The 97,926-nt window shown below is 55.6% G+C and carries 78 protein-coding genes (1 of these 78 running past the window's edge); 51 read left to right on the plus strand and 27 right to left on the minus strand.

Translation table 11 applies throughout. From position 1 onward, the window contains the following. Together PHX60_RS04110 and bioB are read left to right on the plus strand one after the other, a co-directional pair. A protein-coding gene (locus PHX60_RS04110; protein ID WP_300075080.1) for a PhoH family protein crosses the window boundary here: on the plus strand, positions 1 to 741 show its final stretch. The gene continues 1,113 nt to the left of window position 1, outside the view; the window shows 741 of its 1,854 coding nt (coding positions 1,114-1,854); its start codon lies beyond the left edge, outside the window; it ends in the stop codon at positions 739 to 741. 338 nt (positions 742 to 1,079) lie between these two features. Beyond that, complete coding sequence (bioB, locus tag PHX60_RS04115; RefSeq protein WP_300075083.1) at positions 1,080 to 2,114, plus strand: biotin synthase BioB; 1,035 nt, start codon at positions 1,080 to 1,082, stop codon at positions 2,112 to 2,114. Between the two features lie 18 nt (positions 2,115 to 2,132). On the opposite strand, the gene PHX60_RS04120 is transcribed toward bioB, so the two are convergent. From PHX60_RS04120 to PHX60_RS04145, 6 genes are all read right to left on the minus strand, one after another. After that, the gene (locus PHX60_RS04120) at positions 2,133 to 3,899 is read right to left on the minus strand and encodes a type II/IV secretion system protein (RefSeq protein WP_300075086.1); all 1,767 of its coding nucleotides are present in this window, start codon (positions 3,897 to 3,899) and stop codon (positions 2,133 to 2,135) included. A gap of 4 nt (positions 3,900 to 3,903) precedes the next feature. Further along, positions 3,904 to 4,674 (minus strand): spermidine synthase, encoded by a 771-nt coding sequence (locus PHX60_RS04125; protein WP_300075089.1) that lies wholly within the window; start codon positions 4,672 to 4,674, stop codon positions 3,904 to 3,906. A 70-nt stretch (positions 4,675 to 4,744) separates the two neighbouring features. Further along, positions 4,745 to 5,425, minus strand: a complete 681-nt coding sequence (locus PHX60_RS04130) for a hypothetical protein (protein ID WP_300075091.1) — start codon at positions 5,423 to 5,425, stop codon at positions 4,745 to 4,747. A gap of 15 nt (positions 5,426 to 5,440) precedes the next feature. Then, on the minus strand, positions 5,441 to 6,268 hold the full coding sequence (locus PHX60_RS04135) for a TatD family hydrolase (RefSeq protein WP_300075094.1): 828 nt from the start codon (positions 6,266 to 6,268) through the stop codon (positions 5,441 to 5,443). Continuing rightward, complete coding sequence (gene lolD / locus PHX60_RS04140) at positions 6,269 to 6,967, minus strand: lipoprotein-releasing ABC transporter ATP-binding protein LolD (protein WP_300075097.1); 699 nt, start codon at positions 6,965 to 6,967, stop codon at positions 6,269 to 6,271. Beyond that, positions 6,960 to 8,213: a lipoprotein-releasing ABC transporter permease subunit gene (locus PHX60_RS04145; protein ID WP_300075100.1), complete on the minus strand. Its 1,254-nt coding sequence runs from the start codon at positions 8,211 to 8,213 to the stop codon at positions 6,960 to 6,962. The genes lolD and PHX60_RS04145 overlap by 8 nt, the downstream gene beginning before the upstream one ends. A gap of 194 nt (positions 8,214 to 8,407) precedes the next feature. Between PHX60_RS04145 and PHX60_RS04150 the strand changes: the two genes are divergently transcribed. The 30 genes from PHX60_RS04150 to PHX60_RS04295 all read left to right on the plus strand — a co-directional run bounded on the left by PHX60_RS04150 (position 8,408) and on the right by PHX60_RS04295 (position 42,964). Beyond that, complete coding sequence (locus tag PHX60_RS04150) at positions 8,408 to 8,863, plus strand: hypothetical protein (RefSeq protein WP_300075103.1); 456 nt, start codon at positions 8,408 to 8,410, stop codon at positions 8,861 to 8,863. Continuing rightward, on the plus strand, positions 8,860 to 10,053 hold the full coding sequence (locus PHX60_RS04155) for a capsular biosynthesis protein (RefSeq protein WP_300075106.1): 1,194 nt from the start codon (positions 8,860 to 8,862) through the stop codon (positions 10,051 to 10,053). The genes PHX60_RS04150 and PHX60_RS04155 overlap by 4 nt, the downstream gene beginning before the upstream one ends. A gap of 26 nt (positions 10,054 to 10,079) precedes the next feature. Further along, a complete protein-coding gene (locus PHX60_RS04160) occupies positions 10,080 to 10,883 on the plus strand; it encodes an ABC transporter permease (RefSeq protein ID WP_300075109.1) in 804 nt (267 codons plus the stop codon). After that, entirely contained in the window at positions 10,880 to 11,542 is a 663-nt protein-coding gene (locus PHX60_RS04165; RefSeq protein WP_300075112.1) for an ABC transporter ATP-binding protein, read from the plus strand. Before PHX60_RS04160 ends, PHX60_RS04165 begins: the two co-directional genes overlap by 4 nt. Positions 11,543 to 11,545: 3 nt before the next feature. Next, entirely contained in the window at positions 11,546 to 12,649 is a 1,104-nt protein-coding gene (locus PHX60_RS04170; protein ID WP_300075115.1) for a chain-length determining protein, read from the plus strand. A gap of 19 nt (positions 12,650 to 12,668) precedes the next feature. Next, complete coding sequence (locus tag PHX60_RS04175) at positions 12,669 to 14,345, plus strand: polysaccharide biosynthesis/export family protein (RefSeq protein WP_300075117.1); 1,677 nt, start codon at positions 12,669 to 12,671, stop codon at positions 14,343 to 14,345. A gap of 8 nt (positions 14,346 to 14,353) precedes the next feature. Then, positions 14,354 to 15,970, plus strand: coding sequence for a hypothetical protein (locus PHX60_RS04180; RefSeq protein ID WP_300075119.1), 1,617 nt, complete (start codon positions 14,354 to 14,356; stop codon positions 15,968 to 15,970). A 15-nt stretch (positions 15,971 to 15,985) separates the two neighbouring features. Next, on the plus strand, positions 15,986 to 17,110 hold the full coding sequence (locus PHX60_RS04185) for a hypothetical protein (RefSeq protein ID WP_300075121.1): 1,125 nt from the start codon (positions 15,986 to 15,988) through the stop codon (positions 17,108 to 17,110). A 7-nt stretch (positions 17,111 to 17,117) separates the two neighbouring features. Continuing rightward, positions 17,118 to 18,572, plus strand: a complete 1,455-nt coding sequence (locus tag PHX60_RS04190; protein WP_300075123.1) for a glycosyltransferase — start codon at positions 17,118 to 17,120, stop codon at positions 18,570 to 18,572. Between the two features lie 16 nt (positions 18,573 to 18,588). Continuing rightward, positions 18,589 to 20,238 carry a BNR repeat-containing protein gene (locus tag PHX60_RS04195; protein ID WP_300075125.1) on the plus strand — a complete coding sequence of 550 codons (1,650 nt, stop codon included), beginning with the start codon at positions 18,589 to 18,591 and terminating at the stop codon, positions 20,236 to 20,238. A 3-nt stretch (positions 20,239 to 20,241) separates the two neighbouring features. After that, positions 20,242 to 23,421, plus strand: a complete 3,180-nt coding sequence (locus tag PHX60_RS04200; RefSeq protein WP_300075127.1) for a glycosyltransferase — start codon at positions 20,242 to 20,244, stop codon at positions 23,419 to 23,421. Continuing rightward, a complete protein-coding gene (locus tag PHX60_RS04205; protein ID WP_300075129.1) occupies positions 23,418 to 25,307 on the plus strand; it encodes a hypothetical protein in 1,890 nt (629 codons plus the stop codon). Before PHX60_RS04200 ends, PHX60_RS04205 begins: the two co-directional genes overlap by 4 nt. A gap of 53 nt (positions 25,308 to 25,360) precedes the next feature. Further along, complete coding sequence (locus PHX60_RS04210; RefSeq protein WP_300075131.1) at positions 25,361 to 26,470, plus strand: DegT/DnrJ/EryC1/StrS family aminotransferase; 1,110 nt, start codon at positions 25,361 to 25,363, stop codon at positions 26,468 to 26,470. A 1-nt stretch (position 26,471) separates the two neighbouring features. Next, positions 26,472 to 27,161, plus strand: a complete 690-nt coding sequence (locus tag PHX60_RS04215; protein WP_300075133.1) for a WbqC family protein — start codon at positions 26,472 to 26,474, stop codon at positions 27,159 to 27,161. Between the two features lie 27 nt (positions 27,162 to 27,188). Then, positions 27,189 to 28,169, plus strand: a complete 981-nt coding sequence (locus PHX60_RS04220; RefSeq protein WP_300075135.1) for a hypothetical protein — start codon at positions 27,189 to 27,191, stop codon at positions 28,167 to 28,169. Beyond that, positions 28,166 to 28,726 (plus strand): GNAT family protein, encoded by a 561-nt coding sequence (locus PHX60_RS04225; RefSeq protein WP_300075137.1) that lies wholly within the window; start codon positions 28,166 to 28,168, stop codon positions 28,724 to 28,726. Before PHX60_RS04220 ends, PHX60_RS04225 begins: the two co-directional genes overlap by 4 nt. Positions 28,727 to 28,748: 22 nt before the next feature. Further along, entirely contained in the window at positions 28,749 to 29,555 is an 807-nt protein-coding gene (gene rfbB, locus PHX60_RS04230) for a dTDP-glucose 4,6-dehydratase (protein ID WP_300075139.1), read from the plus strand. Next, a complete protein-coding gene (locus PHX60_RS04235) occupies positions 29,476 to 29,733 on the plus strand; it encodes a DUF2442 domain-containing protein (RefSeq protein WP_300075141.1) in 258 nt (85 codons plus the stop codon). The genes rfbB and PHX60_RS04235 overlap by 80 nt, the downstream gene beginning before the upstream one ends. Next, positions 29,730 to 30,611, plus strand: a complete 882-nt coding sequence (gene rfbA, locus PHX60_RS04240) for a glucose-1-phosphate thymidylyltransferase RfbA (RefSeq protein ID WP_300075142.1) — start codon at positions 29,730 to 29,732, stop codon at positions 30,609 to 30,611. Before PHX60_RS04235 ends, rfbA begins: the two co-directional genes overlap by 4 nt. Beyond that, a complete protein-coding gene (pgi, locus tag PHX60_RS04245) occupies positions 30,604 to 32,157 on the plus strand; it encodes a glucose-6-phosphate isomerase (RefSeq protein ID WP_300075144.1) in 1,554 nt (517 codons plus the stop codon). The genes rfbA and pgi overlap by 8 nt, the downstream gene beginning before the upstream one ends. A gap of 33 nt (positions 32,158 to 32,190) precedes the next feature. Then, a complete protein-coding gene (galU, locus tag PHX60_RS04250; RefSeq protein ID WP_300075146.1) occupies positions 32,191 to 33,078 on the plus strand; it encodes a UTP--glucose-1-phosphate uridylyltransferase GalU in 888 nt (295 codons plus the stop codon). Positions 33,079 to 33,122: 44 nt separating this feature from the next. Then, positions 33,123 to 34,292, plus strand: a complete 1,170-nt coding sequence (locus PHX60_RS04255; RefSeq protein WP_300075148.1) for a nucleotide sugar dehydrogenase — start codon at positions 33,123 to 33,125, stop codon at positions 34,290 to 34,292. An 89-nt stretch (positions 34,293 to 34,381) separates the two neighbouring features. Next, entirely contained in the window at positions 34,382 to 35,848 is a 1,467-nt protein-coding gene (locus tag PHX60_RS04260) for a glycosyltransferase family 2 protein (RefSeq protein WP_300075150.1), read from the plus strand. After that, positions 35,835 to 36,098 (plus strand): DUF4160 domain-containing protein, encoded by a 264-nt coding sequence (locus PHX60_RS04265; RefSeq protein ID WP_300075152.1) that lies wholly within the window; start codon positions 35,835 to 35,837, stop codon positions 36,096 to 36,098. The genes PHX60_RS04260 and PHX60_RS04265 overlap by 14 nt, the downstream gene beginning before the upstream one ends. Continuing rightward, the gene (locus PHX60_RS04270) at positions 36,053 to 36,373 is read left to right on the plus strand and encodes a DUF2442 domain-containing protein (protein ID WP_300075154.1); all 321 of its coding nucleotides are present in this window, start codon (positions 36,053 to 36,055) and stop codon (positions 36,371 to 36,373) included. Before PHX60_RS04265 ends, PHX60_RS04270 begins: the two co-directional genes overlap by 46 nt. Positions 36,374 to 36,384: 11 nt before the next feature. Continuing rightward, complete coding sequence (locus PHX60_RS04275; protein ID WP_300075256.1) at positions 36,385 to 38,370, plus strand: capsular polysaccharide biosynthesis protein; 1,986 nt, start codon at positions 36,385 to 36,387, stop codon at positions 38,368 to 38,370. Positions 38,371 to 38,438: 68 nt separating this feature from the next. Further along, positions 38,439 to 39,308: a carboxylating nicotinate-nucleotide diphosphorylase gene (gene nadC, locus PHX60_RS04280; protein ID WP_300075156.1), complete on the plus strand. Its 870-nt coding sequence runs from the start codon at positions 38,439 to 38,441 to the stop codon at positions 39,306 to 39,308. Continuing rightward, a complete protein-coding gene (gene nadA / locus PHX60_RS04285) occupies positions 39,309 to 40,427 on the plus strand; it encodes a quinolinate synthase NadA (RefSeq protein WP_300075158.1) in 1,119 nt (372 codons plus the stop codon). Positions 40,428 to 40,518: 91 nt separating this feature from the next. Next, on the plus strand, positions 40,519 to 42,183 hold the full coding sequence (locus PHX60_RS04290) for an MBL fold metallo-hydrolase (RefSeq protein WP_300075161.1): 1,665 nt from the start codon (positions 40,519 to 40,521) through the stop codon (positions 42,181 to 42,183). Further along, complete coding sequence (locus tag PHX60_RS04295) at positions 42,176 to 42,964, plus strand: rRNA pseudouridine synthase (RefSeq protein ID WP_300075164.1); 789 nt, start codon at positions 42,176 to 42,178, stop codon at positions 42,962 to 42,964. The genes PHX60_RS04290 and PHX60_RS04295 overlap by 8 nt, the downstream gene beginning before the upstream one ends. Here the strand turns inward: PHX60_RS04295 and PHX60_RS04300 are convergent. Genes PHX60_RS04300 through ilvA form a run of 4 tightly spaced genes read right to left on the minus strand, consistent with a single transcriptional unit; the run spans position 42,961 to position 48,530 of the window. Next, positions 42,961 to 43,539: a histidine phosphatase family protein gene (locus PHX60_RS04300; RefSeq protein ID WP_300075167.1), complete on the minus strand. Its 579-nt coding sequence runs from the start codon at positions 43,537 to 43,539 to the stop codon at positions 42,961 to 42,963. The two genes, PHX60_RS04295 and PHX60_RS04300, sit on opposite strands and share 4 nt — an antisense overlap. Then, positions 43,536 to 44,360 (minus strand): adenosylcobinamide-GDP ribazoletransferase, encoded by an 825-nt coding sequence (locus PHX60_RS04305; RefSeq protein ID WP_300075170.1) that lies wholly within the window; start codon positions 44,358 to 44,360, stop codon positions 43,536 to 43,538. Before PHX60_RS04305 ends, PHX60_RS04300 begins: the two co-directional genes overlap by 4 nt. 24 nt (positions 44,361 to 44,384) lie before the next feature. Beyond that, entirely contained in the window at positions 44,385 to 46,910 is a 2,526-nt protein-coding gene (locus tag PHX60_RS04310; RefSeq protein ID WP_300075173.1) for a diguanylate cyclase, read from the minus strand. 45 nt (positions 46,911 to 46,955) lie between these two features. Beyond that, positions 46,956 to 48,530, minus strand: a complete 1,575-nt coding sequence (gene ilvA, locus PHX60_RS04315; protein WP_300075176.1) for a threonine ammonia-lyase, biosynthetic — start codon at positions 48,528 to 48,530, stop codon at positions 46,956 to 46,958. A 227-nt stretch (positions 48,531 to 48,757) separates the two neighbouring features. On the opposite strand from ilvA, the gene PHX60_RS04320 reads away from it, so the two are divergent. The 6 genes from PHX60_RS04320 to PHX60_RS04345 all read left to right on the plus strand — a co-directional run bounded on the left by PHX60_RS04320 (position 48,758) and on the right by PHX60_RS04345 (position 53,712). Continuing rightward, on the plus strand, positions 48,758 to 49,207 hold the full coding sequence (locus PHX60_RS04320) for an OsmC family protein (protein WP_300075178.1): 450 nt from the start codon (positions 48,758 to 48,760) through the stop codon (positions 49,205 to 49,207). A 36-nt stretch (positions 49,208 to 49,243) separates the two neighbouring features. Then, positions 49,244 to 49,924, plus strand: a complete 681-nt coding sequence (locus tag PHX60_RS04325) for a response regulator transcription factor (protein ID WP_300075181.1) — start codon at positions 49,244 to 49,246, stop codon at positions 49,922 to 49,924. Further along, the gene (locus PHX60_RS04330) at positions 49,921 to 51,267 is read left to right on the plus strand and encodes a histidine kinase dimerization/phospho-acceptor domain-containing protein (RefSeq protein ID WP_300075184.1); all 1,347 of its coding nucleotides are present in this window, start codon (positions 49,921 to 49,923) and stop codon (positions 51,265 to 51,267) included. The genes PHX60_RS04325 and PHX60_RS04330 overlap by 4 nt, the downstream gene beginning before the upstream one ends. 68 nt (positions 51,268 to 51,335) lie before the next feature. Continuing rightward, the gene (gene fba, locus PHX60_RS04335) at positions 51,336 to 52,400 is read left to right on the plus strand and encodes a class II fructose-bisphosphate aldolase (RefSeq protein ID WP_300075187.1); all 1,065 of its coding nucleotides are present in this window, start codon (positions 51,336 to 51,338) and stop codon (positions 52,398 to 52,400) included. Then, the gene (locus tag PHX60_RS04340) at positions 52,400 to 53,155 is read left to right on the plus strand and encodes a hypothetical protein (protein ID WP_300075190.1); all 756 of its coding nucleotides are present in this window, start codon (positions 52,400 to 52,402) and stop codon (positions 53,153 to 53,155) included. Before fba ends, PHX60_RS04340 begins: the two co-directional genes overlap by 1 nt. Further along, positions 53,152 to 53,712 carry a hypothetical protein gene (locus tag PHX60_RS04345; RefSeq protein WP_300075193.1) on the plus strand — a complete coding sequence of 187 codons (561 nt, stop codon included), beginning with the start codon at positions 53,152 to 53,154 and terminating at the stop codon, positions 53,710 to 53,712. Before PHX60_RS04340 ends, PHX60_RS04345 begins: the two co-directional genes overlap by 4 nt. On the opposite strand, the gene PHX60_RS04350 is transcribed toward PHX60_RS04345, so the two are convergent. The 7 genes from PHX60_RS04350 to PHX60_RS04380 form a co-directional block, all read right to left on the minus strand. Next, entirely contained in the window at positions 53,698 to 55,389 is a 1,692-nt protein-coding gene (locus tag PHX60_RS04350; protein ID WP_300075196.1) for an NAD(P)-binding protein, read from the minus strand. The genes PHX60_RS04345 and PHX60_RS04350 overlap by 15 nt on opposite strands. 6 nt (positions 55,390 to 55,395) lie before the next feature. After that, complete coding sequence (locus tag PHX60_RS04355; RefSeq protein WP_300075258.1) at positions 55,396 to 56,394, minus strand: two-component system response regulator; 999 nt, start codon at positions 56,392 to 56,394, stop codon at positions 55,396 to 55,398. 2 nt (positions 56,395 to 56,396) lie between these two features. Further along, positions 56,397 to 60,170 (minus strand): PAS domain S-box protein, encoded by a 3,774-nt coding sequence (locus PHX60_RS04360; protein ID WP_300075198.1) that lies wholly within the window; start codon positions 60,168 to 60,170, stop codon positions 56,397 to 56,399. 12 nt (positions 60,171 to 60,182) lie between these two features. Next, a complete protein-coding gene (locus tag PHX60_RS04365) occupies positions 60,183 to 62,909 on the minus strand; it encodes a DEAD/DEAH box helicase family protein (RefSeq protein ID WP_300075200.1) in 2,727 nt (908 codons plus the stop codon). Between the two features lie 148 nt (positions 62,910 to 63,057). Next, entirely contained in the window at positions 63,058 to 64,752 is a 1,695-nt protein-coding gene (locus PHX60_RS04370) for an RNA-binding domain-containing protein (RefSeq protein ID WP_300075202.1), read from the minus strand. 5 nt (positions 64,753 to 64,757) lie between these two features. Next, a complete protein-coding gene (locus PHX60_RS04375) occupies positions 64,758 to 66,380 on the minus strand; it encodes a site-specific DNA-methyltransferase (protein WP_300075204.1) in 1,623 nt (540 codons plus the stop codon). Between the two features lie 74 nt (positions 66,381 to 66,454). Beyond that, positions 66,455 to 67,990: a polyamine aminopropyltransferase gene (locus PHX60_RS04380; protein ID WP_300075206.1), complete on the minus strand. Its 1,536-nt coding sequence runs from the start codon at positions 67,988 to 67,990 to the stop codon at positions 66,455 to 66,457. A gap of 175 nt (positions 67,991 to 68,165) precedes the next feature. On the opposite strand from PHX60_RS04380, the gene PHX60_RS04385 reads away from it, so the two are divergent. After that, positions 68,166 to 69,245: an efflux RND transporter periplasmic adaptor subunit gene (locus tag PHX60_RS04385; protein ID WP_300075207.1), complete on the plus strand. Its 1,080-nt coding sequence runs from the start codon at positions 68,166 to 68,168 to the stop codon at positions 69,243 to 69,245. A 3-nt stretch (positions 69,246 to 69,248) separates the two neighbouring features. Next, positions 69,249 to 72,014 carry a ribosome-associated ATPase/putative transporter RbbA gene (gene rbbA, locus PHX60_RS04390; protein WP_300075209.1) on the plus strand — a complete coding sequence of 922 codons (2,766 nt, stop codon included), beginning with the start codon at positions 69,249 to 69,251 and terminating at the stop codon, positions 72,012 to 72,014. Positions 72,015 to 72,072: 58 nt separating this feature from the next. Here the strand turns inward: rbbA and PHX60_RS04395 are convergent, their stop codons facing one another. Further along, on the minus strand, positions 72,073 to 73,206 hold the full coding sequence (locus PHX60_RS04395) for an ABC transporter permease (protein ID WP_300075211.1): 1,134 nt from the start codon (positions 73,204 to 73,206) through the stop codon (positions 72,073 to 72,075). A gap of 27 nt (positions 73,207 to 73,233) precedes the next feature. Further along, positions 73,234 to 74,697: a deoxyribodipyrimidine photo-lyase gene (locus PHX60_RS04400; RefSeq protein ID WP_300075213.1), complete on the minus strand. Its 1,464-nt coding sequence runs from the start codon at positions 74,695 to 74,697 to the stop codon at positions 73,234 to 73,236. 24 nt (positions 74,698 to 74,721) lie between these two features. On the opposite strand from PHX60_RS04400, the gene PHX60_RS04405 reads away from it, so the two are divergent. The 9 genes from PHX60_RS04405 (at position 74,722) to PHX60_RS04440 (ending at position 82,765) form a co-directional block, all read left to right on the plus strand. Further along, a complete protein-coding gene (locus tag PHX60_RS04405) occupies positions 74,722 to 75,324 on the plus strand; it encodes a YqgE/AlgH family protein (protein WP_300075215.1) in 603 nt (200 codons plus the stop codon). Next, positions 75,321 to 75,740 carry a Holliday junction resolvase RuvX gene (gene ruvX / locus PHX60_RS04410; RefSeq protein ID WP_300075216.1) on the plus strand — a complete coding sequence of 140 codons (420 nt, stop codon included), beginning with the start codon at positions 75,321 to 75,323 and terminating at the stop codon, positions 75,738 to 75,740. The genes PHX60_RS04405 and ruvX overlap by 4 nt, the downstream gene beginning before the upstream one ends. Then, positions 75,737 to 76,267 (plus strand): bifunctional pyr operon transcriptional regulator/uracil phosphoribosyltransferase PyrR, encoded by a 531-nt coding sequence (pyrR, locus tag PHX60_RS04415; protein ID WP_300075217.1) that lies wholly within the window; start codon positions 75,737 to 75,739, stop codon positions 76,265 to 76,267. The genes ruvX and pyrR overlap by 4 nt, the downstream gene beginning before the upstream one ends. A gap of 3 nt (positions 76,268 to 76,270) precedes the next feature. Then, a complete protein-coding gene (locus PHX60_RS04420) occupies positions 76,271 to 77,233 on the plus strand; it encodes an aspartate carbamoyltransferase catalytic subunit (RefSeq protein ID WP_300075219.1) in 963 nt (320 codons plus the stop codon). 12 nt (positions 77,234 to 77,245) lie between these two features. Then, on the plus strand, positions 77,246 to 78,541 hold the full coding sequence (locus PHX60_RS04425; RefSeq protein WP_300075221.1) for a dihydroorotase: 1,296 nt from the start codon (positions 77,246 to 77,248) through the stop codon (positions 78,539 to 78,541). 349 nt (positions 78,542 to 78,890) lie between these two features. Next, the gene (locus PHX60_RS04430; protein ID WP_300075223.1) at positions 78,891 to 80,849 is read left to right on the plus strand and encodes a DNA cytosine methyltransferase; all 1,959 of its coding nucleotides are present in this window, start codon (positions 78,891 to 78,893) and stop codon (positions 80,847 to 80,849) included. Between the two features lies 1 nt (position 80,850). Further along, positions 80,851 to 82,176, plus strand: a complete 1,326-nt coding sequence (locus PHX60_RS04435; RefSeq protein WP_300075225.1) for a hypothetical protein — start codon at positions 80,851 to 80,853, stop codon at positions 82,174 to 82,176. Between the two features lie 227 nt (positions 82,177 to 82,403). Then, positions 82,404 to 82,484, plus strand: a complete 81-nt coding sequence (locus tag PHX60_RS15990; RefSeq protein WP_366144333.1) for a hypothetical protein — start codon at positions 82,404 to 82,406, stop codon at positions 82,482 to 82,484. Continuing rightward, complete coding sequence (locus PHX60_RS04440) at positions 82,481 to 82,765, plus strand: helix-turn-helix transcriptional regulator (RefSeq protein WP_300075227.1); 285 nt, start codon at positions 82,481 to 82,483, stop codon at positions 82,763 to 82,765. The genes PHX60_RS15990 and PHX60_RS04440 overlap by 4 nt, the downstream gene beginning before the upstream one ends. Positions 82,766 to 82,776: 11 nt before the next feature. Here the strand turns inward: PHX60_RS04440 and PHX60_RS04445 are convergent, their stop codons facing one another. Continuing rightward, positions 82,777 to 83,844 (minus strand): ABC transporter ATP-binding protein, encoded by a 1,068-nt coding sequence (locus tag PHX60_RS04445; RefSeq protein WP_300075229.1) that lies wholly within the window; start codon positions 83,842 to 83,844, stop codon positions 82,777 to 82,779. A gap of 105 nt (positions 83,845 to 83,949) precedes the next feature. Here PHX60_RS04445 and PHX60_RS04450 point away from each other — a divergent pair, with 105 nt between their 5' ends. Beyond that, on the plus strand, positions 83,950 to 85,596 hold the full coding sequence (locus tag PHX60_RS04450; protein WP_300075231.1) for an iron ABC transporter permease: 1,647 nt from the start codon (positions 83,950 to 83,952) through the stop codon (positions 85,594 to 85,596). On the opposite strand, the gene pbpC is transcribed toward PHX60_RS04450, so the two are convergent. The 3 genes from pbpC to PHX60_RS04465 form a co-directional block, all read right to left on the minus strand. Further along, entirely contained in the window at positions 85,577 to 87,832 is a 2,256-nt protein-coding gene (gene pbpC, locus PHX60_RS04455) for a penicillin-binding protein 1C (RefSeq protein WP_300075260.1), read from the minus strand. The genes PHX60_RS04450 and pbpC overlap by 20 nt on opposite strands. 133 nt (positions 87,833 to 87,965) lie before the next feature. Next, the gene (locus PHX60_RS04460; RefSeq protein ID WP_300075233.1) at positions 87,966 to 89,870 is read right to left on the minus strand and encodes a DEAD/DEAH box helicase; all 1,905 of its coding nucleotides are present in this window, start codon (positions 89,868 to 89,870) and stop codon (positions 87,966 to 87,968) included. A gap of 276 nt (positions 89,871 to 90,146) precedes the next feature. Beyond that, entirely contained in the window at positions 90,147 to 91,925 is a 1,779-nt protein-coding gene (locus PHX60_RS04465) for an NAD(P)/FAD-dependent oxidoreductase (protein ID WP_300075235.1), read from the minus strand. 159 nt (positions 91,926 to 92,084) lie between these two features. Here PHX60_RS04465 and PHX60_RS04470 point away from each other — a divergent pair, with 159 nt between their 5' ends. Further along, entirely contained in the window at positions 92,085 to 93,938 is a 1,854-nt protein-coding gene (locus PHX60_RS04470) for a methyl-accepting chemotaxis protein (RefSeq protein ID WP_300075237.1), read from the plus strand. A 104-nt stretch (positions 93,939 to 94,042) separates the two neighbouring features. Here PHX60_RS04470 and PHX60_RS04475 read toward each other — a convergent pair whose 3' ends face one another. The 4 genes from PHX60_RS04475 to PHX60_RS04490 are packed head-to-tail and all read right to left on the minus strand — an operon-like array spanning position 94,043 to position 97,820. Then, positions 94,043 to 94,486: a universal stress protein gene (locus tag PHX60_RS04475; RefSeq protein WP_300075239.1), complete on the minus strand. Its 444-nt coding sequence runs from the start codon at positions 94,484 to 94,486 to the stop codon at positions 94,043 to 94,045. A 26-nt stretch (positions 94,487 to 94,512) separates the two neighbouring features. Beyond that, positions 94,513 to 96,060, minus strand: a complete 1,548-nt coding sequence (locus PHX60_RS04480; protein ID WP_300075241.1) for a DHA2 family efflux MFS transporter permease subunit — start codon at positions 96,058 to 96,060, stop codon at positions 94,513 to 94,515. A 17-nt stretch (positions 96,061 to 96,077) separates the two neighbouring features. Then, positions 96,078 to 97,265 carry an HlyD family secretion protein gene (locus tag PHX60_RS04485; protein ID WP_300075243.1) on the minus strand — a complete coding sequence of 396 codons (1,188 nt, stop codon included), beginning with the start codon at positions 97,263 to 97,265 and terminating at the stop codon, positions 96,078 to 96,080. A 48-nt stretch (positions 97,266 to 97,313) separates the two neighbouring features. After that, the gene (locus tag PHX60_RS04490; protein ID WP_300075245.1) at positions 97,314 to 97,820 is read right to left on the minus strand and encodes a TolC family protein; all 507 of its coding nucleotides are present in this window, start codon (positions 97,818 to 97,820) and stop codon (positions 97,314 to 97,316) included. Positions 97,821 to 97,926: the final 106 nt, after the last annotated feature.

The raw sequence follows: 97,926 nt of genomic DNA on the forward strand, positions 1-97,926 counted from the left end.
AGCTTGTACGCGCGCGTCACGGAAATTCGCGACAAAACCGCCGTCTTGCGTACCCTGAAAGACTATGCCCACGCTAAAAATGCCGTTTGGGGTGTCAACAGCCGCAACCGCGAACAGAACTTCGCCCTCAATTTGCTAATGGACCCCGAGATTGACTTGGTCACACTCACCGGCACCGCAGGCACGGGCAAAACACTGATGGCCTTGGCCGCTGGCCTCACCCAAGTGCTGGACGAGCGCCGTTACACCGAAATCATCATGACGCGCGCCACCGTGAGCGTGGGCGAAGACATTGGATTTTTGCCCGGCACCGAAGAAGAAAAAATGGGGCCGTGGATGGGCGCTTTGGACGACAACCTAGAGTTTTTGGCCAAGGGCGAAGGCGGCAACCCCGGCGAATGGGGCCGTGCTGCCACCAACGAGCTGATTCGCAGCCGCATCAAAATCAAGAGCATGAACTTTATGCGCGGGCGCACGTTCATGAACAAGTACGTCATCATCGACGAAGCGCAAAACCTGACCCCCAAGCAACTCAAGACCCTGATTACCCGCGCTGGGCCGGGCACCAAAATTGTCTGCATGGGCAATTTGGCACAGATCGACACCCCCTACCTGACCGAAGGTTCTTCGGGCCTGACCTTTACGGTCGATCGCTTTAAGGGTTGGCCGCACAGCGGCCATATCACCTTAGCGCGCGGTGAGCGCTCACGCTTGGCCGATTTTGCCAGCGACGTGCTGTAGCCAGCCTGTTCCCCCCCTCCTCCATCAAGGCGCACAAGGTTGCGCCTTTTTTTTGTGCTTTTTTTGCGCGGCGGTACGCAACCACCACGTTGCAGGATAGCGTCCATTTGCCGTGCGATAGGCACCCGTTGCCAGCAACATAGCGACAGCGCATGTAACAGCTGACAAGCTGGGCGTAAAACCAGCTATCTTCTTGGATAAATGCGGCTATTTGCTGGCATTTAACATCATCTGTTTTCATCTGTTTATTTTTCGCCCAAAGGTAGTAACTGAGCAGCAATGCTGCCTAGAATCGCGTTCCACGGCAGAAACCACTGCCGCCACCCCGGAGAACTTCTATGGCATCAGCAATACAGCCCGTGCATCTTTACCGCCCAGCAGCGCAAGCATCCAACGCACCAGAGCCAGCCTCGGCATGGAGCATCGAGCAGATACAGCAATTGCTGGATTTGCCGTTCCATGAACTGATGTGGCAAGCGCAACAGGTACACCGCGCCCATTGGCCCGCTGGCGAGGTCGAATTGGCCACCTTGCTCTCGGTAAAAACCGGCGGTTGCCCAGAAAACTGCGGTTACTGTCCGCAGTCCGCTGAGTTTGATACCGGAGTCACGGCAGAAAAGCTGATGTCGCCCGAAGAAGTCCGCGCCGCCGCCTTGGCAGCGCGCGAAGCCGGAGCCACGCGCTTTTGCATGGGTGCCGCTTGGCGCGCCCCGAAAGACCGGGACATCGAAAAAATGGCCACGCTGATTCGCACCGTGAAAGATTTGGGCTTGCAATCCTGCGCCACACTGGGCATGTTGCAACCGACACAGGCCCAAGCCCTGAAAGCAGCGGGTTTGGATTACTACAACCACAATCTGGACACGGCCCCAGAGTATTACGCCGATGTGGTGTCAACCCGTGCTTACCAAGAGCGGCTCGATACGTTGGCCGCCGTGCGCCAAGCGGGCATTAGCGTGTGTTGTGGTGGCATTGTGGGCATGGGCGAGACCCCAGTGCATCGGGCCGGACTGATTGCCCAATTGGCCAACCTCAACCCTTACCCAGAATCGGTGCCCATCAACAGCTTGGTGGCCGTGCCGGGCACGCCGTTGGCCGACAGCGCGCCGATAGACCCGTTCGATTTTGTGCGCGTGATTGCCGTATGCCGCATCACCATGCCAGGCGCACGGGTGCGCTTGTCGGCGGGGCGCAAGCAGTTGGGCGATGCGGTGCAAGCACTGTGCTTTTTGGCTGGTGCCAATTCCATTTTTTATGGCGACAAACTGCTGGTGACCGGCAACCCCGAAGCCAGTGACGATGCCGCGCTGCTGGCCAAACTGGGCTTGCACGGCAAGGCAGTGCCAGCACCCCAGCCCACCGGAGCCGCGTGAGTTTGGTGTGTGCCTTGTTTAGGGTTGGGGCGTAGCGGCGACCACTTCATCCAAGGTGGTCATGCCTTGGGCCACGCGCAAGGCGCCAGCCATACGCAGGGGGCGCATACCGTCTTGCACCGCTTGGCGGCGCAAAGCGTCAATAGATGGCTCGGCAGTGATGCCCGCTTTAAGGGTGTCGCTCAGGGTGAGCAGCTCGTACAGGCCCATGCGGCCTCTAAAACCCGTCATGCGGCAATCAATGCAGCCTACTGGTTTATAAGGCTGATAGCCCCCCGAGAGTTTCCAAGGCTTGATGGCATCGGTCAGGACTTGCAATGGGGCTTCGGGGTCGGGGCGCTTGCACTGTGGGCACAGGGTACGCACCAAGCGCTGCGCCAAAATGCCCAGCAAGGTGGCTTGCAGCAGATAGGCCGGAATGCCCAGTTCTAACATGCGCGTGATAGCGCTGGGGGCATCGTTGGTGTGCAAGGTGCTAAATACCAAGTGCCCCGTCAATGCGGCTTGCACCGCCATTTCGGCGGTTTCGAGGTCGCGGATTTCGCCCACCATGATGATGTCGGGGTCTTGGCGCATCAGGGCGCGCACGCCTTCGGCAAAACTAAAATCGAGTTGCGGTTGCACCTGAGTTTGGTTGAAGCTCGGCTCAATCATTTCGATGGGGTCTTCGACCGTACTGACGTTGACCTCTTCGGTCGCCACGCGCTTGAGGGTGGAATACAACGTGGTGGTTTTGCCGGAACCGGTGGGGCCAGTCACCAAAATGATGCCGTGCGGACGCGCAATCAGGGTCTCCCAACGTTGGGCATCGTGTGGGGCAAAGCCCAAGGCATCCAAGTTTTTCACGGCGGTGTCGGGGTCAAAAATCCGCATCACCATTTTTTCGCCAAAGGCGGTGGGCAGGGTGGACAGGCGCATTTCCACTTCATCGCCACGTTGGTTGCGCGTTTTGATACGGCCATCTTGCGGACGGCGTTTTTCGACCACGTCCATGCGCCCGAGCAACTTGACGCGCGCCACCATCGCACTCATCACGCCGGGCGGCATTTGATAGACTGGGTGCAACACGCCATCAATCCGAAAGCGAATCACACCCTGTTCGCGCCGAGGCTCTAAGTGGATGTCGCTGGCGCGCTGGTCAAAGGCGTATTGCCACAACCAATCCACCACCTTGACCACGCCTTGGTCATTGGCATCGAGTTGTTTGTTGCTGCGCCCCAGCTCGACCAACTGTTCAAAGTTGCTGCTGCTGCCACCGCCGGTTTTTTGCGCGGCACGCACCGATTTGGCCAAAGCAAAAAATTCTGCGGTGTAACGCTGGATTTCTTGTGGATTGGTCAGTACGCGGCGCACACTGCGCTTGCTTTGGCGCTCTACTTCGGCCACCCAATCGCTGATAAACGGCTCTGCCGTGGCAACCACGACTTCGCTGCCACTGACCTGCACCGGCAACACTTTGTGGCGCTCGGCATAGTTGGCGCTCATGGTGTCGGCCACCTTGCCCACATCGACCCGCAGCGGGTCAATGCGTAGGTAGGGCAGCCCCACGCGCTGGGCCACGTATTCGGTCAGGGTTTCTACATCCAGCAGTTTGCCATCACTGACGCGCGTCATGGCGACGCTGGCCAAGCGTACCAGCGGATGCTGGCTGCTTTCGGCTTGCGAGCAGCGCGCGATGGTGCGTTGGGCTTCTTCGGCAGAAATGATGCTATCGGCGCGCAACCATTGCACAATTTGGCGCCATTGCAGCGGGCCAACCGGGAGTTCGGTTTCGGGCAGGTGCATGGTTTTAAGCCCGAATGGGTTTGAAACTACGTACCCATTTGCGCGTCGGGATGTCCCAGCGCGCCTGCACCGCATCGCAACGGGCCAGCAATTCGCCGCGCTTAAACCGGCTGGCGGTGCGCTGGGCTAACACGATGGTGTTGCCCTCGCGCGTGGGTTTGAAAGACCAAACCGCATCTTCGCCAAAAGCGGTAGCGATTTTTTCTAGGCTTTGCTCAAAACTGGCACCACGGCCAAACAGGTTCACGGTCATGCAGCCGTCTTCGGTCAGTAGGGCGCGGCAATCGGCATAGAACTCGGTGCTGTCAAGCACCGGGGCGGCGGCGTTGTCATCGTACAAATCAACCGCTAAAGCATCGACGGTGCCGGTCCATTCATCGCGGCGGATTTCTTCGCCCGCATCGGCCAGCACCACGCGCAGCATCGGGCCATCCGGGGGCAGCTTGAACCAAGCGCGGCACACGGCCAAGACCTGCGGATTGAGTTCGACCGCCGTGGCGCACATACGCAGCTTTTTGTGGCAAAACTTGGTAATCGCCCCAGCGCCCAAGCCCAATTGCATGGCATGGCGGCCAGCCACCGTGGCTGGCTCCATGAACAGCAGCCAAGCCATCATGCGCTGCACATATTCCAGCTCCAACTCAAACGGCTCTTTGATACGCATGGAGCCTTGAATCCAAGGCGTGCCCAGGTGCAGGTGGCGCACCTCGCCGTCGTCTGAGACACTGACATCAGGCAAGCTGCTAGGGGTAGATTTAGTTTTAAGGCGGGCCATCAGCGCACTCTGAAAGAAACAAAAAGAAAAGAGACGGCCCATCAGCCGCTTAATCCGGTGTTGGTATAGCTCAAGCACGAGTGACCTGTCGTTGGTGTTGCCAAACAGCCAAGGCCACCATCAACGGCAGGCTCATTTCGGTGCCTTCTTCTACCATGCTAACCAGTTGAACCACACTGGACGCAATCGTCACAGCAAAGTCTTGCGTCAGCACATTGACCGAGCGGTCCATGATTTTGGTAAATACGACACTGACCAATAAGGTGGCTATGGTGCGCGCAAACGCATCGCCACGCCAAAGGGCTTGCCACAAAAAGCGGCCATAGCGTAGCAGCAAATAGACCGCGCAGGCCAACACGCACAGCACTGCCAGCAAGGCCAACAGCTTGTGCGTAGCAGGTGCATCACGCAGGTAAAAACTGACCTTGAGTACGCTCTTGCCCGTCCATTGCTTGTGCCAATCCATCTCACGCGCCCCGGCGGCCCAACACAAGCCACACACTGCCCACCATGACCAGCGCTCAGTGTGCGCTGGTCGCCATAGCAGGCCCAACACAGCCAGCAGAAAAAACAGCGCTGCTGTGCAGCCTTCTAAGGGGCCGTTTTCGCGTAGCAGCCAAGTTTGGCTGTCTGTGGGCAGCCAGTACCAGCCCGCCAAAGCAGCCACCAAAGTAAGGAAAAAAATGTGCAGGGCAGGCCAAGCACTGGCGAAACGATAGGGCAAAGAGCGATAAAAGCAAGAACGAAACAAAATTTCAAATCCAACTCAGGAAGACAACAGGGAAGGCAAGCGCGGCAATGCTTGGCAGGCATTGCACATGGTTTGTGCGGCCAAAATGTCTAAGGATACGCCGCGTAACTCGGCCAGCACCGCCGCAATGCGCGGCAACTCTGCCGGGGCATTGCGTCCTTGGGGTAGCCCTTGGGCGCGCTGCTGTGCGGTGCGATAGAGCCAGTGCGGCGGCATATCGGGGGCATCGGTTTCTAACACCAAAGCCTCTAGGGGCAGTTCTAGCGCCAAGCGGCGCAATTGCAAAGCGCGCTCGTAGGTGAGCGCACCACCAAAGCCCAATTTGAAGCCCAGCGCGATAAACGCTTGCGCCTGTTGCAAACTGCCATTAAACGCATGGGCGATACCGCCTTGCACCGGTAGCTCGCGCAAGCCCTTGAGTAGCCGGTCGGCGCTGCGGCGCACATGCAAAATCACTGGCAAATCAAAGCACCGTGCCAGTTGCAATTGGGCGCGGTAAAACTGCTCTTGCCGCGCCGCGTCCAGCCCCAGCACAAAGTAATCCAAGCCAATTTCACCCACCGCTACCAAGTGCCGGTCATGGCGGTGCTGCTCTAACAGGCGCTCTAGTGCCGCCACATCGCCAGCGCCTGCCTGGGGGGTGTAGAGTGGATGGATGCCCAAGGCGTAGCTGTCACCATGTTGGTGGGCCAATTGGCGCACTGCCTCGACATGGGCCAGCCTGACAGCCGGAATCACCAGATGCTGCACCCCTTGGGCGCGGGCTTGGGCGCGCACGGCATCGCGGTCGGCCTCGAACTCGGGGGCATCTAGGTGGCAATGGGTGTCAATCCAAAATGGCATTCAAGTCAGCACCCCAGCCACCAGCCGCAGAACGCGGTCGCAACGGGCGGCCAAGGTCTCGTCGTGCGTCACCATGATAAAAGCGGTACCTTGTTCGCGCGCCAGCGCCAGCATGTGCTGGAACACCCCTTCGGCGGTGGCGCGGTCCAGGTTGCCGGTTGGCTCATCGGCCAGCACGCAAGCTGGCCGCGTGACCAGAGCGCGCGCGATGGCCACGCGCTGGCGCTCACCACCCGAGAGTTCTGCCGGACGGTGTTCGGCCCGTTGCGCCAGCCCAACGCTGGCCAACATTTGCGCGGCTTGGCGTTCACATTCAGCCTGTGGCAGGCGACGAATCCGCAAGGGCATGGCCACATTTTCTAGCGCACTGAACTCGGGCAACAGGTGGTGAAACTGATAGACAAACCCCAGATGCTGATTGCGTAATTGCCCCTGCTGGCTGGCCGAACACTGCGCCAAGTTTTGCCCTAGCAAATGCACGCTGCCCGCAGTAGGGCTGTCTAGCGCCCCCAACAGGTGCAGCAAGGTGCTTTTGCCCGAACCGGAGGCTCCGACAATCGCCAGCGTTTGCCCGGCATGGATGGCCAAATCCACCCCTTGCAGCACCGTGACATCTAAACGCCCTTCACTGAAACGTTTGGTCAAACCTTGGGCCTGCAATACCGGGGCCTGAGCATGGGAAGCGTGTAAATTACTCATAGCGCAGGGCCTCGGCGGGATTGACACGGCTGGCGTGCCAACTGGGGTAGAGCGTAGCCACAAAAGACAGCAACAATGAAATCAGGCCAATCGGCACGATGTCGCCCGCTTGTGGGTTGCTGGGCATTTGGCTAATGAGATAGACATCTTTGGGCAAAAAGCTGGCCCCCAATAGCCGCTCTATCGCGGGCACAATCACGTCGATATTGAAAGCAATGCCCAACCCGAGCAGCAAACCGGCCAGCGTGCCAATCACGCCCACCATCGCCCCCTGCACCACAAAAATCCCCATGATGCTGCGCGGGCTGCTGCCCAAGGTACGCAAAATGGCAATATCGGCGCGCTTGTCTTGCACCGACATCACCAAGGTACTGACCAAATTGAAGGCTGCCACCGCCACAATCAGCGTCAAGATGATGAACATCATGCGTTTTTCCATCTGCACGGCAGCAAACCAGGTTTTGTTTTGCTGCGACCAATCGCGTATCCACAGCTCGCCGCTGAGGGTACCCGCCAAGGCTTGGGCCACGCTGCGTGCTTGGTGTAAATCGTGCAATTTCAGCCGGATGCCCGTGGGGCCTTCGAGGCGGAAGATGCGCTGCGCGTCTTCGTGGTGCAGCATCACCAGCGCCGAGTCGTATTCATAATGGCCAGAATCAAAAGTACCGGCCACGGTCATTTGCTTGAGGCGCGGCACCACACCCGCTGGCGTGACTTGGCCTGCCGGGGCAATCAAGGTGACCACATCGCCCACCCCCACGCCCAAACTGCGCGCCAACTCAACCCCCAGCACCACACGAAACTCGCCCGGCACCAGCCGTGCCAAGGTCTCGCTGCTGGCAGCGGCCAGCTCGGTCACTTCGCCCTCGTGCGCGGGGTCAATGCCGCGCACCAAAGCACCTTTCATGTCTTCGCCGCGCGCCAACAGAGCTTGAGCGGCCACAAACGGGGCCACCCCAACCACCTGGGGGTTTTGGCGCGCTTCGGCCATCGTGCGCGCCATATCGGGCAGGGCGGCACCGCCGGGGGCAAAAATCTCGATGTGCGAAACTACACTCAACATGCGGTCGCGCACTTCTTTCTGAAAACCGTTCATCACCGACAACACAATGATGAGCGCCGCCACCCCCAAGGCAATGCCCAACATGGACACGCCCGAGATAAACGAGATAAAACCATTGCGCCGGGTAGCACGACCGGCACGGGTGTAACGCCAGCCTAGGGCGAGTTCGTAAGGGATTTGCATGCAGAGAAAAAGAACTGGGGATGCCGTTGTACCACCATTTTCGATGGAGCGAATGCAGTACCATCGCACCCTCTTATAGTAGGTTCGATGGGTGGCAAAAATAGACGTGACGGGTGTGCCACCAGCGTGCAGAATGCTCAGCGTTCTGCGCTTTACCGCCTTGACCTTCAGGCCAAGGCTTCACGCGCAAACTGATGAAAGAAACCTTGGTGGGCATAGCGCTCATGGGTGTAATGTTGCCATTGGCCCTATTGGGCTTGTTATTATTGGCCTTCTTTGGCCTCATAGGGCGGCCTGAGCGCGCGCGCGCTGGGGTGCGTGCGCTCGATCATTTTGTCAATGCCGCTGTGTTTAACGGCTACTCCTGGGAGTCTATTTCTTCACATGCTTGGCGCGTGCGCGAAGAAAAAGCGTGGGCACGCGGGGTGATTCACATCACCAACTGGTTTCAGCAAGACCACTGTATGCGCGCCAACCGGCGCGAGCAACGCATCATTGATTTGGTACTCAAGCGCAAACTACACCACCAAACCATAGGGCGCGCCTCCGCCTTGGATGTGGTAGCTGGCATGGAAAAAGAAGCACGCCAACCACCCAAAAAATCCCCTTCATCTGCACCTCCAGCACCCAGCCCAAAGGCCCCGGAATGACCGCCCGCCAGCGTTTGCTGAACATGGCCAATGGCCGCCGTGTGCTGCTGCTGCAAGGGCCGCTAGGCCCCTTTTTTTGGCGTTTAGGCCGCTTGCTGCTGCGCGAAGCTGGGGCGGCCAGTGTGCATAAAATCAATTTTAATGGGGGGGACTGCTTGTTTTACCCCACCGGCGCTACCTTGTTTCGTGGTGCGATGGAAGAATGGCCTGATTTTTTGGCCGATTTTTTGCGGCGCGAACGCATCGAAGTTATTTTGCTGTTTGGCGATTGCCGCGAAATTCACCTAGCCGCCACCGCCGTGGCCAGCTCCTTGGGCGTGAAGGTGGGCGTGTTTGAAGAGGGCTATGTGCGGCCTAACTTCATTACCTTTGAGGCCTACGGTGTCAATGCCTATTCGCGCGTGCCCCGCCAAGCCGAGTTTTACCGCCACCTGTCTCCAGCCGAGCGCCCCCCTGAGCAGCCGGTACGCAACCCCTTTTGGTTTGCCGCCACTTGGGCTATTTTGTATTACTTGGCCGCCACCTTGCTGTGGCCGCTGTTTCCACGCTATCGCCACCACCGGCGCCTGAACGCTCTGCTAGAGGCTTGGCCTTGGGCGCGTAGCTTTTGGCGCAAACACTACTATGCACAGCGCGAACGCGGCTGGCAAGAAAAACTCTGCGGCCCCTATGCACGGCGCTTTTATTTAGTCCCTTTGCAAGTGGCCAGCGATTTTCAGGTGCGCGTGCATTCCTCTTTAGGGGATGTGGAGCGTTTTTTAGCCGTAGTGGTTAAATCTTTTGCCCGCCATGCCCCCGATGATTGCCTGCTGGTGATTAAGCACCACCCTATGGACAGAGGGTACCGCGACTACACCGAAACCTTGGCCGCCTTGGCGCGGCGCCACCGCATTGCAGGGCGCGTGGTGTATCTGCACGACCAACACCTGCCCAGCTTGCTCGACCATGCGCGTGGGGTGGTCACCATCAATAGCACCGTCGGCATCTCGGCGCTCTACCACGGCGCGCCAGTGGTGGCGTTGGGGCGCGCCATCTACCACTTTCAGGGTTTAACCTACCAAGGTAAACTTGACCACTTTTGGCATAAAGCGCCACACACCCGCCCCGATCCGGTCGTGTTCCAGCGTTTTCGCCGTTACCTGATAGACCACACGCAAATCAACGGCAGCGTCTATCGTTTTATTTTTTAGCGCTGCGGCCTTCCTTTTTCTGTCCCATGCAATCGTCGGTACTATCCCACCGCCCGCGCTCGTGCTGGCAAGTCACTTGGGCCGTCTGGCATGCTTTGTTGCTACGCGAAGCTATGGGGCGCATGTTCAGCAGCCGCACCTCTTTGGTCTGGATGTTTTTAGAGCCGGTTTTAAGTTTGGGTTTTATGGTGCTGATGTTTACCGTGGTGCGATTACGCACCGTGGCCGGCATTGACACCGTGCTTTGGTTGCTGGGCGGCATGTTGTCGTTTTTTGTCTTTCGGCGTACCAGCGCCCAAGGAGCCAATGCCATTGGGGCCAACCGCGCCCTGTTTGCCTATCAGCAAATCAAACCCGTCGATACCGTCTTGGTGCGCTGCGCCTTAGAGCTGATTTTAATGTGCATCGTGGCCACCTTGGTACTGGCTGGTGCCGCCTTATTGGGGGTGCAAGTAGGCTGGGACAACCCCTTGATGGTGCTGGGTGGCGTGGTCGGCTTATGGCTACTAGGTGTAGGCTGGGCCTTGGCGGTCTCGGTAGCCACCGAGTTAATTCCAGAACTGGGGTATTTGCTTGGGCTGGTGATGGCCCCGATGATGTTTATCTCGGGGGTGATTTTTCCAATTTCGGCCATTCCGATGCCGTGGCGTGGGTGGGTGTTATACAACCCCTTAGCGCACGGGATTGAAGCAGTGCGTGCAGGCACCTCGCATTTTTACCATGCCGTGCCCGAGTTGGATTTGGGCTATATGTACGCCTGTGCTTTAGTCTTGCTCTGGCTAGGGTTACTGCTGCAGCGGGTGTTTAAAGATCAGCTGATTGCAGAATGATTAGCCTACACAACGTCTCTAAACGCTACCAAACTGACCACGGCGCTGGTCCTTGGGTGCTGCGCGACATTAACCTGACTATTCCCAGCAACACCAACGTCGGGCTGGTGGGGCGCAATGGTGCGGGTAAATCGACCCTGCTGCGCCTGATTGGCGGTGTCGATCATCCCGATAGGGGCCAAATACGGCGCGATTGCCGTATCTCTTGGCCTATGGGTGGCGGCGGCTTGCAAGGCAGCTTGACCGGGCGACAAAATGCCAAGTTTGTCTGCCGTCTGTACGGCCACAGCGAAGACCTGCCCGCCAAAGTAGCGTTTATTGAGCAGTTTGCCGATTTGGGGCGCTATTTTGATGAACCCGTCAAAACTTACTCCAGCGGCATGAAATCGCGCTTGCAATTTGGCATGTCCTTGGCATTTGAGTTTGATGTGTATATTTCAGACGAAGCCACCGCTGCCGGTGATGCCAGCTTTACCAGCAAAGCCGCCAAAGCCTTTCGAGACATGGTAGGGCGCGCCGGCTTGATTATGGTGGCGCACAGCCCCGGTACCTTGCGTGAGTTTTGCCAAGCTGGCATTTGGCTGCACGAAGGTCAAGCGCACTGGTTTGAGCAAATTGACGATGCACTGGCCGCTTACGAACAAAGTTACAAAAAGTAAAAAATGTTAGAAAAACTACAACCAGTGCTGCGCCGTTATCCGGCCATGTTTCTGGCTTTGCTGGCCTTGGTGTTGGCGGGCCTGTATTGGCTGCTGCTGGCCTCGGACCAGTATGTCTCCGAGGCGCGCATTGTGATGCAACGCGCCAGCCTGTCGGGTGGCTCGCCCAGCGATGTCACTAGCTTGCTCACGGGTGCCAACCCAGCCCAGCGCACGGACCAGCTGAACCTGCGCGAGCATTTACTCTCTTTAGACATGCTGGCCAAGGCCGAGGCCCAATTGGCGTTGCGCGCCCACTTTAGCAGCCAAGGCGATGCCCTCTCGCGTTTAAGCCCGGCAGAGGTGCCGCTAGAAAAGCTGCACGAATACTACCTACGCCAAGTGCGTATCAGCATGGACGAATACTCGGGCGCTTTGTCTATCCGCGCCCAAGCCTACACCCCAGAGATGGCACAGCGTATCACGCAATTTTTGCTGGCCGAAGGCGAGCAGCACATGAACCGCATGGGCCACGAGTTGGCCTTACAGCAAGTGCAATTTATGCAGCAGCAGGTGCAACAGATGGAAGAGCGCGTCCAAAAAGCCCGCGCTGCCGTGTTGGACTACCAAAACCAACAAGGGCTGGTGTCGCCGCAAGCCACCGTGGATAGCCTCAGTGGCATTGTGGGTCGGTTACAAGCCCAACTGACCGAACTGCAAACCCAACGCAACAGCCTATTAGGCTATTTGCAAGCCAGTGCGCCCGAAGTCATCAAACTGCAAGACCAAATGGCCGCAGTAGAAAAACAATTGCAACAAGAACAAGCCCGACTGGCCGCCCCCAAAGGTAAAACCCTGAACACCACGGTAGAAACCATGCGCCGCTTGCAAGCTGAGGCCGAGTTTTCTCAGCAAATGCTCAATAGCGCCCACGTGGCCCTAGAAAAAGGCCGCATCGAAGCCACGCGCCTGTTGCAAAAAACCATGGTTCTACAATCGCCCCATCTGCCCGAATACCCGCTAGAACCCCGACGCCTACGCAATTGGCTGGTATTTAGTGTGCTGGCCTTGTTGCTGGGTGGGGTGCTGCAATTGCTGCTGGCCATTGTGCGCGACCACCAAGATTGATCGATCGGTTTTGTTGTTTATGTTCTCATCTCTCATTTGCCGTCAGCGCTGGCTGTGTACCCTGCTGGCCTTGGCCCTGTGCGGGGGCAACGCGGCAGCCCAAGGGCTGGTGTTGCCACCACCTGCACCCACCAACAATACCACGGCTGCGGCCACAGCCGTGCAGGCACAGGCCCCAAAATTCACTTCCACGGCCAGTAGCGATGTGTTTGGCGCACAACTGTTTACTGGCGCTTTTGCGCGCGAAGGCGCGCCCCTGTTCAACCCCGACTATTTGATTGCCACCGGCGACACCCTGCAAGTGCGCCTGTGGGGGGCCTATACCTTTGATGCCAGTTTGGTGGTGGACCCCCAAGGCAATATTTTTGTGCCCAATGTAGGGCCAGTATCCGTGCGTGGCGTGCGTAACCAAGAGCTGCACAGCGTGTTGGCACGGGCAGTCAACCGCGTTTATCGGGCCAACGTGCAAAGTTATGCCAGCTTGGCTGCGGCGCAACCAGTGCGGGTGTTTGTGAGTGGCTTTGTGGCGCGGCCCGGCCTTTACAGCGGCACCAGCATGGACAGCCTACTGAGCTACCTAGACCAAGCGGGCGGCATTGACCTAGAGCGCGGCAGCTTTTTACGGGTCGAAGTAAAACGCGGCAGCAAACTGCGTGCCCAGGTAAACTTGTACGACTTTCTGCTGCAAGGCCAAATGCCAGCCGTGCAATTGGCCAGTGGTGATGTGATTTTTGTGCCACCCAAGCAAAACAGCATTCGCGTGCTGGGGCTGGCTGATAATGCCAAACGCTTTGAGTTTGCCGCAGGCACACGCAGCGTGGCCGATATATTGCCGCTGGCCAAACCACAGGCCACCGCCACCCATGTGCGCGTGGTACGCAACAGTGGCACCACCAAAAGCACCGAATACTACCCGCTGCAAGATGCAGCGCAGGTGGTATTGCTCAACGGCGATGAGCTGGAATTTACCGCCGACAAAAAACCCGGCACCATCACCGTGCGCGTCGAGGGCGAACACAGCAGCCCCCAAGAATACGTGTTGCCCTACGGCACGCGCTTTGGCGAGCTGATGCAAGGCATCCAGCCACTGCCCAATGCCGACGCGCAAAGCATCCAACTGTTCCGCCAAAGCGTCAAGCAACGGCAAAAAGACATGCTGGCCACCAGCCTGCGCAGCCTAGAAAGCGCCCTGCTCACGGCGCGCAGCGGCAGCAGCGACGAAGCCAAACTACGCAAAGACGAAGCCGACCTGACCCTGCAATGGGTGGAGCGCGCCAAACAAATTGAGCCGGTAGGCCAAGTGCAAATTGCCCAAGCCAGCCAGCGCGAACAAATGTTGCTAGAAAACGGTGACATCATCCGCATCCCGCGCAAAGATGACCTGGTGCTGGTGAGTGGCGAAGTGCTGTTCCCCAACGCCGTAGCCTATGAGGGCCGCTTGGCGTTGCAAGACTACATCAACCGTGCTGGTGGTTTCACGCAAGTAGCGGATAATGCCCGCGTGGTGGTGGCGCGGCGCGATGGCTCGTTTGAGCAAATTGATACCAGCCGCTTATTTGCTTCTGCCGATGTGCGCGCCGGCGATCAAATTTTGGTGCTACCCAAGGTGGACGAAAAGCAACGTCAATTCTGGAAAGATATGACACAAATTATTTACCAAATTGCCGTCAGTGCCAAAGTAGTATTTGGGCTTTGAGAATATCGATGGAAAATTTTAATCCTAACCGCATTCTGATCACGGTAGGCCACCCAGCTTCTGGCATGGCCGACGTGCAGACTTTGCTGCAGCAGCTGGGCATGGCCACGCCCTTGGCAGGTAAACAACATGGCATGGCAGCTGCCGATATTTCTACTTATTTGCTCAAACGCGCTGGACAAAAAACAGATTTTTTGCAACCGGTAGTGCAAATCAAACCCACGCCGCTGTGGCAATCTTTGGCCTTAGACTTGTTATTGGCCAATGACCAGCAAAACTTTTGGGGCTGGGCCGATACGCAAGCCATCCAGATGCTGGATTATTGGCACGAAGCCGACCCCGCATTTCACTTTGTGCTGGTCTATGACCACCCAGCCCATGCCTTGGTGCGTGCCTTTGCCCAGCAAAGCCTAGACGATGCCGCACTGGCCCAACTTCAACAAAGTTGGCAGCATTACCATGCCGCTTTGCTGCATTTTTATACCCGCCACCCCAGCCGCTGCCTGCTGGTGCAAGCCACCGAGGTCTTGACACAGCCGCAAAGCCTGATTGATGCCCTGTGTGCGCGCCTGAATTTGGCGCTCCATGCCAGCGCAGCACTACAGTTGCCAACACAACCCGATGCCCAGCAACTGTATTTAGCCCAGGCCGTGTTGCAGCAAGTCCAATGGCCCGCCGCCGATGATGAAGAGCTGCAAGCCGCCGCTGATGTGCCGCAGTCGGAGCTGCCACCTATTTTGCCGTTGACCTCTTGGAATGTCAGTGTCGATTTGCGCCAACAATTGGGCTACGTCCAGCAAACGCTAGAGGAAACCCAACACACTTTGGCCGAGCGCGAAACGCGCATTCAAGCGCAAGAAGCTGAAAAAAGCCAGCGTGAACAAGCCCTGAAAGAAAGCAACGAAGAAAATGAGTTGCTGCTGGCCCAACTGCACCAAGTGCAGGAAGAGCTAGAACGCTTCTACCTAGAAAAGCAAGCGCTACAACAAACCCAAGAAAAACTAGAGCAACAAGGCCAAGCATGGCAAAAGCAACTGGCGCAAACCCAACAAACCTTGGCCGAGCGGGATGAAAAAATCACTGCGCTGCAAAACCAGCCAGCAAATACGGCCCAACTGCAAGAACTAGAAGAAGAAAACCACCTCTTGCTGGCCCAACTGCACCAAGTGCAAGAGGAGTTAGAGCGCTATTACCTCGAAAACCAAGCACTCAAGCAAGGCCAGCCCACGGGCAAAAAAGAACCATCCAGCCCCAGCAAAACCTACCCGGTGGCGTATTACGGTGCCGCAGACCGGGTGAAGCAGCAATTGAGCTATCGCTTGGGCCATACTATGGTGCAACAATCGCGCTCCTTCAAAGGTATTCTGACCCTGCCCGGCGCGCTACAACAGCAGGTACGTCAATTTAAGCAAGACCAACAAGCCCGTGCCGGACAAAAACTACCCCCGATTGAACGCTATGCCGATGCCCATGAAGCCGAACGGGTACGCCAGCATTTATCGTACCGCTTGGGAAAAATTTTGCTAGAAAACTACCGCACGCCCATCGGTTGGATTAAACTGCCTTTCGCTATGCGCCGCGAGGTGAAAGATTTTCGCCAGCACCGTGTACAAAGCCACCATTGATTGTCTTTTATGCCGATGCGCGAAGCCCTCACCCTGCTGCACACCCTGTACCCAGTCCAAGGCTGGGTCTATGTAGGTGCTGGCAATGGTGATTTTTTAGAGCAGGTGGTATTGACCCCTGCCCCGGCCTTGCTGGCCATTGAAGCCGACAAAACGCTTTATACCCAGCTGGCTGCCAAAATCGAGCAGCACCCGCAAAGCCAAGCCTTACACCAGCTGGTAGGCGGCCAAGACGAGGCAGTGCCGTTTTATCGCCACTCCAGCCCCAAAGAAAATGGCCTGCTCAGTGCCGCGCTACTGACCCCGCTGTGGAAAAACCTGCGCCAGCGCGAAGCCATTACCACCCCCGCCCAAACCCTGCACCGTATTTTGACCAGTGTTGGGGAAGATGGCACGCGCTATAACTGGCTCACGCTGGCTTGCCTGCCTGCTTTGCCACTGCTGCAAGGGCTAGGCCCTAGGTTACAGCAGTTTGATGTGCTACAAGCCAGAGTTGCCCTAACGGACGATGCTGCTTTAGCAAAAGCCGGTGCCAGCCGCCCAGCAGTGGATGCTTGGCTGCAAACGCAAGGCTTTAAGCCACTGCTGGTGCAAGAAGAAATCAACGCCCAATTGGCCAGCGTACTTTATGTGCGCGGTTGGAAAACCCAAGCCACCCAAACCAGCCAAGCATTGACCTTGGCGCATCAAAGCAAAATAGAGATACTCCAGCAAGAAAGAACGGCACTGGCACAAGCCCATGAGCAGCAAAGCAAGCTGGCAGCAGAACGCCAAGCCAAAATCGAGGCACTGGACAAAGAAAAAGCTGAACTGGTAGCCGTGCGCGATGCCTTGAGTCAAGAAAAAGCGGCATTAATACAAACACGTGATACACAAACCAAACTGGCAGCAAAATGCCAAACCAAGATAGAGGCACTGGATAAGGAAAAATCTGAATTGATTGCTGCCCGCGATGCCTTGAGCCAAGAGAAAGATGCCCTGCTGGCCCAAACCAAGACTGGGCGACAACGCATCACTGCACTGGAAGAAAAACTCCAGCAAACTGAAGCGCAGCAACGGTGCATGAATGATGAATTGGCCAAGGCCGAAATGCAGCTAGATTTTGTAAAAAAACTGCTGCTGAAACCACCTTCAGCCTAAGTTTTGCATGATAGCAACGACCACCGACAGCGCCTTAATGCGCGGCAATATCGCCCAGCGCCAAGGTCTTTATGCCCAAGCGATGCACGCCTATGGTGAAGCATTGCAGGCTCTGCCGGAGTTGGCCCATGTCATCGTGCCCAATATGGTACAGGTACGCCGCAAATACTGCCAAACGCGCCTAGCCACTAAGCCCTTGCGTGTGGCAGTTTGTGGTTGGGAACTGGCGCACAATGCCGCTGGGCGCGCTTACACCTTGGCCATGCTATACCAGAGGTTTGCCAGCACCGAGCTGATTGGCAACCTGCACACCAAAAGAGGCCAGGCCTTGTGGGAGCCTATTCGGCATACAGCGTTGCCTAAGCACACCATCTTGCTTGACAATTGGGCACGGTTCCTAGATAAGGCCATCGATTTGGTCACTTTGCACCCTTACGATGTAGTGCATTTGTCTAAGCCGCGTGCCCCCAATATTATTTATGGGCTGCTCTATAAACTGATCTGGGGGGCCAAGGTGCTGGTAGATGTGGATGATGAAGAGTTGGCCTTTGTGCGTGCCCAAACTCCGATCACCATTGCGGACTATCTAGAACAACATCAGCAGCTGCCGGCTTTAGATCAATTAGAAGCAGCAGATTGGACGCGGATCGCTGTCGGCCTGGCAGGCCAATTTGATGGCGTAACCGTTTCTAACCCTGCATTGCAAGCGCGCTATGGTGGCGAGATTGTTCGGCATGCGCGGGATGAAGCCCTCTACCAAAATTCTCCAGCACTGCGCCAACAAGGCCGGGCCAAACATGGCGTGGCAAAGGATAAAAAAGTGGTGCTCTTTTTTGGCACGCCCAAAGCACACAAGGGACTGCTAGAAACCGCGCAAGCCATTGCCAGCTTGGCACGCAATGATGTATTGTTTGTCATTGTGGGCAATTTTTTAGATGCGGGCTTCAAACAACAGCTGCAAGCGGTTGCCGGTGTGCAGTATCAATTTATTGGCAACCAGCCCTTTGAGGCAGCACCAGAAATTGTGGCTATGGCCGATATAGTGATACTGCTGCAACAAAATGACTCCCCTATTGCTACCTACCAGTTGCCCGCTAAACTGGGCGACGCACTGGCTATGGATGTGCTGGTGCTGGCCACCCCTACGCCAGCGATTGTCGATGCTTGTGAGGCTGGAGCCATACTGCCAGTGCTACCAGGCCAACTGCCACAGGCATTGGGCCAAGTGCTAGATAATCCAGAAAAGGCCCGTAGCACCAAAGAAGCCGCCCGACGTTACTTTGAGCGCACCACCTCTTTTACACACAATGGGCAAGTGTTGCAAACCCAACTAGCGGCCACAGCTAACCGGTCACTCGCGCCGGCGCTGCAGCCACTGACGGCACAACTCAAAACCCCTTGGCTGCAAGCCTTGCTTGCCACCTGTAGCGGGGCAAGTGCTTTGCCATACAGCCATGCCTGATGGACGTGCCACACCTATGCAGACTGTTACCCCTTCCGATAGCGCAGCCCTGCAAGCTGCCCTGGTGCAATGGCAATTTGGCGATTGGCAAAGCCTGGCTAACATGGAGCGTGATACCCTTCAACAGCACCCAGAGCGTGCCAAGCTGGCCCTACTGGCCGCCGCTGCTCAGCTGCAAATCGGCCATGCAATGGAGGCTGAAGCACTGATTCGCTTGGCACAGCAGTGGGGTGTTAGCAAAAAATTGATCAGCCAAATACTGATTGCCGGGGTACATCACAGCGTGGCCAGCGTGGCCGCCAGTGCTAACCAGCCACACCATGCGTTGCAGCATCTGAAAAATGCAATGGCTATGGCGGCTGAGATGGCTTTCTCGCCACGCCCGTTTAGCGTGAATAAACTGGCTTTGCACAACCTTGGGGATGCGTGGGCTGGTAACACCATTAATACCGTCATCTTTCGCCACCACGGCATCCTGACGCACCATAAAATCCAATACACGGCCTTTTACGTTGATGAGCATACCTTGCGACTGGTGCAGCGCGACTTGGTCAGCGACACGCTCAAAACCCACGACATCCCCGGCCAATACAACCTGCGTGATGCGCACAACAGCATCAGTTTAGGATTAGACCGGGAAAGCCATTTGCACATCAGCTACGATCACCACGTCACCCAATTGCGCTATCGCAGATCGCTCAAACCCGGCGACATCACAGCTTGGTCTGATGAGTTGCCTATGACCGGTGCCCACGAAGAAAAGGTGACCTACCCTACCTTTATTCTGCCACGCCAAGGCTACCCGCTGACTTTGTTGTACCGCGATGGCGTACACAACAAAGGCACTGCCCGCCTCAAAACCTACGATGAAGCCACGCAAAGTTGGGCCGATCATCCGCAACCCATCCTCAGTGGTGCCGAGCAAAAGCCTTGGACTAGTAACGCCTACTGGAACCACCCGGCTATTGGCAGTGATGGTAGCCTGCATCTGTCTTTTGTTTGGCGCACCGATACCTTGGGCACAGAACAGCGCATCAACAATATCAATATCGGCTACGCCTGCTCGCACGACAACGGCCTGAGCTGGCAAACCTCACGCCAGCGCTCTTACAAACTGCCGATTACCCAGGTCAACGCTGAAACCATCCACCCGGTTTCACCCGCTAGCAACCTGATCAACCAAACCAGTATGGCGCTGGACAGTGGCAACCGGCCCCATATCGTTTTTTATTCAGATGACCCTGATGGTATTCCACAGTACCAACATCTGTGGTTTGACGGCAAAGTGTGGCGGCATCAGTTTATCTCACAGCGGAAATTAGCTTTTAGCCTGCAAGGTGGTGGCACCCTGCAAATCCCCATCTGCCGGCCAGAGGTCGTTATTGATCACGATGATAACGTCTATATGATCACACGGGGTGACCACACCAAAAATCGAATGGCTGCTACCTTGTTGCCCGCACCAGACTACCACTACCTCCCTAGTAACACCTGTGTGTTATGCGATTTAGACCTTGGGTTTGCTGAGCCCATTATTGACCGTAGTCGGTGGCAGCAAAATAATATTATGACCCTGTTGCTGCAAAACAACCAGCAACCCAATTACGATATTAATCACCAAAATATCCAGAATTCAGTGACCCTAATTGATATTAAATTCAGTTAAGATATGACAAAAAAATCATCTTTTATTAATAAAACTACTTCAAGTTCTTTATTGACCCATGCGAATCGTGCGTTCCGAGAGGGCAAATACACTGAAGCTATTAATTTTTATGAAAAAGCCATAAAAAATACTCCAAAGATTGCCCAACTAATTTCAACCAACATAATTCTGGCTAACAAAAGACTAGCTCTCTTAAATGATCAAAAATCAAAGATTAACGCGATTCAGGATGGTCAAGCAAATCGTAATAATTCATCCCTAACTGATAATGTTAATTTTTTTGATTTAAAGGCAAACAAGTATATCGAAGATATAAGATTTTTTAAAAAATTTATCAATGACGATGATTATAATAAAAAATCCAGCAATACTGATTGGGATACCCGAGAATTAATAAGTATTACTTATGCAAATACAAAAATAAAAATTCCAGAGAAGATTTACGTTGTGCCTGCAATAAATAAGCCGAGAAATACGACGCGTTATCGTGCGTACAATCTTGCTGCTCAAATAAAAAATATATCTTCTGTTGAAATCATAGATTACAAAAATCTACCAACTGATTTTTTTGAAAATCTATTGAAAGAGAAAAGTATAGTTATATGTCAAAGGTTAGCACTAACAAGCAAAATAGAGGAAAATTTTTTAAATAAATGTAGAGAGACACCCGCAATTATTATTTATGATATTGACGATCAAATTTTTGATAATTCTGAACTGGAAGATTGGCGAGTTAAAAATTTATTGGCTCCTCCAAAGTCTTATTATAAAGCCATGTTGTATGCAGATCATTTCTTTGTTTCCACAAAAGAACTTAGAAGAAAAATTGAAACTTTATTCAAAAGGCCTACTCATGTTATAAATAATGTAATTAGTCAAGAAGTTATAGATTTATCAAACAAAGCACGTTTAGTATCTAGGGCAAGCAAAAAAGATAAAGATCTTACCTTTACCATTGGATATGGCTCCGGCTCTTTTACACATGACCGTGATCTTTCTGTTGCACTAGAAGGCATTTCGTTATTTTTAGAAAAAAATACCAATACAGTATTTCATTGTGTTGGAGATGTAAATTTGCCTGAATTATTTCAGAAAAAATTTAAAGATCAAATTAAATTCACTCCAAAATGCACCTGGTCAGAGCTGCCTAATATTTTAGCACAGTTTGATATACAAATAATTCCCTTGGAAGCTGTATCTTTTAACGAATATAAAAGTCATATAAGATTTTTAGAATCTAGTATAGTTGGTGTTCCTGTAGTAGCTAGTAATGTTGGTGAGCAATCGCTTACCATTATTAATGGATTTACCGGTATATTAACATCAAATTCTAAAGAAGACTGGTTTGGTGCAATTGATTGGATGTATAAAAATACATTAGCCAGACAGGTTATGGGGGATAATGCGAAAAACTATGTGCATAAATATTGGACTGAACATTCTCATTTGCGCGCAATTAGATTGCGTGAAGTGCTTGAAGATGCAAGCTTAGGATTGTTACGCGACAAAATATCTATTATTGCTGTTATCTACAATCCTTTGCATGATGTTAAGGCCTTGTTTGAATCGATACAATCTCATGTCAATGTTCCGTATGAATTGTTAATTTGGATAAATACCGAATCCGAAGATATAAACAACTATATTCTTGATCAATATAATTCTTCAGCCTACATTATTAATGTAGGCCATAATGTCGGTAAAGCGCATGCTGCAAATCATTTATTTAAAATAGCATCTGAGCGATTTATCGTAGGACTGGATGATGACTATATAGTCCCTGAATTTTGGGCTGAGGGAATGATCTCAGCTACAAAAGCAGTTCCTAAATTAGGTTGGTTATCTACTAATTTAACAAAAGACAGTTCAGGTATTAGAGGCTATGGAAAATCAGCAACATATTCAGGTGGAGTTAGCATTTATTTGCCATCTGGAGTAGGTGGTTGGGTAGTTTTTACTACCGCCTCCAGCAGAGAGTTGATTGGATATTATAAAGAGCATGGACTCTATGGTGGTATTGATGGTGATTTTAATAGAAGAGCAAGGGCACTTGGACTGACAACTGGCTATGTCAGAAATGTAGTTGGGAAGCATAAGACACAACGGGACAATAGCTTAGCTTGGGAACTATTCAAACAACGTATCCAAGATAATATGCGTACGCACGGAAAAGACAGTGATTTAGTAACGGATAAATTTGTTGATTTTTTTGCTGAACGACCGAAGTCATTAACATGCTCTATAAAAATTAGTACATCTGTAACACATAATGAGAATGTTTGGGGGGATACGCACTTTGCCAACAGCCTCAAAGCAGCACTAGAAGAATTAGATTATAGCGTTGACGTTTCTAAACATGAAAATTGGTACTCAAATACGCAAAAACCTGATGTCGTGATTCATTTATTTGGCTTGCATGAATATGAACCAGATCCATACAGTTTAAATATTATTTGGATCATCAGTCATGTAGATAAAATAAATGCAGTTCAATTGAAAAAGTATGACTATGTTTTCTGCGCTTCGAAGAAGACAGAAGATTTAGTTCGGCAGCTTGTTCCAGAGATAAAAACGGAAGTTTTGCACCAGTGTACGGATCATAAAGTTTTCTTTCCCGATGACACTGTTTCAAAAGATATAGATGTTTTGTTTGTAGGCAATTCAAGACGTATCTATAGAGATTCTGTTAAGTATGCAGTTGAATCGAATGTTGATTTACATGTTTGGGGCACCAAGTGGGAACAATTTATTCCAAAAAATTATATAAAAGGTCAATCTATTGCTTCTGATGAAGTAGCTAACCTCTATAGAAGATCGAAAATTGTTCTTAACGATCACTGGGCTGATCAAAATGAGTTTGGTTTAGTCAATAATAGAATTTTTGATGCCTTTGCATGTGGGGCAGCTGTGCTGACAGATGAAAATCAAGGCTTAGTGGATATTTTTGGAAAAATAGAAATTCCAACTTTTAAAGATCAGCGGAGTTTTTCAAAAAATCTTAATCGTTTACTTATCGACGAAAAATGGCGGAATTCTTTAGTTAAATCAGCACAAGAATTTTCTTTAAATCAATCTACATTTAGCGCAAGGGCTAAAATTATTCATAATGCAGTGAAGTTTTTAATAAATTTTTACGTTGATTATAAATCAGAGTTTCTTTATAAATTGAGGAATTTGTCATGAGTGCTTTTAGTGAAATTTTATTGGCCTATCAAGAATCTGTTAATAAGAAAAAATTCTCAGAGGCATTAGAGGCAGCAAAAAAAATGGTGGAATTAAATCCATTAATTATGCGTTCTCATATAATTCTGATTCAAGAATATTTGCGATTAGATGATTTTGATAATGCAAGGGATGCGTGTGAACGTGCTTCTTATTATGATCCAAATTATCCGGATTTAGTTAAGTGGAAAGATAGAGTTAATTTTCTTTTAAAGAAAAGATTGGATTACGAAAAAAAAATAATTTTAATAGAAAATGAACTTGAAAATGATGATTTAAGCTTCGATGTTCTTTATTCATTTTTGCTGATTTGCTCTAAGAGTGGCGATAGAAATAAATTAATTTCTGTATTGAAAAAAATTTGGTTGAAAGATTTGAGCTATCACCAAAGAGCTGCTCTTTTTCCATTTTTGCTTGACTCGCTTTCGGGAGTTTTATTAAATAATTTTCATGATATTAATAAAGTTTTATTTACAAAAATTCGTGCTAAAGACTTGAATAGTATATACTCAATTTCTTCGGAGTCTAATAAAAAACTGCATATTGAAACTCTACAATCATTATACAAAACTCAAATATTTCATGAAATAAAAACTAATGATTTGGTTGAAGTAAGCCCAGTTGGTGAGAATTTACATTGTAAGAGCAATGTTTATTTATTGGTTTCGTTTTTGCCGATTGATAAAACGTCAACACACTTGGCTGCTGTTGCTGAACTAGTACGTATATACCAAAATTTGGGGTGTCAGGTGACGGTTTTTTGTTCATTGCTGAGTCTGTCTGGAACAAGAAACTTAAAACCATTTGATTTGGAAGACTCTGATTTTTATGTGAGAGAGCTTTCAAGGCATATACAAATGTTGAATGGGGGGGAGAAGGTTAATATATTGGCTCCGAATACATCTGCAGTTTGCAGTAGTCTGGAGTTACATTTACTCTCGATAGAAAAATTACTTGCTTCTATAGAATGTTCTTCGTTTAATATTGCAATTGCTTTATCGGGGCCTTTTGCGTGCTATAAATTGATATCGGCATTCAAAAAATTACCTATACGAAAGTTTTTATTTTCTACTCAGGGGGCAGATAATCTGTTTGAGCTAGAAAAGTTTTTTGATTATGTATTGACAGTAGCAGATCTAAGTGATGCTGATCGAAAAAAAATTAAAAGTCACTTTGATATTGAGAAGTTTATAAAACGCAAGGCACCTGTTCCGTTGTTTGCTTGGGAGACTATTTTGGATAATGAGGCCAATGCTGGTCTCCAAGAGCTTATTGATCCAGTAGATATTGCTAATCGGAAAATTGTTATTGTTACTGCTGGTGAAATGTTTTCAAGGCGGATGAATCAAGAATTTCTTGGATTGTTAAATAAGATAACTGATGGTTACGAAGAAGAAGATATTGCTATTTTAATTTTGGGTGACTCAAAAGAGGTTTTGCTAGCTAATTTTCCAGATTTGGAGAGGTTCGTAAAGTCAATCTTTGCTTATCGGGCTGTAGATCGTTTATATTCTTTTTTTTCAAAACTCTCAAGTTTTGATAACGTTGTTTATTTGTATCCAAGACATCCTGGATCTGGTAGGTGTAATGCTTATGCTATCATGGCAGGGTTGCCAGTTGTTTTATTCAAAGGTAATGATATAGGTGATGCCGTGCATGATTACATGCAGCATGATTCAGTTAATTCTATTGTTTTAGATGTTCAGCATTTAATTGCTGATAATAATTTTAGGAAAAATTATATTGATAAATCTATATTGCGTATGAATCTTTATAATAAAGAGGCAGAGCTGAGCATGGAAGAATTATTGGACGTAGAAAAATATCCGGCTAGAATATCCGGCTAAAGAAATTTTTTAAGGTTAAATTTAATTAAATGTGTGTCGAATAAAAAATTAATATGAGTGATAAACCTATTTATGTTACCCAGCCCTACCTCCCTCCGCTGGAAGAATTCACACCGTACCTGCAAAAAATTTGGAATAATAAAATATTAACTAATAGTGGTCTATTTCACCAACAGCTGGAACAAGCACTGTGCGACCATTTGGGTGTTGAGCATGTAGCTTTATTCTCTAATGGCACGCTCGGTCTCATTACTGCCCTGCAAGCTTTGCGCATCACAGGGGAGGTCATCACTACGCCCTATTCCTTCGTTGCTACCGCGCACTCACTGTTATGGAATAGTAATAAGCCAGTTTTTATCGATGTGGAGCCACATACTCTGAATATTGATCCAAACAAGATTGAAGCTTCTATCACACCAAAAACGACTGCCATCATGCCGGTGCATTGCTATGGCAACCCCTGCGATACGGAGGCTATTCAAAAAATCGCTGACAATTACAATTTGCGTGTGATTTACGATGCTGCCCACGCCTTTGGCGTGAAAGATGCCGGTGGTAGCGTCTTGCGCCATGGCGACCTATCTGTGCTGAGTTTTCATGCCACCAAGGTGTTTAACACCTTTGAAGGCGGTGCCATTATTTGTCCCGATGCGAAAACCAAGCAACGCATTGACCATTTGAAGAATTTTGGTTTTGTGGATGAAACAACGGTGGTTGCTCCTGGTATCAATGCCAAAATGAGTGAAATCAACGCAGCTTTCGGTTTGTTACAGCTCAAGCACATGCCCTATGTGATGCAGCGTCGTGCTGAAATTGACACCCAATATCGTACCCAGCTGCAAGATATACCCGGTATTTACTGCTTACCCCAATCCGGCCAAACGGTTGCCAATTATTCTTATTTTCCGGTACTTGTTCAGCCAAGCTACCCTGTGAGCCGCAATGCTTTATACCAAAAACTTCGTGAACAAGGGATTTTTGCACGTCGTTACTTTTACCCATTAATTTCGGACTTTTCCATGTATCGGGCTTTGCCCTCAGCAACACGTGCCAATTTGCCAGTTGCATCTAATGCGGCAGAAAAAGTATTGTGCCTACCTATTTATCCAGCCTTGAGTAGCACTGATGTAGATAGAATAATAGCGGCAATTCGAAAGGGTTGAAATGAAAATTGCATTGATGCAGCCTTATTTTTTTCCGTACATTGGCTATTACCAATTAGTACACTCTGTTGATGAGTTTGTGTTTTATGATGATGCAGCTTTTATTAAACAAGGGTATATTAATAGAAACAGAATTTTGCTAGGCGCAGCGCCTCATAATTTTAGTCTTGCTGTAAAAAATGTAAGTAGCTTCAGGCCAATAAAAAACCATGATTATTTAAACAACTTTTCGAACTTTAAGAGACAACTTTACTCATCTTATTCAAAGGCGCCAAACTTTAAGGATGCCATTCAATTGGTAGAACAGGTGCTTGATGAATCTAACAACAACGTAGCTCATAAAAATGCCTCCAGCATTACAACAATTTTTGATTATTTGGGTATTGAGAAAAAATTCTCATTTTCTTCAGATTTGATAATTTCAGAAGAAATAAGAGGGCAAAATCGAGTGATTGAAATATGTAAATTGAAATCAGCAATTAAATATATTAATTCACCCGGTGGTAAATCTCTTTACAATAAAAAAATTTTTTCGGATAATTATATTGAATTAAGTTTTATTGAGTCTGAAGAAATTAGTTATAAACAAAAAGGCTCAGAATTTACACCCAACTTGTCAATGATTGATATGTTAATGTGGTGCGATAAAGCCTCTATCTTAAAATATTTATCAAATTATAATTTATCGTAAATATTTTTATATATTTTCACTACTGAAATGTTAAATAAAAAAGCAATTGGAGGTTATTTTGAATTAGAACTTCCAAGAAATTTCTCTGAAAAATATCCGAATGCACTCAAGTTTCAGTCTGCACGTGCAGCATTTCTGGCATTGCTTCAGCAAATGCCTCACATCAAGCGCGTTTGGATGCCGTACTACATCTGTGACAGCATGATGATGCCGGTATATGCAGCAGGTAAAGAATTGAGTTTTTATACTATTAATCAACAGTTCAAAATAGAACATCCACCAGAATTATCAGCAAATGATTTACTGCTTTATGTGAATTATTTTGGCATTTGCGACAGTAATGTTTTTGAGGTGATAGCACAATTTAATCCTGAACAAATCATTATTGACTGTTCACAGGCTTTTTATTCTGGCCCATTTCAATGCTTGGCAACTATTTATTCACTGCGTAAATTTTTTGGTGTACCCGATGGTGGGTTGCTTGTTACATCTAAAGACGTAGTATTGCCAGCATGTCAAGACGTAGAAAGTATAAAACGTTGTACTCACTTGTTAGAGCGGTTGGCATTTTCTGCTGAAACTGGTTATGAAAGTTATAAAATGGCTGAAGCCAGCTTGGATGATCCAACGCCGAAGAGGATGTCTCAGCTTACACAAATTATTATGGCTACGATAGATTATTCATTAATTGAGAATAAACGTTCAGAAAATTTTGCTTTTCTTCAAAAAGAACTTGGCTCAACAAATAAAATAAAAATTAAAGATACATCAACGGTGGCTCCACTTTGTTATCCTTACTTGCAAGAAAAAGAGCAATTAAAAGAATTATTAATAAATGAAAAAATATTTATCCCTACTTATTGGCCTGATGTTACATCAAGAATAAATGAGATTTCTTTTGAAAAGCAATTAATTAAAAACATGCTTGCAATTCCTTGTGATCAAAGATATAAAAAATCTGACCTAACTTTAGTTGTTGATTTAATTAAACAGGGAGAAATGTTATGAATATTAAAGGAAAAATTGTTACTTTAAGAGCGCCAGAGTTATCTGATGTTCCAGTTCTTCATGAATGGAGTAATGATCCAGAAATATGGAAAATGCTCGGTGGGTGGCATTTTCCATTTTCTTCAAAATCTACAGAAGAATGGGTAAAAAGTAGAAAAGATAACAATTTAACAGATCACGTTTTTTGCATCGAAACACCAGACGAGGGAGTCATTGGAACAGCAAATATCGTTAATATTGATTGGAAAAATAAAAATGCTTTCCATGGAATGATGATTGGAAAGAAAAATCTTCGAGGCAAGGGCTATGCACTCGATGCTTTGTTTTCAATAATGCGTTATGCTTTTATGGATTTAGGCTTACATCGGCTCGATGGTGATATGATTGAATACAATACAAGATCCATTGAGTTTTATATCAAAAAAGGTGGTTGGAAGCACGAAGGAATTCGGAAAAATTGGTTTTATAGAGACGGGCGTTTTTATGATAAAGTCATTGTGGGTGTTGAGCAAAATGATTATATTGAAATCATAAAAAAATCAAATTATTGGGAATAATTTCTTAAAAAACATCATTGCTATGATTTTCATCACAGGCGGCGCTGGCTTTATTGGTGCCAATTTTGTTTTAGACTGGTTGGCATCTGGTGATGAGCCAGTGCTTAACCTAGATGCTTTAACTTACGCGGGCAATCTGCAAAATTTGGCAACCTTGGTGGGTGATACACGCCATATTTTTGTCCAGGGCGATATTGGCGATAGCAGTTTACTGGTACGTTTATTGGCACAGTACCAACCACGCGCCGTAGTTAATTTTGCCGCTGAGTCGCATGTGGATCGTTCTATCCATGGCCCAGGAGATTTTATCCAGACGAATATTGTCGGCACCTTCCGCTTGTTGGAGTCTGTTCGGGCTTACTATGCACAGTTGCCTGCCACAGACCAACAAGTCTTCCGCTTTTTGCATGTTTCTACCGATGAGGTTTATGGTTCTTTGGCCAAAAACGCCCCACCGTTTGCCGAAACCCATCGCTACGAGCCTAATAGTCCTTACTCAGCCAGCAAAGCGGCTTCTGACCATTTGGTGCGTGCCTACCACCATACCTACGGTCTGCCGGTGTTGACGACCAATTGCTCGAATAATTACGGACCTTACCATTTCCCAGAAAAGCTGATTCCGTTGATGATTGTCAATGCCTTGGCCGGTAAGCCCCTGCCGGTGTATGGTGATGGCATGCAGGTACGGGATTGGCTCTATGTCAAAGACCATTGCAGTGCCATCCGCTGCGTGCTAGACAAGGCTGAACGTGTTTCTGCATACCACCCATGTCGAGGTCAGGTCCAGCTACCGGCTGTATCTGGAGTTCAACAACAACCTGCGCGGTGAAGTAAATTTGATCGACGAGCTGTGGGGCGAGATGTTTGAACCCCTCAAAGACGAGCGCCTGTTTGCCACCGCCCACCAAGACGATGCGCTAGGTACCGTGGTCTGGGCCAATGGTGCCGACCTAGCTCCAGAATTTTTGCTCTATCTTTTACAACAACAAATCCCTCAAGTGGCATGACTACACGTAAAGGCATCATTCTCGCCGGCGGCTCCGGCACCCGGCTGCACCCGGCGACCCTGTCCATCAGCAAGCAACTGCTGCCGGTGTACGACAAGCCCATGATTTATTACCCGCTCAGCACCTTGATGCTGGCTGGTATGCGCGATGTGCTCATCATCAGCACACCGCAAGATACACCACGTTTCCAGCAATTGTTGGGCGATGGTAGCCAGTGGGGCATAAATCTGCAATACGCCGTGCAACCGAGCCCAGACGGGCTGGCGCAGGCCTTCATCATTGGTGAGAGTTTTGTTGCTAACGGCCCCAGTGCTTTGGTATTGGGCGACAACATCTACCACGGCCATGATTTCCAGCCGCTGTTGCACGCTGCCGATACCCAAGCCCAAGGCGCTACGGTGTTTGCTTACCATGTACATGATCCCGAGCGTTACGGGGTGGTGGAGTTTGATGCCACCGGCAAAGCCATTAGCATTGAAGAAAAGCCCCCACAACCCAAGAGCCATTATGCTATTACCGGTCTGTACTTTTATGATAACCAAGTGGTGGACATTGCCAAAGCCGTCAAGCCCAGCCCACGCGGTGAGCTTGAAATCACCAGTATCAACCAAACGTATTTAGAGCTGGGCCAGCTCACGGTGCAAACCATGGGCCGGGGCTATGCTTGGCTGGATACTGGCACCCATGACAGCCTGCTAGAGGCCAGCCACTTTATCGCCACACTGCAACACCGCCAAGGCTTAAAAATTGCCTGCCCGGAAGAAATTGCTTGGCGCGCTGGCTGGATTGATGATGCCCGCTTAGAGCAACTGGCCGCCCCGCTGGCCAAAAACGGCTATGGGCAGTATTTACAACGTTTGTTGATTGAGCGTGTTTGAACCAACCTCCCCGTGGGCGCAGCTGCAAGGTCTAGCGTACCACTACACCCACCACTTTCAAATTGCACAGGTCTTGCAGGCCGACCCGGATCGGGTAGCCGACCTTACCTTACATGCGCCGCATGTGATGGCCGATCTGTCCAAAAACCTGTGGGATGCCCCAGTACGTTCGGCTTTGTTCGCCTTGGCTGAAAGCCGTGGACTGGTGCAGCAGTGCGCCGCCATGTGGGCCGGTGCCGCCATCAACCACACCGAAGGCCGGGCCGTGCAGCATGTGCATTTGCGTATGCCAGCTGGCCAAGGGCTATCTGACAGCGTGCTGCCCGTTCTGGATGTGGCAGAGGATATTGTGCAACAACGGCGTTGGACCCATTTGGTGCATATTGGTGTCGGTGGCTCGGGCTTAGGCCCTGAGTTGTGTTTGCAAGCTTTGCAGCCTTACGCACAGTCCAATATCCAAGTGCATGTGGTCGGCAATGTCGATGGCCACGAGCTGCACCAGGTGTTGGCGCAGCTTGATCCTGCACACACCTTGTTTGTCGTAGTCTCCAAGTCGTGGGGTACCTTGGAGACACGACTCAACGCCCAAGCGGCACGTCAGTGGCTAGAGGCCGATGGTACCCAGCAGTGGGCTGACCATGCGCTGGCCGTCACGGCCTGCCCACAAAAAGCCCAAGCTGAAGGCTATCACCAAGTGCTTACCATGCCCGAAACCGTGGGCGGGCGTTTTTCGCTTTGGTCGGCGGTAGGTTTGCCTTTGGCCGTGATTCTCGGCCGCCAAGGTTTTCAGGATTTACTGCGTGGTGCCCGCGACATGGACGAGCATTTTTACCACGCGCCGCTAGAAAGCAATCTGCCCGTCCATTTAGCAGCATTGGATGTATGGTACGCCACGTTTTTGCAGCTACCCAGCCGCTGCGTGGTACCTTACCACCACGGTCTGCGCCGTTTGCCAGCCTATTTGCAGCAGTTAGAGATGGAAAGCAATGGCAAGCGTGTGGGCACTGATGGCCAACCCTTGCCTTACCTTACCGCGCCTGCAGTGTGGGGTGAAGTGGGCAGCAACAGCCAACACGCATTTTTCCAATGGTTGCACCAAGGCCCACAACGCACGCCCGTAGAATTTTTGCTGGTGGCCAAAGCACAGCACGCTTGGCCAGAACACCAACGTTGGTTACACGCCAGCGCATTGGCACAAGCCAAAGCCTTAATGGATGGCAAACCCGCTGGCCCAGAACAATTGGCCGGACACCAAGATTTTCCAGGCAACCGCCCCAGCAGTATGTTGCTGCTCAAAGATTTATCCCCCACCAGTTTAGGCGCTTTGTTGGCTTTGTACGAGCATCGCACTTTTGCCGCTGGCGTATTCTGGGGCATCAACAGTTTTGATCAGTGGGGGGTGGAGTTGGGCAAGCAACTGGCACAAACCATCGAGCCAGCTTTAGTGCATGGTCAGACGGCGGGCTTAGATGCCTCCACGGCCCAACTGGTACAGTGGCTACGCCATTGGCAACACCAGCCCAGTGCAGATCAAGCGTGTGCGTGATAGCGCAGTCATTTAACAAAAATTTGAGTAATTATGATTAAAAAAGCCGTCTTCCCTATTGCCGGCTTAGGCACCCGGTTTTTACCCGCCACCAAAGCCAGCGCCAAAGAAATGCTACCCGTGGTGGACAAGCCGCTGATCCAATACGCGGTAGAAGAAGCCTACGAGGCAGGCATTCGCCACATGATCTTTGTCACCGGGCGTACCAAGCGCAGCGTCGAAGACCACTTTGACACTGCTTACGAGCTAGAGAACGAATTAGAGTTGGCTGGCAAAGCAGCACTGCTCAAGGTAGCACGCAGTATTGCCCCCGAGGATATGATTTGCACCTATGTGCGCCAGTCGCGTGCTTTGGGCTTAGGCCATGCGGTGCTGTGCGCCAAAGAGTTGGTCGGTTCAGAGCCATTTGCCGTACTGCTGGCCGATGATCTGATGGTGGGCCAGCCAGGTATTACCGCCCAAATGGTGGCCCAATTTACCGAGTGGCACACTAGCTTGTTGGCCGTGCAAGACGTACCACGCGAGCACACCAACCGCTACGGTATTGTGAGTGGCCTACCTGTTGGTGATACCTTGTTGGATGTCAGTGGTATTGTAGAAAAACCAGCCCCCGAAGTGGCCCCCACTACCTTGGCCGTGGCAGGCCGTTATATCCTTACCCCTGGCATCTTCAAAGAGCTGGAAAATCTGCCCCGTGGTGTGGGGGGTGAAATTCAGCTCACCGATGGTATTGCACAACTGCTGCGCCGAGAAAAAGTATTTGCCTATCATTATCACGGTACTCGCTACGATTGCGGCAGTAAGTTGGGTTTTCTGCAAGCCACGGTCGATTTGGCTGAGCAACACTCTGAAGTAGGGTCAAGCTTTAAGCAGTGGCTTCAAAACAGAGCCGCAACACCCCAAACGGCACCGCAAGCGTAACTGCCATCATTAAACACCCTACAGATTAGTCAGAGAAAGAAAAAATGAAAATTGCTGTTGCCGGAACCGGTTATGTTGGACTTTCCATGTCGGTGTTGCTGGCACAGCACCATGAGGTAGTCGCGCTCGATGTGCTGCCAGCCAAGGTAGAGCAGATCAACCAGCGCTGCTCGCCGATTGAAGATAGAAAAATTGAAGAATATTTGGCACACCAACCCTTGCGGTTACGCGCCACCCTCGATAAGCATGAGGCCTATCAAGGGGCTGATTATGTCATCATTGCCACCCCCACCGACTACGATCCGCAAACCAATTATTTCAATACGCTGTCAGTCGAAGGGGTGATTCAAGATGTGTTGGCCATCAATCCCACAGCGGTGATGGTGGTAAAAAGCACGGTGCCTGTGGGCTTTGTGGCCCAGATGCGGGCGCTCTATAAAACTGAGAACTTGTTATTTTCTCCAGAATTTTTGCGCGAAGGCCAAGCATTACACGACAACCTGTATCCCAGCCGCATTGTGGTTGGAGAGCGCTCTGAACGGGCGCAACAATTTGCCAATTTGTTGCTAGAGGGTGCAATCAAAAAAGATGTGCCTGTGCTACTGACCGATAGCACTGAAGCCGAAGCTATTAAATTATTTGCCAACACCTATTTAGCAATGCGGGTGGCTTATTTTAATGAATTGGATACCTATGCGGCTCAGCATGGTTTAGACACCCGCCAAATTATTGACGGTGTTTGCCTAGACCCACGCATTGGATCGCACTATAACAATCCTAGTTTTGGCTATGGCGGCTATTGCTTACCGAAAGACACTAAACAATTATTAGCCAATTATAGCGAGGTACCACAAAATCTGATTCAAGCCATTGTGGCTTCTAACAGTACACGCAAAGATTTTATTGCAGAAACCATTTTACAGCGCAAGCCTTCGGTCGTTGGTATTTATCGCTTGGTCATGAAGGCGGGTTCAGATAATTTTCGCGCTTCTAGCATTCAAGGTATTATGAAGCGCATTAAAGCCAAAGGGATTGAAATAATTGTATATGAACCCGCTTTAGAGGAAACAAGATTTTTTAATTCAGCGGTAATACAAAATTTAACCGAATTCAAACAACGCGCTGATGTGATTGTGGCCAATCGGGTCACGGAAGATCTCAGTGATGTGCTGGATAAAGTGTATAGCCGAGATCTATTTGGTGGCGATGCTTAATTTCGCCAAAAAAGCAATCGTGCATAACCATCATGGAAGTGAATTAGCATAGATAATGTGCTAAAAAAATTCCATACGACAGCTTAGGCATGCTCAATTTATTAAAATTTTACCGGCATTTTCGTAAAAAGCGTGATGCCCAAGCTTTAGCGTTGCTGCCTATTCATGGATCGCACAGCATACCAGCGGCTTTGCAACAGTATGCAATGTACCGTTTAGGCATGTACCGCTCAGTGACTGAATCTAGCGTGGTACATGGTAATTGGCGTTCCTTGTTTGCCATGATAGTGTCTTTGGCTGCCTGTGATGAGCGTGAAAAAGCAGCTTCTTTGCTACAAGACGAATCGGTATTACGGGTATTGGAATCGCGTAAAATAGATTTATCCATTGCTTTGCTTGCTTTTTATCCAGAATTAGCGCATCAATTATTGCCCTCTAATGCACCAATGACCTTGAAATTAGCTGTGTGGCTGCAACAAGGGTTTTTCGATAAAGTTCAGCAGGTATTTGAGCAAAATTCAGAAATTTTTTCATACCACCCTGATACTTATTTGTTACGCTGTAATGCACGAAATTTTTCACCTGCTGATCAGTTGCAGCAGGTGAATTTTTACCTTCGCGCTCACCATCTCACTCCATTGTTTTTAAAAAATCCTGATCTGGTATTGGGAGTCATGAATTTAAAAGCCAAACCACTTTCTTTTTCTAATGAAGGGCCTTTGGTTAGCATTTTAATGACTGCTTTTCAGAGTGCAGCAAGAATTGCATCTTCGATTGAGTCGCTATTAAATCAAACCTACCAGAATATTGAATTGATGGTAATAGATGATGCCAGTAATGATGAAACATCTTTCATAGTGAGAAATATTGCTAAAGTTGATTCACGTGTGCGCTACATTCGCTTACCTACCAATGTAGGTACCTATGTTGCAAAGACCATTGGTTTAGAAATATCCCAAGGAGAATTTGTTACTTGCCAAGATTCTGATGATTGGGCGCATCCAGAAAAAATTGCACTTCAGGTGGCCCCACTGCTACGCGACCGAAAAATTATTTTTACGACTTCTAATTGGGTTCGTCTTCAAGATAATGGGAAGTTTTATGCGCGCGCAGTGTTCCCACTCAATCGCCTCAATCCAGCCTCTCCTTTATTCAGAAAAAAAGAGGTTCGTGAGCGTGCAGGATTTTGGGATTGGGTTCGCACTGGCGCCGATAGTGAATTTCATGCGCGTCTCAAGCTGGTATTTGGCCCCCAAGCCATGCAACGTATTACCAAACCGCTGACCTTTGGTGCCCACAGGGCAGATTCTTTGATGACAGCTTCGGATACTGGCTATGATGCACACGGGGTTTCTAGGCCGCGTTTAGATTATTGGGAAGCTTGGAATGCTTGGCATATCCACGAGCTACGCCAAGGCCGTTTGCCCAAGTTGCCGTCACTTGAGGCTGCTCGTCTGTCTCATCGCCCGTTTGAAGCGCCAGAGTCTATTCAAGTGCCTCCTGAAAATATAGAGCAGTGTTTATCGATTTTAAAGAATTTTTATGCCAACCATTAGTCAATTTTTTGGCATACTTATTCATATGTATATACGTGGGGAACACAATCCACCCCATTTTCATGCCCTTTATGCTGAATACGAAGCGTTGATCAACATTCAAACTTTAGAGGTGATTGAGGGAAAGCTGCCGCGCCGTGCATTGGCTATGGTGTTAGAGTGGGCAGCTGAACATCGTGCAGAGCTCATGGAGGACTGGAACTTATGTCGAGCCAAACAATTACCCAAGCCCATCCAGCCGTTGGAGTAACACCAGCTGCGCCGTGGCGTGTGTGCGCCATAACAGTGCTTCCACAATGCCAGTTGGCAGTAACCTTCAATGATGGCACCAGCGGCATTGTCGATGTTTCAGCTTTGGTTCTTGGGCCAGATGCAGGGGTTTTTCAAGCTTTGCGTGATGTGTCTTTCTTTGCCCAAGCGTATCTCGATTGTGGTGCGGTGGCATGGCCTAATGGGGCGGACTTAGCTCCAGATGCCATGTACAAAGCAATCAGTCGTTCGGGCATCTGGCGTGTTTTAGACTGAGTTCCTTGCTTGTGATCCTGACCACTTCACGCGGCATTCTGCGTATTACGGCCTTGCCTGCCTTGCTGGGCGATCAGGTGCTGCTGCATCGCCGTTGGGGCCAAGCCGCTTCAGCGCGGGCGGTAGTCGGCTGGGGCCTCAAGCCCACAGCGGCATCGGCGCGAGCTTTAGCGCAGCGCTTGGATGTGCCTTATTGGTCACTCGAAGACGGCTTTTTGCGCTCCGTCGGCGTGGGCCAGCAAGAATTTAGCCTGTCGCTGGTGGTGGACGATGTCGGCATTTATTACGATGCCAGCCGCCCCTCGCGCCTAGAGTCTTTGGTGTTGCAAACTTTGACCCCAGCGGCGCAGCAACGGGCACAGGCTTTGGCGGCGGCTTGGTGCCGCGCTGGGGTTTCTAAATACAACTACGCGCGCGATTGGGGTCAGCCTTTGCCCCAGCCTTATGTGCTGGTGGCCGACCAAACTTGGGGCGATGCCTCTATCCGCTATGGCGGGGCCGACGCTTCGTCTTTTCAGCGCATGTTGCAAGCCGCCTTGGATGAAAACCCCCACGCCACAGTGCTGCTCAAGGTACACCCCGAGGTGATGCTCGGGCGCAAGCGTGGCCATTTTGATTTGGCAGCCTTGGCGCAGCAGCCGCGCGTGCAAGTACTGGGCCAGGATGTGCATCCCAGCCGTTTAATCGCTGGGGCCGAGGCGGTTTATACCGTAACTTCACAAATGGGTTTTGAAGGCCTGCTTTGGGGTAAGCGGGTACGCACCTTTGGCCTGCCGTTTTATGCTGGTTGGGGCCTGACCGAAGACGATTTGCCCGCGCCCTCGCGCCGTCGCCCGGTGCCGCTAGAAAATCTCATCCATGCCGCTTTGGTCGATTACACCCGCTATGTTGATCCAGAAACTGGCCAGCCTTGCCTGCCCGAGCGTGCTATCGAATGGATGGGTTTGCAGCGACAAATGCGCGCACGTTTTCCGGCCCAACTGACAGCAGTGGGGTTTTCGCGCTGGAAAAAGCCCATTGTGCGCGATTTTTGCCAAGGCAGCGAGGTGCATTTTGTGCCGGATATGGCTGCAACCCAGGCCAGCAGCGCACAGGCGTTGGTCGTCTGGGGCCTCAAGCTGCAGCCAGCGGCAGAAAAACGCCCAGTGTTGCGCTTAGAAGATGCCTTTTTGCGTTCCGTGGGTTTGGGGGCCGATTTGGTGCGCCCGCTGTCTTGGGTGATGGACGACACCGGCATTTATTACGATGCCACCCGCCCTTCTGCCTTAGAGCAGCTGTTGCAATCCTCTGATTTTGACGCTGCTTTGTTGGCGCGTGCCGCTGCTTTGCGCCAGCGCATTGCCGCCGCTGGCCTGACCAAGTACAACGTCGGTAGCGGTGGCTGGCAGCGGCCTGCGGGCGACAAGCGCGTGATTTTGGTGCCGGGGCAGGTGCAAAGCGATGCTTCCATCCAATGGGGGGCACCGGAAGGCGTTTGTCCGGTGCGGCGCAATATGGATTTATTGCGTGCCGTGCGCCAAGCCCACCCGGAGGCTTGGGTGGTTTATAAGCCGCATCCCGACGTCTTGGCTGGCCTGCGGACGCAACACCCGGACGAAGCCCATGCGGCCCAATGGTGCGATGAGGTCGTGTTGCAAGCCTCGATGGGCGAGATGCTGGCCGTGGTCGATGAAGTCCATGTACTCACCTCGCTGGCTGGTTTTGAGGCGTTGTTGCGCGGTAAGCGCGTGGTTTGTTACGGCCAGCCTTTTTACGCTGGTTGGGGCCTGACCCAAGACCTGGTGCCGCCAGCGCGCCGCACCCGGCGTTTGTCGCTCGATGCCTTGGTGGCCGGGACTTTGATTTTGTACCCCACCTATATCAGCCGCACCACCGGGCGCTTTACCACCCCCGAGCGCGCTTTGGATGAGCTACTGGCTTGGCGTGCCAGCGGGGCCTCTACCTTGCCGTGGTGGCGCAAAGCCTTGCGCGTAGTGTTGCGTTGGTACAAACGCTAGGCACTTCTGGCCACCAGAGCTAAACACAGCCGTGGCACCGCACGCGCAACTCGCTATGCTTGCGCCCCATGACATACCTTAATCACGATGAAACCCGCCAAGCCCTGCACGCCCAAGTGTTGTTGGATGTAGCCCGTGCTTTGCAAGAAGATGTGGGCAGCGGTGACTTAACCGCCGCTTTAGTACCCGCCCAGCGCCGCACCCGTGGCCGTATTTTGGCGCGCGAAAGCGCCGTGATTTGTGGCGCACCGTGGGCCGAAGCGGCCTTTCGCGCCCTAGACCCGAGCATCCAACTGCATTGGTTGGTGGCCGAAGGCCAACGCTGCGCCGCCGACCAAGTAGTGTTGGAGTTTGAAGGCAGCGCCCGCGCCCTGCTCAGCGCCGAGCGCACCGCGCTCAATTTCTTGCAGTTGTTGTCCGCTGTGGCGACCAAGACAGCCACCTATGTGCAAGCCGTGCAAGGAACGAAGGCTCAGATTGTGGATACACGCAAAACCATTCCCGGCCTGCGTTTGGCACAAAAATATGCAGTGCGTGTGGGCGGTGGTGTCAATCACCGTATCGGTTTGCACGATGCGGTACTCATCAAAGAGAACCACATCGCCGCCGCTGGCGGTGTCACAGCCGTACTGCAAGCGGCGCAACAAGCCGCTGCCCGCGCCCAATTCATTGAGATTGAGGTAGAAACCCTGGCCCAGTTGGAGGAAGCACTGGCCGCCGGGGCCAAAATGGTGCTGCTAGACAACATGCCCAAAGACCAACTGCACGAGGCAGTACGCATCAACGCAGGGCGGGCGATTCTGGAAATCTCGGGCGGGGTCACGCTAGAGGGTTTGCGCGCACTGGCCGAAACCGGCGTGGACCGCATCTCAATTGGCGGCTTGACCAAAGATGTCAAAGCGATTGATTTTTCTATGCGTTTGCAGGAGCTTGCTTAAATGACCACCCCCGACACCCTGAAAGACGTTGAATACGAACAACCCACCGAGGGCAGCGTCTGCGCCACCAAACACGCTTGGGCGCGCGTACCCGCCGAACCGGCCCCGGCAGAGCGCGCTGCTCTGAAAGACAAAATCCGCCGCCTGCTCAAAGAAAAGAACGCGGTGATGGTGTCGCATTACTATGTGCATCCAGACCTGCAAGATTTGGCCGAAGAGACCGGCGGCATCGTCAGCGACTCGTTAGAAATGGCCCGTTTTGGCCGCGACCACACCGCGCAAACCTTGGTAGTTTCTGGGGTGCGCTTTATGGGCGAGACCGCCAAAATCCTCTCGCCCGAGAAAACCATTTTGATGCCCGATTTGGATGCCACCTGCTCGCTCGATTTGGGCTGCCCGGTGGACGAATTTAGCGCCTTCTGCGATGCCCACCCCGACCGCACCGTGGTGGTCTATGCCAACACCAGCGCCGCCGTTAAAGCGCGCGCCGATTGGCTGGTCACCTCTAGCTGTGCGCTGGATATTGTGCGCGCCCTGAAAGCGCAAGGGCACAAAATCTTGTGGGCACCCGACCGGCATTTGGGCGACTATATCCGCCGCGAAACCGGCGCAGACATGGTGTTCTGGAACGGTGCGTGCATCGTCCATGACGAATTCAAGGCGTTTGAATTAGAAGACCTCAAGCGCCAGCATCCCCAAGCCAAGGTGTTGGTGCATCCCGAATCACCCGCCGAAGTGGTGGCACTGGCCGATGCCGTAGGCTCTACCTCGGCCATTTTGCACGCGGCCAAAACGCTGGACGCACAAGAGTTCATTGTGGCCACCGACAACGGCATGATGCACAAGCTACGCACGCTTAACCCCGGCAAAATCTTTTACGAAGCGCCCACCGCTGGCAACAGCGCCACCTGCAAAAGCTGCGCCCACTGCCCGTGGATGGCCATGAACAGCTTGGCCGGTGTGGCGCAGGTGCTGGAAAGCGGTAGCAACGCGATTGAGGTCGATGCAGCGCTGATTCCGCGGGCGCGCCAACCGATTGACCGCATGTTGGCCTTTACCGCCGCCCTTAAAAACGGCCAGCCCACCACCGGGCTGGTGCCGCATATCGGCGCGGCCTAAAGCGCCACCGGCTTCAATACACCAAAGCGCCGCACGGTACAAAACGCGGTGCTGCGCTTTGCTGCGGTTGCCGCCCATAATGCAGGTCATCATGATACGCACCAGCCAACTCCTGCACCCACCCCGCACCCCTGCACCTATCCGCGATGCCGCCACTGTGTTGCTGCTGCACGATGGCCCCGAGGGCCTAGAGGTGCTTATGACGCGCCGCTCCGACCAAGCCAGCTTTGCGCCGGGAGCTTACGTTTTCCCCGGTGGCGGTATTGATGTGCAAGATGCCCAAGCGCACACGGTAGCCGCACGCCGCCCCACGCAAAGTGATTTGCACCTGACGCAAGCGATTGCCGCCATCCGCGAGAGCTTTGAAGAACTGGGCATTTTGTTGGCCCGCCATGCCGATGGCCGCATGGCCGATGACCAAGACATTGCCCGCCTGAGCCGCCATGCGCCCTTTGCCGAGCAATGCGCCGCCCACGGCCTGACATTGGCCGCTGACATGGTCTATGTGCTGGCCCACTGGACGGGCGCACGCGAGTTAAACAAGCGCTTTGCCGTGCCGTTTTTAATCGCCCGGATGCCCGAGGGCCAAACCCCGGTGGCCGACGAGCAAGAGCAGTTTGAACCGGTGTGGGTCTCGCCCCGGCTGGCCTTAGAGCGCCATGCTGCCGGGCAATTTTTTATGATTTATCCCACCATCCGCACCTTAGAGCGACTGGCCGATTTTGCCAACACCGAGGCCGTGTTGGCCGGTCTAGCGCACGAACAGCCCTTGTGGGTCTCTTGCCCACGCGGTGGCCTGCTGGCCGGTAAAGAAGTGCATTACATGGAACACGAGGCCCCGTTTGGCGAGTTGGCCTTGGTCTGCCCGGACGGCCAAACACCAGCACACGCACTCGATTGGCAAAGCGAAGCGCCCGTGCCCCTGCTACGCAACGTGCAGCGCCTCACAGCCCCCAACCCCGGTTTTATGACTGGCCCCGGCACCAACAGCTACTTGGTGGGCGACCCCAGCACCGGCTATATCGCCATTGACCCCGGCCCGGCCGACCACGCACACCTAGAAAAACTCTGGCGTGCGGCGGGGGGCGATATCCGCGCCATTGTGTGTACCCATTCGCACCCCGACCACTCTCCCGGTGCCGCACCTTTGCAAGCCTTGTGCCGCCAAACCGGGCGCAGTCAGCCAGCGATTTTGGGCTTGCCATCGGCCCCGACAGCACGCGCTGCCAGCGCCTTTAGCCCCGACGAAACGCTACAAAACGGCCAACGCCTGACCCTGAGCGGCACCGGGCTACAAGGGCCAGTGCAACACACCTTGCAGGTGGTACACACCCCCGGCCATGCCGCCAATCATCTGTGCCTGTTGTTGGAAGAAGATGGCTTGTTGTTCTCGGGCGACCACATCCTCAACGGTAGCACCACGGTGATTGACCCCCCCGATGGCAATATGGCCGATTACCTCGATTCTTTAGACCGGCTCGATGCCCTGTGCCAACAATACCAAATCGAATTTATCTTGCCCGCGCATGGTTATGTGCTGCACGAAGCCCGCAACGCCATTGCCCAATTGAGAGCGCACCGGCTGGCCCGCGAGGCCAAGGTGCTGGCCGCCATGCAAGCCCTGCCCGGTGGCACCATGCAAGATTGGGTAGCCCACGCCTATGCCGATGTGCCACCGCGCCTGTGGCCGGTGGCCCAGCGCTCCTTATTGGCGCATGTAGAGCGCATCCGCAGCATGGAGCCCGGTAATGACTGAACACAGCAATCCCCCCACCGGGCTAGTGCGCTTGGCCAAACGACTGGCGCAACAATTAGGCTGTTCGCGCAGCACAGCAGAACAATACATTGAAGGCGGCTTGGTCAGTGTGGATGGCCAAGTGGTGGAGCTGCCCGGCGCGCGCGTGCGGCCAGACCAAACCGTCACCTTGGCCCCAGATGCCAGCTTGCTGGATTTGGCCCCAGTAACGCTGCTGTTGCACAAGCCGCCCGGCTTTGAGGCTGGTTTGGGTCTGGAAGCTACCGCTCCAGCACACGCCAGCCGCAGCCAAGGCGCACCCTCTGCTGTGACCTTGCTGAATGCAGCTTCGCACCTGCCGGAAGATGCCTCCGGCACACGCGTGCTGTTGCGCCATTTCAAGCAATTGCAGTGTTTTACCCCACTGCCCACCCCTGCCAGTGGCTTGGTGGTTTATACGCAAGACCCACGCATCGCGCGCAAACTGGCCGAAGACATCGAAACGCTAGAGCAAGAATGTATTGTTGAAGTGGCGGGCCAAATAGCCGAGGGTGGGCTGCAAAAACTCTGCCACGGCCTGAGCTTCAATGGCCGCCCCTTGCCACCGATTAAAGTGAGTTGGCAAAACGAAACCCGCCTGCGCTTTGCGCTGAAGGGGATTCGCCCCGGCCAAATTCCGGCCATGTGCGAGGCGGTGGGCCTGCGCGTGGTCAGTTTGCGGCGCATCCGTTTGGGCCGGGTGCCGCTGGCCAAAGTGCCCGAAGGGCAATGGCGCTATTTGCAAGCGTGGGAGAAGTTCTAAGCAGCGCCCAACGGCCAGCAAGTCCAAGCCCCCAAGGCCGGTGCTTGCTGCGGCCATTGGGCCGCGCTGGGTGGCTGGGTAGCTGGAGCTTGTTGCAACCAATCTAGGCAACGCGCCACCCCGGCATGGCTTATCCATAGCACAGGGTTTTGTTGCTCGGTCGCTAGGCTTTGGGCTGCCTGCCAAGCGCTGGCTACGCGCAACAACATGGTTTGTAGGTTCTCACCCCCACCGGGGCGGTAGTGGGCAAAATCAGCCACCCAAGTGTCTATGTCATGGCGTGGAATGTCGTCCCAACGGCGGCCTTCCCAAGCACCAAAATCCATCTCTTGCAAGCGGTCATCTGGCTGGCTGATGCTGTCTGGGCGCAAAGCTTGCAAAGCGTGGGCCAATTGGGCACAGCGTTGCAAGGGGGAATGCCAGACTAGCACGCGCTGTGGCAGTGCTTGGGCCAAGGCTTGCGCGGCGGCTTGGGTGGCAGCGGCATCGGCGGGCATATCCCATCGGCCATAACAATACCCCGGCGCAATCAGAGGGGCGGCATGGCGCGCCAGCCATAACTGAAGAATACTCATGTGTTGACCCAGCGGCCCAACGGCCCCAAAGCCAAGGCTGCGCCCAAATAGAACCCGACTTCGCCCAGTTGTTGCACTGCGCCCAAACCATCACCCGTAAAGCCTTGCAAGCGCCGCGCCAAGCGCCGTGCCATGTGGGCCGCTGCCAAAGCACTGCACAGCACCGCCATCGCCAGCCACAGCGCCGACTGCCATTGCCACACCAGCGCCAACGGAGCAACACACCACAGTCCGGCAGCCAGCAAAGCCGCATTGCTGATTTGGTCGGCCAGCGGTTTGCTTTTGGATTTGGCCGTATCCCCCACATGCGGCAGGCAACGCACCAACCACAACGGCCACCAGCGGGACAACACATGCCCCCCCAACAAAGCGGCCAAAGCCGCTGGCAGGCTGTGCGCGCCCAACAAGGCCAACAAGCTGCACTTGGCCAACAGCCCCAACACCAGTGCCATCGCACCAAACGCGCCAATGCGCGAATCCTTCATGATGTCTAAGGCGCGCTCGCGGTCGTAGCTGCCGCCCAAGCCATCGGCCACATCGGCCAAACCGTCTTCATGAAAACCCCCGGTGAGCAACACCGTGGCAATGGTGCAAGCCACCGCTGCCACGGCAGGTGCCAGTGGATTGGGTGCAAGTGCCAGATGCAAGGCCGCATACACCAGCATGGCCACGGCGGCCACCAACCAACCAACCCCCGGAAAATGCGCGCTGCTGGCGCGCAACATGGCTGGGCTAAAGCCGACCCAATCGGCCAGCCGTCCAGTGACAGGAATACGGGTAAAAAATTGCACAGCCAGCAAATAATGGCGAAGAGCTTGCATCAGGGCAAAGGGCTGTTAAAGCTTTTAGAGGTGAATGGTGTTGCGCCCCGATTGCTTGGCGCGGTACATGGCATCATCGGCTTGGCGCAATAAATCGGTTTGCCGGGGGGTATCGCGTCCGGCAAACAAAGTCATGCCGACGCTGCAAGAGCAGTGGTGTTCCACCACGCTGGCCGGGCTACCGGCTTGGGCTGCGACCTCCAGACGATAGGCTTGGGACAGGGCAGTACGGATTTTTTCGGCCACAGTCATGGCTTGGGCCAGTGCTGGCTCGGCTTGGGCGTGCAAATCGCCAATCACCACCACAAACTCATCGCCACCCAAACAGGCCACGGTATCGACTTCGCGCACACTGGCGGTTAAGCGCCGCGCCACCTCTAGCAGCAGCAAATCGCCTACCGCATGGCCGTGGGTATCGTTGAGCGGCTTGAAGTTGTCTAAATCGAGCAGCATGACTGCGCCATGCAGGCCGGTGCGGCGGCTACTGGCCAGCGCCAGCGCCAGCCGCTCTTCTAATAAACGCCGATTGGGCAGTTGGGTCAGGCTATCACAATAGGCCAGCTGGCGGATTTTTTCTTCTGCAAGGCTTTTTTCGATAGTGATGCTGGCCAATTGGGCGGTTTGCTCAATCAGCGCCAAGTCGGCCTCCGTCGGGCCATAGGGCTGGCGGTGGTAAATGCCAAAAGTGCCCAAAATGCGGTTGTTGCCCGAGCAAATAGGCTGCGACCAGCAGGCACCCAGCTGCGCTTGGGCGGCCAAATCCTTAAATTCGGCCCAATAGGGATGGTTGGCAATGTCTTCCACCACTACCGTCTCGCCGGTAAAGGCCGCCATGCCGCAAGAGCCTACCCCTACGCCCACTTTTAAGCCAATCAGGGCTTGGTTGTAAAACGGCGGCAGGCTGGGGGCTATGCACTGCACCACCTGTTGGCCAGTTTCGTCTAGCAGCACAATGCTGCACAGCTTGCCGGGGTGCAAGGTCTCAACGCCACGCACAATGGCTTCTAAGATGGTCTCCATCGGTGTGCCGTTGGCCAGTATTTCTAGGATGTAACTGTGAAAACGCTGGTAGTCGTCGCGCTGCTTGCGCTCCGAAATATCCACAATCAGCCCCAACATGCCGCGTTCTGCGCCCAAATCGAAGGTGCAACGCTGGTACAACGCGGTGCGTAATTTGCCATCGGCAAAGGCGATGTCGATTTCTGCTTGGGTTTGGCCACCTTGGGCCAACAAAGCCAAGTCTGCCGCCTGAAAAGCCTCACGGGCAGCCTGTGGCAAGTAATCAAGTTCTAACACCGTTTTACCAATAAACCGGGTGCGCTCGATGCCAAACGCTTGCTCATAAGCCCGATTGCAGGCGGTAAAAACCGTTTGCTGGTTTTTGACAAACACCGGGTTGGGCAGGGCATCAATAAACGCCGAAAACAGCTGCAACTGCTGCTCTAAGGAGCTTCTTTGTTGGGTGACGCGCTCCAATAATTGATTAAATTGCCCAATCAAAATGCCAATTTCATCAGGGCGCACAATCGGCAAAGGTTGTGGCAATTGTTCAGCCAAAGACATGTCCGACAAGGTGCGGGCGCTATCGAGCAAAGGCGATAACTCTCGGCGCAACCACCACCACGTCAGTGCAACGGCCAACACCGTCAGCAACAAGGCGGCCAACAACATGCGCTGCTGCATCGCCCAAATTGGGGCAAATGCCTCGGCAGTGGGGATGGAGACTGAAATAGCCCAATCCACCAACTTCAGGCGCTTGACCGAATTAAGCACCTCTACCCCTGTGGGGTTGGTATAAATTTGCGAACCCTCAAAGCCATCGACAAAGCGGTCTATGGCCGGAATTTGCCCGAGCGGTAGCAAAGCTTGTAGTACGCGCACCTTTTTGGTGGAGGCCACAATCAGCCGCTCTTTCCGGTCCACTAAAAAATAGCTGCCGGTTTTGCCATAGGGGTTTTGCGTCAATTGGTCTAAAAAACTGGCGTGTTCTAGCGCCATGACACCCGCCAAAACCCCGACACTGCGCCCTTGGGCATCGCGCACTGGCGCGGCAATGCCAATCACTGGCACGCCCAAGCGTTTGTCCAGCACCGCCGTACCAATCACGACCTGCCCTTGGCGCAGTGCCATCGCAACGGCTTTGCGGTCCATAAAATTAAGCCCGATTCGGCCCACTGAGCGTGGGGCCCCGGCCACCGCTGTACCTTGGGCATTGGTCACCAGTACGCCACCACCGCTGAACATGGCTTGCAACACCGGCAGGCTGTCGAGCAGGCGGTGCAATTCATCGGGCTGGCCCAGCATCTGCGGCGTAATGCCGCCAGCTACCAGCTCTAGCGCCCGCACCCGCTCATTGAGGTGGGCATCAATCGCCCCAGCTAAAAAATGCACCACCGAAAACTGCTGGTCGCTCAGTTGCCGCTGCATATCGTGGCGCAACATCTGGCTGGCATACAAAGTCAGAGACCAGAGGCTGACGCTAAAAATCAGCAGCGTAAACAGGCTGATGCGGGTTTTAAGCGAGCGGGTCTGGTGGGGATAGGGCAGCATGGTGGGCGCACAACGAGGGCAAGGCGGTACTCTGCCAAGAACGGTTTATTGGCTGCTGTGAGGGGCTTGCAGAAACAGGCGATAGGCGGGATTGTGCGTCTCCTCGACATAAGGGTAGCCCAGCGTAGCCAGAAACTCCGCAAAAGCTGCGCCATCTTCAGGCGGTACTTGGATGCCGACTAAAATCCGGCCATAGTCGGCCCCTTGGTTGCGGTAGTGGAACAGACTGATGTTCCAACTGGGCTGCATCAGGCTCAAAAACTTGAGCAAGGCACCGGGACGCTCCGGGAAGACAAAGCGCAGCAGGCGCTCATCGTGTGCCAGCGCCGAAGGGCCACCCACCAAATGGCGCAAATGCTCTTTCGCCAAATCGTCGTGCGTTAAATCCAGCGCTTCAAAACCGTGCTGGCTGAAGGCTTGTGCCAGTTGCGCCGATTCGCCCTTGCCATGCGTGGTCAGGCCGACAAACACATGCGCGCGCGCCGCATCGCTGATGCGGTAGTTAAATTCGGTCACGTTGCGCGGGCCACCGGGCAAGTCGCCAATGATTTCGCAAAAGCGCCGAAAGCTGCCGCGCTCCTCGGGGATGCTCACGGCCAGCAGGGCCTCGCGCTCCTCGCCCACTTCGGCGCGCTCGGCCACAAAGCGCAGGCGGTCAAAGTTCATGTTGGCCCCGCACAAAATGGCGGCGTAGGTCTCGCCCTCGGTGCGGTGCTGTGCCACATATTGCTTGATGGCCGCCACGGCCAAAGCACCGGCAGGCTCGACAATGCAGCGCGTATCGACAAACACATCTTTAATCGCCGCGCACACCGCATCGGTGTCCACCGTGACAATCTCGTCCACCAAGCCTTGGGTGATGCGGAAGGTTTCTTCGCCCACCAATTTCACCGCCGTGCCATCGGAAAATAAACCCACATCGGGCAAGGTGACACGCCCACCTGCGGCCACCGATTGCGCCATTGCGTCCGAATCGTTCATCTGCACGCCAATCACTTTGATTTCGGGGCGCAGGGCTTTGATGTAGTTGGCTACACCGGCAATCAGGCCGCCGCCACCAATCGCAACAAACACGGCATCGAGCCGGTTGCCACTGCCCAATTTTTGCAATTGGCGCAAAATTTCCATCGCAATCGTGCCTTGGCCTGCAATCACATCCGGGTCATCAAAGGGATGGACAAAGGTCAGGCCCTGCTCTTGTTCCAGCTTGACCGAATGGGCATAGGCATCGGAGTAACTCTCGCCCGCCAACACCACTTCGCCACCCAAGGCGCGCACGGCATCAATTTTGAGCTGGGGCGTGGTGGTCGGCATGACGATAACCGCCCGCGCCCCCAGTTTGCGCGCACTCATGGCCACGCCTTGGGCGTGGTTGCCCGCCGAGGCGCAAATCACGCCGCGCTCTAACTGGCCGGGCTTAAGGTGCGCCATTTTGTTGTAAGCACCGCGCAGCTTGAAGCTGAACACCGGCTGTTGGTCTTCGCGCTTGAGCAGCACTTTGTTGCCCAAACGCTGGCTCAAGGTGCGTGCCACTTGCAAGTCGGTTTCAATCGCTACGTCATAAACGCGGGCGGTGAGGATTTTTTTCAGGTAGTCGGAAGGGGTCAGGGGCTGGGTCATAGAACGATATGATAGGCGGACAGACGAAAAAAAAGCCCCAAACCAATGGTTTGGGGCTGAATCCATCCTTTGAGGAGATGGAGGAGACAACAGGTGCCATGCTTGGGGTAACTACCAAATTAAGCATCGCGTAGTTTGAATTATAAGCCAACGCCAGCATTTATGTTGCATAGCAGCAAAATCCACGACAATGCTGTTGTTAAAAAACAACCCCGAAGGAAATCAACATGGAATGCACAGTCAGTTGGACCGGCGCAAGCGGCACGCGCTCGGGCATGGGTTTTGTCGCCGAGACGGGTAGCGGCCATACGCTGGTGATGGACGGAGCCCCTGATGCCGCCCGCCCCGAGAACGGCGGCCAAAATCTGGCCCCGCGCCCGATGGAAACCGTATTGGCTGGCACCGGGGGCTGCACCGCCTACGATGTGGTGCTGATTTTGAAGCGTGGCCGCCACGATGTACGTGGGTGCAGCGTCAAGCTCACCAGCGAACGCGCCGACACCGACCCCAAGGTGTTCACCAAAATTCACATGCACTTTAGCGTCACGGGCAAAGACATCCCACCCACTGCCGTAGAACGCGCCATTGCCATGAGCCACGAAAAATACTGTTCCGCCAGCATAATGCTGGGCAAAATGGCCGCCATCACCACCAGCTTTGAGCTGCTACCGGCCTAAGCCGCAGCCACGCAAATAGCCAACCAACAGCACACCATGCGAATTTTGGTGGTAGAAGACGATGCCAGCATTGCCCAAGGCTTGCGTACCAATTTGCGCCAGCGCGGCTATGCGGTGGATGTCTGCGCGGGTGTCGCCAGCGCTTGGGCCGCTTTGCGCTCTGAGCCTTTTGATGCAGTGTTGCTCGATTTGGGCCTGAGTGATGGCGATGGCACCAGCTTGCTGCAACGCTTACGCGCCAGCAAAAACCCCCTGCCCGATGCCGCCACGCCGGTACTCATCATGACGGCGCGCGATGGCGTACAACAGCGCATTGCCGGGCTGAACCAAGGGGCCGACGACTACCTGAGCAAGCCGTTTGATATGGACGAGCTGGAGGCCCGCCTGCGCGCCCTGTTGCGCCGCGCCGCTGGCCGGGCGCAACCGCTGGTGCGCCACGGCGCGATTGAACTCAACCCCGCTACCCGTGTGGTGCAACTGGATGGCCAGCGGGTAGAGATTTCGCCGCGCGAATTTGCCGTGCTGCACCTGCTGATGGAGTCGCCGGGGCGGGTGCTGTCGCGGCGGCAACTGGAAGAGCGCCTGTACGATTGGGATTCGGTGGTCGATAGCAACGCGATTGAAGTGCATATCCACCACCTGCGGCGCAAACTCGGCAGCCAGTGCATCCAAACCATGCGCGGTGTCGGTTACTTTGTGCCACCCGAACCGGCATGAGCAGCCAGCGCTCACTCACGCAGCGGCTACTGCTGTGGAGTTTGGGGGCTTTGGTGCTGGTCTGGGCCTGCTTTGTCACGCTGGCCTACCGCACCGGCCTGCACGAAGCCGATGAACTCACCGATGGCCAGTTGGCCACTGCCTCGGCACTGCTGCTAGAGTTGAACGCCGCCGCCGCGCCAACACCGTCTGCCAACCCGTGGCCGCTGCCAAAAAACCACGATTACCAGCAATCTTTGAGCGTGGTGCAATGGAACCAGCATGGGCAACTGCTATGGCACCTCGGCAGCGCACCGGTGCCAGAGTTCAACGCAGAAGTGGGTTATGCCAATCTGCAACTGGGGCCACAGCAGCAGCCGTGGCGCAGTTTTTCGCGCTGGGATGCCGCCCAAGCCCACAAAATCATGGTGCTGTTGCGCGTGCAAGAGCGCGACCGGCTGGCCCATGATATTGCGGGGCAAATGGTGGAACCGGGCTTATGGCTGTTGCCTGTAGTCGCTTTGGCGCTGGGATTGGCGATTGGCCGAGGACTGCGCCCACTGCACCAGTTATCGCAAGATGTGGCACAGCTGGACGTACAAGGGGCACAACGCCTAGCATCACAGCATAACTGGCAAGAGTTTGATGCCGTGGTGGACTCCATCAACACCTTGCTGGCGCGCCAGCAAGAAGCACTGCGGCGCGAGCGGGAACTGGCCAACGAAGTAGCGCACGAGTTACGCACCCCGTTGGCGGCAATTGTGTTGCAAGCCCAAGCCTTGGCGGGTGGCTTGCCCGCAGCGGCCCAAAGCCAAGCCTTGGACTTGATACGCCAAGATGCCCTGCGTGCAGGCCATGTGCTGCAACAGTTGCTGGCCTTGGCGCGCACCAGCCGGGGCCAATGGCACGGTCAGGCCAGCCCGGTGGATATAGCTGCCTTGGCGCGCCATCTGGCCGCCGATTATGTGGCCAGCGCGTGGCAACGCCAAGACACCCTGTCCGTGCAAGCGCCCGAGGCGCTGCTGCTGCCCGGCCATGCCGTCTTGTTGGAAATGGCCCTACGCAACCTGATTGAAAACGCCCTGCGCCACACCCCGCCCGGCACGCAAATAGAGCTGCAATGCGGCCCCGGCACCCCAGAGCATGGCGCATGGTTGCAAGTGTGCGACGACGGAGCGCGACCTTTGGCGCAGGCGCAGGCCAAAACGCCTCCCCCCAGCGATAGCCTGCACTTGGGGCAAGAAATCATCGCCCGTGTGGCTGCGGTGCATGGTGCGCGTTTTGGCACGGCAACAGCGCCAGCGCCTTTCACCACCTGCTACCGAATCGACTTTGCGCCCACACCAACACCGCAAGGCCCTTAAAATCGGCAGCATCCAGCGGCAAGCACCGCTGTGCCCCTTCTCTTTCCTCCTCAGAACGGACTACCACCATGCCCCTCGTCTCGATGCGCGAACTGCTCGACCATGCTGCTGAAAACCGCTATGGCATCCCCGCTTTCAACGTCAACAACCTGGAGCAGGTGCAGGCCGTGATGGCCGCTGCCGACGAAGTAGGCGCGCCCGTCATTTTGCAAGCCAGCGCTGGCGCACGCAAATATGCTGGTGAATCTTTCATCAAGCACCTGATTCAAGCCGCCGCCGAGATGTACCCCCACATCCCCTTGGTGATGCACCAAGACCACGGCACTTCGCCCGCCATCTGCCAAGGCGCTTTGGACTTGGGCTTTGGCTCGGTGATGATGGACGGCTCGCTGCGCGAAGACGGCAAAACCCCCGCCAACTTTGATTACAACGTCGAAGTGACGCGCAAAGTGGTCGAAATGGCGCACAAAATCGGCGCCACCGTCGAGGGCGAACTGGGCTGCTTGGGCAGCTTGGAAACTGGCGAAGCCGGTGAAGAAGACGGCGTGGGCGCAGTGGGCAAATTGGACCACAGCCAAATGCTGACCGACCCGGAAGAAGCCGCCCAATTCGTCCAAGCCACGCAACTGGATGCACTGGCGATTGCCATTGGTACAAGCCACGGCGCTTACAAATTCACGCGCAAGCCCACTGGCGATATTTTGGCCATCTCGCGTGTCGAGGCCATCAACCGGCGCATTCCTAACACCCACTTGGTGATGCACGGCTCCTCCAGCGTGCCGCAAGAGCTGTTGGCCATCATCAACCAGTATGGCGGCAAGATGAAAGAAACCTACGGCGTGCCGGTGGAAGAAATCCAAAAAGCCATCCAATTTGGTGTCCGCAAAATCAACATCGACACCGACATCCGCTTGGCCATGACCGGCGCAGTGCGTCAGTTTATGGCCGAGAACCCCGATAAGTTCGACGCGCGCGAGTGGCTCAAGCCCGCGCGCGAAGCCGCCAAAGCCATCTGCAAGCAACGCTATCTGGAGTTTGGATGCGAAGGCCAAGCCGCCAAAATCAAGGGCTACACCTTGGAGCAAATGGCCAAGCGCTACGTGGGCGGCGAACTGGCCCAGGTGGTCCACTAATGCTGCCTTTGGCAGCCCACAGCTACAACGGCTGGCGTAGCGTGGCAGCCGTGCTAGGGTTGTCTTGGGCCTTGGTGGCCTGTGCGCCGCTGCCACCGGGCCACCAAGGCCATACGGTGGGCCAGATGCAGCTGGCGCTGCCACCGGGCGATTGGCAAGATTTGGGCACCTCCGCACAAAGCTGGCCGCTGTTGCCCGAACTGGGGGCCAGTTTGCCCTTGCAAACCCGCACCTGGGCCTTGCGCCAAGGCGAGGCTTGGCAGGCGCTGGTGTGGCTGCAAACCACGCACCACCGTAGCGCCCCGGCACTAGACCCCACAATGTGGACAGACACCTGCCCGCGCCAGCCCGATGTCTGGGTGCAAGATGCTACCGATGGCAGCCCGGTACGCATTGATTGCTTGCGCTTTAAGCGCGCCGCCAACCGCAGTGAAATTTGGATGGAGCGCAACCACCCGGCCTTGCAACAGTGGTTGCAAACCCAAGCACCCGGCCTGCCCCAGCCCTATGCCCATATCAGCTACCGCTATGCCAACGCTGGCGGGGCTTACGTACAAATCACCCTGCTGGTCGATGAGCGCTTGCTGCTGCCCAACCGGGGCAACCATGCCGATTATTTGCGCTCGGGGGAGTTGGGGCGCCAATGGGCGCAACAGCTGCGCGCCAGCGTACTCCAAGCCGTGGGCCGGGTAGATCAACAGCTGGTGCTGCCCGCCTTTCCGGTGTTGGGTGAACCCAAACCACCTGTTTTATGACCAAAAAATCTACATTCGTACTCTCTGGCAGTTTGGTGCAGGCCGCCTATCAGCATTGTCTCGGCATCGCCAGTACCCTGTTGGCGCGCGATGGCCAGTTGGCCCCGGCTTTGTTCTTGGTGGGCCAACCAACACAAGGGCAAGATTTTCAGAGCTGCCGCATGGCGGGTGCAGGCGTGCAAGCCATGCAAAACTTCCATGCCTCGACAGAGGCGCTGCAAAAGCTCACCACCTTCATCCGTGCCAGCTTAACCCCCAGCACGAAAGAATACGCCGCCTTGCAGCCACAAATTGGCCCGGTGCTGTTGGCGCTGCATAGCTTTTTAACTGCGCTGTCTTTGCAAGAGGCGGTAGTGCCAAACCCCGGCACCACCCCGGTACTCGATGCCAATGGGGTGCAGCAATATCTGGTGCTGGCAGTGCATACCCTGCACGGCATTGATATGGCCTTGTGCCCGTTGTTGCACGATGCCGCTGGGCAGTTGTTGGTGCAAGCGCAACCGTTGGAACTGCTGCACTGCCTGCCGCCAACGGCCAGCGTATCAAGCGCCACTTGAGCGGCTGGCCGCCCACAAGCCAGCATGGTGGCCACGGGTAAAAGCCTCTTCTAACACCGAGTAGCCCGACCAATCGCTGTGGGCAAAAGCCAGCCGAGCGGTAGCGGGCAGCGGCAACAAAGTGGTTCGTTCACCCTGCACCAGCAGCGTGGTCTTTCCAGTGACTGGCTGGCTGCATTGGCGCAACAGGGCTTGGGTGCCGGGCACCGGAATGCTCATGGCGTGGCCATAACGGGTGATGTCCATGCGCTGGGCGCGCTGGCGTATATCGGGATGCGCTAGGTGCAAGGTGTTGAGGATGGCATCGCGCCAATGCGTCCACAGCTGCTGTGCCAATTGGGTGCGGCCATCGGGCGCATCGCCCAAGGCTTGGTAATAACTCAACACCGTGGGCGCTGGGCGCGGGTCCAGGCGCTGGTGTCCGGCATCCACATAACCCAAGCCGCCGGGGTTGGCATCGGCATAGAGTACGTTGTCCCACGCAGGGGCCGCGCCGGGGCGGTCTTGCAATGGTGCGTCGATATGGAGGTTGGCCACCAGCCACGGTGCCCAACGCAGACTTTGGGCGGCTTGGCGCACAAAATCGGGCGGCTGGGCCAGCACTTTGGCCGCGACAAACACCGGCAAAGCCACAATGCAGCGCTGCGCTTGCCAGCGCTCGGGCGTTTGGGTGGTGTGGTTAAAAGCATCCACCATGATGCCGTGGCGCTGCTCTTCTATGCGTAACACGCTGCGCGCGGTGTGCAACTGGCCTGCCGCTTGCAATGGTGCAGCCAGTTGCTGGCTAAGCCAGCCATTGCCTTGGGGCCAAGTGAGGATGCCTTCGGACTCCACCCCAGCGCTGCTCGATTCACCCGGCGCATGAAACCCATGTCGGCTGGCAAAATAATGGATGCCCGCCCAAGCCGATACGCGCGTTATTCCAGCACCGTAATCATCGCGGCAACAATAATCCAAATACCAGCGCAAATGCGCGTCATTCAAGCCTTGCTGTGCCAACCATTGGGCAAACGGCAGGGCATCGAGTTGCTGATGCACCGGGTGCAGGGGGCGCTGGCCGTTCCAAGTCTTGAGCGCTGGCATGGCAAAGTGCGCTTGTTGGCGCAGCTGCTCTACCGCTTGGGCAAATTGGCGGTATTGGGCCAGCGTGCTGGCGGCTACGTCTTGCATGGGCAGCAGGCCCTCTTGCCACTGCCCCTGAAAGAACAGCCGCTCTTGCGGGCTGTGGCACAGGTGGCGCTCATCGTATTGCCAGCGCCCCGCTATGCGCTGGCGCAGGCCCAGTTGTTCTAGCAAGTCTTGCACTTCGCTGGCATCAGCACCCGGCAGCGGCAGGTAGTGGGCACCCAGTGGGCAGGCGATACCGCCCACGCTGCCCCCCCGGCTGTTGCCGCCGGGCTGGTCTTCTAACTCTAGCAGGGCAAAATCTGCCACTCCGGCCAAACCCAAAGCGCGTGCTGCCGCCAGCCCTGCCATACCTGCGCCCACAATCAGCACTTGGGTGCGCTGCACGCGGGCCGGTGCAGCACCCAAAGGCAAGGGCTGGCGCAACGCATGGCCGCGCGCCATATTCGTGCCAGTAAAGCCGCCGGGCAACTCCGGTGGAGGGGTTTCTTGGCACGCGCTTAGGCCACTGGCCAGCAGCGCCGTGCTGCCCAAAAAATGCCGCCGTTGCATAGGGGCTTAATCGGCCCAACGCTGCTGAATTTCTAGCAACTGCGGCACCAAATCGAGGAACAGCGGCACCAAGCTCGGGTCAAAATGCAGCCCGGCTTGGGCTTGCAAGTGTGCCAGCGTGTCTGCTAAGGGCCAAGGCTCTTTATAGGGGCGGCGCGCAGTCAGGGCATCAAAGACATCGGCCAAGGCCACGATACGCGCTTCTATCGGGATGGCCTCTGCCGCCAAACCACGCGGGTAGCCACTGCCGTCCCATTTTTCATGGTGGTTCAGGGCGATGGAGCAGGCCAGTTGCAGCAAGCCCGATGGCTGATTTTCACCAATGATTTGCGCGCCGATTTCGGGGTGGCGGCGCATCACGTCCCATTCGGTGGCATCGAGTTTGCCCGGTTTACGCAAAATGGCATCTGGGATGCCGATTTTGCCCACATCGTGCATGGGCGCAGCGTTCAGCAAGTCTTCGGCCCACACCGGGCTGTAGCCAGCAGCCAGCGCCAGCCGCTGGGCATAGTGGCTCATGCGGATAACGTGCATCCCAGTTTCGTTGTCTTTGTATTCGGCGGCGCGGCCCAAGCGTTGCACAATTTGCAGGCGCGTCTCGCGCAGTTCGTCCACATGAACCAAGGATAAATGGGTACAAACCCGCGCGCGCACCACCGGCCCACTGATGGGCTTGGTGATGTAGTCCACCGCGCCCATTTCCAGCCCTCGGGCTTCGTCTGCGTGGTCGGTCAGGGCGGTGATAAAGATGATGGGGATGGTGGCGGTGCTGGCCTGCGCTTTGAGGGTTTGGCACACGGCGTAGCCGTCGGTGTGCGGCATCATCACGTCCAACAAAATCAAGTCGGGGCGTTGCTGCTGGGCAATCTCTAGGGCGCGTTGGCCATCGGTGGCAAACAACAAACGGTAGTCGGTTTGCAGCAGGTGGCGCAATACTTGCAGATTGGTCGGTTCGTCGTCCACCAGCAACAGGCGCGGGCGGTGGTCTGGGGTGATGGCGGGCATCATCAGGGGGCTTTCTCGATAGGGGAGGTTTGCAGTGTGGCGGCTTGCAGTTGCATCCGCAAGCGCTCTAGGCAGTGTTGCGCCCGGTCAAAATCAAAATGGTCTAGCGCTTGTTGCAGTGGCTCCAAGCTCAAAGCATGCAACAGTTGTGCCAAGGTGTGCAATGGGGCTTCGGGCAGTTCGGCTTGGGCCAAGGCGGTTTGCAGTTGCTCTAGTGCCTGCAAAGCCTGGACTTGCTGCGCGGCACTCAAGACGCTGGGCGCAAGGCCCAAAGTATCTTGGCTGGCTGTGGCGGCCTGGGTTTGCACGGTTTGCAGGGCTTGGGCCGCTGCGGCCAAAGCCGCAGACAGTGCGGGCACCAAGGTTTGCATCTGCGGCAGATGGGCCTGTTGGGCCGCCAACTCCAGTTGCACCGCCCCATTGTGTACCTGTGTGAGCGCCAAATTGCCAGCAGCGCCACGCAGTCGGTGCGCCGTGGCACGCAAGGCCGTCCAATCTTGCTGGGCCAGCAGGGCGATGAGGGTCTCTGGGGTGTTTTGCTGCTCTTGCATAAAACGGCCCAAAGCAGCACTGAACACATCCAGCCGCGTCCACAGGCGCAAGCCTTTTTCCCAGTCAATGGCGGGTTCTGGCCCGGCCTGTGGCCCTACCGCCGGAGGCAAGGCCACGGCCACAGGGGCAATAGGCACCAGCGTAGGGTTGCTGTTATCCACTGGCCGAATATCCAGCACCCGCGCCATTTCCAAGTGCAAGCGCTGCGGGTCCAAGGGTTTGTCGGCAAAGCCATCCATGCCAGCGGCCAAGGCGTTGCGCCGGTCTTGTTCTAGCACGCTGGCCGATAGGGCAATGATGGGCACCGGACGGCGTTGTTGCGTTTGCTCAAAAGTACGAATGCGCCGCGTGGCTTCTAGGCCATCGACGCAGGGCATTTGCAAGTCCATCAGCACCAAATCAAACGCCTGCTGCATAAACAGCTCCACGGCCTGTTGGCCGCCATAGGCCGGTGTAATTTGATGGTTGCTGCGGCTGAGGGTCAGTTGCAGCAGCTCTAGGTTGTCGGCTACGTCGTCCACCGCCAAAATACGCAAGGGGCGCAAATTGCTGCTGTGCAAGGTGGGTAGGGTGATGGGGGCTTTGCCCAAAGGCAAGGGCAAGCGCACCGTAAAGCAGCTGCCTTGGCCCAAGGTACTTTGCACGCTGATGCTGCCGTGCATCAGCTCGCTCAGTTGGCGCGAGATGGTGGTGCCCAAACCCGTGCCACCAAAACGGCGCGTGGTGCTGGCATCGGCTTGGGCGAAGGGGTCAAAAATGCGCTCTAGCTTATCGGACGCAATGCCAATGCCAGTGTCTTGCACCTCTAACAGCAACTCACCGGCGTGGTAAGCCACACGCAGGGTGACCTGACCCTGCTCGGTAAATTTGAGCGCATTGCCCAACAGGTTGACCAAAATTTGCTGCACGCGCAGGGCATCGCCATGCAGCACATCGGGCAGGGTATGGGGGTAATCTAGCCGCAGTTCTAAGCCTTTGCGTTGTGCCGTGATACGCAAGGAGGCCAAAATTTGTCCGCACAATTCGCGCAGCGAGAAATCGGCCAGCTCCAACTCGACCGCGCCTTTTTCTAGCTTGGCCGTGTCCAAAATATCATTGAGCAAGCGCAACATGGAGCGCGCCGCGTGGTGTACCGTGCCCAAATGGCGCCGCTGTACGGCATCCAAGGCCGAATCTTGCAGCGCTTCGGTAAAGCCGATGATGGCATTCATGGGGGTGCGAATTTCATGGCTCATGTTGGCCAAGAACATACTGCGCGCCGCCGCCGCGTGTTCGGCGCGCTCTTTGGCGTGGCGCATCTCTTGCTCCATCGCGCGGCGCAAACTCAAATCGGTGGCAATTTTGACAATTTTGAACGGCTGGCCTTCGGCATCAAAAATGGGGTTGTAGGTAGCGTACATCCAAACCTCGCGCCCGTGCTTGCCCAAACGCAAAAACTCACCCGAGGCAAACTCGCCACTGGCCAAGCGCGCCCATAAAGCACCATAAGAAGGGTCTTGCACCGTACTGGGCGTACAAAACATGCGATGGTGTTGGCCTTGGATGGCCTCTAGCGTGTAGCCGGTCAGGCTTAAAAAATTGGCATTGGCGGTTAAAACTTGGCCTTGCAAATCAAACTCGACCACGGCCTGCGAGCGCCAAATGGCATGGACGGTGCTTTCAAACTCGGCATTGCGTGCATGGCGCTCGGTGGTATCGACCAGCACGCCATCTATCCATTGCAAACGGCCTTGGCTATCGGTCACGCCCCGGCCTGTGCCCGACACCCAGCGCAAAGAGCCATCACGGTGGCGCAAGCGACATTCGGCCTCAAAGGCTTGGCCTTGTGCCAGCGCTTGGCCGATGCGTGTTTGTACCTGTTGCCATTCAGCGGGTGGGATTAAATCGGCCAACAAAATACGCCGGGCCAAAAAGTCCTCGGCGGGCCAGCCGGTTAAGGCTTCAATTGCATCGCTGATGAACAACAAACGCCACTGACCATCCACTTGGGCTCGGAAGGTCACACCGGGGATGTTGTCTATCAGGGAGCGGAATTTTTCTTCGCTTTCGCGCAGCGAGGCTTCGATGGCGCGGCGCTCGCGGATGTCGCTGATAAAGCCCACAAACAAGGGCGGCCCCGGCAGTTGCACCCGGCCCACCGCCAGCCGAATCGGGACCAAGCTGCCATCTTGGTGCAGGGCTTGCACTTCGCGCCCCGTGCCGATGATGCGCTCCTCGCCGGTGCGTAGATGGTGCTGCAAATAGCCATCGTGGGCGCTGTGGTGCGGCTCGGGCATTAGCATGTGGACGTTGCGCCCAATCACTTGCTCGGCACTCCAACCCAAAATGCGTTGGGCAGCGCTGTTGTACGATTGCACTGTGCCTCGGCCATCAATCATGATGATGCCGTCAATGGCGGTGTCCATCACGGCGCGCAAGCGTGATTCGCTCTGTTGGGCCTCCAAAAACAATTGCCGAAACCGCAGCCCCACATTGATGGCGACCACCAAGGCCCCAGCAAACACCGTGACCACGGCAATGGCCAAAGCCAACAGCAGTTGGCTGGTGGGGCCATTGGGGGAATCTGTGGCCACCGGGCCAGCAAAGCGCAGTGCATCCATACCGGTGTAGTGCATGGCCGCAATCGCCAAGCCCATCACGCTACCGGCTACGCCATTCAGTGGCCAAGCATTCCATGCCAGATGGCGCTGCAAACCAAAACGCACCCACAATCCCACCACCGCCAACAACACCGCCAGCACCATCGATAAGGCAAAGCCCCAAGGGTCATAGCGCATCATGGGCCAAACGCTAGAAGCGACCATGCCGACATAGTGCATGGTGCCAATACCTGCGCCCACCACCACGCCCCCACCCAGCAACAATTTGCCCGTTAGCTCCGAACGGGTGAGCAAGGCCAAAGCCACCCACGAGGCCAGCACGCCGGGCAGTATGGAGACAAAAGTGAGCAGAACATCAAACTGCCCACGCGCACAGGCACTGAAGGCCAACATGCCAATAAAGTGCATTCCCCAAATGCCGCCCCCCAAAGCCAAGGCGCTGGTGAACAACGCCACCTGCCGCGCCATGCCCGCTTGGGCGCGCTGTGCCAAGGTGGCCATGTGCAGGGCCATGACCGAGGCCACCACCGCCAGCAACACCGAGAGTGCCACCAAGCGTGGGTCGTGTTGTGGCCACAGCCACACCGGGCGCTCGGCACCGCTGAGGAAAAAGGAATCAAGCATATAAAACTGGCATCAGTGGCACAGTGCCGTGTTGAGTTGTTGCGCCACGTTTTGACCGTTTTTATCCTGTGTGAGCCAAGCAAACACCGCCTGCCCTGCACTGCGTTGCGCCCACAAAGCACCTACTTGGCTTTTTTCGATTTCGTAGGGGTCGTTTTGCAAATGTGCGCCCTTAAACTCTAGCAAGGCAATGCGGCCATCAGCAAGCTCGGCGACAAAATCGGCAAAAAAGCGCCCGCGTGAGGTAGGCAAGCCAAAACCGTAAGGTGCCCGGTCTAAATTACGCACCCACTGCTTCACCTTGGGGTGGGCATCAATCAGTTGGGCGCACTGAAACTCTTGCCCTTCGTCTTTCAAATCGGCCAGCACCGGAAAATAATGCTTGTTAAAGCAATAGCGCCCACGGTAACGCGAAGCCGCTGGCGCAGGGTAGCGCCCCGGCGCAAAAACATGGGGATGTGCCCAGTCTGGTTCTACCTGCCAAGCGCCGGGGCTGTCTTGTGCCAGCACCAACTGCTGAAAGCCTCTGCGCGTGGCGGCGTTACGCAATTGGGCCACATGGGCGGCAATCTCACGCGCCAACTGGAACCGCGCTTGTGCCAACATCACCAAGGGCACGCCCACGCTGTGCAATTGGTGGTTCACCAAGGCACTCAGGTAAGTGCGCCGTTGACTTTGGGTAAAGCCACCCAAGGGCTGTGCTGGAATTTGGTGCAGCGATTGGTCCAGCCAGCGCACCAAATCTTCTGCGCTGATGCTGCTGGCGCTGTAATCCATCGCCATTTGTTCAGCGCCTGCACTACGCAGGGTCAGGCGGGCCTCTTGCACACCAATCTCAAACACATTGGCTTCTGCGGCTGGCTGAAAACGGGGCAGTTGTATCCCTTCGGGGGTTAGTAAATCCCACTCGGTGGCCTCTAACACCGCCTCGGGTTCTAGTGGCCACAAAGGAGCTTGGGCATGGCTACGGTAACCCAGTGTGGGAATGGGCGCAAACACCGCGCCCCATGTGGCGGGTGCTTGTTGTGCCGCCACCAGCGCATTGTGTTGCGCCACTTGCTCACGCACCTGTTGCTGTTTTTTGGGGCCGCGCACTTGGGCCAGCATCAGCGTTTCGGTATCTTGGCTGATATGCCCAGCCACCACCAACTGTGGCGCACTATCGGCCACCGTATGTGCTTGCACACCGGGCAGCGCCAGCAATGCGGGCGTTGGGGTTAAGTGGCTAAAGCAAGTGCTGATGGGTGCTGGTTCATGCCGTGTTGCAGCGCTATCAGACTCCGAAGTTTGGTCAAACAGGGCTAAGCAATTTTGGGCTGGAGCCAACATCGAGGCCACATCCAGCGCTTCAAAGCCCATGTGTTCAATCAGCCGGTCGGTCAGTGCATGGGCCGCGCTAGAGAACTCTGCCGCGCAAACGTGGGCATAGGCCCGGTTGAGCGCCTCGCGTCCGCGTGGGCTGGCGTAAGGCATACGCAACACCCGTCCGAGCAATTGCTCCACCGCTGTGGCACTGCTGAGTTTTTGCAGCGAACACAACACATAGGCGAACGGGCAATCCCAGCCTTCGCGCAGCGCTTGCACCGTAATCACATAGCGCACCGGGCAAGTGCGCGCGGCCAAATCAATGCCATCCAAGCCACGCGCCGTACCTGTGGCCAGCACTATGTGGTTTTCAGGCAGCTTCAACTCTTCAATCAGGTAGCGCTGCAAGGCTTCTGGCGGCATCTCATCGCCGATATTCTGTGCCTGAAACAACACCATAGGCCGCACATACCCGTACCCATTGGCCTCGTCTTGCAAGGCTTGGGCCTCTAACTTGCGTTGCGTTTGCACGGCCCCAAACACGGCCTGCGGCCAGCCTTCGGGGTGTTCGGCCAGCACGATGGGCAACTTAATCATGTTGGTGGCAGCCAATTCTTGGGCGCTAACGTGGTACAGCACGTTGGTTTTGTGTGCCAACGGGGTAGCGGTCAGTTCCAGAATAAAAGCTGGGTTGAGCCGTTGCAGCGCGGTAAAGCTTTTGTCGGTTTTGCTGTTGTGTGCCTCGTCCACCAAAATGAGGGGCCGCTGCAAGGCCAGCCAATTGGCCAAGCTCCAACGGGGTTGCCCCACAAAACCGCGCAGCACGCCCGTTCGGTCTTGGGCGGCATCTTCGGCAGTGACTAGCGCATCCGGCAAAGAATGCAGGCTGCTCAGTGCTTGCGCGGCTAGGCTTTTGAAATGCGGCTCGAAACTCTCGGAAAAACTATAGACATTGCGCTGGCTGGCATCTTCAATCCGAAAACTCTGCATGGTGGCCACCACCACCACGGCACAACGTCCCCAATCGGGCGCGGCTATTTGGGCTACCTCTTCTAGTGTGCATATCCGCAGCTTATCGCCGTAAACATCGCTCAATGCTGCACGGTAAGGGTGGCCGGGTGTTTGCAGCGCTTTGAGGGTTTGCGCCCGAATGGCATCACTGGGCACCAGCCACACCGCCACCGGCGCATCGCTGTGGCACCACTCCCGCGCCAACAAGGGCACCGCATGGGCCGCCAGGATGGTTTTACCGCCGCCCGTAGGGATACGCAAACACACACAGGGCAGCTGTGTCCCAAAGGCATCGGCGTTGTAAGGCTGCCCGGCCAGCGCAGCAAACGCCGGAGCGCAGCTTTGGGTTTGGGCTGTCTGGGCAAAGACGGCCAAGGTGTCGAGGGCCGTTTGTTGGTAAGACTTGAGGGTGAGGGAGGTCATAGAGGCAGCGGTTTTTGGGTTCGGTTTGTTTTGGGTTGCATCTACGTTGCACTAACCGAAGCAAGTCATTGATTTGTAATGATTTTTTCTTTTCAATTAATGGATGCTTCGGTTAATTTTGGGAATTTTTTATCATTCAACCGAAAAATTAGGATTGCTCTAATCCCCAGAACGCTTGCTGGCCTTGCCGCTTGGCAACAATTTTTTGTCCGTTTAATCCGCTGGTGCGTAGCGCCGTCAACAGGTTCTTGACCTTTGATTCCTTCTGTGCCAGCGTGAGCGAGTCGGGCAGCTTAGTCAACAGCAAATCGCGCAACTCGGATGCAGAAGCTGTTTTGAATTCACGCAAATGTTGCAACACCAGCGTTTTGTAATAGTGATTGTCCAGTCCTTTGTTGCGCGTGTATTCGGTGCGGGTTTCTGTGGCGTTAGCGACATAGGCGGACACAAACAAATTGGGTTTGCGCCCCTCGACCAATCCGGCCTTGCGTAACTCGGCTACCTGTGTAGCATCGAGCTTGCGCTGCTTTTGCAGCCGGTCTAGCCACAGCACATGCTCTATCGGTAAATCGGTGCGCTGCATCAGCCAGTGGGTGTAGTTTTCATCAATTTCTTGGCCATAGACATTGAAGACGGTACGCAAGGCCGAAGAACCTTCGTAATCGGGCAAAGGCAAAAAGCGCTGGCGCTGTGCCTTCACCATCTCGTGAATACCAAAGCCTGCTTTGTCAATCATGCCCAGCTCGGCCATTGCCTTGGCCAAGCGCTCATTGCGGTAGCGTTCTGGTGTGCGCGTGCCGCTGGCGTAATCTTCGGGCTGACCATCAAAAAAGCCACCCAAGTTGATCATGCGTACCAGCCCGGCAGACTCCTCCACCACAATACGCCCACACTGGGCATAGTCTTGGTGCGCTACGCAGTTATGCAAACCTTCTAGCAAGACCTTATTGGTTTCGTAGCGTGGCAAAGTCACGGCCAGCAGTTCATGGGCAGGAAACAGCTTGATGTTGGGGTTGCGAATGCGTTGTGCCACCTCGGTGGTGGTCCGTAAAAATGGGGGATGGAAATGCTCCGCCACCCGCTCAGTGGCTACTTTCCACGTCATTTCTACCGGGTTGGGCGACAGCAAAGCAGTGGCACGTTCAGGTCGCCCCAAGAGCAGCAAAGCAGCGCGGGTCAGGTGGCCATTCAGTGCCAATCCGAGCTTGTCTAGGAATTTGGCATCGCTCCAGTTGGCTATCTCAGCGGCCCAACGCTGGCGCTGGTGCTTCTCAAAGTATTTAGCACGCGCTTTAGCGATGGCTGCATCATCCAAATCGTTGAGCGTAGCTTGTGGGACGATGCTTGCGCTCCAATCTTCGCCCGCCAAAGGCTCGGCCAAGATGGCGCGGCGACGGTCTTCACGCAGAGGGGTCAGGCTATCGCCATCGCGCTGCCATGCTTGGTCGTGGGCCAGCACCAACTCGCGTGGTGCATGGTGTGGCACATGCACCAACCAAACTATGGCCCCGGTATCGCTGGCAGACAGCTCCTCCATCTGCAAGCCCATCGAGGGTAAGCCGGGCGTTCTTCCAAGCACCCGATGAAGGATGTTCTCTGCGGTGTAACCGGCAAAATCTTGAATCCCCAGCACTGCCAGTGTCTGGTCTTGTACGCCAATGACGATGCAACCGCCTTCCATATTGGCCAAGGCTGAAATGTAAGAGACGAGGTCTTCGCCCTTGCGGCCTGAAATTTGCTGCTTCAAAGAGCGCCACTCTTTCCACTCGTAACGCTCGTTTTCTTTTGGAAATTGCGCTTGTAGCCAGCGCTGTAATTCTGCCGCTGTTTGGAACGCTCTCATGCTGCTCACTTGGCCTTCACATCGTAGGGGATGTGCTTGAACGTGATGCGCGCCTGCGCCAACCGGGCATCGCCCAAGCGGCAGGCTTCGCCATAGACCACCAACGGCGCTTGCGGGTAGGCGGTGCGGGCGTGCAGGGCCAGCAATTCATCCAAGACGGCCAAGGTCAGCACATTGCCGCTGGCCGGGCGTTTGTCGCCCAAAATGCCATTGAACAACAAATAATAGGCAGTGCGGCTACGCAACACCGGCGCGGCTGGGGGTGCGGCGGGGTCCGTTGGGGGCGGTGGATTGTCAAACACCGCATAAGTGCCCAAATAGGGTGTGCTGGGCTGGCCGTGCTGTGGGCTAAAAGCGGTGCCGGTTTCTTGTTGCCAGACAAAAGCGGCCAAGGTGGCAAAGCGTACTTCGGGATGGATGCTGCCATCGGCACCAAAAATGGGCGCGCCCAAGCGGAAAAAGCCAAAGCCGCCGCCACCTTGCCAGCCCACTGCCGTGCTGATGCCGCCTTGTTCACCCGCAATGACTTTTTGCAAACGTGGTAGGCAATGGGTGGCGGCATGTTCGCCCATTTCGATGCCAATCCAGCGGCGGCCCATTTTGTGCGCTACGGCAGCGGTGGTGCCGGAGCCGAGGAAGCTATCTAAGACCAAATCGCCGGGATTGGATGCCAATGTCAAAACCCGTTCAATCAAGCGTTCTGGTTTTGGCGTAGCGAATGGCACGACTGCATTAAAAGTGAGCGTTTCTTTTTTTGCGTCTTGGTTGTTGCCCACTTCGTCATTTCGCCAAAATGTGGTGGGTACCATTCCCTGTTGAACCGTATCAGGAAATTTTTTCAGTCGAGGGCGCTCGTTATTGCCATTAGCACCCCAATAAAGCAATCCCTGCTCTAGGTTAAGTTGTGTTGATGTACGTTCAAACGCCCACACCCTAGTGGTGGATGGCCAAACATCTTGCCCAGTGAAGGGATTTTGGATCGCGTAATAAAGGTTTGGCCGCTCGTCTTTAGTTTTGGCGCATGTGTAGTCTGCTGAGAGCCACGGGCCGCGTGGATCGTTATCGGGATTTTTGAAGTTTTTTGTTTGCTTCTCGCTTCGAGGTAGTAAGTTGGGTCGCCAATTTTCAGACCGCTTGGCGTACACCAAGACGTGGTCATGGTTAATGCTGATTTGGTAAGCGTCGTTTTGTGGGGAAAATTTTTTTTCCCAAAACACATTCGCCACAAAATTTCGCCGCCCAAACACCTCATCCATTAGCACCTTGAGGTAGTGCCCCTCGTTGTCATCAATCGTGACCCAAATCGAGCCATCCTCGCGCAGCAAATCGCGCAACAGTTGCAAGCGCGGCAGCATCATGCTCAACCATTGGCTATGCTCTAGGTTGTCGTCGTAATGCTCAAACGCACTTTTGGTGTTGTACGGTGGGTCGATAAAAATGCACTTCACCTGCCCCCGGTAAAACGGCAGCAAGGCTTTCAAGGCTTCTAGGTTGTCACCTTGAATCAGCACATTGTCGTGCAGGCCCGGCCCCTCACCGTGGCGGGATACAGGCTCCAATAAGCGGTAAGGCACTTGCGGTGCCGTGGTAAAGGCTTGCTCACGGTTGAGCCAGTTCAGGGTAGGCATAAAAAAAACAGAGTCAAGGCGGTGGGCTGTGCTGGGCAGCAGCCCCAAAATAAATCCAGCATCTCAAACGGCCCTCAGTGCCCCACTTGGCCCCATTCCTGCTCATAGGTGTGTACCAGCACTTGGTTCGATAGCCGGTTCACCTCGCTGGGCGCGCGCGCCATATCTTGCGGAAAATCGCGCAGCAGCGCCAGTGTGGGCAGGTTCAAAAATTGCAAACCAGCGGGCAAACGCTCAGGCATTGTCCAAGGCCGACGGCTGGCAATCACAAACCCCCATTCACCAAAACTGGGTACATGGGCATGGTAGGGCATGGTTTGCAACCCTACCGATTCGATGGTTTGCACCACCGTCCAAAAACTGCGCCGCGCTACCAAGGGCGAAGTGGTTTGCACCACGGCATAACCGCTGGCGGCTAAGCGCTGCTCTAGCAGGGCATAAAAGCTGTTGGTGTAGAGCTTACCGATGGCAAAGTTGGTCGGGTCTGGAAAGTCCACCACGATCACATCAAACATCTCTGGCGTGTCTTGCAACCACTGAAAGGCATCGGTATTCACTACCGTCACTTTGGGGTTGCTCAGGGCATGGCTATTGAGCTGGGCCAGCGTCTCGTGCTGGCTAAACAACTGCGTCATGGCCGGGTCTAGCTCTACCAAAGTAATCGACTCTACCGATGGGTATTTCAGGATTTCGCGCACCGCCATGCCATCGCCGCCACCCAGCACCGCCACCTTGCGCGGGCCACCGTGGGCCGCCATTGCGGGGTGGACTAGCGCCTCGTGGTAGCGGTACTCATCGCGCTGGGCAAACTGCAAATTGCCGTTCAGATAAAGCCGGTGGCCAGCTTTACCATGCGTCACCACAATGCGCTGGTAAGGCGAAGCGGCAGTAAACACAATGCGGTCTTGGTAAAACTTGTCTTCGGCAAAGGTGGTGATACGGTCCGCGCCCAAAAATCCCAGCAACAACACAGCCAAGACGGCCACACAGGCCACGGCATGGGCCGCCAAATGGCGCAATTCATACCGAAACAACCACAGCGCCCACAACCCGACGGCGGCATTGAGCAGACCAAACAGCAAGCCGGTGCGAATCAGCCCCAAGTGCGGCACCAGCAACAACGGAAAAGCCACCGACACCGCCAGTGCGCCCAAATAATCAAACGTCAGTACCTGCGAGACCACATCTTTCAGCGCCACATTGCGCTTGAGTATCCGCATCACCAGCGGAATCTCCAGCCCCACCAAAGTCCCTACCAGCAGCACCATGCTGTAAAGTAAAAACCGAAATGCTCCCGGCACATAGGCATTGGCGACAAACAACACCGCAGGCAAAGTGCCACCCACCAAGGCCACCAGCAGTTCAATGCGTAAAAAATGGGCAGGTAATTGGCGCTCTAAATAGCGCGACAACCACGAGCCGATGCCCATCGCAAACAGGTAGGTGCCAATGATGGTAGAAAATTGCAGTACCGAATCGCCCAACAGGTACGAGGCCAGCGCTCCGGCGGCCAACTCGTACAGCAAGCCGCAAGCGGCCACGACGAACACACTGGCCAGCAAAGCGATGTCGATAGGGCGGGGGGCAAGCGAGCGGGTGGTTACATTCATCCGATTTTTTAACAATCTAGCCTCGCTGTGGGCGAGGCTTTTGGGGCGGGCAGCCAGCTACTCCAGACAAGGAACCACCATGCACGCAGCCAATGCACGGGTATTGTTTTCGGGGCAAGTCAAAGCCTGCCACCGGCCTAGCGTGGGCGTAAGAACAGTTTAACGCTTACCCACCATGAATACCCCCTCTAAAAAACGCTGGTGGGTCTGGACACTGGCCGCCGTGGCACTGGCTGGCGCAGGCCAATACGCTTGGCAAGATTGGCAGCAGCGCCAGCAGCATACGGCTGGGCTGGTCAGTGGCAATGGCCGCACCGAGGCCACCGAAATCGACATTGCCACCAAACTGGGCGGCCGCGTGCAACAGATTGCCGTACAAGAGGGCGAACTGGTGCAGGCCGGACAAACTTTGGCACAGATGCAGGTCGATACCCTGCTGGCCTCGCTGGACGAAGCCCGCGCCCACCAGCAACAAGCCATCACCGGCGTGGCCAGTGCCCAAGCCCAACTGCAAATGCGCCAAAGCGAGCAGCGCGCGGCCCAAGCGCTGCTGGTGCAGCGCCAAAGCGAGTTGCAAGCAGCGCAGCAGCGCCTAGCGCGCTCCAGTGCCTTGGTGCAAGCCGGGGCCACCTCGGCCCAAGAGGCCGACGACGACCAAGCCAGGGTACGCAACCTGCAAGCCGCCCTGAGCGCCGCCCAAGCACAGGTCGATACCAGCAGTGCCGCCATCCATGCGGCCCGCAGCCAAATTGCTTCGGCCCAAGCCAGCGTCAGTGCCGCCCAAGCCACCGTTGCGCGCTTGCAAGCCGAAATAGCCGACCACACCCTGACGGCACCCCGCAATGGCCGGGTGCAATACCGCATTGCCCAAGCAGGCGAAGTATTGGGTGCGGGTGGCAAGCTGCTCAATTTGCTGGATGTGTCCGATGTCTATATGGGCTTTTTTGTGCCCGAAACCGTTGCTGGTCAGTTGGTGGTGGGCAGTGAAGTACGCTTGGTGCTGGATGCACTGCCACAGTATGTGATTCCGGCGCGGCTGTCGTTTGTCGCCAGCACGGCCCAGTTCACGCCCAAAACGGTAGAAACCAGCAACGAGCGGCAAAAGCTGATGTTCCGTGTCAAAGCACAATTGGCCCCCGAGCTGCTGCAACAGCACCCCGCACTGGGCAAAGTTGGCCTGCCCGGCGTGGCGTGGCTCAAGCCCGACACCGCCCAGCCGTGGCCCGCGCACTTGGCCATCCGTCTGCCGGAGTAAAGCGTGGCCGCCGCCCAACCTAGCTCCGTGGCCCAACTGACCAAGGTCAGCTTGTACCACGGCAACACCGCCGCCTTGCAACACATCACGCTGGCGATTCCAGCCCACTGCATGGTCGGCCTGATTGGCCCGGATGGCGTGGGCAAATCCAGTTTGCTCTCGCTGTTGGCCGGGGCCAGAGCTTTACAGCAAGGCGACATCCAAGTGTTGGGCGGCGATATGCGCAGCCCCGCCCACCGCGATGCCGTCTGCCCGCGCATTGCCTATATGCCGCAAGGCTTAGGCAAAAACCTGTATCCCACCCTGTCGGTAGAAGAGAATTTGCAGTTCTTTGGCCGCCTGTTTGGTCACCACGCCGCCGAGCGCCGCCAACGCATTGAGCACCTGACCCAACACACTGGCCTGCACCCGTTTTTAGACCGCCCGGCAGGCAAGCTCTCGGGCGGTATGAAACAGAAATTGGGCCTGTGCTGCGCCCTGATCCACGACCCCGATTTGCTGATTTTGGACGAACCCACGACGGGGGTCGATCCGCTGGCGCGGGCGCAGTTTTGGGATTTGATTGCCGGTATTCGCCAGCAGCGCCCACAAATGAGCGTCATCGTGGCCACGGCCTACATGGATGAGGCGCAACGCTTTGATTGGCTGATAGCGATGGATGGCGGGCAGGTGCTGGCCACGGGCAGCCCAGAGCAATTGTTGGCGCAGACCGGCAGCCGCAACCTAGAAGCGGCCTTTATCGCCCTGCTGCCGCCCGAGAAAAAACAAGACCACGCTCCGGTAGAAATGCACCCACTCACCGCCACCGAAGCGCACGACATCGCCATTGAGGCCCAAGGGCTGACCATGCGTTTTGGCGATTTTGTCGCCGTCAATCGGGTGGATTTTCGGATTCAGCGCGGCGAGATTTTTGGCTTTCTAGGCTCCAATGGCTGTGGCAAATCCACCACGATGAAAATGCTCACCGGCCTGCTGCCCGCCAGCGAGGGCCAGGCTTGGCTGTTTGGTCAGCCCGTGGATCCGAAAGACATTGATACCCGCCGCCGCGTGGGTTACATGTCACAGGCGTTCTCGCTCTATGGCGAGCAAACCGTGCTGCAAAACTTGGTGCTGCATGCACGCTTGTTCCATGTGCCCGCCGCCCAGATTGCGGCGCGTGTGCAGGCCATGCTGGAGCGCTTTGGCTTGCAAGAAGTGCAGCACAGCCTGCCCGATGCCCTGCCCTTGGGGCTGCGCCAGCGCCTATCGCTAGCGGTGGCGATGGTACACAGCCCAGAACTGCTGATTTTGGACGAACCGACCTCGGGCGTAGACCCGGTGGCGCGCGACAACTTTTGGCGCTTGTTGATAGAGCTGTCACGGCGCGACCGGGTGACAATTTTTATCTCCACCCACTTCATGAACGAGGCCGAGCGCTGCGACCGCATCTCGCTCATGCACGCCGGACAAGTGCTGGTCAGTGCGCCACCCGCCGAGATTGTGCGCACATGCGCTGCGGCCTCGTTGGAGGAAGCCTTTATCACCCACCTGCGCACGGCCAGCCAAGCAGAAGAAACACACCTCGCCACCAACCCGGCCACATCCCCTCTGGCCCAGCCCGAAAGCACTACCACCAGCCCCGCCCCAGTGCCCCGCCCTTCGCGCTGGTTCAGCTGGGGACGGGCCATCAGCTACATGTGGCGCGAATGGCTAGAGCTGCGCCGCGACCCGGTGCGCGCCACCTTGGCCCTGTTAGGCACGGCACTGCTGATGTTCATCATCGGCTATGGCATCAACATGGATGTGGAAGACCTGTCTTACGCCGTGCTAGACCAAGACCAAACCAGCCTGAGCCAAAACTATGCGCTGCACCTGTCGGGTTCGCGCTACTTCATCGAGAAACCACCCCTGCACAGCCATGCCGAACTCGACCAGCGCATGCGCAGCGGCGAGATTGCGTTGGCGATAGAAATTCCACCGGGTTTTGCACGCGATTTGCAGCATGGGCGCACGGTACAGGTGGCCGCTTGGGTCGATGGAGCCATGCCACAGCGGGCCGAAACCATCCGTGCCTATGCCCAAGCCACCCACCTGACTTGGCTGGCCGATTGGGCCAGGCACCGGCTTGGGCAAACTGGCCAAGCCTTGAGCCAAATAGAAACCCGCTACCGCTACAACCCAGACGTGCGCAGCCTGCCTGCGATGGTGCCTGCCGTGATTCCGCTGCTGCTCATGCTGATTCCGGCCATGCTGGCTGCGCTGTCAGTGGTACGCGAGAAAGAACTCGGCTCCATTCTCAACCTCTACGTCACCCCCGTGACGCGGGCGGAGTTTTTACTCGGCAAACAGTTGCCCTATATTGCGCTGGCCATGTTCAACTTTGCGTTGATGACACTGCTGGCCGTGACGATTTTTAACGTACCACTCAAAGGCAGCCTGCTCACGCTCACCGGCACGGCCTTGCTGTTTGTGGTGTCCTCCACCGGCTTTGGCTTATTGGCTTCTACCTTCACCAAAAGCCAGATTTCGGCCATGTTCGTCACCATGATTGGCACCTTGATTCCGTGCGTGCAGTTTGCCGGTTTGATTCACCCGGTATCGTCGCTAGAAGGCACGGGGGCCTTTATCGGCCATATCTACCCAGCCACGCATTTCCTCACCATCAGCCGGGGAGTGTTTAGCAAAGCGCTGGACATCAGCCACCTGTGGCCTTCGCTCTGGCCGCTGCTGCTGGCGGCCCCGGTGATTGTGGGCACGGCCATTTTGCTGCTCAAAAAACAAGAACATTGATGCGCTGATGCACTGATGCACGCATGGCGCACCCTACGGCCCTTTAGCCTTTAGCCCTTTAGATGGCGCTGATGGTTTGGCGAAAACGCCGCAACGCTGCCACAAACAACACGCTGCCAATCGCCACAATCGCCAACATTTGCGGCCAAACCACTTCCAGCCCCGCGCCACGGTACAAAATGGCCTGCCCAGCGGCGACAAAATGGGTGGTCGGTGCCGCTTCCATCAGGTGTTGCACCAGCAGAGGCATACTCTCGCGCGGCGTGGTGCCGCCTGAGAGCATTTGCAAAGGCAGCAGCACCAAGACCAACAACATGCCAAACTGCGGCATCGAGCGGGCCACCGTGGCCAAAAAAATCCCCATTGAGGTAGTAGCAAACAGGTGCAAAGCGGCCACCAGCAAAAACAGCCCCATCGAGCCTTGCACCGGCACGCGCAACGCCCCTTGCACCACCAACAACAAGGACACCAGCACCGCCAACAACACCACCAAGCCCATCGACCACACCTTGGCCAGCATAATCTCGCCCGGTGTAACGGGCATGACCAACAAATGCTCAATCGTGCCATGTTCGCGCTCACGAATCAGCGCGGCCCCGGTCAAAATCACTGACAACATGGTGACAGCATTGATAATTTCGGTCAATGAACCAAACCAGCTGGGGTCTAAGTTGGGGTTAAAGCGCAAGCGCACATTCAATTCGGCGGGCAAGGGGCTACTGCCCTGCTGGCGTAGCACAAACGCTTGCACCTCGTTTTGCACAATTTGCTGGATGTAGCCGCTGCCGGTAAACGCTTGGCTCATGCGCGTGGCATCCACATTCAGCTGTATAGCCGGTGCGCGCCCGGCCAGCACATCGCGTTGAAAGTTTGGCGGAATATCCAGCACAAAGGTATAAGCACCGTTGTCCATACCCTGGTCCATCTCGGCCAAGCTGATGCGCTGGGGCGGCAGAAAATGCGGCGGATAAAAACTGTCCACAATGCGCGCCGACAAGGGCGAGCCATCTTCATCCACAATCGCCAAAGCGGCTTTGTGCAGGCTGTCGGGCATGGCCGTGGCAGCCACATAAATCGACAGCGTGAAGGTATAGACAATCAAAAACAGCATCATTGGGTCGCGCGCCAAGCTCCACAGCTCTTTCACACCCAAGCGGTAAATATTGGCCACAGAGACGGTATGGACGCGCATTGCAAAACTCCGGCAGCGTTTAATGGGTTATTTCTTCACCACAGCGTAGCGCTCTAAGGTGCGCAAGCGGGCCGCATCGTGTTGTACCAGCGGCAAGGGGTAGTGTTGCCCCAAAACGATACCAGCCTGTTGCAATTCCAAAGGCCGGGCCTGCCACGGGGCGTGCAAGGCAGGCGTGGGCAAGGCTGCCAATTGCGGCAGGTAGCGGCGGATAAATTTGCCGTCGGGGTCAAACTTTTGGCTTTGGCTAATGGGGTTGAAGATACGGAAATAGGGCTGGGCATCGCAACCACTGGAGCTGGCCCATTGCCAGCCGCCGTTGTTGGCGGCCAAGTCAAAATCGTTGAGCTTTTCGGCAAAGTAGCGCTCGCCCCAACGCCAATCCAAGCCCAAATCTTTGCTCAAGAAGCTGGCTACCACCATACGCAAGCGGTTGTGCATGTAGCCGGTTTGGTTGAGTTGCCGCATGGCGGCATCCACCAGTGGGTAACCGGTGCGGCCCTCGCACCATGCAGCAAAATGGGCTTCAGCTGGGGGGCCAGTTTCCCAGACAATGGCATCGTAGGCCGGTTTGAAGCTACGCGCTACCACCTGTGGGTAGTTGGCCAGAATCTGAAAGTAAAAATCGCGCCAAATCAGTTCATTCAGCCAACTGGTAGCGCCCGCATTGCCTTGGCCAGCCAGCGTGTGGGCCGTGCGGGCCAATTGCCGGATAGAGATGGTGCCAAAGCGCAAATGCACGCTCAGGTAGCTGGGGCCTTTGAGCGCCGGAAAATCGCGCGCCGTGGCGTAGTGGTCTATGCGCGGCAAAAAATCATCGAACAATTGCTGCGCGCCGCTGCTGCCGGTGGGCAGGCGCAACTGGGCCAAACCCGCCGGGGTAAAACCCAATGCGGCCAAGCTCGGCACGGGCTGGTTATAGGGTGCAGGGCGCGGAGCCAAGGCGGCGGCGTGGGGGGCTATCGGGTGTTCGGCCAAGCGGGTGGCATCGACGCGGCGCAACCACGCATTTTTATACGGTGTAAACACGGTGTAGGGGGTGCCGCCTTGGGTGAGCAGCTCTTGGCGCTCAAAAATACAGTGGTCGCGCAGGGTATGGAAGGCGCGGCGCTGCAAGGTCAGTGCGGTGCGGACTTCGGCATCACGCGCCAAAGCGGCGGGTTCGTCATCGTGGTGGGTAAACACGGCATCGGCCCCGAGGGCTTGGGCCAGGGCCGGAATTTCATGCCGTGCCGCGCCGTGGCGCACGATTAAGCCAGCGCTGGCCTGGCCAGACAGGGCGCGCAGTTGCGCGTCCAGCTCCAGCACGGCGGCATGGATAAATTCCACCCGGCGGTCGGCACAGGGCAAAGCGTCCAAAATATCGGTATCAAAGACAAACACGCAATGCACCTGCGCGCATTGGCGCAAGGCTTGGTGCAAAGCGGGGTGGTCTTGGGCGCGCAAGTCGCGGCGCAGCCAGACCAGTCCAACAGAATACAAAACCGGCATGTTCACCCTTAAAATCAGGACTATATGTCCACCGATTTTGCGCCCACCAACCTGACGCACCATTTTTTAATCGCCATGCCCGGATTGAACGATCTGGCTTTTGGCCGCAGTGTGGTCTATCTGTGCGAACACAGTGCGCGCGGGGCACTCGGACTCATCATCAACAAGCCTACTGATTTGCGCCTGCAAGGCTTGTTTGACACCATAGAGCTGGGCTTGCAACGCCAAGATTTGGCCGATGCACCGGTATTCTTGGGCGGGCCGGTCAACACCGACCGGGGTTTTGTGCTGCACGACCCGATGCGCCAAACCCATCCGCCCAATACCGAATCAGCCTATGCCTCGACCTTGCACATTGCCGCTGGCCCGCTAGACATGACCACCTCGCGCGATGTGCTAGAGGCGCTGTCCAACGGCGCTGGGCCGCGCCGGGTGCTGGTAGCCTTGGGCTATTCGGCTTGGGCCGAAGGCCAATTAGAGGCCGAGCTGGCCGAAAACAGCTGGTTGACGGTAGAGGCCGATTTGTCCCTCATTTTTGACACGCCGGTAGAGCAGCGCTATGACCAAGCCCTGCGCCTATTGGGCCTAGAGGCGTGGCAATTGGCCCCCACGGCGGGGCACGCATGAGCGCCACCGCCGTCGTCCCACCCGTACCGGCGCAGCTGCAAACTTTTTTGGCCTTCGATTTTGGCCTGAAACGCACCGGGGTCGCCAGTGGCAACCGCTTATTGGGCAGTGCCACACCACAAGCCACCATCCGGGCCGAGGGCGATGCCCGTTTTGCCCAAGTGGCCCAGCGCATTGCCCAATGGCAACCCGATGCCTTGGTGATTGGTGTCCCCTACCACCCCGACGGAGCCAGCCACGAAAACACCGCCCGCGCCCTCAAGTTTGGCCGCCAATTGCGCGGCCGCTTTGGTCTGCCGGTGTTTGAAGTCGATGAACGCTACAGCACCACCGAAGCCCACAGCAGTGGCGCACGCGATGCCGATGCGGCTGCCGCCTGCATCATCTTGGAACAATTTTTCCGGAGCCTTGCATGACCCATCCTCCTTCCGCTACCGCTACCGCCACCGGCGTTGCCTTGCCCGATGCCGAAGCCCTGTATGCCCAGCTGCTGCAAGGTGTGCGCGCCCTGTGTGGGCCACCCACCCGCTTGGTGGGCATTGCCTCGGGCGGCGTTTGGTTGGCGCAACGCCTGCAAGCCGATTTGGGTTTGACCGGCACGGTCGGGGTGTTGTCTTCGGCCCTGCACCGCGATGATTTTGCCCAGCGTGGCCTGACCAGCAGCGCCCAAACGCAATTGGCTTTTGATGTCAATGGGGCCGACATTTTGCTGCTCGATGATGTGCTGCACACCGGCCGCACGGTGCGCGCGGTACTCAATGAGCTGTACGACTATGGCCGCCCAGCGCGGGTGCGCCTGGCGGTGCTGGTCGAGCGCAGCGGGCGCGAGTTGCCCATCCAAGCCGATTTTGCAGCGGCCAAGCTGGCCCTGCCCCCCACCCAATCGCTGGCGCTGGCGCAAACCGACAGCGGCAGTTTTCATTTTCATGTTCAAGAGGTTTGAGCCGTGTTGCACAAGCGCCATCCCCAACTCAACAGCCACGGTGAGCTAAAACACCTGCTTTCCATCGAAGGCTTGCCGCGCGACATCCTCACGCACATTCTGGATACCGCTGCCAATTTTGTCTCCGTGAACGACCGCGAAGTCAAAAAAGTACCGTTATTGCGTGGCAAAAGCGTGTTCAACCTGTTTTTTGAAAACAGCACGCGCACCCGCACCACTTTTGAGATTGCCGCCAAGCGCCTGAGCGCCGATGTGTTCAATCTGGACATTGCGCGCAGCTCTACTGCCAAGGGCGAGACTTTGCTCGATACCATCGACAACCTCTCGGCGATGGCGGCTGATATTTTTGTGGTGCGCCACAGCGAATCGGGCGCGCCCTACCTCATCGCCCAGCATGTGGCTCCGCATGTGCATGTAGTCAATGCCGGAGATGGCCGCCATGCCCACCCCACGCAGGGCTTGCTGGACATGTACACCATCCGGCACTACAAAAAAGACTTTAGCAACCTGACGGTGGCGATTGTGGGCGATGTGCTGCATTCGCGCGTGGCGCGCTCCGACATCCACGCCTTAACGACGTTGGGTGCCGCCGAAGTGCGCGTGGTGGGGCCACGTACCTTGGTGCCCGAAAATTTAGCGCAAATGGGGGTGCGGGTATGCCACACCCTAGAAGAAGGCATCAAAGATGCCGACGTGGTAATTACCCTGCGCCTACAAAACGAACGCATGAGCGGCGCGCTGTTGCCCTCCAGCCAAGAATACTTTAAGAGCTTTGGCCTCACCCCAGAAAAACTGCGCTTGGCCAAGCCCGATGCCATCGTCATGCACCCCGGCCCTATCAACCGGGGGGTAGAAATTGATTCTGCCGTGGTGGACGGCCCACAAAGCGTGATTTTGCCGCAGGTCACCTTTGGCATTGCAGTGCGGATGGCGGTGATGTCGATTGTGGCCGGCAACGACGCTTGAGGAAACAAAACCATGAAGATACTGATTCAAAATGGCCGTGTCATCAACCCCGCCAGCGGCTTGGACCAGCCATGCGACATCGCCATTGCTGCCGGGCGCATCATTGGCGTGGGCAAGGTAGCCCCTGATTTTGCCCCGCACCGTGTCATTAATGCCAGCGGCTGCATCGTGCTGCCCGGTTTGGTGGATTTGGCCGCGCGCCTGCGCGAGCCGGGCCAAGAACACGCAGGCATGTTGGAATCCGAAATGGCCGCTGCCGTGGCTGGGGGCGTGACCAGCTTGGTCTGCCCACCCGATACCGACCCGGTGCTGGATGAACCCGGCTTGGTGGCCATGCTTAAGTTCCGCGCCGAAAAGCTGCACCAAGCACGCCTGTTCCCACAGGGCGCGCTCACACGCAATCTGGCCGGTGAAGTGCTGACCGAAATGGCCGAACTGACGCAAGCCGGTTGCATCGGCTTTGGTCAGGCCGAGGTACCGCTGGCCAGCACCCAGGTGCTGCAACGGGCGCTGCAATATGCCGATACCTTTGGCTATACCGTTTGGCTGCGCCCCCAAGAGATGCACTTGGGCAAGGGCGTAGCCGCCAGTGGCCCCTTGGCCACGCGCATGGGGCTGTCGGGTATTCCGGTGGCCGCAGAAACCATTGCCCTGCACACCATTTTTGAATTGCTCAAAAACACCGGGGCGCGCGTGCATTTGTGCCGTATCAGCAGCGCCGCCGGGGTTGAATTGGTGCGCCGCGCCAAATCCGAGGGCCTGCGCGTGACCTGCGATGTCAGTATCAATTCGCTGCACCTGAGTGACCACGACATTGGCTTTTTTGACAGCCGCGCGCGCCTGTCGCCGCCGCTGCGCCAGCAGCGCGACCGCGATGCGTTACAAGCGGGGCTGCTGGATGGCACGATTGACGCATTGGTATCTGACCACAACCCGGTGGACGAAGATGCCAAAACCCTGCCCTTTGCCGAGGCCGAACCGGGTGCTACCGGCTTGGAATTGCTGCTGAGTTTGGCGCTCAAGTGGTCACGCGATAGCGGCGTACCCTTGGTGCGGGCGCTGGCGGTCGTGACGAATGAACCGGCGCGCGTGCTGGGCCAAGCCTTGGGCACCTTGCAAGCCAGCGTCGGCCAGTTGGTAGAAGGGGGCGTGGGCGATGTGTGCATCGTTGACCCAGAAGCTTACTGGACAGTAGAAAGCACTGCTTTGCATAGCCAAGGCAAGCATACGCCGTTTGGTGGCTACGAGCTGCCGGGGCGGGTACGTTATACGCTGGTGGGTGGGCAAGTGGCGTTTGAGCGGGGTTGAGCCTAAACCCAGTTAGTCACTGATGTTACGCGGCAAAAGAGCTTTTCTCCAATGAAGAGCAGCTTTGAAAAATTTTTCTTTTCATTGGGGTGTGCGTAACATCAGTTTAGACTCAATAAGTTTCACATTAATCTGATTTCACCCAGCGGGTTAAATGATACAAAAGCACGCAAATAGGCCTGCATAATCAATGCAGAATTTTTTGAGCATCCTTCTGACAAAAACCATTTTCACCATACTTGCTTGTGATTACTTAGCTTGTTATACCCTTTGCTGCAATGCAAGGCTGTTCTTAAAAAGAACAGAATATAACAAAATTTTCGAATAAATCACTGATAAATTCTTAGAGATGAAATTAGCAGAACAAAAAAACTTGTTTCAAATGAAAAAATCAGAAATTCATTCGAATTGGTTTGAGTCTTATTTGAAAAAATTGCATATAGATGATGACTTAGCTGGATGGCCTGATAAATTTGGAAGTGAACTTGATAAATGGATGCAAAAAAATCGTACAAAAAATATCAAAACATTAAGTCTATTTAGTGGTGGTGGCGGGCTTGACATAGGGTTTCATGATGCAGGATTTAATATTGTAGAAAGCATAGAAATTGAGCCTATTTTCTCTAAAACACTGGAAATAAACTCAGAAAAGCATAAAAGACTAAGCGGCACAAAAGTTATATGCAAAGATATTAACAACTACCAACCAGAGGTCAAAAATATAGATTTTGTCATAGGAGGCCCTCCCTGTCAAACATTTTCTGCGGCTGGTGCGAGAGCCGCAGGCGTAAATGGAACAGATGATGAAAGAGGTAATTTATTTCTTCAATATGCAAGAATTATTAATACTCTTCAACCAAAAGGTTTTCTGTTTGAAAATGTTTATAGAATTGTTGGCGCACAATCGGGAGCAGCTTGGAAAAAAATTCAGGAAGCATTTGAAGAACTTGGATATACGCTTTACTGGAGAATATTAGATTCTGCGGATTATGGAGTTCCACAGTTTAGAGAAAGACTTATCATTGTTGGCTTAAAAAAAGGTGAGTTTTTATTTCCATTTCCTTCGCATGGCCCAGATTCGCTGAATAAACGAAAATATTATTCTGCAAAAAATGCTGTTTCAGGCTTATTGTACACAGGTGAAGTAAAAATTTTAAGTGGCAGGCATGGGCATTTATTAAATGACATCCCGCCCGGCCTCAATTATAGTTTTTACACTGAGCGAATGGGGAATCCAAACCCAATATTTGCCTGGCGCTCAAAGTTTTCTGATTATTTATATAAGGCAGATCCTGAAACTCCTGTGCGAACAATCAAGGCTCAAGGCGGACAATATACAGGGCCGTTTAGTTGGGAAAATAGACCATTTACTTGTGATGAATTAAAAAGACTTCAAACGTTTCCAGACGATTATTTTATATATGGAAACAGACAGCAAATAATCCACCAGCTGGGCAATTCTGTGCCGCCGCAGTTTGCAAGAATCTTAGCGTTAAGTATTTTAGATCAGGTTTTTAACGAACCAATACCCATGAAAATTGATTACATGAATCAAAACCATCAACTGGGTTTTCGTGGTAGAAAGTCTGCACTAACAGAAGGGTACTCAGAAAAAGCAAAAACTGCGATTGAAAAAAATAATAAATCTAAAAAAATACCGATTTCCGCTCAAGGAGAAGAATATTTTGATATTGAAAGCAATCTTCGCCTAACAATTAAGAAAGATAGCGCGAACTCCAAGTATATTGCAAACTATGATGCAAAGGATAATGTGTGCTATGTTGATGTATCAGAATCCAATAGTAGATCAAAAAAGCCAAAATATCAGATTACTATTGATCCGCCGCCACATCAAAAAAATGGTCATCATTTACATGCCGTATTGACTGCGTCAACTGAAAGCCCTCATGGGCTTTTGGCAACATGGAAAATATTTGAACTATTGATTAATAGACATTTCTCTAAAGATGATTTAATACAGCTTTTTGGATATTATCAATATAAAAATCAGTATAAAATAACCATGACCATCATGGAAAAAGAAATTAAAGATGAAGCACTTTGGAATTTTATAACCAATATTACTAATGGCGTATTTGTTGGTTCTATTATAAACCAAAATATTATTTGCAATGAGCTTTCATACTCTTCCGACGAGCTAACCATATTATTGCAACAAGTCAAAGAAATTGGTTACGAGATTCGGAACCACAATACAAACAAACAAATCAAAAAAGATCATATACTCATACCTTACTCATTCCCAACACTTAACGAAAGAAGCCTTCAAAGGCTTACGAGACTATAATATGAAATATAAAAAAACTGAGACAGAGCGGCATCTTCGTGTTTTTGAGGATAGAAGTGAGTACCACAAGACAGATGGAACTGTAGAAATTTTTCCAGAAGGAGTTATATCGAACGACGCAAAAAGAAGAATTAAAGCAATAAAAGAAGAATTTGAAAATGGTTTCCTCGATAAGTTAATCGAAGATTTAAGAAATGCAAAATCAACTGTCGATATCAGTAGAATCAGCACAACCACTCAGGTAAGCATCAAAAATCTTGTTGAACTTGTTACAAGTGAAGTTGGTAGGGCATTAATTGGCCTTTCAGTTATGCAGCTAAGCATAAAAGCAATATCGCCAAGCCAAAGCATCAGGCTACATAAAGCCAGTGCCAGCAAAGGTTCATTCTCTTGGTCTGAAGGCGTTTCGATGAGAACGCTAGATAAAAATTACGTGACTCCCGTTCTCCGCAAATATAATTTAGTAAAATTAAATGCGGATGGATTTATGATGACAAGGAGCCTTGCAGAAAATTACCCATACTCCGATTTGTATAAAGCGCAACTGCGTGGAGCAAGAGAGGACTGGCTTTCAATTGTAGAAGAGCTGGAGTCAAACAAAACGGATGCCCTTGAATCTCTAAAATATTTGGTATCACTACTACTAAATTCAGCCCATGAATTTGATGTTAAAGCAAATGAGCTTATTGAGGAAGTAAACAACAAACTTAAAAAATATAAAACTATACCTAATGTTATAGGCATCATGAAACTCCATGCAGATAAATCAGATTATGCTGCACGACTTCTTGAAATAAGTATGCATTCATTAATGCAGGCTGCTACAGAAAGCGGCACTTTTGGCGATATAACTTTAAAGCCACTTTCACAAATGCGTTCTGCCAATAAAAAACATGGAAATATTGGTGATATAGAATTAATAGAAAATGGCGATATTGTAGAGTCATGGGATGCAAAGTACGGAAAAAGTTATCTCAGGGAAGAAGTCGAAGAGGTTTGTGAGAAAATTTTAGATCATGATAATGTACAAGTTGTTGGGTTTGTAACAAACGTTGAAATACAAAGAACTCAAGAATTGGACAAAAGACTTGATGATGCAATGGCAGTCCACGGTGTTAAATTTTTAATAGTGACGTTTGATGAATGGTCAAACATGATTTTTAATCGATGTATATCTAGCAAGATGGTAAACGAAGAGGATTTAGCAAAATCATGGTTAAAATCATACGCATATACTCTTGCACAAAAAAAGAGAAAAATAGCTCCAATTGATGAACCATGTATGGAGTGGGTTAAATTATTGCTTTCTGCACTAAGAGCAGAATAGGGTACTCAACCGGGCGCGCTGGAGCGCACCGGTTAGCTTGGCGGTGATTGAAATGGTTGCCTATTAATTCACTCGGACAGATGTTACTGGAATATATTTTATAAAATATAAAATATATCCATGAACGGAAAATAAATCATCAAGCTGCTGATGGCACAGAGGTTCTCACCGTGTTGCGGGTCACAGGCAGCCACCACATACTGGGCAACGGTGCGCGCAAAGTGACCGTGCCGGTGCATGGCACAGCAGATGTCAAAATGGGTACGCTGAAAAGCATCGAGAAACAATTCGGAGTAATACTCAAATGAGCATCGTTCGTTATGCAGCCGTACTGCAAGCGCAACCCGAAGGCGGCTTTACCGTCAAGGGCGGTGTCTGGATAGAGCCAGCTGCTGCTATTCAAGCCGCAATGGCGGTACGCGCTGCACGCCAAGAGCAAGGGCGCACGCTGGCGGAGTTGGCGCGCTCCTTGGGCACATCGTGGGCGGCGGCGCAAAAGTTGGAAAGCCCACGCGCCAATCCCACTATCAAACAGCTTGAGCGCACAGCGGCTGCGCTGGGTAAGCGGCTGGTCTTGAGTATCGAGTAAGACCGCCCGCTTTAACCCTGCCGCGCAAACGTCACCACATGGTCGGCTTGGGCGCGGATGCCTATCCACTCGCCCACTGCATGGTTGTGGTGGCTGGGCACATGGGCCAGCACAGTCTGGCCGCTGTCTAAACGCAGGGTATAAAGAAAATCAGCCCCCCGGAAGGCTTTACGCACAATTTGTGCTTTGGCTGGGGAGTGGTCATCGTGGACGATATCGTCGGCGCGCAGTAGCACATCACATTGGCCGCTGGGGTAACTCGATGGCAAGGGGCATTCGGTTAAATTGGCCAAATCACCCAAGGGGGTATGCACCACCACGCTGTTGGTCTGCTGCTCTAGTGTGGCCGGAATGAAGACCCCATGCCCAATAAAGTCGGCCACAAAACGGGTGGCCGGGCGATGGTAGAGGGTATAAGCATCGTCCCACTGGTGCAGCTGGCCATGTTGCATGACCCCAATTACATCGCCAATCGCAAAGGCTTCTAGTTGGTCGTGCGTCACAAATAAGGCCGTGGCCCCAGCTTCTTTCAAAATACCGCGCACCTCGTGCGCTAGGCGTTCGCGCAGTTCTACATCCAAATTGGAGAATGGCTCGTCCAGCAGCATCAGCTGCGGACGCGGGGCCAAAGCGCGTGCCAAGGCCACGCGCTGCTGCTGCCCCCCAGAGAGTTCGTGCGGAAAGCGCTGCTCGCTGCCCTCCAAGCCCACCAGTTGCAGCACTTCTTTCACCCGTGCCGCCTGTTCAGCGCGTGGCAAAGTGTGGATGCCAAAGGCAATGTTGCGGCCCACGCTTAAATGCGGAAACAGCGCGTAATCTTGAAACACCATGCCCATGCGGCGCTGCTCGGGCGGCAAGCTACCTTCGGGGCTGCCTACTAATTGGCGGTTGAGATGGATGCTGCCCGCACTGACCGGCTCCAGTCCAGCTACCGCCCGCAGCAGGGTGGTTTTGCCACAGCCCGAGGGGCCAATCAGCACACCAATATCCCCTGCGCGCAGGCCGAAGGTGACATCGCGCACGGCAGCGACGCTTTGCGCGCCATAGCGCACCTGAAGTTGGGAAAGGGCCAAAAACATGCTGCTGATTGTAGGCGGGCCAAATGCTTAAAATTCGCATTTGCATTGCAGTGGGGCTTGGGGCCTTGGTCTGGGCCTGCTTCCGATTTTCTACGGGATTCCATTTTGCGCCGTTTTTTTGCCTTGCTGCGTTCTGTTCCTTTGCTGCTGCTGGCGGTATGGCTGGCTTTGCCCGTGTTGGCCTTGTTGGCCGCTTGGTGGCCTTGGGGCCATCAGGCCAGCGCCAGCATGGCCGTACTGCTGGAGATGGCCGCCACCGTTTTGCCGGGCTATGTGGGCACCACGGCTTGGCTGGCGCTGTGGGTGGGTTTGGGTGCGGCGGTGGTAGGCACGGCCACCGCCGCTGTGGTAACGCTGTTTGAGTTTCCGGGGCGACGCCAGTGGGAGTGGCTATTGTTGCTGCCACTGGCCATGCCCGCCTACGTGACTGCCTACGCTTATACCGATTTTTTGCAATTCAGTGGGCCGTTGCAAGTTTGGTTGCGTGACACCTTCGCCCTAGAAGGCCGTTTATTGCCCGAAGTGCGTAGCGTTTGGGGAGCGATTTGGGTGTTTATTTTTGCCCTGTACCCCTACGTTTATCTGCTGGCGCGCACCGCCCTGAGCGAGCGCGCCGCGCACCTGATGGAGGCAGCGCGTCTGCTGGGGGCACCGTTGCCCCGGCGCATTGCCACCATCGCCCTGCCGCTGGCCCGCCCAGCAGTGGCGGCTGGGGTGGCCTTGGTGCTGATGGAGACTTTGGCCGATTTTGGCGTGACCAGCTATTTTGGCATTCAAACCTTCACCACCGGCATCATCAAAGCATGGTTGTCCTTAGACAACCGCTTGGCAGCGGCGCAATTGGCCACCATGCTGCTGGCGATGGTACTGCTGCTGCTGTGGCTAGAGCATCGCGCCCAACAGCGGATGCGCTTTACCGCCAAGGGGGTTGGGCGTGCCAGTTCTGCCGAAGCCCAGCCGGTAGCGCTGCGTGGCTTGTCTTTGGTGCTGGCTTGGCTGGTTTGTGCCGTGCCAGTGCTAATGGGATTTTTTGCCCCCGTGGCTTTTATGTTGCGCCCTTTGGCCTCCGATTGGTCGGTGCTGCCGTGGGAGCGCTTTTTAGAGTGGGCTTGGAACAGTGTGCGCTTGGGGGGCATTACCGCCGGATTGGCTGTGGTGGTAGCGCTGGCTTTGGCGTTTGCGGTGCGCCGTCGGCCCGATGCGCTCACGCGCGGCGTAGTGCAATTGGCCAGTTTGGGCTATGCCGTGCCGGGGGCGGTGGTGGTGGTGGGCTTGTTGTTGCCAGTGGGCTGGTTGCAGGCGATTTGGCCCAACTTGGGTTTGGGCGCACTGCTCACCACGACGGCAGTGGGGATTGTCTGGGCTTATCTCGTGCGCTTTTGTGCGGTGGCCTTGCAATCGGTGCAAAGTGGCTATGCGCGCATTCCGCCCAGTTTGGATGATTCGGCGCGCATGTTGGGGGCCAGTGGCCCTCGGTTGTTGCTGCAAGTGCATTGGCCGCTCTTGCAACGCTCTACGGCGGCAGCGGCGCTGCTGGTGTTTGTCGATGTGATGAAAGAATTGCCCGCAACGATGGTGCTGCGCCCCTTCAACAGCGACACCTTGGCCGTGGTGGCCTACCAATTAGCGCGCGATGAGCGCTTGGGCGAGGCTGCTTTGCCCTCCTTGGCCTTGGTGGCGGTGGGTTTGGTGCCCGTGATTTTGCTCAGTCGCACCTTGCGGGCGCGGCAATCTAGCTCTTATGCCTGCTAGGCAGCACCGATGAGCGCCCGCCTTGCGCGGCGGGTGGGCTGGCATCAGCGCGCACCCCGGCACCGCGCACCTCTAGGCGCACTTCGTCCAAGACCGTGCCACGGGCATCGGTCAGGGTGATGCGGTGGCGGCCCGGCCAGGGCAACCAAGTCAGGTGGGGGCCTTGGCCCAAAGGCTTGTCGTCTAAGCGCCAACGCAATTGGGCGGCATTTTTGCCCGCTGCTGCTTTGAGCTGCAAACGCTGGTGCTGGGGTGGAATATCTGGGTCTAGCGCCACGATGGTGCCCGCAATCGGGCTGATGATGCGGATGGCTTGCTCTTCTAAGGCGGCCGCACCGGTGCCATCCACGGCAAACAGGGGCTGCTGCGTGCCCGCTACAAACCACTCTTCACGCGCTGCCTCTAGGGGTTGGGCCGTTGGGCCAAACTGCACCGGCACACGCACCACCCCCGCCGGAGGCAGCGGGGCCACACTGGGCTGGTGCTGGTGCAAATAGCCCATGATGGCCGCCCAAATCGGTGCTGCGCCACTGCTGCCACTGACATCGTGCATGGCTGCACCGCTGGCATTGCCTACCCAAACCCCCACGGTATAGCGCGCTGACCAACCCACGGCCCAGTTGTCGCGCATATCTTTGCTGGTGCCAGTTTTGACGGCACTCCAAAACCGGGTCGCCAGCACGCTGTCGGTGCCAAAGGTGCGCGCGCGCGCGTTGTTGTCCGACAAAATATCGCCGACAATAAACGCCGCTTTGGCATCCAGTGCCTGCTGCCACGCCGGGGCCTTGGGCTGCGTAGGCAGCAAAGCCGGTGCCACTGGGCTAAAGCGCCCACCATTGGCCAGTGTGCGAAAAGCATTGCTGAGGTGCAACAAGGCCACCTCGCTGCTGCCCAAAGCCAAGCTATAACCAAAATAACCGCCGCTTTCGCGCAGCGGTAAACCGACGGCCTGCAATTGGGTAAAAAAAGCATCGGGCGAGACCATCACCAGCGTGCGTACCGCAGGCACATTCAGTGAGGCCGCCAGCGCCGTGCGTACCGACACCCAACCCTTGAACTGGCGGTCGTAATTTTGCGGGATATACAAGCCGCTGGCCGTAGGAATATGCGTGGGTGAATCCTCCAGCAGCGAAGCCGCCGTCAGCCGCCGCTGGGCAATGGCTTGGGCATACAAAAATGGCTTCAGGGTCGAGCCGGGTTGGCGTTGCGCCAACACGCCATCCACTTCTGCCGCTTGGCTTAATTGCCCCGAAGACCCTACCCACGCCAGCACCTGCCCGCTGGCGTTGTCTAGTACCACGATGGCGCCATCCTCTACATTGCGGCCCTGCAACTCGCGTAGCTGCTGCGCCAAAGTTTGCACAGCAAAACGCTGCAAAGGCGCGCGCAAGGTCAAAGCCAGCTGGGCTGGCAGCGGGCCGCCGCTGCTGGCCGCTTGGGCCAAGGCGCGCCGGGCAAAGTGGGGCGCGATGCCCTCACTGGCAGACCAACTGCGCCGTTGCAAGCTGGCGCTGCTGAACAATTCCAAGCCCATGCAATTTTTATCGACCGGAGCGGATGGCTGGCTCTGCGCTTGCATGGCCTGCCACACGCCACAGGCGCGCTGCGCCACCAAGGCGGGCTTGGCATTGGGGGCGCGCACCAAGGCTGCGGTGATGGCGGCTTCGCGCTCATCCAAGCCATGCGCGGCTTTGCCAAACAGGGTGCGGCTCAAGGCATCTATGCCCACCACCTCGCCCCGAAACGGCAGCAAATTGAGGTAAGCCTCCAAAATTTGGTCTTTGCGCCAGCGCCGCTCTAATACTTGGGCGGCTACGGTTTGGCCGAGTTTTTCTGTCACGCTTCTGCGGCCTGCACCCGGCTGGCCATCTGCATCGAGCAGTCCGGCCAGCTGCATGGTGATGGTGCTGGCCCCACGGGTGCGCTGGTGCCACACATTGCCCCAAGCTGCCGCCGATACCGCCTGCCAATCGACACCGCTGTGTTGGTAAAAACGCCGGTCTTCGGACAGCAACAGCGCCTTTTGCAAGGCGGGTGATATGTCGGCCAGCGCTACCCATTGCCCCCGGCGCACCGTGGAATCGGTGCGTAGGCGTTGCAGTAGCTCGCCCTCGCGCGAGAGCAACAGCGTCTCGGAGGGGCGAAACTGCTGGCGCACCTGCTCAAAGCGTGGCAGGGCTTGGGCGGGGCCGACGTAACTGATGGCGAGTAACAGGGCCGTAAGTAAGCCGAGGATGTGGTGATAAGTCAAAATGCGGCATCCTATCCCATGCCAAGCACCAGATAAACAAAAAAAGCGCAACCTATAAAGGCTGCGCTTTTTATCGTTTGGTGGGATGCTACTCTGAGAAAAGAGCAGCTATCCGCATTTAACGTGCTGGGCGTGCTGGGCGCTTGCGCGCATCGTGCGGCGCAAAAGAAGGTTTGCCACCGGCAGCACCGCCACCAGCGTGCTTAGAAAATGCGGGCTTGCGCGGTGCAAAATCACCACGCGGAGCCATCTCGCCACGCGGGGCAAAATCACCGCGTGGGCCATCCGCGAAACCACCACGACCGCCACCATCGCCAAAACCGGGCTTGCGGCCATAGCCTTCACCATCGCGGCGCGGAGCAAAGCCACGGTCTTCACGTGGCGCACCACCGAAGCCACCACCGCCGTGCGGACGGTCATCGCCGGGGCGGCCTTGCACGCGCTGGCGGTCATTGAAGCCGCTGGCACCGCCAAAGTTGCGCTCACGGTCGCCACCAAAACCACCGCCAAAGCCACCACGGGAGCCAGAGCCACCGCCGCCGCCAAATTTGCGACCACCACCGCCACCGCTGCGGCCACCGCCGAAGTCACCTTGTGGGCGGCTGCCGGGCTGCGGGAAGCGTTGCACTGGCTCCAGGCCCGGAATCACTTCGGCCTTGAATTGTTGGTGCGTGTGGCCTTCGATGTCAAAAATCTTGCGACGGTCACGGAATTCGGCAAAGGTGATGGCCAAACCATCGCGGCCAGCACGGCCAGTGCGGCCAATACGGTGGGTGTAATCTTCGGCCTTCATGGGCAAGCCGTAGTTGAACACGTGGGTGATGGTGGGCACGTCAATACCGCGTGCGGCCACATCGGTAGCCACCAAAATTTGCACTTGGCCTTGGCGCAGGGCCATCAGGCGGCGATTACGCAAACCTTGGCTCAATGCCCCGTGCAAGGCGACGGCGCTAAAACCTTCTTGTTGCAAATCGGCAGCCAAACCATCGCACTCGACTTGGGTGCTGGCAAACACAATCGCTTGGTTGATGGAGGTATCACGCAGCCAGTGGTCCAGCATCTTGCGCTTGTGTTGTGCGTTGTCGGCCCAATACAGCACTTGCTTGATGTTGACGTGCTTCTCGTGCGGCGCGTCGTTTTGAATTTTCTTGACCGAGGAACCGCCATCGTGCATCACGCGCATGGCCAACTGCTGGATGCGCGGCGCAAAGGTGGCGCTGAACATCATGGTTTGCTTGCGTTGGCTGGTGAGCTGGTTGACTTCGGCCAAATCGTCCGAGAAGCCCAAATCCAACATGCGGTCGGCTTCGTCCACCACCAAGAACTGCACCTTGTCGAGCTTGATTTGCATCGAGCGTTGCAAGTCCAGCAGGCGGCCCGGAGTGGCCACCACCAAATCAGCGTTTTGCAGCTTGGCAATTTGCAATTGGTAGGGCATACCGCCGACCACGTTGGCGACGCGCAGGCCACGGGTGTGCTTGACCAAATCAATCGCATCATGGGCGACTTGTTGCGCCAATTCGCGCGTGGGGCACAGAATCAAAGCGCCGGGGGTGGCGGCCTTGAAGTTGCGGCTGTTGGTTGGGTCTTTGCGCTTGGCGCGCTTGGGTGGGGCTTCGCCACGGGCCAATGCCTCGGCGGCGGCGCGTTCGTATTCGGCGCGGGCTTGCGCTTCGGCTTCGGCCATTTGGCCAATCAGGGTGTGCAGCACCGGCAGCAAGAAGGCAGCGGTTTTGCCGCTACCGGTTTGGCTAGAGACCATCAGGTCAATGTAGCGGCCATTTTCGCCACCTGCGCCCATCGCCAAGGGAATGGCTTTGAGCTGCACCGTGGTGGGTTGGGTGTAGCCCAAATCGGCCACGGCCTGCACCAGTTCGGGGGCCAAGCCCAGCTCGATAAAGCCATTGGGCGCGGCAGTGACGGCGGCATCATCGGCCAGCACAGTGCTGTCTTGCAAGGAAATTTCGGAAATAGCGGCATCAGCAGCGGCGAAATCGCCCTGCACTTGGAAAGTGTCAGTCATATTTTTTCTCACACGAGAACAACGCTGGCAGGCTGCCAACGCTGGCTTCGTTTATGGTTAAAAAACATCAACCATCAAACGAAACCTGCACCAACGGGGAGTGTTGGCGCGGCTGGGTATCTAGCACGAACTGCAAGGCGCTTTGCTTGCTGGTTCGCAGACCCAATGTGTGAAGGGAGATGCACAATTTGCATCAGCATGTGCTGTGCAGTTGCTAATTATTACACAGATAGGGGTTTCCCCGCAAGCATTACAAGGCCAAAAAATGCTGTGCATCTATCCCATGCCTAACAGACTGCGCGCCACTGCCTCGGCCACCTTGATGCCATCGACCCCGGCAGACAAAATGCCGCCCGCGTAGCTGGCCCCTTCCCCGGCGGGGTACAGGCCGATGGTGTTCAGGCTTTGGAAATTTTCGCCACGGGTGATTTTGAGCGGCGAGGAGGTGCGCGTTTCCACCCCGGTCAGTACCGCATCGGGCCTGTCAAAGCCTTTGATTTTGCGCCCAAAGGCGGGGAGTGCTTCGCGCAGGGCGGCAATGGCATACGGCGGCAGGGCCGGGTGCAAATCGCCCAGCGTTACGCCGGGCTGGTAGGAGGGCTGCACTTCGCCCCACTGCTGCGATGGCCGTCCGGCGATGAAATCGCCCACCAGTTGGCCGGGGGCGTTGTAGTTGCTGCCGCCCAAGACATAGGCATGGGACTCTAACTGGCGCTGCAACACCATGCCCGCCAGCGGGTGAACGCTGCCATTGGCGGGGTTTTCGCTGCCATAGCTGGCCCCTAACGTAGCTTCAAAGGCGGCGGGGTCCGTGGGGTAGTCGCTGGGGTCTATGCCCACGACCATGCCAGCGTTGGCATTGCGCTCGTTGCGCGAATACTGGCTCATGCCGTTGGTCACGACCCGGCCTGGCTCGCTGGTGGCTGCAACCACGGTGCCGCCGGGGCACATGCAAAAGCTGTAAGCGGTGCGGCCATTGCTGGCGTGGTGGACTAATTTGTAATCGGCGGCGCCCAATAAGGGATGGCCTGCATGGCGACCCCAGCGCGCGCGGTCAATCAGGCCTTGCGGGTGTTCGATGCGAAAACCGATGGAGAACGGCTTGGACTCCATCGTTACACCAAGCTGGTAGAGCATGGCAAAGGTATCACGCGCGCTGTGGCCCAAAGCCAGCACCACTTGCGAGGCGGGTAACTCGTAGCTTTGGCCGCTGGCTTGGTTGAGTACTTGTAGGCCACGCACGTGGCGGCCTTGCGCGTTTTCTTCTACTTGGATGTCGGTGACGCGCTGTTCAAAGCGCACTTCACCACCCAAAGCGATGATTTGCTCACGCAGGTTTTCTACCACCTTCACCAGTTTGAAGGTGCCAATGTGCGGGTGCGCGGCATACAAAATCTCGGGTGGCGCACCGGCCTGCACGAATTCTTGCATGACCTTGCGCCCCAAGTGGCGCGGGTCTTTGATTTGGCTGTACAGCTTGCCATCGGAGAAGGTGCCCGCGCCGCCTTCGCCAAACTGCACATTTGATTCTGGGTTCAGTTCGCGTTTGCGCCACAGGCCCCAAGTGTCTTTGGTGCGCTGGCGTACTGGCTTGCCACGTTCCAGCACGATGGGTTGGAAGCCCATTTGCGCCAGCACCAGCGCGGCAAAAATGCCACAGGGGCCAAAACCGACCACCACCGGACGCTCTTGCAGTGGGGTCGGTGCTTGACCTACTGGGTGCCAAGCCATGTCCGGGCTGGGTTGGATATGCGGGTTGGTGGCATGGCGCGCCAGCAACGTGGCCTCTTGCGCCGGGTCAGTCAAGGCCACATCCACAATGAACACGGCCAGCAATTGCGCTTTGCGTGCATCAAAACTGCGCTTGAAGACCTGCAATTGCGCCAAGTCGGTTTCAGGTACCCCCAAGGCTTGGGCGGCCAAACGGCGCAAAGCGGCAATGGGTTGCGGTGCAGGGGCGCGGTCGGCCTCGGTTTCGGCACGGGCATCGGCGGCGCGCAGCGGCGGCACGGGCAATTCCGTCAGGGGGAGTTTGAGTTCAGACAGGCGAATCATGGCAGTGGCTGGCCCGTGGTGATCGGGCAAAGGGCAAGGGGTTGATTTTACCGGGCAGGGTCAACTTCAAACGCAACCGGTAGGATACTACGCCCACCGCACCCGTGTGCTGCGGCAACCCGTTTCTGAACCCTTGGCCCCTGCGGGCCTGTCCACCCCATGATTGACGCCATCAAACACCTGCCCATTGGGCGCAAACTCATGGCGAGCTTTGCGCTGTGCCTGCTGCTTTTTGCGCTGATTGCGTCCCTGGTCAGCGTCTGGCTGGTAGAAAAAGAAGTAGAGCGCCGCGCTACCACCGAAGAGCTGCCCAGGCTGGTCGAGGGCATCCGCTCGGATGTGCAGCGCCAGCTGGCGCCGGCCATTGCCAGCTCGCTGGCGCTGGCCGACAACACCTTCATGGCCGAATGGGACCGCGCCGGTATGCCCGAGGCGGGCCGCGCCACTTGGCTGGCCTACGCGGGCGCTATCCAAAAACGCCAAGCAGCCTCTGCCGTGTTCTGGGCTTCTGAGCGCGACCGCAAGTACTATACCAACGATGGCAAAGTGCGCGACATCCTGCCCACCGAGCAGTGGTTTCCTGACACCATGAACCAGAAAGTGCCCTACGCCCTGAACATCGACTTTGACGTGGGCGCGCAAAAGCACATGGTGTTCATCAATGTGCGCGTCGATGGCCCCGAGGGTCAGCGCGCTGCCACCGGGCTGGGCCTGTCGGTGCAGGCGATTGCCGACACCATTGCCAACTATCAGATTGCCCAAACCGGCTCGGCCTACCTGGTGCGTGCCAACGGCACTTTGTTGATGCACCGCGACCAGTCGCTGCTCAGCGGCAAGCACTTGCTGAAAGACATGCCCGGTTTGAACGATGCTATGGCGAACCAGCTGCTGGGCAGCCAGGGCTTTACGCAGCTGCGCTATGTCAACGCCGGGGCCGAGTACATCATCGTCTCCATGCCCATCCCCGAGCTGCAAGCCTACGTGGTGGCCGAAGTGCCCGCCGATGAGCTGACCGGGCCGGTGCTGGGCGCGCTGCGTACCTCCGGCATCATTGCTTTGCTGGTGGGTGGCAGCGCCACCTTGGTGGTGGTGCTGTGGCTGAGCCGGGCCATGTCGGCGCCGCTGCGCCGGGCGGTGCAGTTGCTGGCAGAAATTGCCGAGGGCAACCTCACGCGCCGCATGCCCTCGGACGCGCGCGATGAAATCGGCCAATTGGGCGGGGCCATCAACCGGCTGGTGGAGTCGCTGGTGGCGCTGGTGCAGAACATGCGCGTGAGCGCGGGTGCGCTGGAGGGCAACGCAGATGCGATTGCCTCAGGCAGCGCTCACCTGAGCCAGCGCACCGAAGACCAGGCAGGCAACTTGCAACGCACTGCGGCCTCGATGGAGCAGCTGACGGTGGCCGTGCGCCACAACACCGACACCGCCAAGACCGCCGTGCAGTTGGCCAGCAGTGCCACCGAGGCGGCCCAGGCCGGTGGCACCGTGGTGGCCGAGGTGACGCAGACGATGGGCCAGATCAACGCCGCCTCGGCGCGCATTGCCGATATCAACAACGTGATTGACGGCATCGCTTTCCAGACCAACATCTTGGCGCTGAATGCGGCTGTGGAAGCCGCCCGCGCCGGTGAGCAGGGCCGGGGCTTTGCCGTGGTGGCCAGCGAGGTGCGCACGCTGGCCCAGCGATCGGCCCAGGCGGCGCGCGAGATCAAGGCGCTGATCCAGACCAGCGTAGCCACCGTGGCACTGGGCGCGGACCAGGCCGTCCACGCCCGCGAGGCCATGAACAACATCGTGCAGCAGGTTCACCAAATGCACCAGTTGATGCAGGAGATCAGCCAGGCCAGCCAGGAGCAAAGCATCGGGCTGGAGCAAATCGGCACAGCGGTGGCGCAGCTGGACGCCGTGACCCAGCAAAACGCCGCGCTGGTGGACCAAAGCACCACGGTGGCGAGCGATTTGCAGCAGCAATCGGCCCAACTGGCGCAGCTGCTGGCACCGTTCAAACTCTGACCGGTTAAAGGGTAAAAAATGGCCCCAGCCCTTACGCAGCAAGCGCAAGCAGCTATGGTCTTTGATGTTTTGCGCCGCCTACACCGATGCCGCCCTGCCGCACCTCAGCGGTACACCAGCACCGGAATTTTCGAATGCGCCAGCACCTTTTGCGTCTCGCTGCCCAGCAGCAGCGCGCTGACGCCCGAGCGCCCGTGCGAGGCCATGAAAATCAAATCGCAGCCGTGGCTTTCGGCGGCAGCAATAATCAGCGCATAAGGCTGGTTGCCCACGCCCACAGCGCGCTGGCAGCGGGTGCCAGCATCGCGCACCACGGCCTCGGCGGCGTCCAGCACTTCTTGCGCTGCATCGCGCAGGCGCTGCGCTACCTCTTCGTTCAGGTGCGGGCTGACCATAGCGCCCAAACCGATATAGGGGGCCGGGGCTTCGGGCTGGGCATAAAACAGCGTGATTTGCGCGCCGGTTTCTTTGGCATACGAGGCCGCGCGTGCCACGTTGCGTAGCGACAGCTCCGAGCCATCGGTGGGCACCAAAATGTGCTTGAACATAGTTGCTTCCTTTCAAGTTCAACGGGTCAGTGGCCACCGGCACCTGGCTCGATGGTGCGCGTAGGTTTGGGGGCCACCCAAATGATGGCGGCCGCCACAAAGAACATCACCGCCACGCCGGTCATCACTTGGTTGGTGGACAACATGCCGCTTTGCGAGACAATCAGGTAATCCATCACCTGCGTGGCCACTTCCGGCGGTGCGCCCGATTGCGTGAGCAGCTGCGCCACGCTGCCATCGCGGTCGGCCAAACCCACCAGCTCGGCGTGGTTGCGCGTGGTCTGGTTCGCCCACACCGTAGTCACCACCGAAGTGGCAAACGCGCCCGACAAGGTACGCAAAAAGTTCATCAAGCCAGCGGCGGAATCCATCTCGCGCTCTTCCACGCTGCCCAGGGCGATACCGGAAGTGGGAATAAAGAAAAACGGCAGCGCAAAACCCATCACCGCCAGCGGGATGGCAATGTCCCAGAACGCCATATCGCTGTTGGCCACGCTGCGCCACAGCGTGACCACGCCCATCCACAGCAGGCCAAAGAACACCAAGCCACGCGGGTCACGTTTGCTGTTGGCCACAATGGGCGCGACAAACAGCGCTGTCACGCCCGTCCAAGCGGTGGCCAAACCGGCATCGGTGGCGGTGTAGCCCATAAAACTTTGCAGCCACAGCGGCGTCAGCACACTGACACCAAAAAACGCCGCATAGGCCACGCTCACGGTAATCACCGAGGCATTGAAGCCGCGATGCCGGAACACGCGCAAATCCACCACCGGGTGCTTTTCGTGCAGCTCCCAAATCAAAAAAGCGGCAAAACCGACGGCGGCGATGATGGCGAGGGCGATGATTTGGCTGGAGGCAAACCAGTCGAGGTTTTTGCCCTCGTCCAGCACCAGTTGCAACGCCACCACCCACACCAAGAGCAGCAGCAGCCCGACCTTATCGAAGGGATTGCGTACCGGGCTGTCTTGGTAGTGCTGCAAAATTTTCCAAACCATCAGGCCAAAGCCGATGGCAATCGGGGCGTTGATGAGGAAAACCCAGTTCCAAGCGAAATCATCGACCAGCCAGCCGCCCAAAATCGGCCCCACCACGGGCGCGACCAGCGTGGTCATGGACCAAATGCCAATCGCGGCACCGGCTTTGTCTTTGGGGAAGATACGCAGCATCAGCGTTTGCGACAGCGGCATCAGCGGGCCGCCGCTCAGGCCCTGGAACACGCGCATCACCACCAACATGCCAATCGAGGTGGACAGGCCGCACAAAATCGAAAAGATGCCAAACAACACCATCGACCAGACAAATACGCGCACTGCGCCAAAGCGCGCAGCCAGCCAGCCGGTAAGCGGCACGGTGATGGCCTCGCCCACGGCAAAGGAGGTAATCACCCAAGTGCCTTGGCTGGCCGCCGCGCCCAAAGCACCGGCAATATTGGGCACCGCCACGTTGGCGATGGTCATGTTCAGTACGGCAATGAAGTTGGCCGAAGCCAGCATCAGCGCGGCAATCACCAGCATGGAACCGCTCAGTGGGGCCGGTGCAGCGTGGGCATGGTCTGCCGTTGTCGCTTGACTCATGGTGTAGTGGCCTTGGCTTAGTGGGCGGCGGCGTTGCGCGCGGCGTCATGAACAGCGGCAGCAGCCACGGGCTGGCCGCCGGTGCGCGTGTCGATGGTGGCGCTCATCGACAGGCCCACTTTGAGCGGATGCGCTTGCAACTGCGCCGCATCCAGCTGCACGCGCACCGGCAGGCGCTGCACCACCTTGATCCAGTTGCCGGTGGCGTTTTGCGCCGGAATCGCCGCAAAGGCCGAACCCGATCCGCCCGAAAAACCGGCCACCACGCCGGTGTAGGTAACGTTTTTGCCGTAGATGTCGGCGTGCAGCTTCACGCTTTGGCCGACGCGCACTTTTTCCAGTTGCACTTCCTTGAAATTGGCATCGACGTAAATCTCGTTCACTGGCACCACCGCCATCAGCGGCATTCCGGGCTGCACGCGCTGGCCCAGTTGCACCCGGCGTTGCGCTACCACGCCATCCAGCGGCGCGCGCAGCGTGGTGCGCTCCAAGTCCACCTTGGTTTGGTCCAGGCGCGCTTGGGCGGCCAGCACTTCGGGGTTGGTGTCCACACTGCTGTGGCTGATGAGGGCAGCGTTGGCCTCTTTGGCGGCCACGGCAGAACGCTGGTTCGCGGTGACTTGCGCGGCAGCGGCTTTGGCAGCGGCCAGTTGCGCCGTGGCGGCATCAAAGCCGTTTTTGGCGCGCGTCAGTTCATCGCCCGACACCGACCCCGAAGCCACCAAGGCTTGGCGGCGTTGCAAATCGACTTTGGCGCGCTCAAAATCGGCCTGCGCGGCGGCCAGTTGGGCGCTGGCGCGCTGCGCGTCGGCCTCGCGGGCGCTGATTTGGGCGCTCAGGTTGCTGTCGTTGGCCATCAGGCTTTTGACGCGGCGCGTGGCGCGGTCGAGGTCGGCGCTGGCCTGGGCTACGGCCAGCTGGGCATCGGTGGGGTCAATCACCAGCAGCACATCGCCTTTTTTCACGGCCTGGGTGTCGCTGACTTTCACTTCCAGCACCGTGCCGCCCACGGCGGGGGTGATTTGCGCCACTTCGGCGGCGGCATAGGCGTTGTCGGTCGAAACGAAGTGCGAGGCGTGCAGCTGCCAGTAAGCGGTAGCGCCAGCAGCCGCCAGCACGACCACGCCGCCCAGCAGGGCCAGGCGGGTGTTGCGGCGTTTTTTCAGCAGGGCATCGGCGGCAGAGGTGGTGTGGGTGTCAGACATGGGGATTCCTGGTTGCGGTGTTTTTGGGAAGGGCAGCAGGCGGTGCGCTTACGGGGTAGCGGTGCTGCTGGCCACTTGGTAGCCACCGCCCAGCGCGCGTTGCAGGCCCACATCCAGCGCGATGGATGCGGCGCGCAGGTTGGTTTGCGCGCTCAAGGTGCCCAGCAGGCTGTCTTCAGCGGTGAGCACTTCCAAATAATTGGCCAGGCCACCGGCATAGCGGTTGCTGGCCACGCGGTGCGCCTCGCTGGCGGCATCCACGGCTTCTTGCGCTTTGTGCAGGCGCTGGCCCAGCGCTTTTTGGCTGATGGCGTTGTCGGCCACCTCTTGCAGCGCGCGCGCCACGGTGGCGTTGTAGTTGGCCACGGCCTCGGCGTAGCTGGCATGGGCGCCGCGCAACTCGCCTTGCAAACGCCCACCGCTGAAAATCGGCAGCGAAATCGCTGGCCCCACACCGGCCACGCTAGAACCGCCCTTGGCCAGCCTATCCAGCCCCAGCGATTGCAGCCCGACAAAGGCCGAAAGGTTGACGTTGGGGTTAGCAGCAGCACTCAACAAATCTACTCAAATCTATGCTAATATATCCATTATGAAGAGCTTAGTAAGCATAGGAGAAGCAGCAAAGGCGTTAGGTGTGTCCATAACAACCTTGCGCCGCTGG

Source organism: Giesbergeria sp., assembly GCF_028686475.1.
In the GTDB taxonomy this organism is placed as follows: Bacteria; Pseudomonadota; Gammaproteobacteria; order Burkholderiales; family Burkholderiaceae_C; genus Simplicispira.

Coding starts and splice junctions, on each gene's coding strand:
- PHX60_RS04460 (WP_300075233.1), bottom strand. CDS start 89,870: ATGACTGACACTTTCCAAGTGCAGGGCGATTTCGCCGCTGCTGATGCC.
- PHX60_RS04190 (WP_300075123.1), top strand. CDS start 17,118: ATGATAGCAACGACCACCGACAGCGCCTTAATGCGCGGCAATATCGCC.
- galU (WP_300075146.1), top strand. CDS start 32,191: ATGATTAAAAAAGCCGTCTTCCCTATTGCCGGCTTAGGCACCCGGTTT.
- PHX60_RS04260 (WP_300075150.1), top strand. CDS start 34,382: ATGCTCAATTTATTAAAATTTTACCGGCATTTTCGTAAAAAGCGTGAT.
- PHX60_RS04125 (WP_300075089.1), bottom strand. CDS start 4,674: ATGGCCCGCCTTAAAACTAAATCTACCCCTAGCAGCTTGCCTGATGTC.
- rfbA (WP_300075142.1), top strand. CDS start 29,730: ATGACTACACGTAAAGGCATCATTCTCGCCGGCGGCTCCGGCACCCGG.
- PHX60_RS04375 (WP_300075204.1), bottom strand. CDS start 66,380: ATGCCTACCCTGAACTGGCTCAACCGTGAGCAAGCCTTTACCACGGCA.
- fba (WP_300075187.1), top strand. CDS start 51,336: ATGCCCCTCGTCTCGATGCGCGAACTGCTCGACCATGCTGCTGAAAAC.
- PHX60_RS04305 (WP_300075170.1), bottom strand. CDS start 44,360: ATGCAAGCTCTTCGCCATTATTTGCTGGCTGTGCAATTTTTTACCCGT.
- bioB (WP_300075083.1), top strand. CDS start 1,080: ATGGCATCAGCAATACAGCCCGTGCATCTTTACCGCCCAGCAGCGCAA.
- PHX60_RS04445 (WP_300075229.1), bottom strand. CDS start 83,844: ATGTTTTTGGCCCTTTCCCAACTTCAGGTGCGCTATGGCGCGCAAAGC.
- PHX60_RS04175 (WP_300075117.1), top strand. CDS start 12,669: ATGTTCTCATCTCTCATTTGCCGTCAGCGCTGGCTGTGTACCCTGCTG.
- PHX60_RS04425 (WP_300075221.1), top strand. CDS start 77,246: ATGAAGATACTGATTCAAAATGGCCGTGTCATCAACCCCGCCAGCGGC.
- rfbB (WP_300075139.1), top strand. CDS start 28,749: ATGATTTTCATCACAGGCGGCGCTGGCTTTATTGGTGCCAATTTTGTT.
- PHX60_RS04465 (WP_300075235.1), bottom strand. CDS start 91,925: ATGATTCGCCTGTCTGAACTCAAACTCCCCCTGACGGAATTGCCCGTG.
- PHX60_RS04380 (WP_300075206.1), bottom strand. CDS start 67,990: ATGAATGTAACCACCCGCTCGCTTGCCCCCCGCCCTATCGACATCGCT.
- PHX60_RS04430 (WP_300075223.1), top strand. CDS start 78,891: ATGAAATTAGCAGAACAAAAAAACTTGTTTCAAATGAAAAAATCAGAA.
- PHX60_RS04145 (WP_300075100.1), bottom strand. CDS start 8,213: ATGCAAATCCCTTACGAACTCGCCCTAGGCTGGCGTTACACCCGTGCC.
- PHX60_RS04405 (WP_300075215.1), top strand. CDS start 74,722: ATGTCCACCGATTTTGCGCCCACCAACCTGACGCACCATTTTTTAATC.
- PHX60_RS04185 (WP_300075121.1), top strand. CDS start 15,986: ATGCGCGAAGCCCTCACCCTGCTGCACACCCTGTACCCAGTCCAAGGC.
- PHX60_RS04395 (WP_300075211.1), bottom strand. CDS start 73,206: ATGCGCGTCCATACCGTCTCTGTGGCCAATATTTACCGCTTGGGTGTG.
- PHX60_RS04300 (WP_300075167.1), bottom strand. CDS start 43,539: ATGAGTATTCTTCAGTTATGGCTGGCGCGCCATGCCGCCCCTCTGATT.
- lolD (WP_300075097.1), bottom strand. CDS start 6,967: ATGAGTAATTTACACGCTTCCCATGCTCAGGCCCCGGTATTGCAGGCC.
- PHX60_RS04215 (WP_300075133.1), top strand. CDS start 26,472: ATGAAAATTGCATTGATGCAGCCTTATTTTTTTCCGTACATTGGCTAT.
- PHX60_RS04330 (WP_300075184.1), top strand. CDS start 49,921: ATGAGCAGCCAGCGCTCACTCACGCAGCGGCTACTGCTGTGGAGTTTG.
- PHX60_RS04325 (WP_300075181.1), top strand. CDS start 49,244: ATGCGAATTTTGGTGGTAGAAGACGATGCCAGCATTGCCCAAGGCTTG.
- PHX60_RS04200 (WP_300075127.1), top strand. CDS start 20,242: ATGACAAAAAAATCATCTTTTATTAATAAAACTACTTCAAGTTCTTTA.
- PHX60_RS04340 (WP_300075190.1), top strand. CDS start 52,400: ATGCTGCCTTTGGCAGCCCACAGCTACAACGGCTGGCGTAGCGTGGCA.
- PHX60_RS04400 (WP_300075213.1), bottom strand. CDS start 74,697: ATGCCGGTTTTGTATTCTGTTGGACTGGTCTGGCTGCGCCGCGACTTG.
- PHX60_RS04170 (WP_300075115.1), top strand. CDS start 11,546: ATGTTAGAAAAACTACAACCAGTGCTGCGCCGTTATCCGGCCATGTTT.
- ilvA (WP_300075176.1), bottom strand. CDS start 48,530: ATGACCCAGCCCCTGACCCCTTCCGACTACCTGAAAAAAATCCTCACC.
- PHX60_RS04365 (WP_300075200.1), bottom strand. CDS start 62,909: ATGACCTCCCTCACCCTCAAGTCTTACCAACAAACGGCCCTCGACACC.
- nadC (WP_300075156.1), top strand. CDS start 38,439: ATGACATACCTTAATCACGATGAAACCCGCCAAGCCCTGCACGCCCAA.
- PHX60_RS04265 (WP_300075152.1), top strand. CDS start 35,835: ATGCCAACCATTAGTCAATTTTTTGGCATACTTATTCATATGTATATA.
- nadA (WP_300075158.1), top strand. CDS start 39,309: ATGACCACCCCCGACACCCTGAAAGACGTTGAATACGAACAACCCACC.
- PHX60_RS04165 (WP_300075112.1), top strand. CDS start 10,880: ATGATTAGCCTACACAACGTCTCTAAACGCTACCAAACTGACCACGGC.
- PHX60_RS04350 (WP_300075196.1), bottom strand. CDS start 55,389: ATGCAACGGCGGCATTTTTTGGGCAGCACGGCGCTGCTGGCCAGTGGC.
- PHX60_RS04160 (WP_300075109.1), top strand. CDS start 10,080: ATGCAATCGTCGGTACTATCCCACCGCCCGCGCTCGTGCTGGCAAGTC.
- PHX60_RS04360 (WP_300075198.1), bottom strand. CDS start 60,170: ATGCTTGATTCCTTTTTCCTCAGCGGTGCCGAGCGCCCGGTGTGGCTG.
- PHX60_RS04470 (WP_300075237.1), top strand. CDS start 92,085: ATGATTGACGCCATCAAACACCTGCCCATTGGGCGCAAACTCATGGCG.
- PHX60_RS04120 (WP_300075086.1), bottom strand. CDS start 3,899: ATGCACCTGCCCGAAACCGAACTCCCGGTTGGCCCGCTGCAATGGCGC.
- PHX60_RS04195 (WP_300075125.1), top strand. CDS start 18,589: ATGCAGACTGTTACCCCTTCCGATAGCGCAGCCCTGCAAGCTGCCCTG.
- PHX60_RS04485 (WP_300075243.1), bottom strand. CDS start 97,265: ATGTCTGACACCCACACCACCTCTGCCGCCGATGCCCTGCTGAAAAAA.
- PHX60_RS04205 (WP_300075129.1), top strand. CDS start 23,418: ATGAGTGCTTTTAGTGAAATTTTATTGGCCTATCAAGAATCTGTTAAT.
- PHX60_RS04210 (WP_300075131.1), top strand. CDS start 25,361: ATGAGTGATAAACCTATTTATGTTACCCAGCCCTACCTCCCTCCGCTG.
- PHX60_RS04150 (WP_300075103.1), top strand. CDS start 8,408: ATGAAAGAAACCTTGGTGGGCATAGCGCTCATGGGTGTAATGTTGCCA.
- PHX60_RS04270 (WP_300075154.1), top strand. CDS start 36,053: ATGTCGAGCCAAACAATTACCCAAGCCCATCCAGCCGTTGGAGTAACA.
- ruvX (WP_300075216.1), top strand. CDS start 75,321: ATGAGCGCCACCGCCGTCGTCCCACCCGTACCGGCGCAGCTGCAAACT.
- PHX60_RS04290 (WP_300075161.1), top strand. CDS start 40,519: ATGATACGCACCAGCCAACTCCTGCACCCACCCCGCACCCCTGCACCT.
- PHX60_RS04440 (WP_300075227.1), top strand. CDS start 82,481: ATGAGCATCGTTCGTTATGCAGCCGTACTGCAAGCGCAACCCGAAGGC.
- PHX60_RS04320 (WP_300075178.1), top strand. CDS start 48,758: ATGGAATGCACAGTCAGTTGGACCGGCGCAAGCGGCACGCGCTCGGGC.
- pyrR (WP_300075217.1), top strand. CDS start 75,737: ATGACCCATCCTCCTTCCGCTACCGCTACCGCCACCGGCGTTGCCTTG.
- PHX60_RS04310 (WP_300075173.1), bottom strand. CDS start 46,910: ATGCTGCCCTATCCCCACCAGACCCGCTCGCTTAAAACCCGCATCAGC.
- PHX60_RS04480 (WP_300075241.1), bottom strand. CDS start 96,060: ATGAGTCAAGCGACAACGGCAGACCATGCCCACGCTGCACCGGCCCCA.
- PHX60_RS04345 (WP_300075193.1), top strand. CDS start 53,152: ATGACCAAAAAATCTACATTCGTACTCTCTGGCAGTTTGGTGCAGGCC.
- PHX60_RS04180 (WP_300075119.1), top strand. CDS start 14,354: ATGGAAAATTTTAATCCTAACCGCATTCTGATCACGGTAGGCCACCCA.
- PHX60_RS04255 (WP_300075148.1), top strand. CDS start 33,123: ATGAAAATTGCTGTTGCCGGAACCGGTTATGTTGGACTTTCCATGTCG.
- PHX60_RS04475 (WP_300075239.1), bottom strand. CDS start 94,486: ATGTTCAAGCACATTTTGGTGCCCACCGATGGCTCGGAGCTGTCGCTA.
- PHX60_RS04435 (WP_300075225.1), top strand. CDS start 80,851: ATGAAATATAAAAAAACTGAGACAGAGCGGCATCTTCGTGTTTTTGAG.
- PHX60_RS04155 (WP_300075106.1), top strand. CDS start 8,860: ATGACCGCCCGCCAGCGTTTGCTGAACATGGCCAATGGCCGCCGTGTG.
- PHX60_RS04355 (WP_300075258.1), bottom strand. CDS start 56,394: ATGCCCGCCATCACCCCAGACCACCGCCCGCGCCTGTTGCTGGTGGAC.
- PHX60_RS04220 (WP_300075135.1), top strand. CDS start 27,189: ATGTTAAATAAAAAAGCAATTGGAGGTTATTTTGAATTAGAACTTCCA.
- PHX60_RS04135 (WP_300075094.1), bottom strand. CDS start 6,268: ATGCCATTTTGGATTGACACCCATTGCCACCTAGATGCCCCCGAGTTC.
- PHX60_RS04295 (WP_300075164.1), top strand. CDS start 42,176: ATGACTGAACACAGCAATCCCCCCACCGGGCTAGTGCGCTTGGCCAAA.
- PHX60_RS04385 (WP_300075207.1), top strand. CDS start 68,166: ATGAATACCCCCTCTAAAAAACGCTGGTGGGTCTGGACACTGGCCGCC.
- PHX60_RS04370 (WP_300075202.1), bottom strand. CDS start 64,752: ATGAGAGCGTTCCAAACAGCGGCAGAATTACAGCGCTGGCTACAAGCG.
- PHX60_RS04225 (WP_300075137.1), top strand. CDS start 28,166: ATGAATATTAAAGGAAAAATTGTTACTTTAAGAGCGCCAGAGTTATCT.